The organism is Kitasatospora sp. NPDC096128 (assembly GCF_040303105.1).
GTDB lineage: Bacteria > Actinomycetota > Actinomycetes > Streptomycetales > Streptomycetaceae > Kitasatospora.
Genome location: NZ_JBEOSP010000011.1, coordinates 1 through 112,210, shown reverse-complemented (window position 1 = coordinate 112,210; position 112,210 = coordinate 1). Strand labels below are relative to the sequence as shown.

Here is a 112,210-nt window from a genome sequence, read left to right as displayed (position 1 = left end):
GCCGTCCAGCCGCAGCGCCCGGGCCACCGCCAGCAGCACCTGCTCGCTCGCGTTGATCGGCCGCCCCTGCTCCAGCCACGTGTACCAGGTGACCCCGACCCCGGCGAGCTGCGCCACCTCCTCGCGCCGCAGCCCCGGCGTGCGACGGCGCAGCCCCGGCGGCAGGCCGACGTCCTCCGGGGTGACCCGCGCCCGGCAGGCCTTCAGGAAGCGGGCCAGCTCGGTGCGCCGGCGTTCGCGGTCGCCCGTCGCGACGGGGAGTTCCTCCAGCACGGTCATGCCGTCCATCGTGCCGCAGGGCGCGCGGGCGATACAGGTGCTGCCGGTACCAGGATCAGCAGGCTCTAACCACCAGTACCGGCGCCGCCCCAGGCTGGTGGCCATGACGGACCTCCAGACCCGGCCCGACGCGGCCGGCGGCACCACCGGAGCAACCCCGGCCGTACGGCCGGGGCTGCTCCTCGCGATCGTCCTGAGCGGGCAGTGCATGGCCGTGGTCGACGGCTCCATCGTCAACGTCGCGGCGCCGACCATCCGAACCGACCTGGGTGCCTCCGGCGCCGCCCTGCAATTCGTGATCGCCGGCTACACCGTCGCCTACGCGGTCCTGCTGATCACCGGCGCCCGCCTCGGCGCCCGCTACGGCTTCAGCCGACTCTTCCAACTGGGCCTGGCCGCCTTCACCTTCACCTCGCTGGCCTGCGGCCTCGCCCCGACCACCGGCACGCTGATCGCCTTCCGGCTGCTCCAGGGCGCGGGTGCGGCCCTGATGGTGCCGCAGGTGACGAGCCTGCTGCAGCGCACCTTCACCGGTGCCGCCCGCACCCGGGCGATCGGCCTCTACTCGGCGGTGCTGGCCGTCGGCGTCGCGCTCGGGCAGGTGCTCGGCGGGGTGCTGGTCAGCGCCGACCTGTTCGGCACCGGGTGGCGGCCGGTGTTCCTGGTCAACGTGCCGATCGGGCTGGTGCTGCTGGTGGCCGGCGCCCGACTGCTGCCGCGGCTGCCCGGTGACGCCTCGCGCGGCTTCGACGTCCCCGGCCTGGTGGTGCTGGGCTCGGCGCTCGGCCTGCTGGTGGTGCCGCTGGTGCTCGGCAGCGAGCTCGGCTGGCCGGCCTGGGGCTGGGCGATGATCGCCGGCAGCGTGCTGCTGTTCGGCCTGTTCGTGGCCGTCGAGCGCGGGGTCGCCCGACGCGGCGGGCAACCGCTCATCCCCGGCCGGGTGCTGAGCGCCCCCGGACTGCGCCCCGCGGCGGTCGCACTGTTCACGATCATGGCGGCCTACGCGGGCTTCATGTTCACCTTCGCCCTCCACCAGCAGGCGGCCCTCGGCCACACCGCGCTGCGGGCCGGGCTCTGCTCGGCGCCCGTCGCGATCGGCTTCGGCCTGGGCAGTCTGCGCTGGCACCGGCTGCCGCGGCGGCTGCACGGGCCGCTGCCGGTGGTCGCCGGGGTGCTGCTCGGCGGCGGCTACCTGCTGCTGGGGGTGCTGCTCCGCGACGGCGCCGGGATCGGGGCGGCGGTGCTGGTGGAGACGGCCGCGCTCGGCCTGGCCGCGGGCTGTGCCTACGCGCCGCTGTTCGCCCGGGCGCTGGCGGGGGTGGCCCCGGAGGACGCGGCCGACGCCAGCGGGGTGACGGTGACCGTCCTGCAGCTCGGGCAGATGATCGGGGTCGCGGTGATCGGTTCGGTGTTCCTCGGGCAGGTGGACCTGCCGGCACCGGCCGCCGACTCGGGGCACGCGGTGCTGGTGACGCTGGCGGTCAACGCCGTGGTGGTGGTCGTCGGGGCGGGCTTCGCCGCGCGCAGCCGGCGGGCGGTGCGCTGACGGGGGTCCGTGTGTGCGGGGGCCGTCCGTGCGGGTGGGTGTCCGTCTGCGCGGGTGTCCGTCTGTACGGGTGGCCGTGCGGGCGGGTGGCCGTGCGGGCGGCCGTGCGGGCTGTGGCGGTGGCCTCGGGAAACGGATTTCAGGAGCACGCCCCGGACCGTGTAAAGTAGTCGATGTCGCCGAGGGAAACCGGACGGAAACGACGGGAGACCCGGTGACATCGCAGGTCAAGGGGCTATAGCTCAGTTGGTAGAGCGCTTGCATGGCATGCAAGAGGTCTGGGGTTCAATTCCCCATAGCTCCACAGTGGTCGAAGAGCCGCCTCCCGTCACGGGGGGCGGCTCTTCGCCGTTGTGTGCATGCCACCGGCGGGCAGGTGGGAAGGACCGCTACCGTCGTGCCATGGCCGATCTGCAGCGAAGGCGGAACGAGGAGCTGGCCCGGATACTGCACCAGCTCGGTTGGAGTCCGGAACGGCTCGCCCGCGAGGTGAGCCTCGCCCTGCCGCCGGGCCTGGCGATCAGCTCCACCGCCCCGTACAAGTGGCGCGACCGCGGCATGGTGCCGCGCAGCCCGCACGACCAGACGGTCTGCGAGGTGCTCAGCCGCACCCTCGGCATAGCCGTCACCTACGAGCAGCTCTGGGGCCGGATGGGCGGCCACCGCGGCGCCAAGATCCTCTCGCCCCGGCTGCTCACCGACCCGTGGACCGCGGACACCGCCCAGACCGCGCTGCGCGAGGCCGCCACCGACGCCGGCCCGGTCCGCCTCACCGACCTGTTCCGCAGCGCCGACCTCGACCACGCCGCCGAACGGCTCGCCTCGCCGCCACCCCCGGTCGGCGGCGGCGAGGGCGCGCTGCGCGTCGACCCCACGCTGGCCGGCGAACTCGGGCTGTCCTACCGCAGCAAGCAGCGCCTCGAACGCTCCTGCGGCGGCGGCCTCGTCCTCGGCCCCACCCGGGCCGAACTCGCCATGCTGGCCAAGCTGTTGGAGCTCGGCGCGTACGACGAACGGCTCGGCCGCGAGCTGTACGGCACCGCCAGCAGGCTCGCCCGCCTGGCCGGCTGGGCCGCGTACGACCTCGGCCACGACGCGGCCGCCCAGCGGGCTTTCGTCGCCGCGCTGCGCGCCGCCCACGTCAGCGGCGACGTCCGGCTCGGGGTAGCCGGGCTCGGAGCGCTGGTGGCGCTCGCCACCCAGGGCAGCGGCGGGCGCGGCCTGGACGCCGTCACCGCGCTGCGCACCGCACTGGACTCCCACGGCCCCGCGCTCAGTCCCACCGGGCGGGCCCGCCAGTTCGGCCGGATCGCCCGCGCCCACGGCCGCCGCGGCGAGGCCGACCTGGCCGAGGAGGCCGCCGCCCGGGCCTTCGCCGAACTCGACGGCGTACCCGGCACCGAGGAGGCCCGGGCCGACCTGGCCGGGATGGTGGGGGAGGGGCGGCTGGCGCTCGGTCAGTACCGGATGGCCAAGGCGCTGCTCGCCGAGGCCGTCGCCGGGCTCGGGGCGGGGCGGGCCCGTTCCAAGGCGCTGCTGATGGTCCGCCTGGCCGAGACCCACCGGCGGCTCGGCGACCAGCGGGAGGCCGCCCGGACGGCGGGGCTGGCGCGCTCGCTCGCGGCGGGGATGCAGTCGGAGCGGCTGGCCAGGGCGCTGCGGGACTTCGAGGCGGCGGGACTGCGCGACGGCGCGGCGGGGCGGGGCGGTGGCGCCGCGCGGTGAGGTGGGGTGTGGCGTGGGGCGCGGTGTGGGGCGCAGGCGGGCCGAGGCGGGCCGGTGTACCGGGACAGGGGGCGTGGTGCCCCGGTGGGACGGCCAGGAGCGCCCTGACCTGCTTGCGGTACCCTGAGCCCATGCGAACCGTGCGCCTGCTCCTTAGCCGGCCGCGCTGACCAGGACCGGCCGCGCCCCAGGGCGGTGCCGGAGTCGGCGTGGCGTCCCCTCCTGCGAGGGGATTTTTTGTTTTCCGCCCCCGCCCGCGTCGTGGGACGGGTCCACGGTCGGCCGCGTCGCGCGGTTCGCCAACTGACACCGATGGAGCTTGAAGGACCATGAGCGAGACGACCCCTGCGTCCGGCGCGGCCGAGACCGCGACCGCGACCGAGCCGTTCCGGTACAGCGCCGCGCTGGCGGCGGAGATCGAGTCCCGCTGGCAGGACATCTGGGAGAAGGAGGGCACCTTCCACGCCCCCAACCCCACCGGTGAGCTGGCCGACCCGGCCGCCGGCGACGTCGCCGCGAAGCCGCACAGCTTCATCATGGACATGTTCCCGTACCCCTCGGGCGCGGGCCTGCACGTCGGCCACCCGCTGGGCTACATCGCCACCGACGTCTTCGCCCGCTACCAGCGGATGACCGGCCACAACGTGCTGCACACGCTGGGCTACGACGCCTTCGGCCTGCCCGCCGAGCAGTACGCGGTGCAGACCGGCACCCACCCGCGGGTCTCCACCGAGGCCAACATCGCCAACATGCGCCACCAGCTGCGCCGGCTGGGCCTGGGCCACGACCCGCGCCGCTCGATCTCCACGATCGACCCGGACTACTACCGCTGGACGCAGTGGATCTTCCTGCAGATCTTCAACTCCTGGTACGACGAGGCGGCCGGCAAGGCCCGTCCGATCGCCGAGCTGGTCGCCGCGTTCGAGTCCGGCGCGCGCGAGGTGCCGGGCGGCCGCGCCTGGGCCGAACTGACCGCCGGTGAGCGCGACGAGGTGCTGGGCGAGTACCGCCTGGCGTACGCCAAGGAGGTGCCGGTCAACTGGTGCCCGGGCCTGGGCACCGTGCTGGCCAACGAGGAGGTCACCGCGGACGGCCGCTCCGAGCGCGGCAACTTCCCGGTGTTCAAGTCCAACCTGCGCCAGTGGATGATGCGCATCACCGCGTACTCCGACCGCCTGATCGCCGACCTGGACCTGCTGGACTGGCCCGAGGCCATCAAGCTGCAGCAGCGCAACTGGATCGGGCGCTCCGAGGGCGCCCGGGTCGACTTCTCGGTCGACGGGGGGAAGATCACCGTCTTCACGACCCGGCCCGACACCCTGTTCGGTGCCACCTACATGGTGCTGGCGCCCGAGCACGGGCTGGTCGACTCGATCGTCCCCGCCGCCTGGCCGGAGGGCGTGCCCGCCGAGTGGACCGGTGGCGCCGCCACCCCCGCCGAGGCCGTCGCCGCCTACCGGGCCGCGGCCGCCGCCAAGTCGGACGTCGAGCGCCAGGTCGAGGCCAAGGTCAAGACCGGCGTCTTCACCGGCGCCTACGCCGTCAACCCGGTCAGCGGCGAGTCCGTGCCGGTGTTCATCGCCGACTACGTGCTGATGGGCTACGGCACCGGCGCCATCATGGCCGTCCCCGCCCACGACCACCGCGACTTCGCCTTCGCCCGCGCCTTCGCGCTGCCGATGCGCTGCGTCGTCGAGCCGACCGACGGGCGCGGCTCGGACCCGGCGGAGTGGGACGACGCCTTCGACACCTACGACTCGGTCATCGTCAACTCGGTGCGCTCGGAGGGCGATTCGTCCCTGTCGCTGGACGGGCTGAGCGTGGTCGAGGCCAAGGCCGCCGCCACCGCCTGGCTGGCCGGGCGCGGCATCGGCGAGGGCACCGTCAACTACCGCCTGCGCGACTGGCTGTTCAGCCGCCAGCGGTACTGGGGCGAGCCCTTCCCGATCGTCTACGACGAGGACGGCGTGATGCACGCGCTGCCCGAGTCGATGCTGCCGGTCGAGGTCCCCGAGGTCGACGACTACTCGCCGCGCACCTACGACGCGTACGACTCCGCCTCCTCGCCGGAGACCCCGCTGTCCCGCAACGAGGACTGGGTCAACGTCGAGCTGGACCTGGGCGACGGCGTCCGGACGTACCGCCGCGAGACCAACACCATGCCCAACTGGGCCGGTTCCTGCTGGTACGACCTGCGCTACGTCGACCCGACGAACGCCGACGCCGTGGTCGACCCGGCCAACGAGCGCTACTGGCTGGGCCCCACCGAGGCCAAGCCGGCCGGCGGCGCCGACCTGTACGTCGGCGGTGCCGAGCACGCCGTGCTGCACCTGCTGTACGCCCGCTTCTGGCACAAGGTGCTGCACGACCTGGGGCACGTCTCCTCCGTCGAGCCGTTCCACAAGCTGTTCAACCAGGGCATGATCACCGCGGACGTCTACCGCGACGAGCGCGGCTTCCCGGTGCCCGCCGCCGAGATCGAGGAGCGCGACGGCAAGTACTTCTGGCAGGGCGAGCCGGTCAAGCGCGAGGCCGGCAAGATGGGCAAGTCCCTGAAGAACGCCGTCGCCCCGGACGAGATCGCCGACGAGTACGGCGCGGACACCCTGCGCCTGTACGAGATGTCGATGGGGCCGCTGGACGTCTCCCGTCCGTGGGACACCCGGGCCGTCGTCGGCTCGTACCGCTTCCTGCAGCGGCTGTGGCGCAACGTCGTCTCCGAGACCACCGGCGAGCTGGTCGTCACGGAGGAGGCGCCGGACGAGGCCACGCTGCGCGCCCTGCACAAGGCGATCGACGGCATCCGCGGCGACATGGCCGGGCTGCGGTTCAACACGGCCGTCGCCAAGGCGATCGAGCTGAACAACTACCTGGTCAAGCGAGGCTCCACGCCTCGGGCCGTGGCCGAGCAGCTGGTGCTGATGGTCGCGCCGCTGGCCCCGCACATCGCCGAGGAGCTGTGGCGCCGACTGGGCCACGGCGAGTCGCTGGCGCACACCGACTACCCGGTGGCGGACCCGGCGTACGTGGTCGACGAGTCGGTGACCTGTGTGGTGCAGATCAAGGGCAAGGTCAAGGCGCGGCTGGAGGTCGCGCCGAGCATCACGGACGCGGAGCTGGAGGCGCTGGCGCTGGCGGATCCGGCGGTGGTCGCGGCGATCGGTGACGCGGCGGTGCGCAAGGTGATCGCGCGGGCGCCGAAGCTGGTGAACATCGTGACCGGCTGAGGTCGGTTCGGGACCGGGCCGATTCGGTCTGGGTTCGGGGTTTGATCGGGCGGGTGTCCTTCGGGGCGCCCGCCCGGTGCTTTGTGCGGTTGTTGCGCGATGGCGGGGCGCGGCCGGTCGGCCCTCGGGGAGATCCCGGATCTGTCCCTGATCTCCGCCCACCGAGCCCGTTCGGGCCTCCCCGGCCAGGACCCGGCGGCTACGGTGGAACCCTCGGCAGTGCGGCCCGCGTTGGGCCCGGTGGGGCCGAAACTGCGGCGGAAGGTGACGCGCGATGGACGTGTTCGGCGTGATGATCGGCTTGGTCCTGCTCTTCGGGATCGCGACGCTCGTCCTGGCCGTGGTCGGCACGGTCAAGGCGGCCAAGGCCGTCGCCGCGAAGGTCGAGCGGCACGAGGCCAACGCCCGGCGCGCCGTCGAGACCGCCACCCTCAAGGCGAAGACGTACACCAAGGTCGGCCCGCCCGCGCAGATCGCCACCGTCCGACTCAAGCTGCGGACCTCGCTGGACGGCACCCGGCAGGTGCTGGAGGGCGGGCTGGCGCAGGACGGCCAGCTCGGCGAGTCCCTCGCCCTGCTCACCCGGCTCGACGCACACGCGGCGGAACTGGACGGCGAGCTGCGGGTGCTGGAACGCGAACCGGACACCGCGCGGATCGCGGCCAAGCTTCCGGAGCTGCGCGAGCGGGCGGAGCGGATCACCCACGCCGCGGAGACCATGCGGTGGGCGGCGCAGGACCGGATGCACCGGTTCGCGGACGACGAGCTGAGTCGGCTGAGCCAGGAGTGCGAGAGCGAGGCGGGGGCGCTGCGGCACTGGGACACGGCGGGGGGCGGTGCGGGTGCTTCCGGTGTGGGTGCGGGCGCGGGTGCTTCCGGTGCGGGTGCAGGTGCTTCCGGCGCTGGTGCCGGAGCGGGCGCGGGAGCCGGTGCGGGTGTCGGTGCGGCCCGGGCCGGGCTGACGGACGGGAAGGGGCGGCCCAGCGCCGAGGACCTCCTCGGGCTCGCCGACCCGCTGGCGAAGCTGGCGCAGCGGCTGCGGAAGCCGTCGGCCGGGCCCTCCGCGGGGCCGTCCGCGGGGCCGTCCGCGGGCTGAGTCCCGCTCGCGCCCCGGGCCCCCGCGGAGCTCGAGGACGGTCGCTGTCCTCCCGGACGAACGGGGAGTAACCTCCGCCTCATGCCCTCCGACCTCGCACTTGTCACCGATTCCACGGCCTATCTGCCGCAGGCGGCCCTCGACCGGCACGGGATCACGGTGGTACCGCTGAGCGTCGCGGTCGGTGACGCGGTCCTCTGCGAGGGCGTCGAGATCTCCCCGAAGGACGTTGCCGAGGCGCTGCGCGCCAAACAGCGGGTGACCACCTCCCGCCCCAACCCGGAGACCTTCGCCGCCACCTACCGGGCGGCCGCCGAGGCCGGGGCGCGGGGGATCGTGTCGGTGCACATCTCCGGCGAGCTGTCCGGCACGGTCGAGGCCGCTCGGCTGGCGGCCGCCGAAGCGCCCGTACCCGTGCGGGTGGTGGACAGCCGGCTGGTCGGGATGGCCCTCGGGTACGGCGTGCTGGCGGCGGCCGCGGCGATCGAGGCCGGTCGGGGCCTCGAGGCGGCGGCCGAGGCGGCGACCCGGCGGGCGGCCGGGACCAGCGGATTCTTCTACGTGGACACCCTGGAGCACCTGCGCCGGGGCGGGCGGATCGGCGCGGCGCGGGCGCTGCTCGGGTCGGCGCTGGCGGTCAAGCCGCTGCTGCACCTGGACGCGGGGCGGATCGAGCCGCTGGAGAAGGTGCGCACGGCGTCACGCGCGATCGCGCGGCTGGAGGAGATCGCGGTCGAGCGCTCGGGGGAGGGAGAGGTGGACATCACCGTCCACCACCTGGCGGCCGAGGAGCGGGCCGAGCAGCTCGCGGAGCGGCTGCGGGCGCGGGTGCCGGGGCTGCGGGAGCTGTACGTGGGCGAGGTCGGGGCGGTGATCGGCGCGCACGTCGGGCCGGGGCTGCTCGCGGTGGTGGTCGCGCCGCGCTGACGCGGGGCCGGTCAACCATCGGATGGCGTGGCCACTCGTGTGAGTGACACTTTTTATCCACAACCCCCGGGTTATCCACAGGCTTTCGGAAATTTCCGCGCGTTCTCCGACGTGCTCCTAGCGTCCTCGCCATGACGACCTTGGGCCTGGGCGCGGCGAAGCGCCAAGCGATCAACGAGACGGTGCGGCTGCGGATGGCGGCGCTGTTGCCGACGGACGGCAATCCGACGGACGGCGAGCTGAGGGGCGGCGATCCGGCGGGCGGTGGGCCGGCCGCGGCCGTGCCGCGTTCGGTGGCGCCGGGGGTGGCCCCGCCGGAGCCGGTGCACCTCCCCGACCCGCCCGGTGCCGGGGCGCGCCTGCGGTTCGCCTCGGTGCTGGCGCTCGACCGGCGGGCGGTGGCAGGGCTGGCCGTCCTGCTGCTCTTCGCGGTGGGCTACGCCGTGCAGCACTTCTGGCTGGCCCGGCCGGAGGCGGTGGCCGTACCGGCGCTGGCCGCCGCCTCGGCACCGACGGAGCCGGGCCCGCCCGCCGCCGACGGCCCACCCGGCAGCGGGGCCGGTCCACCGGCGGCCTCCGCGGGCCCGGGCGCCGAGCCCGCCGTCGTCATCGACGTCGGCGGCCGGGTCCACCTGCCCGGCCTGCACACCCTGCCCGGCGGCTCACGGGTCGCCGACGCGCTGCGGGCGGCGGGCGGTCCGCTGCCGGAGACGGACACCCGGGGCCTCAACCTGGCCCGCGTGCTGATGGACGGCGAGCAGATCACGGTCGGCGAGCAGGCGCCCGTACCCGTACCCGTCCCCGCCCCGGGGGGCGGTGCGGGCGGACTGCCCGGAGCCGGTGCGCCCCGACCACCCGTCAGCCTCAACCGCGCCACCCTCGAACAACTCGACGCGCTCCCAGGCGTCGGCCCGACCCTCGCCCAACGCATCCTGGCCTACCGCGCCTCGCACGGGTCGTTCCGCTCGATCGACCAGCTCCGGCAGGTCAGCGGGATCGGCGCCCGTACCTTCGCCGAACTCCGTCCACTCCTCGTCCTCTGACGCCCCATCCGTTCCGCCCCGCCGACCCCGAAGGGAGGTACCACCGTGTCCGCCACCACCGTGTCCGCCACCGCCACCGTGCCGCTCCCGCGTACCCGCTCCTCGGGTGCCGACTTCCGGCTGCTGCTGCCCGCCGTCTCGGCCTGGCTGGTCACCGCGGTGCTGCTGCCCGTCGGACCGGGGGCGGAGCCGTTGCTCCTCTCGCTGGCCGGCGCCGCGGCGCTCGCGGCCGTCCCGCTGCTCGCCCGGCCGGGCCTGCTGCGTCGGCGCGGGGCGGCGGTGACGCTGGCGGCCGTCCTGCTCACCGGGGCGGCGGCCGCGGTCGCGACCCCGCTGCACACGGCCGACCTGCACCGGGGCCCGCTGCCGGAGCTCGCCCGTGCGGCCGAGCACGCGCCGCCGCGCTCCCCGGGCACGCCCGCCCCGGCGGTCGAGGTGGAGCTGACCGTCGCGGGGGACCCGAAGGTCCACACCTCCCGGGGTGCCGCCACCGGCGGACAGCCACTCCTCACCGTCGACGCCGTGGTCGACCGCGCGACCGTCCTCCCGGACGGGCGGGCCACCCGGACGCACACCCCCGTGACGGTCATGGCCCGCGGGGCGGAGAGCGAGCCGTGGCTGCGGCTGCTGCCCTCCGAGCGGCTGGCCGTCGAGGCCGAGGTCCGACCGGCGGGGGAGGGCTACGACACCGAGTCGGCGGCGCTGCTGGTCGTCCACGGCCCGCCCCGGCAGCTCGCACCGCCGAGCCTGCCGCAGCGGATCGCCGGGCGGCTGCGCGAAGGCCTGCGCACGGCCAGTGACGGGTTGCCGCCGGACGCGCGGGGGCTGCTCCCCGGGCTGGTCGTCGGCGACACCTCGCGGCTGCCCGACGACCTGGTGGACGCGTTCCGCGCCACCGACCTGGTGCACCTGGTCGCGGTGAGCGGGGCCAATCTGGCGATCGTGCTCGGCGTGCTGCTGGGCGCACCGGGACAGGCCGGTACCCCGGAACGGCGCGGACTGGCCGCGCTGTTGGGGCTGTCGCTGCGGACCAGCGCCCTGGCCGGCACCGCGCTGACACTGGCCTTCGTGACCGTCTGCCGGCCCGAACCCAGCGTGCTGCGGGCGGCCGGGACGGGGCTGATCGGCATGCTGGCCCTGGCGACGGGCCGCCCCCGGCAGTCCGTACCGGCGCTCGCCGGGGCCGTCCTGGTCCTGGTTCTGCTGGACCCGTTCCTGGCCCGCTCCTTCGGCTTCCTGCTCTCGGTGCTCGCCACCGCCGGACTGCTCGTGCTCGGCCCGCACTGGGCGGAGTCCCTGCGGGCCCGGCGCTGGCCGCACCACCTGGCGGGCGCGCTGGCGGCCGCGGGGGCGGCGCAGGCCTTGTGCGCACCGGTGACGGTGGTGCTGTCCGGGCACATCAGCCTGGTCGCCGTCCCGTGCAACCTGCTGGCCGAGCTGGCGGTGGCCCCGGCGACGCTGCTCGGCTTCGGGGTGCTCGTGCTGCAGCCGTTCTTCCCGTCCCTGGCCCGGCTGCTGGCCGAGCCGGCCGGGGTCCCGGCCAGCTGGCTCGCCTTCGTCGGGCGGCGCGGGGCCGAGCTGCCCGGCGGCCAACTGGCTTGGCCCGGTGGCTGGTTCGGGGTGGTGACGGTCGCCCTGGCGACCATCGCTGCCTGCTGGGCGGCGCCGCTGCTGCTGCCCCGGCGGGCGGAGCCCGGCCGTCGGGCGGGCGCCCGGCGTCGCTGGGCCCGGGCCTTGGTGACAGGGGTCCTGCTGGTGGTGCTGTTGGGGGTGCTGCTGCGCCCGCCGCAGCTCGCCCGGATCGCCACCGGCTGGCCGCCGCCCGGGTGGCGACTGGCGATGTGCGACGTCGGGCAGGGAGACATGTTGGCCTTGGCGACCGGCGTGGCGGACAGCGCTGTGGTGATCGACACGGGGCCGGATCCGGAGGCTGCCGACCGGTGCCTGCGCGAGCTCGGCATCACGACGGTGCCGCTCCTGCTCCTGACGCACTTCTTCTTTCAGCTGTTCAAATCTGTCTCATGAGACCTGTGGTTCAGTCTCGATGGGACGAGACAGGTGAGCTGACAGGAGTTCCCCTCCGGCCCCCGGGGAGGGATGAACGTGGATCTTGCCTTCGTGCAGTCAGGGCTGCTGGAGAAGTACCTGGACACCGATGTGATCTCTGCTGCGAGGGTGGCCGCGCTGCTGAAGCGACGGGGCATCCTCGACGGGACGCCGGTGTACCTCGACGAGGAGACGCAGGCGCCGATCCCGTCCCTGTGCGAGTTTGGCAGGTATCTGTCGACGGCGTTGTTGGACGAGACCACGCTGAAGGACTACGGGCGGGTGATCGGCCGACTGGACGACCATCTTGCCGGTCTGGACAGCGATGTGTTGTCGGCGACGGAGTCCGATCTTGTTTCGTACCGCGGCCATCGGACTCAGTGGCAGGAGAGGCCGGTCGGCGCGTCGGTATGGGGCCGGGAGTCGTTCGTCCTGGACGACTTCTACGGCTTCCTCGTCGACCGGAAGATCTTGCCGCGCCGCCCGGCGAGGCTGGCTGCGCGGGGACGCAACGCGTTGGCGCCGCGGGTCCGGTCGGGCATGGACATCCGGCACCTCACGTTCGAGCAGTACCGGTACTTCCGGGACGTGGGGCTGGGCGGGCAGCTGCCCAGCGCCGAGGTGGACCCGGCGTTCCGGGGGTGGTCGCCGCTGCGCGGTCGAGCCGGCGGCGATATCGCACTCGGGTCGGGGGCTCGTTGGCGGGAGTGGTCGACCGTGCTGCTGCCGGAGATTGGGCTCTGGCCGGGGATGCCGGGTGGGGCGGCCGAGTTCATCGTCCAAGCCTGCGCGAAGTACGGCAAAGCCCGGACCGTCTACGTTCCCGAGGATGCCGTCGCGTCCGCCGACCTGTTCTGCCTGCTTGAACGTCCGGATATCGTCCGCAGGGCAGCCCGGACCCTGGAGCGCAAAGCCCGCGACCTGTTCGTGGTGGGCGAGGTAGATGTCGCCGGCGGCCGGGTGAGGGGCGTCCTGGACGGCGTCGTGCGCGAGTTCCAGATGTCGGCCATGGACGCCAAGCTGCGGCGGATCGCCGCCTATGAGGGCGAGTTCGGCCTGGAGGCCCTGACGTTGTTCGTCTGCCGCGGCGGTCTGATGCCGGGGGCGGATGCCTGGAAGGGCTACCGCCACCGGGCCTGGACGCGCATGACGAACCTCGCCGACCGGTCCACGCCGCTGCTGCCGGCGCGACGGTGGCGCTGGCACGACCTAAGGCACACCTACGCTCTGCGGCTTTTGACCTACCTGGAGAACATCATGGACGGCCAGGAGCCGGACCAGCAGGCGCGCCGCCGGCGGCACCGTTCGTACTTGACCGGGCACATCCGGCACAACCCGCTGCTGATCGTCAGCCGCAGACTCGGTCATGCGAATCCGGAAACCACCTACGAGTACCTCCAGTACACCGATGACCTGATCAACGAGTTCGAGGCCGCGTTCTCCAGTTGGATCGGTGACGACGAGGCGACCTATGCCGACATCGCGTCCCACGCGATCAACGGCGCGAAGGGCGGCCGCTGATGCCGAAGGCACGCCGCAAGGGCCGGAACAACGAAGACCGCGATCGCCTGAGGGCGGTGCTGGCGAACCCTGTCCCACCCGGCGGGATCGGCCCTCGGGTGGTCGAGCTCCCCCAAGCGCTCCTGGCGGTGGAGCCGTCGGACTTCTGCTGTTCGCGCCTGGCCATGCAGCTGGCCGACGAGTGGGTTGAGTACGTGGCCGCCACCGCCATCACGAAGCACGCCAAGGTCTACCACCTGGCGATCACCCGACTCTGCAAGTACGTGGACAAGGAGCTCGGGCCGGCGGCGGAGACGGCCAGCCTGACCGATCGGAACCTCCTTGACCTACTGCTGAAGTGGGAGCTGTCACTGCCCGAGAGCTACGCTCCGAGCTCCACCTATCCCGGGACGCTGGCTGCCTGTCTGCGGGTGTTGATCGTCCGCCGGGACGACCACCGCGACCGTCCAGTTGCCCCGGACCTCGCCCGGCTGGCCCGCGGCCCCGCGCTGCTGGGCAGCGGCGAGAAGATGGAACGGGACGAGTTCAAGCGTCAGGAGAAACGAGCCCTGGTCCGCGCCGCCTGGCACAGCGTCCACGCCACCCGCGCACGCCTGGAGGAGGGCTGGGCCCTGGCCGGACAGGGCCGTCACCCTGACCAAGGCAGCTGGACCAGCATCCCCGATCTGCTCTGGGGCTTCGCCCACGAGCAGATCACACCCAAGGACATCCACCGGGTCGTGCCCCCGCCCCGTGAATGGCCGCCGGAACTGCAGGAGTTCGCCGCAGGTCCGGGCCGAGTCTTCGTTGCACAGGCGGCACGGAGGCAGCTGGCTCGCAAGCTGTTCGCGAGGTTGTATCCGAACAGTTTTGATCTTCATGCCTTCCGCATCCTGCTAATGGACGCCACCGGCTACGCCTCGGAAGAGGTCACCGGCTTCGGCGAGGCGGAGGTGGAGTTCCTCCCCAAGGGCGTCCGGCTGACCCTCCTGAAGAACCGGGCCGGACTCCGGCGGCACAGAGCCTTTCGCGACCGTCCCGCACGCGATGATGAGCCGGTCTCCGAGGGAGACGCTGACGGACAACTCACGGTGAACTGGCCACGCCGGGAGGCCAGCGAGGTAGTCCGCCAGCTCATGGACATGACCGCCCGGGTCCGAGCCAAGGCCCCGCACGTCACCCACACGCTCTTCGTCGTCGCCACCATCCGCAACAACTACACCGCGGTCTTCGACGAGTGGAAGCCCGTTTGCCAGAGCTCGTTCGGGAGCTGGCTGGACGCCGCGGGCGTCGAGATCACGGGCGACCGGCACATCGGCCGCATGCGGAAATCGGTCAAGGTCGAGAAGGCCATCGTGACCGAAGGACGCATCAGTGCCGCCGCGGACGACCACACCGAGGAAACCTTCGCCACCCACTACGCGCAGGGCACCACGCTGCGAATCATGTCCGGACGGACGATCGCCACGGCTCAGCAGCACTGGCTCGACAAAGCTCTTGACCGCGTCGACGGCCCCACCGTCATCTCCGACGCCCCGGGGGAAGTCGACCAGGCCGTGCTGGAGGACTCGGGCCTGTCCGTCCAGGAGGCCGAGGACATCATGGCCGGTCAGCTCGACATGGGCGTCTCCCACTGCAGGAACCCCTACCAGAGCCCCTACAGCCGACCAGGCGAGCTCTGCGCCGTCGCACCACTGCGCTGCCTGGAATGCCGCAACGCCTGGATCCTGCCCACCAACCTGCCTCAACTCCTCCTCTTCAAAGCACACTTGGAACGACTTCGCACCGTTCTGACTCCGCAGGCGTTCGAGCGGCTCTGGGGACAGAGCTGGGTGAACCTGCGCGCCGTCCTGAACGACCGCACACCCGAGGAACTGGACCAGGCCCGCAAGCACATCGAAGCCGGACAAGCAGTCCTCGACCTGCCGCTCGCCGCGAACACGGAGTTCGACGCATGATCCTTCCCTTGCCCGAACAGCGGCGTCCCTCTCTGTTTCGGGACGACGAACCCGTCGTCCAGGGGCGCTCGCTACTGCCCGAGGCCCGCGAGCCCGGCGCCCGCATCCCCCGGTTCGGTGACAGGGGCATCTGGAACTTCAACGGCGTTCTCAAACGGCCGGCCAACTGCACGGCGGCTTCGTGGATGGTCCACTTCAGCCTCGAGCTGGAGGATCCGTACTGGAACCTGCTCGCTCGTGAGTTCCTGATGGTGACCTTCAACCCGCGGCACCCCGAGGTCCTCAGGAGCGGTGTCGTCCTCGAAGGCTACGGCGCCCCCAGCACCTTGATCCAAGTTGCCTCGCGCCTGCGGACCGCTGCGAAGTGGGGCCGCGAGAACGGACTTCCGGCTCACCCTGGCGCATGGACGGTGCAGGACCTGCGGCAACGCATCATCGACTTGGCCGCGACCGGGCTGGCTCCGCATACGGTCAGCGGCTACGTGGCCGCCTTCAAGAATCTGGCGGCAGCCGGCCCCGTCCTGAGTCTGTCCTGGCCTGTCGGCGACCCATGGCCTGGTCAGAGCGCCCGCAAGGTCGCCCAGCTGAGCGCCAGCAAAGGTCTTTCCACCCCCGCAGTTCCCCCTGAGACGTGGTTCCCGCTGATCCGCGCGGCCTGGGCCTACATCCACGACTTCGCCCCTGACGTCATGCGCGCCGATCGTCGTCACAACGATCTCCTCGCCGCCGCGAAGTCGTCGTCCCAAGGCATCGACCAACGACTCGAGGAATGGCTTGCCGACTCCCGAAACAAGATTCCGCTCCACGCCAAGGATTCCAAGAACCGGGTTCCGCACGTGAATTGGAGCCTGCTGGCGCTTCTCCTCGGCTACGAGCGGCAGCACCATGGCGCCTTCTGCGAGACGGGCAGTCAGATCGAGAGGCGGCGACGTGCACGGGTTCTGGAGGAAGTGGCCAAGGGGCGGACCACGACCCAGGCGCTGAACGGAGAACTCGTACAGACGACTCGGCCGGATGGCAGCACGGGACCCTGGCACCCCGGCATCGGCCCGCGGGCGCTGAACGACCTCAAGGCGGTCCTACGCGATGCGGCGTTCGCACTGGTCGTGGGCCTCTCCATGATGCGCGACTCGGAAATCCACGAGATCTTGCGGGCATCCGTCGTCGAGCACTACAGCACCCCGGCCATCTCCTCCACGAAGATCAAGGGCACCCCCAACCGCCCCGGCAAGCACTGGTGGATCGCCGAACCGCTCGTTGAAGCCCTCGCGGTCGCCGAGACTGTCTCCCGGCACCCCGAGCGCGTCTTCGCCCCAGTGGGCGCCACCAATCAGGACGGCACCATCGTCGGCACCAGGATGCTGGCGGCGTTCGTGCGCTTCGTGAACAGGCACCGGGCCTGGACCGGCCTCGACGAGATTCCCACCACCTACATCCGCCCCCACATGTTCCGCAGGACGATGGCGATGCTCACCGACCAGTTCCCCGGGTCCGAGATCGCCACTGGCATCCAGCTCAAGCACCTCGCCAAGCGGGCGCTGGCCAACGCCACCACCCGCAGCTATGCCGCCTCCGACGACAACTGGGCCAAATACCTCGAAGACGCCCTCGACAACGTCAAGTTCCGCAAGATCAAAGACCTCTACGAGCGTCACACAGCGGGAGAGGACATCGGATTCGGGCCCGGCGCCGATCGCGTCAAGGACGCGTTCGACCAGATCAACGCCACCGTCAAGGCCCGCAACGGAGACGCCCGCACCGCCGACACCCTCCTGCGAACGACCAGGATCCACATCCGCTTCGGCATGCTCAACAACTGCACCGCCGACCACGCCAACCCAATCGGCGCCGTCTGCCTCGAGAACGCGATCGTCCCGGAAGGCCACACAGGCCCCCTCGACGAGCGCTGCCGTCCCGACCGATGCGCCAACAGCATGATCGGCCCCGAGCACCTACCGATCTACGACTCCCACCAGCGCAAACAGCTCCAGCTCATCAACAACCCCGCTACCCCGGCCTGCCGCCGCGACCTCGCCGAACGCGAACTCGACATCACCCGCAACGTCCTCACGATGTCGGGGGAACCCCAGTGACCGGACCCGCCGGCGGCAACTTCGAAGACCAGGTCAGCCCCAAGACCGCCGCCGCCCTTCGGGCAGCGATGACCCGCCTCCTCGAAGGCCGCCCGCAACGGACCGACGGCCGCCTCACCAAAGAGAACCTCTACAAAGAAGCCCAGGTCAGCCGCGCGACCATGAACCGCGCGAAGGCAATCCTCTCCGAATGGGATGCCCACCTCGCCGCCCACGGCAAGACCACCCCCGGCGAAGCCAAACGCGACGCGACCATCGCCGACCTCAAGAAGCGCCTGACCAAGAAGACCCAGGAATGCACGTTCTTGGAGAACAAACTCAAGGCCGCCCACACCGCGATCGCCGCCCTCTTCCACGACAACGAAGCCCTCCGCCAGCAACTCCACCAGGACACCACAACCGTGGTCACGCCCATCCGCCCCCGCGGGCCCCGGCAAGGACCGTGAGCGACGGGGGCCCAAGTCTTTCGAGCGAAGTGGTGCGGGCCCCGCTGCGGCAGGGCCCAGCACCAGTCTCAGTGGGCGATGGGGTCGATCAGGTCCCGGGCACCGTCGCGGATCAGCGCCTCGGCGCCGCCTCGCCGAGGGCCTGCGGGTGAGCTGGTCGCTGGTGCGGCTGGCGGTCAGCACGGTCGCGCCCTCGGGGGTGAAGACCACGGAGGAGTAGCCCCGCAGCTGGTGGGGGCCTGCTTCACACCTCGAGGAGATCCGCCGCCGATATCAGATGGCGGCGAACGACTTTGACGGCCCCGGGGTCCTTGGCGGGGTCGTTGATCCATCGGTGTGCTTGTTCAAGGAACCATTCGATCGCCCAGACCCGGTGCCATCCCAGCGCCCACGCCTCCGGGGGCAACCCGCCGCGGCGGGCGAGCGCGTCGCGTGGCCCTCCTGCGGCGATGTAGGCGTTGATGAGTCCGCGCAGACGTGCCGGATCCGGGGGCTGCCGGAGAGTGAGGCCCTGCCAGGAGGCGAGGTCGAGGAGGCCCGGTCCGGTGAAGGAGTGGGCGAAGTCCAGCAGGTGCCAGCCCCGGGGGCCGATGTGCAGGCTGGACGGGTGGTATTCGGAGTGCACCCAGCCGAAGGGAGCGGTCAGTGCGCCGACTGCCTTCTTCTTCGAGGCGTGCGCGAGGGCGTACAGGATGCCGGTGAGGTCTTCGGTCCCTTCCGTCCAGCGGCCGGCGGCTTGCAGTCGCCGCAGGTGCCCCAGGGCTCTGCCGGGCAGGGCCGCCAGGGTGTCCTGATCCAGCGTTGGCAGCGACGGCGGCGGGGCGGTCGCGTGCAGGAGCGCGGCGGCTGTGGCGGCTTCGCTGTCGGTGGCTTCGCGCTGCGGGTCGCCGAGGTCTTCGAGCACCATCACGAGCAGGCCGCCTCGCTGGGCCGAGCCGAGCACACGGGGCACCGGGACGCCGGCCCATGCGGCGGCCCGCAGTATCCGATCCTCCTGGGTGAACGGCTCGCGCGCGTACTTCAGGACGGCGGTAGTGCCGTCGGGGTAGGTCAGCCGTTCGACTCCTGACATGGACCAGACCCGCAGCGGAAGCCGGGTCGGCGCCCGGCGGCCGGTGGCGTCGGTGATCTCGTCCAGGAGGCCGCTGACCAGGGCCGGGTCCATGGGTGGGTCGGTCACTTCCCGGCCAGCGAGTGGTCGCGCCGGTGGTCGCGCCAGGCGAGAGCGGAGGCGGCCATGGACCGTGTCCACGCTGCCGCCGACGCCTGGGCGTGGACCTCCTGCCAGTAGCGGGCGTTGGCCTCGGCGAAAGCGAGGAGAACCTTGGGGTCCGCGGCTTCGAACGCCGGCAGTCGGCCGGCCCACTGCTCGGCCTGCCGAGGGGTGTGTCCGGCGTCGATCAGACGCACGGCCCAGACGGCCGGGTCGGCCCAGCCCGGGCCACGGGTGGGCCAGGCCCAGTCGATGAGGTGGGCGGCGTGGTCGACCAGGACGTTGTGCGGGGCCATGTCGGTGTGCAGGAGCGCGTCCCCGTCGAACAGCTCTGGGGTGTCTCCGTAGGGCGCGTACCGCTTGGAGAAGCTCAGCAGCGGGATTTCCGGGCAGGGCGTGCGGGCGAGTTCCATCAGCGCGTCGACGACCAGGGGCAGGTCGGGGCTGCCCGGTGAGAAGTCGGCGACGTGGCCCTCGATCGCCTCGAAGCCGAGCAGGTCCCAGCCCCCGGCCTGCAGATGCCACAGCAGCCGGGGAGATGACTTGGGCAGGTGCGGGTTGACGGCGGCTTCGCGCAGCTGCGTCTTGACCTGGCGGTTGTCGACGGGGATGCCCTTGATGAACACCTCGCCGGAGGCGGTCAGGGCCTTCACGGCGACGCCGGAGTTCGCTCCGGTGGACGCGTCGGCGGTGGTCAGGACGGGGCCGGTGTGCTCCTGGACGGCCGCGCGGGCGGCAGGCGGGAGGTGGTGCCAGGCGAGGCGGTTCATCGACACTGCTGGACTCCAGAGGGGCGGTGGGTGGTGCCCCGACATGGGCCGGGGCACCACCGGACGAGCTAGTACGGCTGGGAATCACTCGACGAGCAGGAGCACATGACGACCTCCAGGACGTCGTCCAGGTCGCCGACGAACACGACCTCCTCGTCCTCAAGGGGCCGCTCGGTGAGCGTAAGTGCTACGGGTACCGGCATGGGGTTTACCTCCCTCCGTGCTGGCAGTAGGTGTTGAGCGGGGCCTTCGCCTCCTGGTAGAGCTTGGCCAGCGGCCGGCAGGTGAAGCAGGTGCCGGAGAGCGCGCAGCCGGAGCATCCACCGGTGCGAAGCTGGAGGGAGTCGGCGACGGCGCCCAGTTGGCGCAGGCCGTCGACGCCGTCGGTGATGAGGTCGAACTGGGGGTCGCGGCCGACCTTGCAGATCGACGCCTTCCCCCAGGGGTCGGCGTGGAAGAAGGTGTGCCCGGCGTTGCAGCCCTGGAACGGCTTGCGCGGCATGACGTAGTCGGCGGCCTGGGTGCCCATCCGCTCGCCGCCGCCCTCGATGGTCGGGCTCATCGTGGTGAACACGTGGTGCGGGAAGCCGTACCGGTCGGCCAGCGCCTGCATCTGGGGGATCTCTTCCGCGTTGCGCTCGGAGACCACGATGTTCAGCTTCAGGGGCAGGCCCGCGTCCCGGGAGGCTTCCAGGCCCTTGATGAACCGGTCGAAGGCGCCCCGGTTGCGGGTCATGCCGTCGTAGGAGGCGGCGGTGGCGCCGTAGACGCTGACCGCGATCAGGTAGGGGCGGTGGCGGGCGAAGAGCTCCTGGATGCGCGGCTTGGACAGCTGGCTGCCGTTGCTGGCGATCGAGACCATCAGCCCCAGCTCGTTCGCGTACTGGTAGGCGGCCGGGAAGTCGCGGTCGATCAGCGGCTCGCCGCCGGTGATCTGGAACCACAGGGCGCCGGAGTCCCGGACGACGTTCAACATCGTGACCTTGTCGTCCCAGGCCAGGCCCTCGAAGTTCTTCAGGCCCAGGTAGCAGTGCTCGCAGTCGTAGTCGCAGCCCTTGTTGATCTCCCACGACGCACGGCCGTAGCCGAGCCCGGCGGGCTGCCGGACCAGGACCGTCCCGTGGAGCCGCCGCCCGTCCAGGACCATGCCCCAGGCGTTGCGGGCCGCCTCCGCGAGCCATCCGGGCACCATGGCCTGCGGCGGCGCGTCCAGGAGCTCCCGGTACCGGCCCGCGCCGATCCGCAGGCCCTCGCGCCGGCCGGGCCGGACGGCCACATAGCCGTCCAGGAACGGAGAAGCGATCAAGTCGGGCATGGACACTCCCTTGGACGGCGGGCGAGATGGCGGGGTCACGCAGTGGAACGGGTGTGCGGGGACAGCAGCCCCAACCCAGCGGGGCTGTATCGGCTCGGCCGAGCGTCGGACGGGTCTATGGCCTTCTCCTCGGCGGATGGGACTGGGGGCGGCCGGGCGGCCGTGGAGCCGCGGCGTGTGCTCGGTGGTGCCGAGGTGCTGGCCGGTCATGACGCACCCCGCAGTTCCGCATGCACCGTCTTCCCCAGCGGCTCCAGGGTGGTGCCCCACTGGCCTCTGGTGAGCTGGTGCACGAGGGCGAGGCCCCGCCCGCCCTCGGCCTTCAAGCCGGCGTCGATCAGCACGGGCAAGACACGGCTGCCGTCGGTCACCGAGATCCGTACCGCCGTGGCGGTGATCCGGGTGACCTCGACGGTCATCCTGAGGAGACAGCCGGTCTTGGAGGCGTTGCCCACGAGCTCGGAGACGATCAGCTGGGCGTCGTCGATCAGGTTGTCCAGCTCCCACTCGGCCAGCTTGTCGCGGACCAGGCGGCGGGCCGCCGAGGCCGACTCGGGCCGGTAGGGCAGGTGAGCGATGGACGGCTTCTTGATCGTGGGCGCCGGGGCGGTCGCCGTGCTCACGAGGCCGGGCGCATCCGGGGGTCGGCGGCCGGGGAGAAGTCGGCCCAGCCGGCCGCCGCGGTGGCCAGGGCCCTCCGCCGCAGGCGGTCACCGGCGGATCTGCGCGGCCCGGACGGCGCCGGGGCGGGGTGCGGCGGGCGGCGGGTAGCGGCCATCACGGGCTCCAGAGGGATCAGCGGTGTGGTGGAGGCCGGCCCGGACCGCGCGTGGGTCCGGACCGGGCTCATGCCCCGGCTTCACGTCGCGGGGGCCTGAACACCACGATGCCGCTGATGTAAGGCCGTGAATTTCACCAGAAGTGAAAGATCGTCAGATGCCCGTTCGTGTGATCCAGGTTGACAGCCGTACACTCCGGCGGCTAGCGGAGCGTGACAGGGCGATCACGGTCTCGCGGGCGAGTGGGTGTCGGGAGACCTGCTCGGGCGCCACCGCGTACGCGGCATCCAGCTGGTCGAGCGCGGCTTCGGGCCTGGCCGTCCACCGGTAGGCGCGGGCCAGGTCGATGTGGTGGTGACCGATCCTGGTCGGTGCCCACCCGGCCGGGAACTGCAGGCCCTTCGCGGCGTCCACGGCCTCGTCGTGCTCGCCGGCCTCCACCAGCGTCATTACCCTGTGGACCTGAACGTTGGTGGGCCCGAAGTGCAGCGACAGGTCCGGCCGTTCACCGGTCCTGACGGCGACCTTCTGGGCCTCGTCCAGGTGGTGCTTCATCACGTCCGTCTGCCGGGCGCGGGCGGCGACCACGGCGGAGCCGAGGTGGAGCTGCCCTGCGGTGACAAGCGCGCTCGGCGTCTTGGCGTCGGTCCCGTCCAGGTGGCCGCGGCCGGACTCCTGGAGACGCCGGCATGCCGCCAGGTCGCCGACGCGCAGGTAGGCGGTGACCCGCAGGTACTCGCGGGCGGCCCGCAGAGCGGGAGCACGATCACCGGCCCGCTGGGCGGCCCAGTCCATCCGGGCCAGGGCCGTCGCGGACAGGTCGTTCAGGCCGATCGCGATCCCGACCGAGTGCCCGCACCGGTATGCCTCCGCCAGCAGGCCCCATGCCTGCCGCTGCTGTTCCCCAGTGAACTCGTGCGCGGCCGTGTGCAGCTCGACCAGCAGCCCCGGCAGCATCGCCACCATCGGCTTGTACTTCGCGGCCTGGGCCAGCGCGTTCACCTGCTTCACCGCCGCCCGAAGCGCCGGCAGGGCCCGCGGGCGCACGGCCTCCTGCGGCGGCAGGTCGTAAAGGTCGAGCGTCTTGCGGATCGGCCCCATCAGCGGGACCAGCGGGTCATCGGCCATGCCGTCACTGTACGAGGGCGGTTGCAGGTCGCCCGGCTCAACTCCCAAGGCCCTGGCGACCGCTGCCACGAACTCCGGCGTCGCCGGCTTGTGCCCGGACACCACCTTCGTGAGCAGGCTGTACGAGACGTGAGCGCGATCGGCAAGCTGCCGATGGCTCAAACCCCTCACATCCTCGTAGGCCGCGATCCGCTGGCCGATGCCGATTCCGTCCGGAGGTGCCATGCTGGTCCCCATCCCGTGCACGCCTTGAACCCGTGTGCACGGGACCGTACCCCCGAAGTCGCCCGCCCACAGATCGTTTCGGCAACTGGCGTTGACGCCGGATCGAACTGGCGTAGCGAAGGGGACACGGCCCCGCCGGATCGGCCGAAGGCCAATGCAAGGGCCCGGAAGGCGACCCACGGCTTGTCTCACGTGGGCGTCACTTGAGGGCGTCCTCGAACACTTTGCGGTACTCGGCAGTGTGTTCGTGCTCGCGCCGGGACCAGGCGATGCGATCCGAGATCTGCTGGTCAGTGGCTTCAACGGCCATGAAGCCGGCCTGCACCTCTGCCCAGAAACGGACATTGCGGGCCTGCCGTTCCAGCATCGCGTCGACCAGCACAGCACGCTCGGGACCAGCCAGGCCATAGGCGTCGGCCAGCACGCGCACCTGAGTGGCCTGAACATCCACGGGAGGAGCCCCTGCCTTCGCGGACGAACACCACAGCCAGGACATATACCCGACGTCCTCCAGTGGACTGCCCGGCGCGGCCATGTCGAAATCGATGAAGGCGACGGGCATCTCGTCCTGAAAAACGGCGTTGTTCGGCCCCAGGTCGTGGTGGCACACGACCTGGCGCTGACCGGCAAGATCACTGCCTCGGGTGGCCTCATGCATCGCCCGGGCCAGGGCGCCGGCCGCAGCAACCTGCGCGTCGGTCCACGGCCGGAACTTGGGCGGAACCCAGCCCGGTACAAAGCTGAAGGTGTCCCGACCTACCTGATCACGACCGAGATATCGCGGGGCCCCCGTGAAGCCTCGACTCTCCAGCAGATCAAGCAGGGAGGCGACGAACGGTGAGGCGGCCGAGGCCGGTCGCCGAACCGTGTCACCGATGCGGACGACGCCGGAAGTGATGCGGCCTCCCCGCAGGGGGACGACCTCGTCATCAGTCTCGGGCATGCCACTGCTTCCTTTCCATCGCCACTGTCCATGATGCGGCAGTCACACCGGGCCGCCGTCCGCGGCAGGCCGCCCACGCGAGATGTCGACCCGCGCCTTGATCGTTCGCTCCAGCTGTGTCAGGCAGCTGTCGAGGCGCGCTGTTCCCCGAGGCTTCGCGCGCACCAGCGCTTCCCAGGTCCAGCGCTTGAATCGTTACCGGCGTCGTGTCTCATGAGACACGCTGAGCGCGAAGAACAGGTCCATGCGGACCATGTCGAGGGTGTGCCAGGGGTGTTGCGGGGGCGTCGGGTGGGTGCGGTCGAGGGTACGGTCCTGGACGAACCGCCGGGAGAGGTGGCCCGGGTGGCGGCCTGGGTGGCGGGGGTGGGCGTGCCGCTGCTGCGCGCGGGCCGGGGTGAACGGCGCTCGGTCGGTGCGGAGTTGTCCTGGGAGGTGGTGTCACCGGTTCCTGGGGTGGCTGTCGACGCGCCGGGTGCGAACAACGCGAGTGTGGCAGTGCTGGTGTCGTCGGCCGGCGGTCTGCGGATGGCGCTGCTCGGCGACCTCGAACCTCCGGCTCAGTCCGCTCTGTTGGGGCGTCTCGGAAGAGTGGACGTCCTGAAGGTCGCGCACCACGGATCGGCCCACCAGGACTGGGGCCTGACCGCCGCCCTGCGGCCCCGGCTCGCCCTGATCTCCTGCGGGGAGGGCAACCCGTACGGGCATCCGTCGCCCCGTACGGTCGACCACCTGCGTGCGCTGGGGGCCACGGTGCTGCGTACCGACCGGGTCGGGGACATCGCCGTGACCGGCGATTCCCCGTCCGCCCTCGCTGTCGCCGTCCATGCCCAGCCCGCCCATGGCACGGGCGGCGGGCACTCCTCATCGGGCCGCCCGACCCGCGGTCCCCGCGCCCCGCCCGGGTGACGCCTGCTCTCCTCTTTCTCTCCACGGTGTGGGGTGGGCAGGGGGTGGGGGTGGGGGAGGTGGAGGGAGGGTGGGAGGGGGCGGGGGCCCCGGGGAAAGGGATTGCGGCGCGCTCCGGGCAGGCCCGGAGCGCGCCGCCGGGCCAATGCGCCCGCGGGTCAGGGAAGTCGGGGCAAGTGGCAAGGCTTCGGGGATCAGGACAGCATGTTGATCCGGTACTGCATGATCCGGTTGCGCGCTCAACGCGATGGCCGTCGTCCCGGACAGCGCCCTGGTCGAGATCGTGGACCAGGTGCACCATGCCCTGGTGCGCGGACCCGGCTGACGGCCTGTTGGGTGTGGTCCTGTTCAATGCTCGTCATGAACGTTCACGGATTGGTGTCCAGGCTGCCCGAGCCGGAGGTCCTGCGGGCCCGCTGCCGGTCGCTGAAGCTGCTCGACATCCTTCTCACCGAAAGCGTCTGCCAGGCTGAGAGGCTTGACTATCAGTCGAATTGGCGCCCAGGGGTGGACCTGGCCACGATGGAGGACGGCTCCGGCGATCTGTACGGGATCGTCTTCGATCCGGCCGGGGTCCTCCTCTACGGCTACTGCTACGAGAGCGATGTCGCGCGGAAGCGGCCCGGAGCGCACTGGCCTGGGTTGCTGGACGGCCTTCCGGCAGGGTTGGCGCACTATGCGGCAGACCCGGAGCTGCAGTCCGACGACGGGTTCTTCGAGGCGACGGTGTGCGCATGGCGCGAGGCCGGCGCCGCCGCGTGGCAGTGCGGGCCGGTGGTGTTCGCCGAGGGTGAGTCCGACGGAGCGGGTCAGCTGCTCGGTGTGCTCGCGGACGGCAGGGTGGAGACCGTCAGCAGGGATGCCGAGGACTACCACGAACGATCCGTCGATCGCGATGCCGTTGCCGCGTTCCTGGCGAGCGAGCCGCTACCGCGCTGGGCGGCCCTGGCGATCGAGCCTTCGCTGGACCTCGAGTGGCTTGCTGCCTTCGCCCGCAAGATCGGGCGCCCGGTGGCGGACGTGTGACCGAGCTGTCAGCGTGTCACGTACGGGGTCGTGGATCTTCCTCGTCCGTGCCGCTACTGGACCGGGCCCCGGGCGGCCCGCACTCTTTACCGGCCGCGGCGGGTCTGGGCCCGGTCATCGGGCCTTTGCTGTCGGGGGACACTGCTGGACGCCCCGGCTGCCTTCGCGCGCAAGGTCTCCTGAGCGACACCGGCCCGGGCATCCGCGTCCGGCGGCGGAGCCACGGTGATCCCGATGTTGGTGAGCATGCTGAGGTCGAGCGTCCTCGTGAGCCGAGAGCGCGCTCGCCACACGTCGAAGGCCCGCTTGATGTGCTGGTCGGCCTCGACGGGCGTCATGCCGGTGACCTTGATCAGGTGGGCGCGGGCCTGCGCGTCGAGCCCCCTGACCTGGGCGAAGCCGAAGTGCGTGACGGTGTGACAGTCGGAGCACAGGCAGATCAGACGCTTCAGGGTCTGGACCTGGTGGGACTCGTCATAAGTCCATCGTTCGTGGACTTCCAGCCACCGCTCCGTTTCCCGGTCCTCGCCCGCACCGCAGGCCTCGCACCGCTTCCCGGCCCTCATGCAGATCACCCGCCGCAGGCGGTCCCAGTCTTTCGAGGAGACGCACGACCGCACGTTGGTGAACCAGCAGCTGTCGGGCACCAGGTCGACGAACAGGCTGCTGCCGAGCGAGCGGTCCTCCCCTGGCAAGAGCGACGGGATCTCCGAGACCGGCACCCACCGCTCCAGGCTGGTCATGCCCGGCCTGGGGGCATACCAGCGTCGGAAGAACTGGTCCCACCGGGCGCCGGGCGCCTTGGCCTCGTCCTTCTCCGCGAACGGAACGTCCAGCCAGATCCGCTCAACTGCCATGTCCCCACTCCTTGTTGCTGTTCCGCGGGTCGCGCGACCACCCTACGGACAGGGGCCGACAAGCCGCCGGACAACAGGGCGAACCGTTCGAGGCCCGACCGTTTGCCGCCCGCCGCGGATGGCCTGCAGCAGCACGAGTCAGGCGGCGATCCCCAGTTCCGCCCGGGTCCGGTGGAGGAAGTCGCGGACAGCGGTCTCCCGGCGCCAGGGGGTGAGGGCGGCGTTGAACTCGCGGACGTAGTCCAGGGCCCGGCTGGACTGGACGCGGGCGAGGATGTCGATGGCCTGGTTGCCGAGTGCGAGGCCCTGGTCGAGGTCGCGGCCTTGGAGGTGGGCGGTCCCGACGATGGCGAGCCGCATGCCGACGGAGCGGGTGAACACCCCGGTGGGCATGGCGGCGGCCTGCGCGTTCCAGGCCAGCGCGGCCTTGGGGTTCTTCAGGTCGCGGAAGACCTCGGCGGCGTCGGCCGAGAGCCGGGCGTGGTGATAGAAGTCGATCCAGGCCGGTTCCCCGGCGCCGTCGCGTGCCTGGTCGAGCAGGTTCTCGGAGACGGTGAGTGCGGCCGAGGCGGCCTTGGCGTTGTTGTCGCGGGCGTGGGCCCGGGCCTCGATGAGCTTGGTGAAGGCCAGCACCCTGGGGGCGGCATGGCCCTTGGACCGCTCGAAGGCGCCCTGGGTCATGTCGATGGCCTCGCTGGCGAAGCCCCGCAGCAGGGTCTGCATCGCCATGGTTGTCAGGACATAGCAGCCGAGCTCGACGTCGCCGCCGGCCCGGGCGAGGCGGAGGGCCTGGATGAAGTGCCGCTGGGCGGCGTCGTGCTGGCCGACGTCGAAGGCGGTCCAGCCGGCCAGGCGGGACAGCTCGGCGGTCACCGAGAACAGCTCGCGGCCCACGTCGTCGCTGAACGAGCCGTTCAGCAGGGGCACCGCCCGTTCCTGCAGGCAGGCCGTCACCGAGTTGGCCTTCCAGTTCCCGCCGCCATATTTCGAGTCCCACCGCCGGGCGTCGGCGGCGGCGTCCCGCAGTTCGGCGATGTCGGCGATGTCGGCGGTGCCGACCCGGCCGCGGCCGCGGTGGGCGGCGTCGCCGTCGGCGGGGGTGACCAGCCAGCGGGTGACCGGGGTGGTGAACGCGGAGACGGCGAAGCCCGTTCCGGTGAGGAAGTCGCGGCGGTTCACGGAGCTCCAGAACGAAGTGGCGACGCGCACGGCGTCGGCGGGGTCTCGCGGGAAATCCAACCCCACCGCGGCGTCCGGCGTCTCGGCATCCGCCATACCGATCTCCGCCAACTGCACTGGCCGGCCGAGCCGTTCGCCGATCGCCTGGGCCAGCAGCTTGGGCACCGGCCAGTCCGGGACCATGCCCCGGCGGCACCAGTTCGCGACCGAGGTATGCGTATATGTGGTGGTCAGCCCGGTCTCGCCGGCCAGCTGGTTCACGCGCAGGGCCAGCGATTTATGGCTGGCTCCCTCACACTTTTCGATCATCCGGGCCAGAGCCTCGTTCGGCGGCTTGGCCCGGCGGGTGGTCGACGCCACAGCGTCCCCCTCAATCGGTCCGCGCGGCTCTGCGCGGAAGTCGTACGCGACTGGGCACGAGAAGTCGTACATCCGGCACCGAGGCCGGATCACCGAGGGTATTGCCTTCGCCGCTCGCGGTGAACCGCTTTCGCGAGTTGTGAGCCCCCCTGCGAGCCCTGCCCCGACCTGCCGCCAGACGGTTGCCTGGTGTTCCGGGCCTCCGCCGGGACCTGGGGAATCACCTCCCGGCGGGGGCCACCACCGATTCACGCTCGGGGGTGACAACCAGATGTGCGGAATCGCAGGACTGGCCGGCGCCGACGCCGTCCGCCACCAGACCACCGTCGCCGCGATGGGGCTCGCTCAGCACCACCGCGGCCCGGACGGCACCCGGCACCTCACCTCGGCCGACGGCCGGGCGGTGCTGTCCATGAGCACCCTGCTGATCGTCGACACCGCCGCCCGGCCCGGCCCCTACCAGGACCCGGCTAGCGGCATCGCCCTCACCTTCAACGGCGAGATCTACAACTACCGGCAGGTCGCCGCGGCCTGGGGCATCCCGCTGGAGCCCGGCGAGACCGACGCCCACCTGGTCCTGCGGGCCTGGGCCAAGCTCGGCCCCGGCTGCCTCGCCGGCCTGGACGGCATGTTCGCCCTCGCCGCCTACGACCCGCGCGAGGGCCAGCTGTTCCTGGCCCGGGACCGGCTCGGCGAGAAGCCCCTCTACTGGCGCCTGGACGGCGGCCGGCTCGCGTTCGCCTCTGAGGTCACCACCCTGACCGGCTACGGCACCGCCCCGCTGGTCGTCCGCCCGGAGATGCTCAGCATCGAGACGCCGACCGGCGCCGACACCCCCTTCCAGGGCATCCAGCTCCTCCCGCCGGCCGGACTGCTGGCCTTCGACGTCGCCACCGGCTCGCTCGTCCAGCGAACCTGGTGGACCCTGGAGGGCCTGGAGCCCTGGCAGGGCGACTACGCGACCGCGCTGGCCCGGTTCTCGACCCTGCTGGCCGACCGGATCCCGATGCGGGCGCCCGGCTCGGACTTCGCGCTGCTGCTGTCCGGCGGCCTGGACTCCTCGGTGCTGGCCTACCTGATGCGCCCGCAGGTCTGCGTCACGGTCCGCTACCCCGGCCAGGACCGCCTGGACGAGTCCGCGACCGCGGCTGGCGTCGCCCGGGACGTCGGCGCCGAGCTGGTCGTCATCGAGCCGACCGCCGCCGACTTCGCCCGCACGCTGCCGGAGATCATGCGCGCGCTGGACTACCCGATGGGCAACGCATCCACGTTCTCCGAGCACATGGCCTACCGGGCAGTCGCCGAGCGCGGCATCCGCGTCGTCGTCGGCGGGCTGGGGCCGGACGAGTTCCTGATGGGCTACGTCCGCCACGCGCTCGTCCTCTTCGGCCCGGAGGCCGTGCTGGGCGCCGGGCTGGAGGCCTACCGGCCGCTGGCCTCCAAGCTCCTGAATGAGGCGGATGGGCCGGTGGAGCCGGCCGAGGCGATCGTGAAGCTGATCCTGCGCGGGCAGGACCCGGACGGGCGGCTCCGCGAGCTGGTCGCCGACGCCCTGGCCCGGGCCGACGGGGACCTGGCGCGGGGCCTGACGCTGGCGGACCTGGCCACGGCTTGGCGCCCGCTGGTGATGACCTCGGACAAGCTGGCCTCCGCCTTCGCGCTGGAGCGGCGCTCGCCGTTCCTGGCGAGGGACCTGGTCGAGTTCTCCTACCGGCTTCCCATCGAGCACAAGATCGCCGACCCGGCGGCCGGGAAGCGGATCCTGCGGGACGCCGCGAAGGCCCTCGGCCTGCCCCGGGAGGTCTGGGGCAGCCGGGACAAGCTCGGCTTCGCCTCCCCGGTCCCGAGCTGGCTCTCCGGCCCGCTGGAGCCCTGGGCGACCGCCCAGATCAGCTCGGCGCTCGACCAGGCCCCGCGCGGGCTGCAGCCGCTGCTGGCCGGCGGGCTCAAGCCCGGCGGCCGGTTCGACCGCACCCGGATGCAGGCCCTGATGGCCGCGGCCTGGTTCTCCGACCACGCACTGGCGGCTGCCGCATGACGACCCGTCGGCTCACTACGGTGAGCGGATGGACATCCTTCCCCAGAACCCGTCCGCCGCCCAGCCCCGGGGCGCCGTCGCGATCATCACCAACTGGCGTGGCGAGCTCCTGCTGCACCTGCGGGACGACATCCCAGGCATCGCCTGGCCCGGCCACTGGAGCCTGCTCGGCGGCGGCTGCGACCCCGGCGAGCCTCCGCTTCTGGCGATCGACCGCGAGCTCGAAGAGGAAGCCGGCCTCGGCGTCGACAACCTCCGCCAGCTCTTCGACATCCCCGACGAGCACGGCTCCGGACAGATCATCACGTTCTTCGAGGCCTTCTGGGACGGCGATGAGAGCGCGCTGCCGCTGGCCGAGGGCGTCAAGCTCCAGTTCTTCGCTCCCGAGCACCTGACCGTTCTGACCATCCCGCCGTTCATCCGCGACGGCATCCACCGCTATCTCGCCGCCCAGCCGGGCGCCTGACACCTCTGTCCTCAAGGGGGGCGGGGCGCCTGGCCGGGCGGCATCCCGCCCCCTTGGAAGGACACGTTCGTGAAGCTCACCGTGATCGGCTGCGGTTACCTCGGCGCGACCCACGCCGCCGCGATGGCCGAGCTCGGCCACCAGGTCCTCGGCATGGACACCGACACCGACAAGGTCGACGCCCTGAACAAGGGCCAGGCCCCGTTCGTCGAACGCGGCCTGGACGACCTGCTCGCCAAGCACACCGCCGCCGGCCAGCTCAGGTTCACCGCCTCCTACGCGGAGGCCGCCGCCTTCGCCGACGTCCACTTCCTGGGCGTCGGCACCCCGCAGCAGCACGGCAGCGGCGCCTACGACCTCACCCACCTCCACACCGCTGTCCGCCAGCTGGCACCGCGGCTCGGTGACGGCGCGCTGATCATCGGCAAGTCCACCGTCCCCGTCGGCACCGTCGCAAAGCTGCGGCAGACCCTCGACGAGCACATCCCGGCCGGGGCGAGCGCCCGTCTGGCCTGGTCACCGGAGTTCCTGCGCGAGTCCTTCGCCGTCCTGGACACCCTGGAGCCGGACCGGATCGTGCTTGGCATCGAGGACGGCGACACCAGCAGCGAGGCCGTCTTCCGGACCGTCTATGCCGACATCCTGGCCACCGGCTCCCCGCTGATCGTCACCGACATCGCGACCTCCGAGCTGATCAAGGGCGCCGCGAATGCCTTCCTCGCCACCAAGATCTCCTTCATCAACGCCATGGCGGAACTCTGCGAGAAGAGCGGCGCCGACGTCCAGCAGGTCGCCCTGGCCCTGGGCTATGACCACCGGATCGGCGCGAAGGGCATGCGGCCCGGCCTCGGGTTCGGCGGCGGCTGCCTGCCCAAGGACCTGGCCGGGTTCACCCACCGCGCCGAGGAGCTCGGCGCCGACACCGGCCTGCTCCGCCAGGTCGCGGCGATCAACCGGCGCCGGCGCGAGCACACCGTCGAGCTCGCCCGCGAAGCGCTCGGCGGCACCATGGTCGGCAAGCGGATCGCCGTCTGGGGCGCTGCCTTCAAGGCTCACACCGATGACATCCGCGACTCCCCGGCCCTCGCCGTCGCCGACGCCCTCCAGCGGTCCGGCGCCGAGGTCACCGTCCATGACCCCGCCGCGATGGAGAACGCCCGCAGGGCCTATCCCCAGCTCGACTATGCCGACGACCCGGCCCAGGCCGTCACCGGCGCCGGCCTGCTGCTGCATCTGACCGACTGGCCCCAGTACTCCGACGCCGACCCGGAAGACCTCGCCCGACACATCGCCGTCGCGAAGGTCATCGACGCTCGCGGCACCCTCAACGCGAACCGCTGGCGCGAGGCCGGCTGGACCTTCCGCGCCCTCGGCCGCCCCTGACAGCACCGGCCACACGGCACACCCACAGACTCCCGGCCCGGCCGCCGCACGCGCGCATGGCGGCCGGGAACGGGCCCCGGCACCACCCGAAACAGGAGATCAAGGAGGAGCACCATGAGCGACACCCTGACCAGGTCGCGCGGCGCCGAGCTGCTGGCCGGCGAGTTCTCCGAGTTCGCGGCCGACCTCGCCGACGACGTCGCCAAGGAGAACCCCAAGTTCAGTGCCGACCACATCGCCCTGCTGGTGACGGCCTGGGCCGACTGGGCCACCCTCGTCGCCGACGACCCCTTCGCCGGTTACGCCCTCACCGTCGACATGCACGAGGTCTGGCACGCCGCCCTGCGGCCCCGGCTCGCCCTGATCTCCTGCGGGGAGGGCAATCCGTACGGGCATCCGTCGCCCCGTACGGTCGACCACCTGCGTGCGCTGGGGGCCACGGTGCTGCGTACCGACCGGGTCGGGGACATCGCCGTGACCGGCGATTCCCCGTCCGCCCTCGCTGTCGCCGTCCATGCCCAGCCCGCCCATGGCACGGGCGGCGGGCACTCCTCATCGGGCCGCCCGACGCGTGGTCCCCGCGCCCCGCCCGGGTGACGCCTGCTCTCCTCTTTCTCTCCACGGTGTGGGGTGGGCAGGGGGTAGGGGTGGGGGAGGTGGAGGGAGGGTGGGAGGGGGCGGGGGCCCCGGGGAAAGGGATTGCGGCGCGCTCCGGGCAGGCCCGGAGTGCGCCGCCGGGCCAATGCGCCCGCGGGTCAGGGAAGTCGGGGCAAGTGGCAAGGCTTCGGGGATCAGGACAGCATGTTGATCCGGTACTGCATGATCCGGTAGTTCGTCAGGTCGTACCACTGGCTGACGACGATGTGGAAGTTGCCGAAGGTCGAGCCGGGGATGACGAAGCCGCCGTAGGGGCTGGCGACGAAGTTGGCGGTCTCCTGTCCCGGGGCGCAGGGGAGGATCATGGCCTGCTCCAGGGTCCTGGTCAGATCCGAGGTCGGGAGGGCGAAGACCATCGCCCTGATCGACAGCGGGTCCGTGTTCAGCCAGGTGAGGACGTACTTTCCGTCCATGGCACGGAAGCAGATCTCCCCCCACTTGCGAGTGCCGAAGACGGTCGTCGGGGCGGGGGCGTTCCACTGCCAGGTGCCGTCGGCGTAGCCCCAGGGCTCGTAGGCGTCCGGGGTGCCCAGGCTCTCCTTCCGTACCCGGTGCAGCAGCATCCCCGATTCCACGTCGCGGTTGAAGACCGTGGACAGCACGTAGCAGTAGCCGTCGTCGGCCACGGCGTAGGTCTTCTGCTGGAACTGGCCGCCGTGCAGGTCACCCGGCCACTGGCACAGGTACTCCCAGGTCTGGCCGTTGTCGGTGGAGCGCCAGAAGTCGGTGTGGTGGGTGTCGTAGATGACGCCGCGCATGAGGGGCATGTACATCACGCCGTCGACGACGAAGGCGTCGGAAGGGATCGCGGTCGTGTGCGCGGTGTCGCCGACCGGGGTGTGCGGCTCGTCGACGAGGCTGATGCCGTAGGCGCCTCGGACGATGCCGTCGATGCGCAGGTTGTTCAGGTCCGCGCTGCTGGAGCGCAGGCCGACCGGGGCGTTCCACTGGCCGGTGAAGACCTGGTCGCCGTCGAAGGTGTCGCCGCAGACGAAGAGCATGGTGCCGTCCGGGCACTGGACGGGGATGCCGAGGTCGGTCCACGGAGCGCCGACCGGCCCGGTCTCGACCGGGCCGCTGAGGTTCTTCAGCTTGGTGGCGATCGTCGGACTGGCCGGGTCGTACGGGCCGTTGGCGAGCGCGGCGGGAGCGCCGGAAGCGACGGCTCCCGCCCCGACGGCGACGCCGATGCCGATCTTGAGGAGTTGGCGGCGGGAGGGCCCGCCGGTCCTCTCGTCGTGTCCGCCCGATGAGGGTGTCATGGTGTCGGTGGCCTTCCGAATCGACGGATCCCGCGGCTTCGCCCGGATCGCGCACAGGGGCGGCGACGGGGCGTCACCGAGGGTAGGGCGCCCTGTCGCCGTCCGATCGGTGGGTGGACGGACCTTCACCCGAATTGGGTAGGGCTCGCGGATTCCGGTGGTTCGGTTCTGGCCGGGGGCACGGGCCGTGAGGGGTGATCAGGGGTGGTCCGGGCACTGCCCCGACGAAGCCCTCCGAGACTGCTGTTGCTGCGAAGAGGGCGTGACAGGACTCCGTCGTAGTCGGAGATCCATGTGTCACCGACGTCCGGCGGTTCTGTACCCAGCGCGGGGCCGCCGCCACCGCTGTACCGGTTCAGCCGGCCCGGAGCAGGGCGGGCAGTCCGGCGGTGTCGACGAGGTGGGCCCGGGAGGGGAGGACCCGGCGGAGCAGGGTCTCGCGGGCCCCGGGGTCGGGCAGGGCGGCCAGGACCGCGGGTTGGCAGTCCAGGACGAGCAGGGCGGTGCTCATGCGGGTGTCCTCCAGGCGAGGCAACGGTTTCCGGGGGGTCAGGAGTGGCTGGGGGACGGCTCCGGCCCGTGCGGCGCGGGCCCGTGCGGCTCCGGCTCGTGCGGCGCGGGCTCCTGGTCGCCTCGCGGGAGCAGCAGCGGGGTGGCCAGGATGAGCAGGCCCGCGACGGCGAGTGCGGGGCGCGGGCCGGTGGTGTCGGCGAGGAGGCCGCCGAGCGCGGTGCAGACGGCGATGGCGGCCTGCTGGCCGATGGACCAGGCGGACAGGGTGCGGGCGAGGAGGTGCTTGGGCGTGCGTTCGAGCCGGTGGGTGGCGAGCACCGGGGTGTAGAGGCTCATGTTGATGATGATGGCCAGCTCGACGGTCATCACGGTGATCAGGCCGATGGCGCCGGGGCGGACCAGGACCAGGCCGATCAGCCATACGGCGCGCAGGGTGCCGACGGTCCGGAAGACCCGGCGGCGGCCGTAGCGGGTCACGACGCGCTGGGCGAGCCGGGAGCCGATGAGTCCGCCGAGGCAGGGGGCGGCGAAGGCGAGGCCGTACTGCCAGGGCGGGAACTGGAGTTGGCGCAGCATGAGGACGGCCAGCAGCGGTTCGGTGGCCATGATCAGTCCGGAGACGAGCAGGTTGTTGAGGTAGAGCGGCCGCAGGTCGGGGTCGCCGAGGATGTGCCGCCAGCCGTCCAGGACGGCGCCGGCCCGCACCGGGGTCCGGCCGGTCGGCTGCGGTGCCGGTGCCTCCTCCCGGCCGCGGACGGCGCTGATGCCGAGTGCGGAGAGCAGGTAGCTGAGTGCGTCGGCGACCACGGTGGTGACCGGTCCGAACAGGCCGATGGCAGCCCCGCCGAGCGGGGGTCCGATCGCGATGGAGATCCAGTTCGTGGACTCGAAGCGGGCGTTGGCCACCAGCAGGTCCTCGGGCCGGACGAGGGCCTTGAGGTGGGCGCCGGCGGCCGCGTTGAACGCGATCTTGGCCGCGGCGACGACGGCCGAGACCGCCAGCAGCTGGACGAAGCCGAGCCGCCCGAAGGCGTAGGCGAGGGGGATCGTCGCCATGGCCGCGAACCGGGCCAGGTCCATGGCGATCATCACCGGGCGCTTGCGTCGGAACTCCACCCAGGGGGCGAGCGGCAGCGCGATCAGCGCGCCCATCGCGGGGCCCACCGCGGACAGCGCGGACACCTCGGCGGGTCCGGCGTGCAGCACCAGCACGGCGAGCAGCGGCAGCGCCCCGAACCCCAGTCCGGACCCGTACGCGCTGACCGCGTACGCCGCCCACAGCCAGCCGAACCGCGGCCCCAGCCGCCTCCTGCCGGACCTGCCCGCAGCGCCTGCCGCACCTGCTGCGTCCCGCGTGCCCACCATGTCCGGCGCACTCCCTCGGCATCCCGTTCGAACAAACCGACGTTGACCGGGGAGAGCTAACCGAGCGGCACAATCGCAGGTCAAACAACCGATCCGCCCGCCGGGTACAACCGTCCGTTGTTCTCTAAGGTGGGCCGACGTGGACCTCGAAGCCGTACGCACCTTTGCCGCCGCCGCCGAAGCCGGCCAGTTCCAGAAGGCCGCCGTCGATCTGTCGGTCACCCAGCAGGCGGTCTCCAAACGCATCGCCGTCCTGGAGCGCGACCTCGGGGTGAGGCTGTTCACCCGCACCCCGCGCGGCGCCGAACTGACCATCGACGGACAGGCGTTCCTGCCGCACGCGCGCGAACTGCTGCGCGCCGCCGAGCGCGCGGTCGCCTCGGTGCGGACGGGCCGCCGGCCGCTGCGGGTCGACATCATCGCCTCGCGCGGCGCCGGGTCGGGCCTGATGCGCGACTTCCACCGCGCGCACCCGGGGATCGAGCTCGACGTGGTGATGCTGTTCGACGTCGAGGCGGCCGTCACCGCGATCCGCTCGGGGGCGATCGACGCCTCCTTCCGCGCCGTCGCCGCGCCCGGCCGGCCCTTCCCCGAGGACATCGAGTCCGTCCGGGTGCTCGACGAGCCGCTGCAGCTCCTCACCGGCCCCGCCCACGCGCTGGCGGGCGCCCGTTCGGTGAGCGTCTCCCAGTTGGTCGGCCACCGGATCTGGATGCCCGGCATCGCCCCCGGCACCGAGTGGGCCGCCTACTACGACGACCTGGTCGCCGAGTTCGGCCTCACCATCGAGGCGACCGGCCCCAACTTCGGCTCCGACGCGCTCCTGGACACCGTCGCCGACACCCCGGCCCTGGCCACCTTCATGAGCGAGCGCACCCGCCAGGTCTGGCCCGCCGGGTACGGCCTGCGCCGGATCCCGGTGACCGACCCGACGCTCGTCTACCCGCACTCGCTGCTGTGGCACCGGGACAACCCCCACCCCGCGCTGGCCACCCTCCGGGCCCACCTCGCCGCCACCACGCCCGCCCACGACGCCCCGGGGAGCTGGCGGCCGGACTGGGTGCTCCCGGACTGACCACAGCAATGGCCACAGCAATGGCCACAGCAGTGGCCACAGCAGTGGCCGCAGCAGTGGCCGCGGAGGGCGACGGGGGCGGGCGACGACCGGGTCAGGCCTCCTCGCGCCAGCCCTCGTAGGAGGCCGCGAGGGTGTCGAGGGCCCGGAGCAGGGCGGGGGTCCAGCCGTCGGACGGGGGGTCGAGGACGACGAGCCACTGGGCGTCCTCGGCGTCGTCCTCGCCGGCCAGCGCGTCGCGGACGACCTCCAGTTCGCCGAGGTCGGGGTGGGCGGCGGAGAGCTCCTCGGCGGCCTCGTCGGCGGTGTCGCGGTCGGGCAGGACGAGCAGCTGGCGGACGTACGGGTCGTCGACGTCCGGGAGGTGGTGGGTGTGGTTCTCGGTCACCGAACCATTCTCCAGGTCGGGCCGGGCACCCCCGCAGGGCGGTCGCCCTTCACCGAGCGCCGCCCCCGTCCCCTGCTCCCGCCCCCGCCCCGGCCCCGGCTCCCACCCCCCCGGCCGTACGGGCGGGAGTGTCCGCGGCGCGTGGGATGCTGGTAGGCGATGGCCAGGAAGAGTGCACCCGACGACCTGCTCGCCCCGCTGACCCTCGCGGTCGGCCAGGAGGAGCTGCTGCTGGACCGTGCGGTCGCCCAGGTGGTGGCCGCGGCGAAGGCGGCGGATCCGGACACCGACGTGCGGGACATCCCGCCCGGCGGGCTGCAGCCCGGCAGTCTGGCCGAGCTGACCACGCCCTCGCTGTTCGCCGAGCGCAAGGTGATCGTGGTCCGGGCCGCGCAGGACCTCTCCGCCGAGTCGGTGAAGGAGGTCAAGGCGTACATCGAGGCGCCGGCCGAAGAGGTGATCATGGTCCTGGTGCATGCCGGCGGGGCCAAGGGCAAGGGCCTGCTGGACGCCGGGCGCAAGGCGGGCGGGCGCGAGGTGGCCTGCCCCAAGCTGGCCAAGGCGGGCGAGCGGCTGGCCTTCGTCAAGGGCGAGTTCCGCACGCTGGGCCGCTCCGCGACTCCGGAGGCCTGCCAGGCGCTGCTGGACTCGCTCGGCAGCGACCTGCGCGAGCTGGCCGCCGCGTGCAGCCAGCTGACCTCGGACGTCGAGGGCACGATCGACGAGACCGTGGTGGCCCGCTACTACAGCGGCCGGGCCGAGGCGACGGGCTTCGAGGTGGCCGACCTGGCGGTCACCGGCCGGGCGGCCGAGGCGCTGGAGCGGCTGCGCTGGGCGCTGGCCGTCGGCCAGCCGCCGACCGGCATCACCTACGCGCTGGCCTCCGGCGTGCGCAGCATCGGGCGGCTGGCGACGACCGGGCGGAACATGCGCCCGGCCGATCTGGCCCGCGAGTTGGGCATGCCGCCGTGGAAGGTCGACCGGGTCCGCCAGCAGATGCGCGGCTGGACGGGCGACGCGGTGGCCACGGCGCTGACCGCGATCGCCCAGGCCGATGCCGCCGTCAAGGGCGGTTCGGCCGACCCGGCCTTCGCCCTGGAGCGGGCGGTGGTGGCCGTCGCCAAGGCCGCCCGGGCCGGCTCCCGGCCCGCGTACTGAGCCCTCGCGTACTGGGCCCCGACGCGCTGGGCTTCCACGCGCTGATCCTCGCCGTACGGAACTTCCCCGCGCCCTGACCGGCTACTTGCGCATCGCGCGGATGGCGTCCCCCGCGTCGGCCTGCAGGGCCGTCCGGAGGTCCTCCTTGGACATCGGCTTGCCCTTGCCCTCGGTGTAACTGCCGGACCAGGAGATGTAGTAGGTCATCCCGCCGTCGCGCACCTGCACCTCGGCGCTGATGTTGTGCCAGCTCTTGTCCGAAAGACCCGGGTCGTCCTTGTAGTCGAAGTACGCGTCCTCGCCGAGGCCCGGGATGTCGGTGATCTGGTAGCCCCGCGACCGGTAGGCCTCCTTGGCGGCGGTGAACTCCGGTGCGGGGTTGATCGCCCGGTGCAGGTCGGCGTGCAGGTAGACGCTGGCGAACTCGCCGCTGGTGGCGGTGTCGCCGATCCGCTTGAGGGACGTCGAGCAGGTCATGCTGTCCAGCGCCGGGTTGCGGTCGGTGTGGTGGGTCGGCGGGTAGGCGGTGTCGGGGGAGTAGGTCTTGAACAGGTTGTTCGGCTTCCCGGTGGTGCAGAAGTCGTCCGATGCGTGGTAGCTGCCGAGGCTGCGCGGGGCCGAGCTGCCGCTGTCGCCGGAGACCATGCCCGGGATGGCCAGCACCGCGGCGGCCCAGCCGGCCGAGGCGAGGGCCGCGCCGACGAAGGCCCAGACGGCGTTGCGGCGCAGGCCTCCGCCCGTGGGCGGTGCCGCCCCGCCGCCCGCCCCGCCGCCCGGCCCGGCGGGCAGCCCGGCGGGCAGCCCCGGCGTGGTCGGCAGCCCCGGTGCGGCGGGCAGTCCGGGCGGCGGCCCGAAGCCACCGGCACCCGGCGCGGCCGACCCGGGCGGGTGCTGCGGGGGCGTGTGCCGCGGGTACCCGTAGCCCGGCCCGTTCGGGCCCGGGGACGGTGGTGGTGGCGTCGTCGGCGTCGTCATGGAAGTTCCCCCCTCGGGAGTGGCGCCGGAGGTGCTCCCCGCACCCCCGGTCGCGACTGACCGACCATAGCGGCCGGGCCGGGAACGCGACAGGCGCCGCGGTCGGCCTCCTGAAAGAGGCTGACCACGGCGCCTGCCGTACAGCTCGTGTGCACCGCACCCGCGTGGCGAACGCAGGCCGCGTGCGGTGCGAATCTCGCACGCCTCGGGGTTCCGGGTAGAGGGCCGGGTCGCCCTGAGGCAGTGGGGGCGGAGCCCCCGGGGCGTCAGGCCTGGACGGCGTTGACGCGCTTGGTGATGGCCGACTTCTTGTTGGCGGCCTGGTTGGCGTGGATGACGCCCTTGCTCACGGCCTTGTCCAGCGCCTTGGAGGCGGCGCGGGCCAGCACGACGGCCTTCTCGGTCTCACCGGCGGCAGCGGCCTCACGGGCCTTGCGCAGAGCGGTCTTCAGCGAGGACTTGACGGCCTTGTTGCGCAGGCGCGCCTTCTCGTTGGTCTTGTTGCGCTTGATCTGGGACTTGATGTTCGCCACGAAGGAGCCTCAGTCTTGTGAATGGTTACTGGGGGTCCCCCCGGCCGGAGGCTGGGGGAGGGCTGCACCGTGCGGCCGTCGGACCAGCTGAGAGGGCATGCCGAGGCCAGGTGCAGCAGCCCACGCTACCAGGGGCCCGCCGCCCGCCCCAAACCGGCGGCCCGCCCCCGGCCGGGGGCGGGTGCGGATCAGGCGCCCAGCACGGAACTCGTCCTCCCGGCCGGGCAGGACGTCGAGCAGGGCGCTTTCCAGGATCATGGCAGCCCATCCTGCCGCCGTCCGTCCGGGCGTGGAAGGGCCGGGCGAAGCCCCTCGGGGCGCCCTGCGGAGGGCTGCGAGGTGCCCGAACGGCGTTCCGGCTCGCGGTCGTGGGAAGATGGGAGGAACTATTTCGATCGGACGAGACTGTCCGGTCCCCGGGATAGCCGGTCAGCGATGATCCGGACACCCCCGGCCCCGGACCAACGGAGAATCGGACCAAGGTGCCCGCGACCCCCAGCAATGTGCCAGAGCCCAGCCGTACCGACCCGGCGCTGATCCGCAACTTCTGCATCATCGCCCACATCGACCACGGCAAGTCGACGCTCGCAGACCGGATGCTGCAGATCACCGGCGTCGTCGACCCGCGGCAGATGCGCGCCCAGTACCTCGACCGGATGGACATCGAGCGCGAGCGCGGCATCACCATCAAGTCGCAGGCGGTCCGCCTCCCGTGGGCCCCGAAGACCGGGCCGGACGCCGGGACGACGCACATCCTCAACATGATCGACACCCCCGGCCACGTGGACTTCACGTACGAGGTGTCCCGCTCCCTCGCGGCCTGTGAGGGAACCATCCTGGTGGTCGACGCGGCCCAGGGCATCGAGGCGCAGACCCTCGCCAACCTGTACCTGGCGCTGGAGAACGACCTCACGATCGTCCCGGTCCTCAACAAGATCGACCTGCCGGCCGCCCAGCCGGAGAAGTACGCCGCCGAGATCGCCCACATCATCGGCTGCGACCCCTCCGACGTGCTCCAGGTCAGCGCCAAGACCGGTCTCGGCGTCGAGGACCTGCTGGACCACATCGTCAACACCGTCCCGGCCCCGGTCGGCGTCAAGGACGCCCCGGCCCGCGCGATGATCTTCGACTCGGTCTACGACTCCTACCGCGGCGTGGTCACCTACGTCCGTGTCGTGGACGGCCAGCTCACCAAGCGCGAGCGCATCGCGATGATGTCCACCGGCGCCACCCACGAGCTGCTGGAGATCGGCGTCATCTCGCCCGAGCCGAAGGTCGCCGACGGCCTCGGCGTCGGCGAGGTGGGCTACATCATCACCGGTGTGAAGGACGTCCGGCAGTCCAAGGTCGGTGACACCATCACCTCGATGCACAAGGGCGCCACCGAGCCGCTCGGCGGCTACAAGGACCCGCGCCCGATGGTGTTCTCCGGCCTGTACCCGCTGGACGGCTCGGACTACCCGCTGCTGCGCGACGCGCTGGACAAGCTGCGCCTCAACGACGCCGCCCTGGTGTACGAGCCGGAGACCTCGGTCGCGCTCGGCTTCGGCTACCGCTGCGGCTTCCTCGGCCTGCTGCACCTGGAGATCATCCGGGAGCGTCTGGAGCGCGAGTTCAACCTCGACCTGATCTCCACCGCCCCGAACGTGGTCTACCGGGTGGTGATGGAGGACGGCAGCGAGCACACCGTCACCAACCCGAGCGAGTTCCCGACCGGCAAGATCTCCGACGTCTTCGAGCCGGTGGTGCGCGGCACCATCCTGGCGCCGAACGAGTTCGTCGGCGCGATCATGGAGCTCTGCCAGTCCCGTCGCGGCAGCCTCCAGGGCATGGACTACCTCTCCGAGGACCGGGTCGAGCTGCGCTACACCCTGCCGCTCGCGGAGATCGTCTTCGACTTCTTCGACCAGCTGAAGTCCAAGACCCGCGGCTACGCCTCGCTCGACTACGAGCCCATCGGCGAGCAGAGCGCCCAGCTGGTGAAGGTCGACATCCTGCTGCACGGCGACGCGGTGGACGCGTTCTCCGCGATCGTGCACAAGGACAAGGCCTACGGCTACGGCGTGATGATGGCCGGCAAGCTGCAGAAGCTCATCCCCCGCCAGCAGTTCGAGGTGCCGATCCAGGCCGCCATCGGCTCCCGGGTGATCGCCCGTGAGACGGTCCGCGCGATCCGCAAGGACGTCCTCGCCAAGTGCTACGGCGGTGACATCTCCCGCAAGCGGAAGCTGCTGGAGAAGCAGAAGGAAGGCAAGAAGCGGATGAAGATGGTCGGCAGCGTGGAGGTCCCGCAGGAGGCCTTCATCGCCGCGCTGTCCACCGACGCCGAGACGCCGAAGGACAAGAAGTAGGCGTAGGCGTAGCCGCGAGCGGTACGCGGAAGGGCCCGGGCAGTCGCCCGGGCCCTTCCGCGTTCCCCGGCCGCGCTCCTCCGGGGTCCCCGGGCGGCTACTTGAGCGCACCGAGGACGACGGAGACGATCCCGGCCTTGGCCAGCCGCCCCGCGGCGCCGGTCAGCACGGTGGGCTTCATCGCGTCGTCCGGGTGGACCAGCTGGAGCAGCCCGTCCCGTCGGCCGAGGCTGAGGCACTGCACGACGTACTTGAACGCGAACGGTTCCGAGGTGCGCCCGTCGAGCAGCCGGCCCACGTACTGGCCCTGCGGCAGCGCGGTGGCGCAGCCCATCCGCAGGGTGCCGACACCGGGGACGGTGACCGCGGCGGCGTCGCCGACCACGTGGACGTCCCGGTGCGAGACCGACCTCAGGTGGTCGTCCACCAGGGCCCGGCCGCGCTCGTCCACGGCGAGCCCGGCCTCGGCGGCCAGCGGGTGGGGCTCCAGCGAGGCGGCCCACAGGGTGAGGCCGGCGTCGATCGGGCCGGCGGTGGTGCGCAGGCCGTCGGGGGTGACCTCGGTGACGGCGGCGTCCTCGTGGACGTCGACGCCGAGCCGGTCGAGGACGCGCCGGATGTGGGCGCGGCCCTTGGGCGAGTAGGAGCCGCCGACCCGGCCGGCCGCGACGATCCGCACCCGCCGGTCGGGGTGGGCCTCGGCGAGTTCGGTGGCCAGTTCGATGCCGGTGGCGCCGCCGCCGACGACGGCCAGGGTGCCGGGGCGGTCGGCCGCGGCGATCAGCCGGCGGACCTCGGCGGCGCGCTCCACCGGGTGGGCGTGCTCGGCGGCGCCGGGGACGCCGTGCCAGGCGGTGCGGCTGCCGAGGGCGTAGACGAGGGTGTCGTAGCCGAGGGTGCTGCCGTCGTCGAGGAGGACCTTGTGCCCGGCCAGGTCGAGTTCGACGGCCCGGGCCCGGCGGTGCTCGATCCGGCTGCCGCGGGCGAGGTCGGTGAGGGCGGGCCAGTCGCGGCCGCGGCCGGCCGCCGTTTCGTGCTGGCGGATGCGGTGCAGCAGCCGCTCCTCGGGGGCGACCAGGGTGACGGCGCGGTGCCGTCCGGCGCCCTTGGCCGCGGTGAGTCCGGCATACCCGGCGCCCAGGACGACGATCCGCCGGCCGGTGTTGGTGGTGCTGTTCATCTCGTCCGCCTCCCTGCGGGAGCGCTCCGGTGGAGCGCTGTTCGGGAAGGGGACGACGCGGCCGGTCAGGGTGTGACGGTGATCCGCGTCACAGCTGCGGGGCCGGGCGTCACGGGATGGTGACCGGGCCGATCCGGGTGAGCTTCTCGGGGTTGACCACGACGAAGGCCTCGGTGATCCGGCCGTCGGCCACGGCGAAGGCCAGCACTCCGCCGACGCCGCCGGTGCTCCGCTCGTACCAGACCAGGCCGGGTTCGCCGTTGACGGCCGCGAGCTCCATCGCCACGTCGGGGGTGAACCACTTGGCGACCAGGCCGGCCACCAGCCGGGCCACCCGGTCGGCGCCGCGCACCGGGCGGGCGGCGGCGCGGACGATGCCGCCGCCGTCGGCGTGCCAGATCACGTCCGGGTCGAGGACCTCCATCAGGCCGAGGATGTCGCCCCGGGCGCTGGCGGAGGCGAACGCCTCGACGGCCCGCCGGTGTTCGGCCGGGTCGGCGCCGCCGACGTGCCGACCGCCGTCCTTGACCCGGCGGCGGGCCCGGGAGGCGAGCTGGCGGGTGGCGTCCGGGGTGCGGTCCAGGGAGGCGGCGATGTCGTCGAAGCCGACCGCGAAGACGTCGTGCAGGACGAAGGCGGCCCGCTCGGCCGGGGTGAGCTGCTCCAGCACGGTGAGCAGGGCGAGCGAGACGGACTCGCCGCGCTCGGCCAGTTCGGCGGGGGAGTCCGGGCCGTTCGCGTAGGAGACGGACGGCTCGGGCAGCCACTCGCCGTAGTAGGCCTCGCGGCGGCTGCGGGCGGAGCCGAGCTGGTCGTAGCAGAGCCGGGTGACCACGGTGGTCAGGAAGGCGCGCGGATCGGCGACGGCGGTGCGGTCGGCGGCCTGCCAGCGCAGCCAGGCGTCCTGGAGGACGTCCTCGGCGTCGGCGAAGGAGCCGAGCAGCCGGTAGGCGACCGAGCCCAGGTAGTGGCGGTTCGCCTCGAAGGCGTCGGGGGCCGGTCCGGGGGCCGTGGGCTGGGCGGTCACGGGAGTCACCGTAGCGAAGGCCGCCGCGCCCCGCGATGTCCGGGGGCGCGCGGGGCGGGGGCGGAGCGTCGGGCCGGAGCGCGAGGGGCCGGAACGCGACGGGCCGGGACGGAGTGCTCCCGTCCCGGCCCGTCACGCGGGTCCGCGTCAGTCCACCTCGGCCACGGCCTCCGCGAACTGCGCCTGGTAGAGCCGGGCGTAGGCGCCGTCGGCGGCAATCAGCTCGTCGTGCGAGCCCTGCTCCACGATGGAGCCGTTCTCCATCACCAGGATGACGTCGGCGTCCCGGATGGTGGAGAGGCGGTGGGCGATGACGAAGCTGGTGCGGCCGGTGCGCAGCCGGGCCATGGCCCGTTGGATGAGCACCTCGGTGCGGGTGTCGACCGAGCTGGTGGCCTCGTCCAGGACGAGGATCGACGGCTGGGCGAGGAAGGCCCGGGCGATGGTGATCAGCTGCTTCTCGCCGGCGCTGACGCCGGTGCCCTCGTCGTCGATGACGGTGTCGTAGCCGTCGGGGAGGGTGCGGACGAAGCGGTCGACGTGGGCGGCCTTCGCGGCCTCGACGACCTGCTCGCGGGTGGCTCCCTGGGCGCCGTAGGCGATGTTGTCGGCGATGGTGCCGCCGAACAGCCAGGTGTCCTGGAGGACCATGCCGATGCCGGAGCGCAGGTCCTCGCGGGACATCGCGGCGATGTCGGTGCCGTCGAGGGTGATCCGGCCCGAGCTGACCTCGTAGAACCGCATCAGCAGGTTGACCAGGGTGGTCTTGCCGGCGCCGGTGGGGCCGACGATGGCGACGGTCTGGCCGGGTTCGACCTTGAGCGAGAGGTCGTCGATGAGCGGCTTGTCGGGGTCGTAGCGGAAGGCCACGTCCTGGAAGGCGACCCGGCCGTGGACGGTGTCGGGCTTCTCGGGCACGGCCGGCTCGGCGCTCTGCTCGGGGGCGTCGAGCAGTTCGAAGACGCGCTCGGCGGAGGCGACTCCGGACTGCACCAGGTTGGCCATGCTGGCGACCTGGGTGAGCGGCTGGCTGAACTGCCGGGAGTACTGGATGAAGGCCTGGACGTCGCCGATGGACAGCGAGCCGCTGGCCACCCGCAGGCCGCCGACCACCGCGACCAGCACGTACTGGAGGTTGCCGATCAGCATCATCGCGGGCTGGATGATCCCGGAGATGAACTGGGCGCGGAAGCTGGAGTGGAACAGCGCCTCGTTGTGCTCGCGGAAGGTCTCGGCGGACTCGCGCTGCCGGCCGAACACCTTGACCAGCGTGTGGCCGGTGTACATCTCCTCGATGTGGGCGTTGAGTTGGCCGGTGGACTTCCACTGCTGGACGAACTGCGGCTGCGCCCGCTTGCCGACCTTGGCGGCGACGACCACCGAGAGCGGCACGGAGACCAGGGCGATCGCGGCGAGGAGCGGGGAGATCCAGAACATCATCGCGAGCACACCGACCACGGTGAGCAGCGAGTTGACGATCTGTCCCATGGTCTGCTGCATCGACTGGCCGATGTTGTCGATGTCGTTGGTGACCCGGCTGAGCACCTCGCCGCGCGGCTGCTTGTCGAAGTAACTGAGCGGCAGCCGGGCGAGTTTGGCTTCGACGTCCTGGCGCAGCCGGTAACTGGCCGACTGGATCGCCCTGGTGGCCAGGCGGCCCTGGACGATGCCGAAGACGGCGGAGGCGACGTAGATGCCGAGCACCCAGAGCAGGACGGAGCCGATGGCGCCGAAGTCCATGCCCAGGCCGGGGGTGAAGTCGACGGCGGAGAGCACGTCGGCGATTCCGCCGTCGCCGTGGGCGCGCAGTCCGGCGATGACCTCGGCCTTGGAGGTGCCCGGCTGGAAGCGGGCGCCGATGACGCCGGCGAAGATCAGGTCGGTGGCCTCGCCGAGGATCTTGGGGCCGGTGACGGCGCAGCCGACGCTGAGCACGCCGAGCAGCACGACGCCGATCAGGACGTTGCGTTCGGGGCGCAGCAGGCCGAGCACGCGCTTGCCCGAGCCCTTGAAGTCCATGGACTTCTCGGTGCCCTGGCCGCCCATGAAGCGGCCGGGGCCGGCCGGTCCGCGGCGGGCGGCGGCGGCCTGGGAGTCGCTGGGCAGCTCGTCCGCGGGCTGTCCGGCGTTCGGTCCGGTGTTCGGTCCGGCGTTCGGCCCGGAGGGTTTCCCGGCGGGCCTTCCTGGGGTGGTCACGCCGCCTCCTGCTCGGTGAGCTGGGAGAGCACGATCTCCCGGTACGTCGGGTTGTCGGCCATCAGTTCGTGGTGGGTGCCGGTGCCGACGACGGCGCCCTCGTCGAGGACGATGATCCGGTCGGCGTCGCGGATGGTGGACACGCGCTGGGCGACGATCAGGACGGTGGCGTCCGCGGTCTCGCGGGCGAGGGCCTTGCGCAGCCTGGCGTCGGTGGCGTAGTCGAGCGCGGAGAAGGAGTCGTCGAAGAGGTAGACGTCGGGCCGCCGGACGAGCGCCCGGGCGATGGCCAGGCGCTGGCGCTGGCCGCCGGAGACGTTGCTGCCGCCCTGGGCGATGGGGGCGTCCAGGCCCTCGGCCAGCTTCTCGACGAAGTCCTTGGCCTGGGCGATCTCCAGGGCGTGCCAGAGCTCCTCGTCGGTGGCGTCGGGGCGGCCGTAGCGGAGGTTGCTGGCGACGGTCCCGGTGAACAGGTAGGGCTTCTGCGGGACGATGCCGACGCTGTCGGCGATCGTGTCGGGGGAGAGCTCGCGCACGTCCACGCCGTCGAGCAGGACCTGGCCGGAGGTGGCGTCGAAGAGCCGGGGGACGAGGCCGAGCAGGGTGGACTTGCCGCTGCCGGTGGAGCCGATGATGGCGGTGGTCTCGCCGGGCCGGGCGGTGAGGTCGATGCCGCGCAGCACGGAGGCCTCGGCGCCGGGGTAGCGGAAGTCGACCTCGCGCAGTTCGAGGTTGCCGCGGCGCGGCAGCTCGGTGACCGGGGCGGCGGGCGGGACGACGCTGGAGGAGGTGCCGAGGACGTCTTCGATGCGTTCGGCGCAGACCTCGGCGCGCGGCACCATCATGAACATGAAGGTGGCCATCATGACGCTCATCAGGATCTGCATCAGGTAGGAGAGGAAAGCGGTGAGCCCGCCGATCTCCATGCCGCCGCTCTCGATGCGGTGGGCGCCGAACCAGAGCACCGCGACGCTGGAGACGTTCACGACCAGCATGACGGACGGGAACATCACCGACATCAGCCGGCCGACCTGCCGGGCGACCTGGGTGAGGTCCTCGTTGGCCCCGGCGAAGCGTTCCTGCTCGTGGCCGTCCTTGACGAAGGCGCGGATGACCCGGATGCCGGTGATCTGCTCGCGCAGCACCCGGTTCACGGTGTCGATCTTCACCTGCATGCTGCGGAACTTCGGCCGCAGGGCGCGGACCAGCAGGACGACGACCACGCCGAGCGCGGGGATGACGGCGAGCAGCAGGCCGGACAGCGGGACGTCCTGGTTGAGCGCCATGATGATGCCGCCGACGCACATGATCGGTGCGGCGACCATCAGGGTGAAGCTCATCAGGGCCAGCATCTGGACCTGCTGGACGTCGTTGGTGGTGCGGGTGATCAGCGAGGGCGCGCCGAACTGGCCGACCTCGCGGGAGGAGAAGCTCTGCACCCGGTCGAAGACGGCGGCGCGCAGGTCGCGGCCGAAGGCCATGGCCGTGCGGGCGCCGTAGTAGACGGCGCCAATCGAGCACAGCGCCTGGACGAGGGTGACGCCGATCATCACGGAGCCCAGGCGCAGGATGTAGCCCGTGTCGCCCTTGACCACGCCCTGGTCGATGATGTCGGCGTTGAGCGTGGGGAGGTAGAGCGACGCGAGGGTGGACACCAGCTGGAGCGCCACCAGCAGGGTGATCGGTCGGGAGTATGGGCGCAGGTACGCCCGGAGCAGTCTGATCAGCACTGGCACACTCTTGTCTTCGCCGGTCGGGTTCGCACCCCAATTCTCGTTGTTCTGGGGCGTCGCACGGACGATTAGGGGGTTGTCCGGCTGAGGTTTGCCGGGCCTTTGCCATCGGGGCCCGGTTCGCGCCCGGCAGGACCGGCACCGGCGCGGCGGGGCCGTGCCAGCTGGGGCCGCCCCCTTACGGAATGACTGATTTCCCCCTAGGCTGCTGACTACGCCCTTGTTACTGACCGGTACCACCCGTGTTAACCGGGGCCCGGCGGCCGCCCCCACGGACGCCGCGACCATCCCTCAGACGGCCACCCGCCCCCGGAGGTCCTCGTTGAGTTCCGCGCAGTCCCTGATCGACTCCGGCAGTGCCGACATCGTCGCCGGGCGTCCCGCCTCCGTCGCCCATCTGTTCCTGGAGCGCGTCGCCGCGACGCCGAACGCCGAGGCCTACCGCTACCCCGCCACGGTGGACGAGTACGCCGCCGACGGCGCACCGGGCGCCGAGCAGTGGCGCTCGCTCACCTGGGCGCAAACCGCGGTCCGGGTCAAGGCGGTGGCCGCCGGCCTGATGGCGCTCGGCATCCAGCCGGAGGACCGGGTCGCGCTGGCCTCCTCCACCCGGGTCGAGTGGATCCTCACCGACCTCGGCGCCATGTGCGCGGGCGCCGCCATCACCACCGTCTACCCGAGCACCAACGCCGACGAGACGGCCTTCATCCTCTCCAACTCCGGCTCCCGGGCCATGTTCGCCGAGAACGCCGCCCAGCTGGCCAAGGCCGTCGAGCACATCGACGAGCTGCCCGAGCTGCGCACCGTGATCCTCTTCGACGCCCCCGCCGAGGCTCCCCAGCCGGAGACGCTCCAGACGGCGGGGCTGGACCTGATCACCCTCGCCGAGCTGGAGCGCCGCGGCACCGAGTACCTGGAGCAGCACCCGGACGCGGTCGAGAAGGCCGTGGCCGGGCTCGACAAGGAGCAGCTGGCCACCCTCATCTACACCTCCGGCACCACCGGCCGCCCCAAGGGCGTACGCCTGGTGCACGACTGCTGGGCGTACGAGGGCAAGGCCCAGGAGGCCAGCGGCCTGCTCGGCCCCGACGACGTCCAGTTCATGTGGCTGCCGCTGTCGCACGTCTTCGGCAAGACGCTGATCTCCGGCCAGATCGCCACCGGCCACGTGATGGCCGTGGACGGCCGGGTCGACCGGATCATCCACAACCTGCCGGTCATCCGGCCGACCACCATGGCCTCGGCGCCGCGCATCTTCGAGAAGGTCTACAACGGCATCGCCGGCCGGGCCCGGGCCGAGGGCGGCGCCAAGTACAAGATCTTCCTGTGGGCCGCCAAGGTCGCCCGCGAGCACGCCCGGGTCGTCCAGGAGAGCCGGATCGCCACCGGCACCGGGACCGCCCCGCTGGGCCTGCGGCTGCAGCACGCGCTGGCCGACAGGCTGGTGTACGCGAAGATCCGCGCCGCCTTCGGCGGCCGGCTGCGCGGCGCCGTCTCCGGCAGCGCCGCCCTCGCCCCCGAGATCGGCTACTTCTTCCTCGGTGCCGGGGTGCCGATCCTGGAGGGCTACGGGCTGAGCGAGACCAGCGCCGGCTCCTGCGTCAACCGCAAGGAGGACGTCCGGATCGGCACGGTCGGCCGCCCGCTGCCCGGCACCGAGGTGCGGATCGCCGAGGACGGCGAGATCCTGCTGCGCGGCCCCGGCGTCATGCGCGGCTACCACAACCTGCCGGAGAAGACCGCCGAGGTGCTGGAGCCGGACGGCTGGTTCCACACCGAGGACATCGGCGAGCTCGGCCCCGACGGCTTCCTGCGGATCACCGACCGCAAGAAGGACCTGTTCAAGACCTCCGGCGGCAAGTACGTGGCGCCCAGCGAGGTCGAGGGCAAGTTCAAGGCGGTCTGCCCGTTCGTCAGCAACATCCTGGTGATCGGCAACGGCCGAAACTACTGCACCGCGCTGATCGGCCTGGACGAGGCGGTGCTGATGCCGTGGGCCGCCGAGCGCGGCCTGGCCGGCAAGAGCTACGCCGAGCTGGCCGCCGACCCGGCCGTGCACCAGCTGATCGAGGGCTTCGTCAAGCGGGTCAACGCCGACCTCCAGCGCTGGCAGACGATCAAGAAGTTCCACCTGCTGCCGCGCGACCTCGACATCGAGCACGGCGAGCTCACCCCGAGCCTGAAGATCAAGCGCCCGGTGGTCGAGCGGACCTACGCCGACGCGGTGGCCGCCATGTACGCGGGCGCCAACGAGGCCTGAGCCGCCCCCTCCCGTACGGCTCACCGGTTCGGGTGAGTCGTACGGGACAATGGGGTCATGCCCTCCGCACTCCCCGACGGCGAACCGGTGCCGTCCGACGGTTCCCTGCCCGCGCACGCCCTGACCGGGCTGGGCGACCGGCCGTTCGGCTTCTACCTGCACGTGCCGTACTGCGCCAGCCGCTGCGGCTACTGCGACTTCAACACCTACACCGCCACCGAACTGCGCTCCTCCGGGGCGGTCGCCTCGCAGGAGACCTACGCGGACAACGTGGTCGCCGAGATCCGGCACGCCCGGAAGGTCCTCGGCGACGTCGACCTGCCCGTGCGGACGGTGTTCCTCGGCGGCGGCACCCCCACCCTGCTGCCCGCCCGCGACCTGGTGAAGATGCTCGCCGCGCTGCGCGAGGAGTTCGGGCTCGCCCCGGACGCCGAGGTGACCACCGAGGCCAACCCGGAGTCCGTCGACCCGGCGTACCTCGCCGAGCTGCGCGAGGGCGGCTACAACCGGATCTCCTTCGGCATGCAGAGCGCCCGCCCGCACGTCCTGCGGCTGCTCGACCGCCACCACACCCCCGGCCGCCCCGAGGCCTGCGTGGCCGAGGCCCGCACGGCCGGCTTCGAGCACGTCAACCTCGACCTGATCTACGGCACCCCCGGCGAGTCCGACGACGACTGGCGGGCCTCCCTCGACGCCGCGATCGGCGCCGGGCCCGACCACGTCTCCGCGTACTCCCTGATCGTCGAGGACGGCACCAAGCTGGCCGCCCGGGTCAAGCGCGGCGAACTGCCGATGATCGACGACGACGTGCACGCCGACCGCTACCTCATCGCCGAACGGGCGCTCAGCGCGGCCGGGTACTCCTGGTACGAGGTCTCCAACTGGGCCACCACCCCCGAGGGCCGCTGCCGCCACAACGAGCTCTACTGGACCGGCGCCGACTGGTGGGGCGCCGGCCCCGGCGCCCACAGCCACGTCGGCGGCGTCCGCTGGTGGAACGCCAAACACCCCGCCGCCTACGCCCAGGCCCTCGCCGAGGGCCGCACCCCGGCCCTTGGCCGCGAGGTCCTGTCGGACGAGGACCGCCGGGTCGAGCGCATCCTGCTGGAACTGCGCCTGGCCGACGGCATCCCCCTCGACCTCCTCGCCGAGGCGGGCCGCAGGGCCGCCGCCAAGGCCCTCGCCGACGGCCTGCTCGCCGAGGAGTCCTACCGGCAGGGCCGCGCCACCCTGACCCTCCAGGGCCGCCTGCTGGCCGACGCCGTCGTGCGTGACCTGGTGGACTGATTGTCGTTAACGTGGTGTCAGCCGTCGGAGGGAGCGGGCGATGACCGCCGTCGATGACCGGATGACAGGGATCTTCGAGAACCTGGAGGTCCCTGAAGGCTTCAAGGCCGAGCTCATCAGGGGCGAAATCGTGATGACGGCCGGGCCGGACATGGTCCACAACATCATTGTCGAAGCCATTCGGGACCAGCTTCCCCGGGCGAGGTGGCACCGCTTGACCACACAGGACATCGATCTTCCCGGCTTGACGAGCGAGCCCCAACCGGACCTGGTCGTGTTCGAGCGGGACACCACTGAGGGTCATGGGCGCCTGGTCCCTGCACCTCTTCTCACCCTGGTGGTCGAGGTGGTGTCGAAGACCAGTGTGCTGCGTGATTACCAGACCAAGCGCGAGCTGTACGCCGAAGGGCGGATCCCGGCGTACCTTGTCGTCGATCCGATCAAGGCCGTCTGTGTGCTGCTGACCGAGCCGAGCCCGGCAGCTTCCTCGGGGCTGCCGGACTACGTCCTTCAGCGGACCACCAAGTTCGGTGAGCAGATTCCGCTCGACCTGCTGGGCGTCACGCTCGACACCTCGGAGTTCCGGACCTACTCCTGACCCGGAAGGGCCGTGAAGTCGATCAACTCCTCCACCTTCGCCAGGAGTTCGGGCTCCAGGTCCCGGTAGCTGTCCACCTTCGACAGGATCCGCTTCCAGGCCGCCGGGGTGTCCACCGGCCAGCCGAGGCGGCGGCAGGTGCCCTCCTTCCAGTCCTCGCCCCGGGGGACGGCGGGCCAGCCCGCGATGCCGACGGAGGAGGGCTTCACGGCCTGCCAGATGTCGATGTAGGGGTGGCCGACGACCAGCACGGACTCGCCGGTGACCTGCGCGGCGATGCGGTGTTCCTTCGTCCCCGGGAGCAGGTGGTCGACCAGGACGCCGAGGCGGCGGCCGGGGCCGGGGGCGAAGTCGGCGACGATCGCGGGGAGGTCGTCGATGCCCTGGAGGTACTCGACGACGACGCCCTCGATGCGCAGGTCGTCGCCCCAGACCCGCTCGACCAGCTCGGCGTCGTGCCGGCCCTCGACGTAGATGCGGGACTCCCGGGCGACCCGGGCGCGGGCGCCGGGGACGGCGAGGGAGCCCGAGGCGGTGCGGGCGGGGGTGCGGGGCGCGGCGGGGGCGCTCGGGCGCACCAGGGTGACGGCCTTGCCCTCCAGCAGGAAGCCGCGCGGCACCAGCGGGAAGACCCGCTGCTTGCCGAACCGGTCCTCCAGGGTGACGGTGAACCCCTCCGCGGTCTTCTCGCACCGCACCACCGCCCCGCAGTAGCCGGTGGCGGCCTCCTCGACCACCAGGTCCCGCTCGGCCGGCACCTCGGGTGCCGGCTCCTGCTTCTTCCACGGCGGGGTGAGGTCGGGTCCGTACTGGTGGCTGCGCATGGGGGCGATTTTACGGACGGGGCGTCAGAGGCCCGGCGCGCCCCAGACCGGGAACCAGCGGCTGAGGTCCTTCTCCAGCCGCAGGTCGTTCCCCAGCGTCGCGTTGACCTGGAGCTCCAGCGGGCTGTTGCGCCGTTCGCCGCCGCCGGGCATCGGGGCGAAGGGATAGAAGGTGCCGCGCTTGTAGAGGTAGACCAGGGCCAGCGACTGGCCCTGCGCGTTGCGGAAGCCGACCAGGGAGCAGAGCAGCTGGGGGCCGAAGCCGTTCGCCTCCAGCTCGCTGTTGACCGCGTGCAGGTCGTTGACCAGTTCCGGGAGTTCCTCGGGGGTGTGCCGGGTGAGCAGCCAGGAGTAGCCGTAGTCGTCCTTGGAGGCCTCCACCGGGACGCCGCCGCGTTCGGTGTCGGCGTCCAGCAGGGCCCGGACCTGCTGTTCGACCTGGACGAAGGCCGCGCCCTCGACGGCCGCGAAGCAGACCGAGCCGAGCCCGGTGGGGAGGAACCCGGCCGCGGCCTCCAGGGTGAGCGCGGCGGACGGCACGCCGAACAGCTGGTCGAGGTCGGGCTTGACGGGCTTGGTGCGGCCGAACAGGGCGTCCAGGAATCCCACGGCGGTCCTTTCGCGAACGGGAAGGAGGGTCAGCGGCCGAGCTGCTCGGAGATCTTCGCCAGCTGGGCCAGCCGCTTCTCCAGCGTCGGGTGGGTGGAGAGCAGCTGGGAGGCGGTCTCCTTGGCGCTCAGCGCGGGGGCGAAGTAGAAGGCGTTGTAGGGCTGGGACTTGCGCAGGTCCTCGGTGGGGATGGCCGCGATCTGCCCGGTGACCTTGGTGAGGGCCGAGGCGAGGGCGCTGGGTCGGCCGGTGAGCTGGGCGGCGGCCCGGTCGGCGGCCAGTTCGCGGTAGCGGGACAGCAGCCGGGTGAGCAGGAAGCTGATCGCGTAGACGACGATCGACACCAGCGGGATGATCAGCGCGGCGATGGCCGCGTTCTGGTCGTTGCTGTTGCGGTTGCCGCCCATGAACCCGCCGTACACGGCGATCCGGGTCATGGCCCCGGCGAGCACGCCGAGGAAGCCGGCGATGGTCATCACCGCGACGTCCCGGTGGGCGACGTGCGACAGCTCGTGCGCCAGGACGCCCTCCAGTTCCTCCGGTTCGAGCCGGCGCAGCAGACCGGTGGTGACGCACACCACGGCGTTCTGCGGGTTGCGGCCGGTGGCGAAGGCGTTGGGCATGTCGTTGTCGGCGACCGCCACGCGGGGCTTGGGCATGTCGGCCAGCGCGCAGAGCCGGTCGATGGTGCCGTGCAGCTGGGGGTACTGCTCCTCGGTCACCTGGTGGGCGCCCATGGCCCGCTCGGTGATCTTGTCGCTGAACCAGAACTGGGCCACGAACAGCCCGCCGGAGATCAGCACGATCAGCGGCCAGGCCCCGCGCAGCAGCGCGATCAGCAGGCCCGTGAAACCGACGTACAGCAGCCCGATCACGAACATCGTCCCGATCATGCGGCCGGTCAGGCCGCGGTCGGGCGCGAAACGGGTGTGCTGGCCCGAGCTCGACATTGCTTGCTCCTCCGTTCGCCGTCGCTTCCGATGCTGCCACCCGGACGGCCCCGGGGCACCACCCGCGCACAGGGAGTGTCGTGGCGGCCGTCCGGAACTGCGGGCAGGATCACCCCGGCCGGGCCGTTCCTGCGGTAGGACCCGGGCCGTACACTGGCAGGTACGGTTCTGGCACTCGCGTGTGCAGAGTGCCAGGGTCGGGGCCCTTTCCGGAGTGGCTCGCAGCATCACAGACGGACAACGTGCGAAGACGGAGGTGCGTGCCCCATGGCCGGAGAGGTCCGCCAGCTGGACGACCGCAAGCTCGCCGTGCTGCGCGCGATCGTCCAGGACTACGTGGGCACCGAGGAGCCGGTCGGCTCCAAGGCCCTGGTGGAGCGGCACAACCTCGGGGTGTCCCCGGCGACGGTGCGCAACGACATGGCGGCGCTGGAGGAGGAGGGGTACATCCACCAGCCGCACACCAGCGCCGGGCGGATCCCCACCGACAAGGGCTACCGGCTGTTCGTCGACAAGCTCGCCGAGATCAAGCCGATGAGCTCCCCGGAGCGCCGGGCGATCCGGCACTTCCTGGACGGCGCCGTCGACCTGGACGACGTGGTCACCCGCACGGTGCGGCTGCTCGCCCAGCTGACCCGCCAGGTCGCCGTGGTGCAGTACCCCTCGCTGACCCGCTCCACCGTCCGGCACATCGAGCTGGTGGCGCTGGCCCCGGCCAAGGTGATGCTGGTGCTGATCACCAACACCGGCCGGGTCGAGCAGCGGATGGTCGACTGCCCGGGCACGGTCGGCGAGACGGTCCTGGCGGACCTGCGCGCGCGGATCAACGCGCGGGCGGCCGGCCAGCGGCTGCCGGACGTCCCGGGGCTGCTGGAGGAACTCCCGGGGGCCTTCGAGCAGGCCGACCGGCCGACCGTCAGTACGGTCCTGGCGACGTTGTTCGAGGCGCTCGCCGAGCAGAACGAGGAGCGGATCATGCTGGCCGGCACGGCCAACCTGACCCGCTTCGGGCACGACTTCCCGCTCACCATCCAGCCGGTGCTGGAGGCCCTGGAGGAGCAGGTCGTCCTGCTCCGCCTCCTGGGTGAGACCACGGACGCCGCGATGACGGTCCGGATCGGGCGGGAGAACGCGTACGAAGGGCTGAATTCCACCTCGGTCGTCTCGGTCGGCTACGGTTCGGGCGACGAGAGCGTGGCCAAACTCGGTGTGATCGGCCCGACCCGGATGGACTACCCCGGCACAATGGGGGCGGTGCGAGCGGTGGCACGGTACGTGGGCCAGATCCTGGCCGAGTCGTAGCAAGCAGACCGCCGCCGGAAAACCCGGCGGCGGTGTCCAGTCGCACTACTACAGGCGGAACAAGCGGAGCATTTGGTGGCCACGGACTACTACGCGGTACTCGGCGTCCGACGGGATGCGGGGCAGGACGAGATCAAGAAGGCGTTCCGGCGCCTGGCACGCGAACTGCACCCGGACGTCAACCCGGACCCGAAGACGCAGGAGCGGTTCAAGGAGATCAACGCCGCCTACGAGGTGCTCTCCGACCCGCAGAAGCGCCAGGTCTACGACCTCGGCGGGGACCCGCTGTCGCCCGGCGGCGGTGGCGCGGGCGGCTTCGGCGCCGGCGCGGCGGGCTTCGGCTTCTCCGACATCATGGACGCCTTCTTCGGCGCCGCGGCCGGCCAGCGCGGCCCGCGCTCGCGCACCCGCCGCGGCCAGGACGCCATGATCCGGCTGGAGATCACCCTGGAGGAGGCCGCCTTCGGCACCACCAAGGAACTCCAGGTCGACACGGCCGTCACCTGCACCACCTGCAGCGGCGAGGGCGCGGCCCCCGGCACCTCCGCGCAGACCTGCGACATGTGCCGCGGCAAGGGCGAGGTGTCCCAGGTCACCCGCTCGTTCCTGGGCCAGGTCATGACCTCCCGCCCGTGCCCGCAGTGCCAGGGCTTCGGCACCGTCGTGCCGACCCCGTGCCCCGAGTGCGCCGGCGACGGCCGGGTGCGGGCCCGCCGCACCCTGACCGTCAAGATCCCGGCCGGCGTGGACAACGGCACCCGGATCCAGCTGGCCGGCGAGGGCGAGGTCGGCCCCGGCGGCGGCCCGGCCGGCGACCTGTACGTCGAGATCGCCGAGACCACCCACACCGTCTTCCAGCGGCGCGGGGACGACCTGCACTGCACCGTCACCATCCCGATGACGGCCGCCTCGCTCGGCACCCAGGTGCCGCTGCAGACCCTGGACGGGCTGGAGGAGGTCGACATCCGGCCCGGCACCCAGTCCGGCCAGTCGATCCCGCTGCACGGCCGGGGCATCACCCACCTGCGCGGGGGCGGCCGTGGCGACCTGATAGTGCACGTCGAGGTGCAGACGCCGACCAAGCTCGACGCCGAGCAGGAGGAGCTGCTGCGCCGGCTCGCCGTACTGCGCGGCGAGGAGCGGCCGTCCGGCCAGTTCGCGCCGGGCCAGCAGGGCCTGTTCTCGCGCCTGAAGGACGCCTTCAACGGCCGGTAGCCGTCAAGGAGGGGGTGCCGGGTCCTCCCCGGCACCCCCTTCGCGTTTCCCCGAGTCCCACTCCTCCGGAGGTTCCCCGCCATGACCGCGCCCGTCTTCGTCGTCGAGACCGAGCGGATCGCCACCGCCGCGCCCGGGGCCGTGCTGCGGCTCGACGGGCCGGAGGGGCGGCACGCGGCGGCGGTGAAGCGGCTGGCGGCCGGCGAGGCGGTCACCCTGGCGGACGGGCTGGGGCTCGGCGTGGACGGCACGGTCGCCGCGGTGCTCGGCAAGGACGCGATCGAGGTCACGGTGGACGCGGTGCGGCGTGAGCCCGAGCCCGCGCCGCGGATCGTGGTCGTCCAGGCGCTGCCCAAGGGCGACCGCGGCGAACTGGCCGTGGAGACCATGACCGAGGTCGGCGTGGACGTGGTGGTCCCCTGGGCCGCCTCCCGGTGCATCACCCAGTGGAAGGGCGAGCGCGGCGCCAAGGCGCTCGCCAAGTGGCGGGCCACCGCCCGGGAGGCGGGCAAGCAGTCCCGTCGGCTGCGCTTCCCCGAGGTGCGCGAGTTGGCGACCACCCGGCAGCTGGCGCCACTGCTGGCGGGGGCCGCGCTCGCCGCCGTGCTGCACGAGGAGGGCGCCGAGCCGCTGGCGCAGGCCGCGCTGCCCGCCGGCGGGGACATCGTGCTGGTGGTCGGACCGGAGGGCGGGGTCTCCCCGGAGGAGCTGGCCGCCTTCGCCGGGGCGGGCGCCAAGCCGTACCGGCTGGGCCCGTCGGTGCTGCGCACCTCGACCGCCGGGGTGGCGGCGGGGGCGCTGCTGCTGGGGCGCACCGGCCGCTGGTCGTAGCGCCCGGCCGGGGCCCCGCGCGCCCGCCCGGAGTCTGCGGAAAACGGGGCGGATCGTACCCGTGGCTGCCTACGCTGACGGCGTGACGGACGCCCTGAGCACCTCCGCGGGCGCCTGTCTGCGCCACCCCCGTCTGCACGGTGACCTGGTCGCCTTCGTCACCGAGGACGACCTGTGGCTCGCCCCGCTGGACGGCGGCGCGGCCGCCCGCCCGCCCCGGGGCCTGGGTAGGATGCGGGGCTGTTCTTGATCGCGATCTTGATCTGATCGACAGCTCACGGGGGAGCACACCATGGCACAGGGCTATCCGCCGCCGCAGTTCCCGCAGAACGGCCCCGGGCCGCAGCCGTACGGGCCCGGGCCGCAGCCGTACGGGCAGGGGCCGTACGGCCAGCCGCCGCAGCAGTACGGGCAGCAGCAGCCCCCGTACGGCCGGCAGCAACAGCCGTACGGGCAAGCGCAACAGCCCTACGCCCAGCCGCCGCGGGCCTTCGGCCAGCCCGGTCCGTACGGCTCCAACCCGTACCCGTCGCACGGGCAGCCCGCCCCGCAGCCCCAGCCCCACGGGCAGTACCCGCAGGCTTCGCAGCCCGCGCTGCCGCCGTGCCCTCCGGAGGCGTCCGGGTTCCGGCGCTTCCTGGCGATCGTGCTGGACCTCGGCCTCTCCCTCGGCCTCGGTTTCGCCGCGGCCGCCGCCTCCGACGTCGCCGCCGGCCGCACCCAGCCCGTCGCGGCCGCCGCCGGTCACGCCGTCCAGCACCACAGCGGCGGCCCGGTGGTGCCGTTCTGGGCGGCGTTCCTGGGCGTCGGCCTGCTCGCCTCGTTCCTCAACCAGGTGGTGTTCGCCCGGCTGACCGGCTTCAGCGTGGGCAAGGGGATCCTGGCGATGCGGGTGGTGCGCCGCAAGCGGGTGATGCGCCCGAACACCTGGCGGCTCACCCGGCGCTGGCTGCTGGGCTTCGTCTTCCTGGCGGTGGTCCTCATCTCCGATGACTTCGAGCTGTCCGAGGGGGATGTCGTCGGCATGCGCTCGGTGCGCTGGAAGCACCTCCAGGAGTACCAGCAGGCGGTCGGGCGGCTCGGCTAGGCTGCGCCCGTACGGGCCGTACGGGCCGTACGGCCCGTTGAGAAGACCGTGTGACCGACGACCGAACCGAGGAGAATCCGATGGCCGGCGAGCCGCAGTCCGACTGTGTGTTCTGCAAGATCGTGGCGGGCGAGATCCCGGCGACCGTGGTGCGCAAGACCGAGCGCGTCCTGGCCTTCCGCGACATCGCCCCCAAGGCCCCCGTGCACGTCCTGGTCATCCCGCACGTCCACTACCCGAACGCCGCCGCCCTGGCCGCCGCCGAGCCGCAGATCGCCGGCGAACTGCTCGCCGAGGCGGGTGCGGTGGCGAAGGACGAGGGCCTGGAGGACTACCGGCTGATCTTCAACACCGGTGCGGGCGCCGGGCAGACCGTCTTCCACGCCCACGTGCACGTGCTCGGCGGGACGCGCATGAACGAGAGCATGGTCTGATCCCAGGTGTCCCAGCGCGAACTCGTCGTCCTCGGCACCGCCAGCCAGGTGCCCACCCGGCACCGCAACCACAACGGCTACCTGCTGCGCTGGGACGGCGAGGGCCTGCTGTTCGACCCCGGCGAGGGCACCCAGCGGCAGATGCTGCACGCCGGGGTCTCGGCCACCCAGATCACCCGGATCGCGGTGACCCACTTCCACGGCGACCACTGCCTGGGCCTCGCCGGGGTGATCCAGCGGATCAACCTTGACCGGGTCCCGCACCCGGTGGACGTCTACTTCCCGGCCTCCGGCGAGGTCTACTTCGAGCGGCTGCGGCACGCCACCGCCTACCACGAGACCGCCGTGCTGCGGCCCCGGCCGATCGACGAGCCCGGCCCGCTGCCCGCGCCCGGCGCCCGTTTCGCGCTGGACGCCGTCCGGCTGGACCACCCGGTGGAGTCCTTCGGCTACCGGCTGTCCGAGCCGGACGGTCGCCGGCTGGTGCCCGAGCGGCTCGCCGCGGCGGGCGTGCACGGCCCGGCCGTGGGCCGGCTCCAGCACGAGGGCGCGGTCGTGGTGGACGGCCGCGTCGTCACCCTGGACGAGGTCAGCGAGCCGCGCCGGGGCCAGCGCTTCGCCTTCGTGATGGACACCCGGCTCTGCGAGGGCGTGCACCAACTCGCCGAGGGCACCGACCTGTTGGTGGTGGAGGCGACCTTCACCGACGCCGACGCCCACCTCGCCGAGGACCACGGCCACCTCACCGCCGGCCAGGCCGCCAAGGTCGCCGCCGAGGCCGGGGCGCGCACCCTGGTGCTGACCCACTTCTCCCAGCGCTACCCGGACCTCGGCCAGCACCTGGCCGACGCCCGCAAGCACTTCGACGGGGAGCTGGTGCTCGCCGAGGACCTCGCCCGGGTGCCCGTCCCCGCCCGCCGCCACCCGTGAACGCCGGGGAGCGCGCGGAGGATGTCGCGGACACCGGGAAACGGGCTGCGGAAACGGATGCCGGAAGCGACTGCGGGAAACGGCCCCGGGAAAAGGGCTCGCGCCGTCCTGCGATCTGCCGCAGCATCGTCGGGTGCGGCCCCGCCGCCCGCCGCGGCGATCACGCTCGCGGCGTACCCTGGTGCCCCGGAGAGACCGAGCGGCCCACGAGACCACGGATGGGATGAGGCAGGCCCCAGCGCCGACCCATGAGTGACACATCGCAGACCCGTACCGACGGACAGTCGCGCCCCGAACCGACCGACGACGGCCGGGTGAGCGCCCGGATCGTCATCCCCGAGAAGCACCCGATGGTCACCCTGCTCGGCACGGCGGACTCGCTGCTGCGCGTGATCGAGCAGGGCTTCCCCGCCGCCGACATCCACGTCCGCGGCAACGAGGTGACCGCCACCGGGGAGCGCGCCGAGGTCGCCCTCGTGCAGAAGCTCTTCAACGAGATGATGCTGGTGCTGCGCACCGGCCAGCCCCTGACGGAGGACTCCGTGGAGCGCTCCATCGCCATGCTCCGCGAGGAGGGCCCGGACAGCCCGGCGCCGTCCCAGGTGTTCACCGCGAACATCCTGTCCAACCGCGGCCGCACGATCCGCCCCAAGACGCTGAACCAGCAGCGCTACGTCGACGCGATCGACAAGCACACGATCGTCTTCGGTCTGGGCCCGGCCGGCACCGGCAAGACCTACCTGGCGATGGCCAAGGCCGTCCAGGCCCTCCAGGCCAAGGAAGTCAACCGGATCATTCTGACCCGCCCGGCGGTCGAGGCGGGGGAGCGGCTGGGCTTCCTGCCCGGCACCCTCTACGAGAAGATCGACCCGTACCTGCGCCCGCTGTACGACGCGCTGCACGACATGATGGACCCGGATTCCATCCCGCGCCTGATGGCGGCCGGCACCATCGAGGTCGCGCCGCTCGCGTACATGCGCGGCCGCACCCTCAACGACGCCTTCATCATCCTGGACGAGGCCCAGAACACCTCGCCCGAGCAGATGAAGATGTTCCTCACCCGCCTCGGGTTCAACTCCCGGGTGGTGGTCACCGGCGACACCAGCCAGATCGACCTCCCGGGCGGCACCCGCAGCGGACTGAAGGTCGTCCAGGAGATCCTGGCCGACGTCCCGGACATCCACTTCTCCGTCCTCACCAGCACCGACGTGGTCCGCCACAAGCTGGTCGGCCGGATCGTGGACGCCTACGAGCGCTGGGACGCGCTGCAGGAGGCCGAGGAGAACTCCCCGGCCGCCCGCAAGCCCGCCCAGCGGCGCCCCGGCAAGACCGCCGCGGCGCGCGCACCCCGACAGTCCCATCGCACCGAAAGCTGAGCACACAGCCCGTCATGTCGATCGACATCGCCAACGAGTCCGGTTGGGACGCCGATGAGGAAGCCATCCTCGACGTCGCCCGCTTCGCCCTGGACAAGATGCGGATCCACCCGCAGTCCGAACTGTCCGTGATCCTGGTGGACGGTGCGGCGATGGAGGAGCTGCACATCCAGTGGATGGACCTGCCCGGACCGACCGACGTGATGTCGTTCCCGATGGACGAGCTGCGTCCCGGCAAGGAGGGCGAGGAGCTGCCGCAGGGTCTGCTCGGCGACATCGTGCTCTGCCCCGAGGTCGCCGAGCAGCAGGGCAAGGCGGCCCCCTCCCAGCACTCGATGGACGAGGAGCTGCAACTGCTCACCGTCCACGGCGTGCTGCACGTCCTCGGCTACGACCACGAGGAGCCCGAGGAGGAGGAAGAGATGTTCGCCCTCCAGAAGCGGATCCTGGACGACTGGCGGGCGGGCCGGGGCCTCGGCGGCATCTCCCCGGCCCCCACCACCCACTGAGCGCGGGGCGCGAACTCCTGTGAGCGGTGAGAGTACGAGCTTCATCCTCGGTGCCGTGGCCCTGGTCGTGCTCGGCTGGCTGGCCGCGTGCGCCGAGGCGGGCGTCTCCCGGGTCTCCCGGTTCCGGGCGGAGGAGGCGGTGCGCAACGGGCGGCGCGGCTCCGCGCGGCTGCTGGCCGTGGCCTCCGACCCGTTCCGCTACCTCAACCTGGCCACCCTGATCCGGGTGGCCAGCGAGATGGCGGCCGCGGTGCTGGTCACCGCGGTGTGCGTGCGCAACATCCACCCGACCTGGCAGGCCGTGCTGTTGGCCTTCGGCGTGATGGTGCTGGTGTCCTTCGTGGCGGTGGGCGTCTCGCCGCGCACGATCGGGCGCCAGCACCCGATCTCCACCGCGACCGCGGCCTCCTTCGTGCTGCTGCCGTTGGCCGCGGTGCTCGGCCCGATCCCGAGGCTGCTGATCCTGCTGGGCAACGCGCTGACCCCGGGCAAGGGCTACCGGGAGGGGCCGTTCGCCTCCGAGGCGGAGCTGCGGGCGCTGGTGGACCTCGCGGAGAAGGACGACCTGATCGAGGACGAGGAGCGCCGGATGGTGCACTCGGTCTTCGAGTTGGGCGACACCATCGTGCGCGAGGTGATGGTGCCGCGCACCGACCTGGTGATGATCGAGCGGCACAAGACCGTCCGGCAGGCGCTCACCCTGGCGCTGCGCTCGGGCTTCTCGCGGATCCCGGTGGTGGGCGACAACGAGGACGACGTGGTCGGCATCGTCTACCTCAAGGACCTGGTGCGCCGCACCCACATCAACCGCGAGGCGGAGGCCGAGGAGGTCGGTGCGGTGATGCGCCCGGCCGTCTTCGTCCCGGACTCCAAGCCGGCCGGCGACCTGCTGCGCGAAATGCAGCAGCGCCGCTCGCACGTCGCGATCGTGATCGACGAGTACGGCGGTACGGCGGGCCTGGTCACCATCGAGGACGTCCTGGAGGAGATCGTCGGCGAGATCACCGACGAGTACGACCGGGAGATCGCGCCGATCGAGGACCTCGGTGACGGCTCGTACCGGATCACCGCCCGCCTGCTGGTGGAGGACCTGGGCGAGCTGTTCGGCATCGAGCTGGAGGACGAGGACGTCGAGACCGTCGGCGGCCTGCTGGCCAAGCACCTGGGCCGGGTGCCGATCCCGGGCTCGGCCTGCGAGATCCCGCTGCCCGAGCCGGCCGCGGACGGCCTGACCGGCATCCTGCTGACCGCCGAGTCCTCGGCCGGGCGGCGCAACCGGATCGGCTCGATGGTCGCCTCGCCGGTGCGCGGGTCGGAGGGGGCGGCGCCGGCCGCGGGCGAGTAGCGGGTGGGCGGTCGCCGAGCGACCATGGAGGGCATGACGCACAAACTTCGCGCGGAGTACGGCCCGCAGGGGGCGGCCGGCGGAGTCAAGTCCTGGCACGTGGTGCGGGACGAGGACCCGTCGACCGCGCTCTGCGGCCGGACCATGCCCGACGACGCCGAGACGCGGCCCGAGCAGGAGTGGGGCACCGGGCTGCGCTGCTGCCAGCAGTGCGGCTCGCTCTACCTGCACGAGACGCCGCACATGCAGGGGAGCCATCCCTACAGCTAGGCACGACAGCACAGCCGGGCACGACAGCCGGGCACCACGGCTGGGCACAACAGTCGGGCACGGCGGGGCCGTGGCCGGGTTCTGGAGGTCGCCATGAAGCTGCACGACGAACTGCCGACCGTCGATCGCCGACTCGCCCTGGTGTGGCGGGTCGGGGCGGGGCTCGGGGGGATCTTCCTGATCGTGTTCGGGATCCTGGGGCTGACCGACCACCCCGGCTTCCTGGCCACCCACGGTGACCGGATCGCCGGGCTGTCGACCAACGGGGCGCTGAGCATCCTGTCCATCGTGGCGGGTGCGGTCCTGGTCGTCGGGGCGGTGATCGGCGGGAACTTCGCGTCCAACCTCAACATGGTGGTCGGCGTGCTGTTCGTCCTGTCCGGCTTCTACGGACTGGCCGTGCTCGGCCGGCCGGACGCGAACATCCTCAACTTCCGGATGTCGAACGTGCTGTTCGCGTTCGTCTTCGGGGTCATCGTGACCACCTTCGGGATGTACGGCCGGGTGAGCAGCCACCTGCCGCACGACAACCCGTTCTGGCGCGAGCGGGCCGCACGCGAGGAGCCGCTGCCGACCGGCGCGGCGAAGACCTTCGTCAAGGTGCTCAACCCGAACCCGGGACGCACCCACCCGGTCGGCCACTGAGGTGTGACCCGCTCTGTCTATGCTCGGCGGCATGAGTGACATCGTCGAACTCGACCCCGAAGACAAGAAGATCATCACCCTGGCCCGCTCGGCCCGCGCCCGCAACGGCGTGGCCGAGGGGGCCGCGGTGCGTGACGAGACCGGCCGCACCTATGTGGCCGGGACGGTCGCGCTGGAGTCGCTGCGGCTGAGCGCGCTGCAGACGGCGGTGGCGATGGCGGTGGCCAGCGGTGCGAAGTCGCTGGAGGCGGCCGCCGTGGTGAGCGAGGCCGAGCAGCCGGCCGAAGCCGACCTGGCGGCCGTGCGGGACCTGGGCGGGGCCGGGACGCCGGTGCTGCTGGCCGGGCCGGACGGGACGCTGCGGGTGTCGGCCGAGGCCCGTTGAACGGCGGCTGACGGCCCGCCGGGGCCCGGCCGACGGGCCTTGCCCCCATGTATCAAGCAGATAATCTCACCTGGGGAGTGGACTCGGTGAGGGGCTGGAGCATGGGGGCGTTGGCGTTCGTCGCCGGGCTGGTGCTGTTCGTGATGGGCATGGGCAAGTGGCAGGAGACCGGTACGGTCTACTGGCTCTGGGGTTCGCTCGTCTTTCTGCTCCTGCTGGTGGTGTTCTCACTGGTCGGACGGGGCGGACGCAAGGGCTGACCGGGCCGGGCCGACCGCCCCCGGACGGCGGGGCTCCGGTGATCAGGGAGAATGGAGCCCATGAATGCCCCTTCCTCCTCGTACCGCTCCGGGTTCGCGTGCTTCGTCGGCCGTCCCAACGCGGGCAAGTCGACCCTGACCAACGCCCTGGTGGGGACGAAGGTCGCGATCACCTCCGACCGCCCGCAGACCACCCGGCACACCGTGCGCGGCATCGTGCACCGCCCGGACGCCCAGCTCGTGCTGGTCGACACGCCCGGCCTGCACAAGCCCCGCACGCTGCTCGGCGAGCGCCTCAACGACCTGGTCCGCACCACCTGGGCCGAGGTCGACGTGATCGGCTTCTGCCTGCCCGCCGACCAGAAGATCGGTCCCGGCGACAAGTTCATCGCCAAGGAGATCGCCGGGATCAAGAAGACCCCCAAGGTCGCCATCGTCACCAAGACCGACCTGGTCGACTCCAAGCGCCTGGCCGAGCAGCTGATCGCCATCCACCAGCTCGGCATCGAGCTGGGCTTCGAGTGGGCCGAGATCATCCCGGTCTCCGCGGTCGGCGACAAGCAGGTCGAGCTGGTCGCCGACCTCCTCACCAAGCTGCTGCCCGAGGGCGACCAGCTCTACCCGGAGGGCGACCTCACCGACGAGCCCGAGCAGATCATGGTCGCCGAGCTGATCCGCGAGGCCGCCCTGGAGGGCGTGCGGGACGAACTCCCGCACTCGCTGGCCGTCGTGGTCGAGGAGATGCTGCCGCGCGAGGGCCGCCCGGCGGACCGCCCGCTGCTGGACATCCACGCCAACGTCTACATCGAGCGGCAGAGCCAGAAGGCGATCGTGATCGGCGCCAAGGGCGCGCGGCTCAAGCACGTCGGCACCACCGCCCGCAAGCACATCGAGGCGCTGCTCGGCACGCCGGTCTACCTGGACCTGCACGTCAAGGTGGCCAAGGACTGGCAGCGCGACCCCAAGCAGCTGCGCAAGCTCGGCTTCTGACGGGGGAGTTCGGCAGGGGGCGGCAGGCCCCGGGGCCCGTCCGGACGCTTCGGCGTCCGTACGGGCCCTCGCCGTACGGGGGCTCGCCGTACGGGGCTACGCTCCTTCGCGCAGCACCAGCGAGATCAGCTCCCGCTGTGAGTCGGTGAGCTTGGGGTCGGCGCAGTACACCGTCCGCCCGTCCACGGTGATCTCGTAGTGGAAGCCGTCCGGAACGCCGTAGGAGGGCGCGCGCAGCCCGCCCGCGACGGCCTCGCGGGCGAGCGCGTGGACGTGCGGGCCGTCCGTGCGGTCGACGGTGTCGAGCTCCGCGTGGCGGAGGATTCCGGCGAGTCCGCCGGTCCGGGTCACCTGGATGCGCATGGTGTCCATGGTGCTACGCAGGGAAGGCTTTTGCGGCACTTTTTCCCGACCGTGACTTAAGCGCTGCTCAACCGCTGCTCAGCCCGGGCTGACGCCGACCTGGGCCCAGGAGGCCGTCACGGTGTCGGCGATCGAGGACCGGTCGGGGTAACGGGCCCTGGCGGCGGCCACGGTGGCGCGGGCGAAGGCGGTGAAGTCGGCGTCGGCGGGCAGCCGGCCGCCGGTCAGGGTGTCGTACCAGATCCGCCCGGCGCGCTCCCAGGACTGCCCGCCGAGGGCGGTGGCCAGCAGGTAGAACGCGTGGTTGGGGATGCCTGAGTTGATGTGCACCCCGCCGTTGTCGTCGGCGGTGTCCACGTAGTCCCGCATGTGGGCGGGCTGCGGGTCCTTGCCGAGCTGGGGGTCGTCGTAGGCGGTGCCCGGGGCCTTCATCGAGCGCAGCGCCATGCCCTGGACGCCGGGGGCGAGCAGCCCGGCGCCGATCAACCAGTCGGCGGAGGCGGCGTCCTGGTGCAGGGCGTACTGCTTGACCAGCGAGCCGAAGACGTCGGAGACCGACTCGTTCAGCGCGCCGGGCTGGCCCTGGTACTCCAGGCCGGCGGTGAACTGGGTGACGCCGTGGGTGAGTTCGTGGCCGATGACGTCGACGCAGGCGGTGAAGTCGCCGAAGATCCGGCCGTCGCCGTCGCCGAAGACCATCTGCCGGCCGTTCCAGAAGGCGTTGTCGTAGTCGCGGCCGTAGTGGACGCTGGCGTCCATGCGCAGCCCCCGGCCGTCGATCGAGTCGCGGCCGAAGACCTCGGAGTAGAGGGCGAAGGTGGCGCCGAGGCCGTCGTAGGCGTGGTTGACGGAGGAGTCGGCGACCGGGGCCTGGCCCTCGGTGCGGACGCTGCGCCCGGGCAGCCGCTGGCCGTGTCCGGCGTCGGCGATCACCCGGTTCAGGCCGGGGGCGCCGGCGGTCGGCGGGGGAGCGGCGAGGCGGGCCGCGCGGTGGGCGGCGTCCAGGGCGAGGGAGTGGACGGCAGGCTCGTGACCGACCTCGGCGAGGCGGTCCAGGACGTACGGCGGGACGATCGCGCAGATCGGTACTGCTGCAGTCATGTGGCCCAGGGTGAGGCCTCGATGACCGGATGTCACCACCTCGGGCGCGACGGGTCCACGTCTCAAGGAGTGGAACGGAAGCCCGGATCACTTCGGGGGCGCGCGGGCCTGGGTTACGCTGGGCCACATCATGCGCAACGGGCTGCTTCTTCTTAGCTGCCGCGTCGAGGGCCTGTAGTCCACTGGGGCCGGCTCCCCTCGCCGCGGGGAACGAGCTGTGCGCGGAATCGGCGATCCAACGGCGTATCGCGAGGCGCAGCAGAGGCCGGCCAGTCGGTGTTGATCCCTCCCGACCGCCCGCACCCACGCATCCACAGGAAGCCGAGAGTCACCTCCATGACCGAGCAGACCTCCGCCGCGTCCGTCCCCGCCGCTCGCGCCTTCGTCGACCGGCCGACCCCGATCACCGCCGCCTCCGTGCGCCAGCAGCCCTCGGGCATGCGGTACGGGCGCTACCTGCCGTTCGGCACCGTCGACCTGCCGGACCGCACCTGGCCGGAGAAGGTGATCACCAAGGCGCCGCGCTGGCTCTCCACCGACCTGCGGGACGGCAACCAGGCGCTGATCGACCCGATGTCCCCGGCTCGCAAGCGGAAGATGTTCGACCTGCTGGTGGCCATGGGCTACAAGGAGATCGAGGTCGGCTTCCCGTCCTCCGGCGCCACCGACCACGCCTTCGTGCGGTCGCTGATCGAGGAGGGGGCGATCCCGGAGGACGTCACCATCTCGGTGCTGACCCAGGCCCGCGAGGAGCTGATCGAGAAGACCGTCGAGGCGCTGGTCGGCGCCCCGCGGGCGACCGTCCACCTGTACAACGCGACCGCGCCGCTGTTCCGCCGGGTGGTGTTCCGCAACGACAAGGCGGCCACCAAGGCGATCGCCGTGGACGGCACCCGGCTGGTGATGGAGTACGCGGACAAGCTGCTGGGCGACGACACCGTCTTCGGCTACCAGTACTCGCCGGAGATCTTCGTGGACACCGAGCTGGACTTCGCGCTGGAGGTCTGCGAGGCGGTGATGGACGTCTGGCAGCCGGGCGAGGGCCGCGAGATCATCCTGAACCTGCCGGCCACCGTCGAGCGGGCCACCCCGAACGTGCAGGCCGACCAGTTCGAGTGGATGTCGCGGAACCTGTCCCGCCGCGAGTACGTGTGCCTGTCGGTGCACCCCCACAACGACCGCGGCACCGCCGTGGCCTCCGCCGAGCTGGCCTACATGGCGGGCGCGGACCGGATCGAGGGCTGCCTGTTCGGGCAGGGTGAGCGGACCGGCAACGTCGACCTGGTGACGCTGGGGATGAACCTGTTCTCGCAGGGCATCGACCCGCAGATCGACTTCTCCGACATCGACGAGGTGCGCCGCACCGCCGAGTACTGCAACCAGATGGAGGTGCACCCGCGCCACCCGTACGCCGGGGACCTGGTGTACACCTCCTTCTCCGGCTCGCACCAGGACGCCATCAAGAAGGGCTTCGACGTCCTGGAGGCGGACGCGAAGGCGGCCGGGGTGCCGGTGACGGAGCACACCTGGGGCGTGCCGTACCTGCCGATCGACCCGAAGGACGTCGGCCGCACCTACGAGGCGGTCATCCGGGTCAACAGCCAGTCCGGCAAGGGCGGGGTGGCGTACGTCCTGAAGAACGACCACAAGCTGGACCTGCCGCGCCGGATGCAGATCGAGTTCTCCCGGATCATCCAGGCCAAGACCGACGCCGAGGGCGGCGAGGTCAGCCCGGCGGAGATCTGGCGGGTCTTCGAGGACGAGTACCTGCCGACCACCGACAACCCGTGGGGCCGGCTGTCGCTGGCCGGTTCGCGCACCCTGACCACCGAGGACGGCCGGGACGCGCTGACCGCCGAGGCCGTGGTGGACGGCGAGCCGATGACCCTGTCCGGCACCGGCAACGGCCCGGTCTCCGCCTTCGCGGACGCGCTGGCCCGGATCGGCGTGGACGTACGGGTGCTGGACTACGCGGAGCACGCGCTGAGCGAGGGCGGCGACGCCCAGGCTGCCGCGTACGTGGAGTGCGCGGTGGACGGCAAGGTGCTGTGGGGCGTGGGCATCGACGGCAACACCGTGCTGGCCTCGCTGAAGGCGATGATCAGTGCCGTCAACCGCTCGCAGCGCGGCTGATTCGTACGGGTGGTACGCGAAGGGCCGTCCTCCGGGGCGGCCCTTCGCCATGTGCGCCGCGCATTGTGGCCTGCGCCACATTTTTTCGGATCGGAAGCCGTTCGAGGTACTGACACGTGCCGGTAACCGTGGCAACATCGATCCACCGGCAAGCCGGGTCGGTGGGACGGCCTCGGTGTCCGGTCGCGTGACCTGCCCATAGTTGTGCAGGCCGCCTGCCATGTCTGGGGAGTGGCGCCGTGACCAGGTTGTGGGGTGTTCGCCCGAGGTGGCGGACCGATGTTCTCGGTGATTTCTTCTGTCCGGGCTGCGGCGGGGACCGCAACTACCGCCGGCAGCACGGCCGGCGGTGGCTGCGGCTGCTGGGGACGCCCGTCGTCCCGCTCGGGCCGGTGATCGGCAGCGTGCAGTGCACCACCTGCCACGGGCGCTACGGCGTCGAAGCCCTGGAGCAGCCCACCGTCGTGCGCCTCGGCGCGATGCTGCGGGACGCCCAGTACACCATCGCACTGGCCCTGCTCGCAGCCGGCGGCACCGCCCACCGGGCGGCCCGTGAGGCGGCCTGCACGGTGGTGCGCGAGGCCGGGTTCGAGGACTGCGGCGAGGCCCAGGTGCTGGCCGCGCTCGCCGCGCTGTCCGGGCTCGGCGGCGAACTCCACGACGCCCGCGGGATGGCCGGCGGCCTGGCCGTGGAACTGCATGCGGTGCTCGAACCGCTGGCCCCGCACCTGGCCCAGCAGGGCCGGGAGCGGCTGCTGCTGCAGGGGGCCGCGATCGCCCTCGCCGACGGGCGCTACCTGCCGCAGGAGCGCGAGGCGCTGGCCGTGGTCGGCAGCTGTCTGGACCTGCCGCAGAGCCAGGTGCCGGCGCTGCTGGAGGCGGCGACCCGGGCACCGTACGAGAACCTGTAGCGCCGCTGCCCCCTGAGCTTTCCGTATCCCCCACAAACGGGCCCGCCCCCCTCCGGGCCCGCCGTGACCCGCACCGCAGTGGTCCTCCCCCACGGCCCCCGGTGCGGGCAACACGGCTGTCCGTGGCTGTCCGCGGCCGCCGCCGGCCGTCCAGGGGCTGACCGTCCCGGGCTGTCCGTGCGCTGGGGGACAATGGACGGCATGAGTCTTTTCCGGGACGACGGCGTCGTGTTGCGGGCGCAGAAGCTCGGTGAGGCCGATCGGATCATCACCCTGCTGACCCGCCACCACGGCAAGGTGCGGGCGGTGGCGCGCGGGGTGCGCAAGACCAAGTCCAAGTTCGGCGCCCGCCTGGAGCCGTTCTCGCACGTGGACGTGCAGTTCTTCAGCCGGGGGAGCGAACTGATCGGGCGCGGGCTGCCGCTCTGCACCCAGGTGGAGACCATCGCCCCGTACGGCGGTTCGATCGTCACCGACTACGGCCGGTACACCGCCGGCACGGCGATGCTGGAGACGGCCGAGCGCTTCGCCGAGAACGAGGGCGAGCCGGCCGTCCAGCAGTACCTGCTGCTGGTGGGCGGGCTGCGCACGCTGGCGGCCGGGGTGCACGAATCGCACCTGGTGCTGGACGCCTTCCTGCTGCGCTCGCTCGCGGTGAACGGGTACGGCGCGAGCTTCACCGACTGCGCCAAGTGCGGCCTGGACGGGCCGAACCGTTTCTTCTCGCTCCCCGCAGGGGGGGTGCTCTGCGCGGACTGCCGAGTGCCCGGATGTGCCGTACCCTCCCCTGAGACACTGGTACTGCTCGGGGCGCTGCTGTCAGGGGACTGGCGGACGGCCGACGCCTGCGAGCCGCGGTACTGGCGGGAGGGCAGCGGCCTGGTCGCGGCCTATCTGCAGTGGCACCTGGAGCGGGGCATCCGCTCGATGAGATACGTGGAGAAGTGAGCACATGGCAGCGCGACGGCTCTTCGGCGGCGGCAAGCAGCGGGTCTACGAACCCCCGACCCCGCACCCCAGCGGCGCAAAGCCCCCGAAGATCCCCGGCGAGCTGGTCCCCGACCACGTCGCCATCGTGATGGACGGCAACGGTCGCTGGGCCAAGGAGCGCGGGCTGCCCCGCACCGAGGGCCACAAGATCGGCGAGTCGGTCGTGCTGGACGTCCTCAAGGGCGCGATCGAGCTCGGCGTCAAGAACATCTCGCTGTACGCGTTCTCCACCGAGAACTGGAAGCGCTCCCCCGACGAGGTGAAGTTCCTGATGAACTTCAACCGGGACGTCATCGCCCGCCGCCGCGACGAGATGGACGCGATGGGCGTGCGGATCCGCTGGGCGGGCCGGATGCCCAAGCTGTGGAAGAGCGTCGTCCAGGAGCTCCAGGTCGCCGAGGAGCAGACCAAGGGCAACGACGCCGTGACGCTCTACATGTGCGTCAACTACGGCGGCCGGGCCGAGCTCGCCGACGCGGCGCAGGCGATCGCGCTGGACGTGGCGGCCGGCCGGCTCGACCCGAAGAAGGTCAACGAGAAGACCATCGCCAAGTACATGTACCACCCGGACATGCCGGACGTGGACCTGTTCCTGCGCCCCAGCGGTGAGCAGCGCACCTCCAACTTCCTGCTCTGGCAGTCCGCGTACGCCGAGTTCGTGTTCCAGGACGTGCTCTGGCCGGACTTCGACCGCCGTGACCTGTGGCGCGCCTGCGAGCAGTTCGCGATGCGCGACCGCCGCTTCGGCGGGGCGATCCCGAACGACGTCGCCGGGTCGCTGGAGCTGCCCTCCCAGCGCTGACGCCGACCGACGGTACGCATGCCGAAGGGCCCGTGGGAACGAACCCGTTCCCGCGGGCCCTTCGGTGCGCGTTCGTGCGGGCTGCCCCCGTACGGACGGCCGTTCAGTCCTTCTTCGCGCAGTCCGCGCAGGTGCCGAAGATCTCCAGGGTGTGGGCGATGTCGCTGAACCCGTGCTCGGCGGCCACCGAGTTGGCCCAGCGCTCGACCGCGGGGCCCTCGACCTCGACGGTGGCGCCGCAGTGCCGGCAGACCAGGTGGTGGTGGTGCCCGCTGCTGCACCGGCGGTAGACGGCCTCGCCGTCGGCGGTGCGCAGCACGTCCACCTCACCGGCGTCGGCGAGCGACTGCAGGGTGCGGTAGACCGTGGTCAGACCGACGGAGTCCCCGCGGTGCTTGAGCAAGTCGTGCAGCTCCTGGGCACTGCGGAAGTCCGCGATCTCGTCCAGGGCCGACGAGACGGCGGCACGCTGCCGGGTCGATCGGGCGCGCGGCGACGGGCCTGCGGTGGTCACCGTGGGTCCTCCTGGGGTCGTGGGCGTCACGCACCTCATTGTGCCAGCCCGGCCCGCCGCTCCGGAGTGGTCAGGTCGGAGGAAGTCTTTCCCGGCCCTTGGCCGGGGATTTGTACGTCGCAGACCTGGGGACCCCGGTCGGCGTCGGCGTGCCGCCGGTGGCGGCGCCGGGCGAGCGGGGCGGCGATCGCGCTGAACACCGCGAACACCGCGATGGCGAGCAGCACGATGGCCGGGCCGGAGGGCACGTTCAGCTGGTAGGAGCCGGTGACGCCGGCCAGCGCGACCACCACGCCGAGCGCGATCGAGGCGGCCTGGGTGGCGGCGAAGGAACGGGTGAGCTGCTGGGCGGCGACCACCGGGACCACCATCAGGGCGCTGACCAGCAGCAGCCCGACCACCCGCATGGCGACCGTGACGGTGACCGCGGCCATCACCGCGAGCAGCAGGTTGAGGGTGCGCACCGGCACGCCGGTGACCCGGGCGAAGTCCTCGTCCTGGCAGATCGCGAACAGCTGGCGGCGCAGGCCGACGGTGACCGCGATGACCACCGCGCCGAGCACCGCGATGGTGGCCAGGTCGGCGGGGGCGACGGTGAGGATCGAGCCCCACAGGTAGCTCTCCAGCGAGCCGGCCCCGGCCTGGGCGGACATCGAGACGAGCAGCTTGCCGCAGGCCATGCCGCCGTAGAAGAGCATCGCCAGGGCGATGTCGCCGCGCTGGTTGCCGCGCGAGCGGACCAGCTCCATGGTGACGGCGCCGAGCACGCAGACCAGCACGGCCATCCAGACCGGGCTGGTCTGGAAGATGAAGCCGAGGCCGACGCCGGTCATCGCGACGTGGCCCATGCCGTCGCCCATCAGGGCCTGGCGGCGCTGCACCAGGTAGATCCCGACGGCGGGGGCGGTGATCCCGACCAGCACGGCGGCGAGCAGGGCGCGCTGCATGAAGTCGTAGGAGAGCATCTCGGTCATGCGAGCAGCCTCGGCGGGGTGAGGTCGGCGTGCGGGTGGACGTGGTCGTGGCCGGGCAGCGCGTGCAGGCCGGTGTTGGGCACCGGCGGGCCGTCGTGCGCGACGCAGCCGTCCCGCAGCACCACGGCGCGGTCGATCAGCGGCTCCAGCGGCCCGAGTTCGTGCAGGACGAGGAGCACGGAGGCGCCGCGGCCGACCTCGGCGCGCAGGGTGTCGGCGAGCACCTGCTGGCTGGCGGCGTCCACCCCGGCCATCGGCTCGTCCATGATCAGCAGGTCGGGTGTGCCGACCAGGGCGCGGGCGATCAGCACCCGCTGCTGCTGGCCGCCGGACAGGTCGGCGACGCCGTCGCCGGCCCGGTCCAGCATGCCGACGGCGGCCAGCGCGCCGTCCACCGCGGCTCGGTCCTTGCGGCGGAAGGGCAGCAGCCGGTGCTGGGCCAGCCGTCCGGTGGAGACCACCTCGCGCACGGTGGCGGGGACGCCGGAGGCGGCGGTGGTGCGCTGCGGGACGTACCCGATCCGGTGCCAGGCGCGGAAGGAGCCGTACGGGGTGCCGAACAGTTCCAGGGTGCCCTGCTCCAGCGGCACGGAGCCGATCACGGCCTTGACGGTGGTCGACTTGCCGGAGCCGTTGGCGCCGAGCAGGGCGACGACCTCGCCGGGTCGGACGGTGAGGTCGACGCCGCGCAGCACCGGCCGGCCGCCGCGCGAGGCGACGGCGTCACGGAGGCGGACGGCCGGGGGTATCGGGTGGGTCATGGCGGGGCGTCCCGTCAGCTCGCGGGGGTGGGGGCCGGGGCGGCCGCGGCGGGGGCGCCGAGGGCGGCCCGGAGGTTGTCCAGGTTCTGCTTCATGACGGTCAGGTAGTCGTCCTTGGCGGGGTCCTTGACGCCCTCCAGCGGGTCCAGGACGGCGGTCTTGAGGCCGAGGTCCTTGGCGACGGTGTCGGCGAGCTTGGGGCTGACCAGGGTCTCGAAGAAGATCGTGGTGACGCCGTTGTCCTTGGCGGCCTTCTGCACCTCGGCGAGGCGGGCCGGGGTGGGCTCGGACTCCGGGTCGACGCCGTTGATGGCGACCTGGGTGAGGCCGTAGTGGTCGGCGAGGTAGCCGAAGGCGGCGTGGCTGGTGACGAAGGTCTTGGTCCTGACGTCCTTCAGCCCGGCCTGGAACTCCTGGTCCAGGGCGCCGAGCCGGGTGACCAGGTCGTCGGTGTTCTTCTGGTAGTCGGCCGCGTGCGCGGGGTCGGCCTTGGCGAACTCGGCGCCGACGCTCTTGGCGATCGCGGCGTAGCGGGTCGGGTCGAGCCAGATGTGCGGGTCGCCGGCCGGGCCCGCGTGCTGGTGGCCGTCGCCCCCGGAGGCGCCCTCGTCGAGGTGGTGGTCGACCAGCGGGCTGGCGGTGGTGGCGTCGATCCGGTGCTTGCTGGACGACTGGTCGACGGCCTGGTCGACGGTGGGCTGGAGGCCCTTGAGGTAGATGATCGCGTCGGCCTTCTGGACGCCGGCGACCTGCTTGGCGGTGAGCTCCAGGTCGTGCGGCTCGACGCCGGGCGCGGTGAGGTCGGTGACCGAGACGTGGTCCTTGCCGATCTGCTGGGCCAGGAACTCCATCGGGTAGAACGAGGCGACGACGTTCAGCTTGCCGTCCGTGCCCTTGGCGCTGCTGCTGCCGCCGCAGGCCGTGAGGGCCAGGGAGGCGGCGAGGGCGGTGGTGGCCAGGGCGGCGGTGGTGCGGGTCCGGCGGCTGAACAGTCCGATCATCATGACAATCATTCTCATCTGAACTGGAAATGATTGTCAACTCACTCGGACGGGTGAACGGCAGGTGGCCGTGGATGGGGGGAGCCGGACCATATCGATTTGAACCCCGTACCCGTCTGGCCGGTAACCTTGGGTATTCGGGTACGAGCAACCAGCCGTGCCCTGACCGTGCCGTACGTACTGAAGAGAGCACTGTGGCCGCCGACAAGATCGACACGATCGTCAGCCTGAGCAAGCGCCGTGGCTTCGTCTACCCCTGCAGCGAGATCTACGGCGGCACGCGTGCCGCCTGGGACTACGGGCCGCTGGGCGTCGAACTCAAGGAGAACATCAAGCGCCAGTGGTGGCGCACGATGGTCCAGGCCCGTGAGGACGTCGTCGGACTGGACTCGTCGGTCATCCTGGCCCGTGAGGTCTGGGAGGCCTCCGGCCACGTCGCCACCTTCAACGACCCGCTGACCGAGTGCCTCTCCTGCCACAAGCGCCACCGGGCCGACCACCTGGAGGAGAAGTACGAGGCCAAGCACGGCTTCCCGCCGCCGAACGGCCTCAAGGACGTCAACTGCCCCGACTGCGGCACCAAGGGCCAGTTCACCGAGCCCAAGGACTTCTCGGGCATGCTGAAGACCCACCTCGGCGTCACCGAGGAGGCCAGCGGCCTGGCCTTCCTGCGCCCCGAGACCGCCCAGGGCATCTTCACCAACTTCAGCGCCGTCCAGACCACTTCGCGCAAGAAGCCGCCGTTCGGCATCGCCCAGACCGGCAAGAGCTTCCGCAACGAGATCACCCCCGGCAACTTCATCTTCCGCACCCGCGAGTTCGAGCAGATGGAGATGGAGTTCTTCGTCAAGCCGGGCGAGGACGAGCAGTGGCACGAGTACTGGCTCCAGCAGCGCTGGGACTGGTACGTCGACCTCGGCATGCGCACCGAGAACATGCGCTTCTTCGAGCACCCGAAGGAGAAGCTCTCCCACTACGCCAAGCGCACCGTGGACATCGAGTACCGCTTCAACTTCGGCGGCTCCGAGTTCTCCGAGCTGGAGGGCGTGGCCAACCGCACCGACTACGACCTGCGGGTGCACAGCGAGGCCTCCGGCAAGGACCTCCGGTACTTCGACCAGGAGAGCGGCGAGCGGTACTTCCCGTACGTCATCGAGCCGGCGGCCGGCCTCAACCGCGCCATGCTGGCCTTCCTGATCGACGCCTACTTCGAGGACGAGGCGCCGAACGCCAAGGGCGTCATGGAGAAGCGCGTCGGCATGCGGCTCGACCCGCGGCTGGCCCCGGTCAAGGTCGCCGTCCTGCCGCTGTCGCGCAACGCCGACCTCTCGCCGAAGGCCCGCGGCCTGGCCGCCGACCTGCGCACCGCGTGGAACGTCGAGTTCGACGACGCGGGCGCGATCGGCAAGCGCTACCGCCGCCAGGACGAGATCGGCACGCCGTTCTGCGTGACGGTCGACTTCGACACCCTTGAGGACAACGCCGTGACCGTTCGCGACCGCGACACCATGTCGCAGGAGCGCGTGTCGCTGGACCAGGTGAAGGGCTACCTGGCGGCGCGTCTGATCGGCTGCTGAGTCCGGTACCCCGGTACCTCGGGGAGCCCCCGGCCGTCCTCCCTCGTGGAGGCGGGCGGGGGCTCCCCGCTTTCGTACGGCCGGCGGGTCAGCGTCGGCCCCAGCGGGAGCGCGGGGCGGCCGGCGGGGCGGTCGGCAGGCCGGCCGCGCGGAGGGCGGCGAGGGTGGTGCGGTGGCGGGCGTCGTCGGCGAGCAGCGCGGCCAGCAGCTGCCCGTAGAGGTCCCGGCGGCCGTCCAGGGCGGCGGCCAGGCGCACCACTTCGACCGGCGGGCGCAGGACGGCCAGCTCCTGCAGCAGGAGGGTGGCCAGCGCGGGCGGCAGCTCCGTCGCCAGGCCGACCAGGTCGGCGGTCGGACGCCCGGCCGCCTGGCGCAGCAGCGTCCGGACGTCGGCGGGGCGGCCGTGCTGCTGGAGGTTGGCGGCCAGCGAGGTCAGCTCCGGCGTCGGCGCCGAGCCCCACTCCCAGAGCAGGGTGGCGCTGTCGGCGTGCTGCCCGGACCGCTCCAGCGCGGCGAGCAGGGCCGGGACCGCGGCGGCCGGGTAGGCCCAGAACGCGTGGAACAGCTCGGCGGCCTCCTCGGCCAGGCCCAGCTCGCGCAGCTCCGCCAGCACCGCGACGGCGTGCTCCGGGGCGCTCCGGGCGGCGGTCCGGGCCAGCCGGAGCGAGGTGCCGCTCGTCGGGCCGCGCCGGGCGAGCATCCCGGCCAACAGGGCGGCGTCGGCGGGAGCGAGGCGGGCGGCGGCCTGGTCCAGCAGCTCCTCGGCCTCGGGGAGGGCGCCGCTGCGGTGGAGTCCGGTGATCCGCTCGGTGAGGGCGCCGAGGTCGGGGCGGGCGGGTGGTGCGGGGGCCGGGGGTGGGGTGGCCTGGGGCGGGGCCGGCGCCGGGGGCTCCGCGTGTTCTGTGTGTTCCGGGTGGTGCTGGGGGTGCTGCTGCTGTCTGAGGTGGAGCTCCAACTCCTCTAACCGGTCACTCAGTTGCAGGCAGCGCGCGCCCAGGCCCTCGCGGAGGGTGCGGGCCTGGGCGAGTTGCCGCAGCAGGTCGCCGTCCGGGCGCTGGCGGCCCGGGGTCGCCCGTATCGCCTCGTTCAACCGGCGTTCGCGTTGGCTCGCGTAGCGGCTCGCGCGGAGCAACTCGTCCAGTTCGGACCGGAGTTCGGCGGCCTGTCGCTCGCCCTCCGGTGGCCGGCCTGCGGATTCTTCCGTCGACCGCATGCGCATGATCGCCCCAACCTGTCCATCTGTACCCTGACTGCGGGACATCCTGGCGTCGGAATGTGGCGATGGAGTTACGAGAGCACGACCAGTCGTGCCCGAGTGGTGTCAAGGAGCGCACAGAGGGCGGCCGTTGTGAGGAGTGCGCCGGTCGCTCCGTAGCAGCGTCGCCTCGTAGTACGGGCCGGGGGCGAAGTGCGCGACCGCGCCGTCCGGGGCGCGAGCAGCAGTGCGGCGACGGTCGGGACCGCCATCGCCCCGTCCGGCAGTGCAACGACCGGCCTCAGCCGCCCAGCCGTGCCCGCGCCTCCATCAGGGCGAACCCGAGCAGGTTCAACCCCCGCCACTCCAACGGGCGTTCGGCCCGGATGTCGTCCGCGCCCAGCCCGATGCCCCAGATCCGGTCCAGCGGGCTGGCCTCGACCAGGACACGGCGGCCCGTGCCCAGCAGGTACTCCCGCAGGGCCTCGTCCTGACCGAACTTCGCGACGTTGCCCTCGACCACCAGGTCGAACCGGCCGGCCACCCAGGCCTCGTCGTCGAAGCCCCGGACCAGCCGGCCCAGCTTCTTCGCCTCGGCGGGCGTCCGGGCCTCCAGCACCTGCTGCTCGATCGCCTCGTCGCCGAACATCCGGGCCTTCCCGGCCATCATCCAGTGCTCGGCGGAGGCGTACGTCACCCCGTCGACGGTGAACCGCCCGGGCCACCACTGGCTCAGGCACTCCCGCCGCGTCCCACCGCCCTTGCGTGCGGTGTGTCCCCAGAACATCACCCACTTCGGCCGCGCCCCGGTGGCCATCAGGCCCGCCAGTTCCTCGCGGTTGCGGACGTCGGCGAAGTCCCCCACGTGCTGCTTGCTCATAATCGTCATTCTGACACGAAGGGTCTGGGGCCCGCCATCCGTTTGACACCGGCCGGCGCCGGCCGGGCCCGGCCGGCTCTTCGGGCCAGGGGCCGGCGGGTCAGCCCCGCTCGGCGGTGGCGACCAGCTCCAGGAAGCGCAGCCCGAGTTCGGCGACCTGGTCGGCCGTCCAGTCCTGGGCCGCGCCCGCCAGGCGGACCTCGGCCATGGCGAGGCCGGGGGCGGCGTCGGTCCAGTCCAGGAACCAGGTCTTCTCCTGCTCGGCGAGGGCGAGGGTGGCGGCGTTCAGGACGCTCGCCGGGTGGGGCAGCCAGAGCTGGAAGTCGTGGGTGGGCGGGACCTCCGGGAAGATCCGCGCACCGGGGAGGGCGGCCAGGGCCGGGATGAGGGTCGGCGCGTGGCGGGCGTAGCCGGGGATCCGGGGGAGCTCGGCGTCAAGGCCGGTGAGCGCGGCGAGGGCGGCGGGCCACTGCTGGTAGAGCTGCCCGCCGTAACGGTGGCGCCAGGTGCGGGCGTACGCGGTGAAGGCCTCGTCGCCGGCGAGAGCGGCCCCGCTGATGCCGCCGAGGTCCTTGTAGAAGGAGACGTAGACGCTGTCGGCCAGAGCGGCGATCTCGTTCAGCGGCCGGCCGAAGTGGGACGTGGTGTTCCAGAGGCGGGCGCCGTCGAAGTGCACCCGGGCGCCGGCCTCGCGAGCGGCGGCGACCAGCTCGGTGAGCTCGTCCCAGGTGGGGAGGAGGAAACCCGGGTCGCGGAGCGGGAGTTCCACCACCAGGGTGCCGAACGGCTCGCCCAGGCCGCGCAGCTCGGCGGCGGTCGGCTGCCGCAGCTCGGTGGTGGGCCAGAGGCTCCGCAGGCCGGTGAGCTGGATGTGGGCGTGGCGCTCGTGCCGTTCGATGTGGCTCTGCGGGTGGAGCGCGACGGCCGGGTTGCCGGTCCGCTCGGCGTGGTGGCGCAGGGCGACCTGCTGGGCCATGGTGCCGGTGGGGAAGAAGACCGCGTCCGCCGTCCCGAGCAGCGCGGCCGTGCGCTGCTCCAGCTCCCCGACCGGCCCGCCGTCGCCGTAGATGTCGGGGTGGGCGTCCGGCTCGACCGCCTCGGCGAGGGCGGTGAGCCGCTCGCGCATGGTGAGCGGGCGACTGCCGGAGAGGAAGCGGGTACACGCCCGGCGGGCGGCCCGGCGGCGGTTCAGGTCGATCTGGTCATCGGTCACCCGGCGATTGTCCGACCGGCGGGAGCCCGGGCCAACCGGATTTCGACCGGGGCCGGACGGCGGAGCTCAGCACTGCACGGTCGTCGGGCCCCCGAAGGTGATGGTCATGCGCTCCTCGGCCGGTCCGTCCGTACGGCGGACCGCCACCCGGTAGTCGCCCTGGAGGCTCTCCGGCACGCTGGCCGTGTAGAAGGTCAGCGGCACGCCGTTCTGGCGGGTGGTGAACACCCGCCGTACCGGGAACTCGTGTCCCTGGCAGGAGAGGTGGTCGATCTCCTCGTCGGCGGCCATCAGCGTCATGGCCCACATGGGGCGCCGCTTCAAGTCGGTCCGGTCGGTGAACCAGGCCGACCACATGACCGCCTCGGCCGACGGGCCCGGACGGAGGCCGCCGCCCAGCTTCGCCGGCGGCACGCAGGCCTTCCCTGCGCTTCCTTCCGGGCTGCCGTCGGCCATACAGATGTCGCCTGTCCGCGCAGCGCGCCAGATCAGGTGGGGCCCGTAGCCGCTGTCGAACTCGGCCACGGTGAGCTGGCTCTCGTGCGCCGGGGAGGTGCCGTCCTGCCGGGCCATCCGCAGCACCGTCTGTCGGGCGGCCTCCGGGAACGGTGGCTTGGGCAGGCTCGGGACGGTGAAAGTCGGGGCGGGCGCGCCGCCGTGGGCGGGGCGGTGCTCCTCGGGATCGGCGCCGCACGCGGCCGCGCCGAGGGCCAGGGCCAGGGCTGCGAGCAGGACGTGGAGTCGCACGGGAACGCCAGACGTACGGTTCATCGCGGTGCCTTCCCCCCGGCACCGCCGACTGCGGTGCACGAACCGTAGGGTGGCACAGCCGCCGTGCCGGTCGGTCGACGGTTCTGTCAGCCTTCGGGCACAGGATGCTCCACTGCTCCCGTCCGTGATGCGCGGGGGAAATGTGGCGCGGGTCACCGGAAAAGGGTGACACAGTGCTGTCGCGATGGGCCGCGAGGATCGACCCATGACGATCACCGACCAGGACCGCCTCACCGAGACCCAGGCCTTCAACCGGTGCTTCGAGGCCGCCGCCACGGCGGCCCGGCCGGCCGCGTTGACCCCGCTCGTGCCCTGAACCCGCCTGCCGGGAAGGGGTGTTACTCGGGGGCGCCGAAGCGGGCGAGGTAGTGCCAGACCTTCTTGAGGGCCTGCGGGTCGTGGTGGCCGGTCGCGGCGGCGGCGCCGATGACGCGCGGGTCGAGCGTGCCGTCCTCGGCGATCCGGGCGCCGAGGTCGACGAACTCCTGGCCGCGGTAGTCGGGGTGGCGGCGGAGTTCCTGGACGGTGAGCCGGAAGCCGGGGTGCCATTCCAGCGGGCAGGGGAGGCGGCGGGCGGCGGCCTCGACAGGGGTGTCCCGGTAGCTGGGGTCGAGTACCAGGGCCTCGACGTCCCGGGCGAGCAGGACCGGACCGTGGATGTGCGCCTCGATGCAGTCGTCGAGGGCGTCCTGGTCGTCGGCGAGCGCGAGCGGGATGAGCCCCATGCGGTCCGCGGTGCCGAAGTCGGTGGGCTCCAGGACGCTGTCCGGGTAGCAGAAGGTGGTGCGCTCCAACGCCGGGGCGACGAGCCGGAAGTGGGCGGAGCCGAAGCGGGGCGCGGCGCCGACCGGGTTGCGGCGGTAGTCCAGGGCGCCGTAGACGGGCCGCTGGTCGGGGGCCGCGTCGTCGTAGGCGCCGTTGAAGATCCGGCTCTCCCACCGCCATCGGTCCCCGCCGGGGTGGGCGGTCAGGCCGCCGTTGCTGGTCCCGGTGGCGAACTGGGAGAGGTAGACGCCGTCCTCGGCGAGGGCGTCGAGGATCGCCCGGCCGTGGGAGGTGCGGTCCGGGTGGAAGTTGAGGGTCACCCGCAGGGTCGGGTCGACAGGTGGGCCGGCGGACAGTGAGGCCACGTGGTCGAGGGCCCGGACCTGCGGTGGCCGGTCGGCGGCGGTGCTCATGCGGGTAGTTTCGCGCGGCTGCGGTGGTGACCGCACCCGGGTTTTCGGGTGCCCCGGAGCGCGCCGTCAGACGTAGAGCTCGTGCAGGTCGTCGGGGAGCAGGCCGGTGCCGTGGTGGGTGGCCCCAGGTGGAGTGGACGGTGCGGATCCGGGCGGCCCGGGAGGTCCGGCCGGGGGAGCTCGGACTGACCCAGGCCGTCCACAGCGTCGCCGCGGTGACGGCGGTGCTCACCGCGAAGCGGGTGATCCGGCGGGTCGGACTGGCCAGGGTGGTCCCGGTGTTCGCCTCGATCGCCCTGGCCGGCACCCTCGCGGTGGTCACCACCCGCTCCCGGGCGGTCTTCGCATGACCGCCGCGCGGTGCGGGTAGCCTGCGACGATGGCCGCTCCCTCCGCCCTGAGCCTCCCCAGCCGCTTGGACGGCGACCCGGACCGGGTCGCCCTGGTCGTCCCCGGCATCGCCTACACGCCCGCCCGCCCCCTGCTGCACTTCGCCTGCTCGGCGCTGGTCCGGCACGGCTGGACGGTCCAGGAGCTGTGGTGGCAACTCCCCGACGATTTCGTCGACTTCACGGCGGAGCAGCGGGCGGCGTGGGTGGAGCGGCAGGTCGCCGAGGCGGCGGACGCCGAGCGTGGCGCCTGCCGGCTGCTGGTCGGCAAGTCCCTGGCCTCCTTCGCGGCCGGCCTCGCCGCGGACCGCGCGATCCCGGCCGCCTGGCTCACCCCGGTGCTCACCTCCGACCACGTGGCCCGCGCCCTGCACCGGACCACGGCGCCGACCCTCCTGGTCGGCGGCGGCGCCGACAGGCTGTGGGACCGGAGCGTCGCCGACGCCACCGGCCACCAGGTCCTCGAACTCCCCGCCGCCGACCACGGCTTGGAACTCCCGAACGACCCCCTCGGATCGATCGACCTGCTCCGCACAGCCATCGCCCGCCTGGACACCTTCCTCGCCGCCCTGCCCCGAGCCGCCTGAGCGCCGACCCGACCACCGCCGTGCCGGGGACGGGTCAGCGGATCTCGTCCTCGCGCATTCGGTGGAGGGCCGCCGTGCCGACGGCAGTTCGACGCCGACCGTGGGCGGCACCCGGTCGGCCGGCCCGCGGGCGGTGGCGGCGTTCTCCGGGTTGACGGTGCCGTCGCGTGCGAGGTCCTCCAGGGCCCGAAGTTCCGGGTCGGGCGGCGCCAGTACGGTGATCAGTCGCCCGTTGCGGGTGGTCTCGACGCGCTCCCCGTCGGCGACCCGGTCGATCAGTTCGTCGGCGCGTCGTTGGAGCTGCCGGACGGAGGCTCTGGCTGTCACCCGAGTCCCGGTAGGGCGGGCCGCGCCGTGTGCCCGAGGTGAGGTGCCGCGATTTCACCCGGAAGAGTGTCACCGCTTGCCCGGGAACCCGTGGCGGCGGGCCGCCGCGGTCACCGCCAGGGCGAGGGCCAGCAGGGCCAGGGCCGACCAGGGCAGGGACTGCGGTCCGGCATGGTCGAGGAGGAGGCCGCCGGCGGACGCGGCGGCGGCGATGCCGAGGTTCCAGCAGGTGACCAGCAGGGACTGGGCGAGGTCGGCGGCGGTGTCGGCGGCGTCGGCGACGGCGGTCTGCAGCAGGGTGGCGACGCCGCCGAAGCCGAGGCCCCAGATCGCGGCGGCGGCGTAGACGGCCCAGGGCGCCGAGCCGAGCATGGCGGCGGCCAGGGTCAGGGTCGCGACGGCGACGAGGACGCAGGCGGTGAGGGTGAGGGTGCGCAGGTGCCGGTCGATCAGGGCCCCGGTGGCGGCGATGCTCACCAGGGAGGCCAGGCCGAGGACGAGCAGGACGGTGTCGGTCCGCCCGCCGAGGTGCAGCGGTTCGAGCAGTGCCGCGACGTAGGTGTAGAGGATGTTGTGGGCGAGGACGAAGGCCGCGGTGACGGCCAGGACGGCGCCCACACCGGGCATCCGGAGCACCTTCCGGAGCGGCAGCCGGTCGTGTTCGGCCCGGCCGGGGGCCGGGGGGACGGCGGCGGCGATCCAGCCGACGAGCGCGAGCGCGAGGACGCTCATCAGCCCGAAGGCGACCCGCCACCCGGCGGCCCCGGCGAGCAGGGTGCCGGCCGGCACCCCCACGGACAGGGCGACCGTGGCGCCGCTCATCGCGACGGCCATGGCCCGTCCGCGCTGTTCGGGCGTGACGATGCTGCGGGCGTACCCGGCCAGCAGGGCCCAGAGCATTCCGGCGACCAGGCCCGCCGCGAAGCGGGCGGCCATGGTGAGCGGGTAGTTCCCGGAGACCGCGGTGACGGCGTTGGCGACGGTGAAGCCGCCGACGGCGAGGAGCAGCAGCCGCTTGCGCGGCCGGCCGGCGGTGGCGGCGGTCAGCGGGATGGCGGCGACGATGGAGCCGACCGCGTAGAGGGTGACGGACTGTCCGGCGCCGGACTGGCTGACGCCGAGGTCGGCGCTCATCGCGGGCAGGACGCCGGCGGGCAGCGCCTCGGTCATCAGGGTGACGAATCCGCCGGTGCTCAGGGCCAGCAGCGCGGGCCAGGGCAGCCGGGCCGGCGGTGCGTCAGAGGCGGCGGCCGCGTCCGGAGCGTGGGGCGCGGCCGTGGCCGGGATCGTCATCGGGGAGGCGGGGGAACGGAGTTCGTTCGTCGACATGCGCCCGATCGTCTATCGTTGACATCGATGTCAAGGTCCAGCCGGAACGGCCCGGCCCGGACGTGAGGGTGGTCACATGCGGATCGGCGAACTGGCCCGGCTGACGGAGACCGCTCCGCGCCTGCTGCGCTACTACGAGAAGCAGGGCCTGATCTTCCCGCGCCGTGAGGCGAACGGCTACCGGGACTACGACGACTACCTGGTGGACCGGGTGCTGCAGATCCGCGGCCTGCTGGACGCGGGGCTGCCGACCCGGATCATCAAGCAGATCCTGCCCTGCCTGGACGCCCCGCGGACGATCCACTTCGCGGACGCCACCCCGGAGATGCTCGACACCCTGGAGTCCGAGACGGAGCGGATGACCCGCCGCATCGAGTGCCTGACCCGCAACCGCGACGCCATTCAGGAGTATCTGTCCGTGGTCAAGGAGCTCGCCTGACCCTCCGGCCGGTCCGCCGCCGGACGGCCGCTTGACCCTGACACCGGTGTCAAGGGCGCAGGCTGCTGCCATGACTGAATCCCCGATCCGCCACACCGGGTTCGGCGACGGCACCCCGTTGGTCCTGATCCACGGCTACACCGTCGACCACCGGGTCCTGCTCCCGCTCGAACCCGCCTTCGCCGGCCGCCCCGGCTGGCGGCGCCTCTACCTCGACCTCCCCGGCCACGGCGCCAGCCCCCGGCTGCCGGGCCGGACTTCGGCGACGGCCCTGGCCGAGGCCGTCTTCGGCTGGATCGACGCCGAGTTGGGGGACCGCCCGTTCGCCGTGGTCGGGCAGTCCTTCGGCGGCCAGCTGGCCCGGGCGGTGACGGCGCGGTACGGGGACCAGGTGCTCGGTTCGGCACTGCTGGTGCCGGTGGTGCGCTGGGGCGAGGACCGGACGCTGCCGGCGGAGACGGTGCTGGGCCGCGACGAGGAACTGCTCGCCGGCCTCCCGCCTGCCGACCGCGAACTGTTCGGCTATGTCACGGCCCGCCTGGACCGGCGCAGTTGGGAGCTCTTCGAGGAGTACCTGCTGCCCGGCCGGCGGATCCACGACGTGACGGCCGCCGCCGAGTTGGAGGCCGAGTTCCTGCTGCCGCACTGGCCGGAGCGGCAGGCCCCCGAACACGGCGGGCACCACCTGCTGGTCACCGCCCGGCAGGACGCCCTGGTGGGCTGGCGCGACCAGCTCGCGCTGCTCGACCACTACCCCCGGATGGCGGCGGCGGTGCTCGACGGCGCGGGCCACAACCCGCAGGTGGAGTGCGCCGAGGCGGTACGGGAACTGTTCGGCCGCTGGCTGGACGAGCTCCGCCGGTAGCGCCCCCCGGCAGCGCCCCCCGGTGTAGCGCCCCCGGGTTCCGCTCCCAGGAGAGGAACCCGGCAGCACGACAACGGCCCCGCGACCGGCGGGAACCGGTCGCGGGGCCGTACGTCGTCGCCCGTGGGCCCGTGGGCCCGCCGGGCTCAGCCGATGGAGCGGGGCAGGCGGGTGGTCAGGTACAGCACGGTGAAGGAGCCCAGCAGCTGGATGCCGAGGCACAGGGCGAGCGCACGGCCCATGCCGAGGCTGGGGGAGAGGGAGAGGTAGAGGGTGCCGAGGGTGGCGACGCCGAGGGCGAGGCTGGACTGCTGGCTGGTGGCGAGGACGCCGCTGCCGACCCCGGCCCGGGCGGCGGGCACCTTGGAGAGGACGACCCGGAACAGCGGAGTGCCGATCAGGCCTTGGCCGATGCCCGCGAGGGCGACGCCGGGGGCCATCCGCAGCGGGGAGAAGTGGTCCGCGTCGGCGAGCACGGTCACGGCGATGGTGGCGAGGCCGAGGGCCTGGACGACGGCTCCGGCGCTGAGCACCCGGCTGCCCCAGCGGCCGATCAGCCGCGGGCCGGAGAGTGAGGCGGTGAAGTAGCCGACGGCCATCGGGACGAGTGCCCAGCCGGCCGCGACCACGCCGAGCTTCAGGCCCTGTTGGAGGGCGACGGCGATGACGAACATGAAGCCGCCGAAGCCGGCGAAGTAGGGCAGCGCGATGCCGAGGCCGCGCCGCATCTCGGGGATCCGCAGCAGGGTGGGCGGCACCAGCGGGGTGGCGCCGCGCTGCTCGGCGCGGCGTTCGACCAGGGCGAAGGCGGTGGCGAACACCGGGAACAGGGCGAGCAGCACCCAGGACCAGAGCGGCCAGCCGGCCGCGCGGCCCTCCATCAGCGGGACGAGCAGGGAGAGCAGGGAGGCGGTGAGCAGGGCGGTGCCGGGCACATCGACCGCGGCGGCCTGGCTGGCCCGGCTCTCCGGCACGTACCGGACGGCGAGGACCACGGCGAGCAGCGCGAACGGGACGTTCAGCAGGAAGACCGAGCGCCAGCCGGTGCCGAACAGGTCGGCGGCGACGAGCATCCCGCCGAGCACCTGCCCGATCACCACGGAGATGCCGCCGACCGCGCCGTAGACGCTGAGCGCGCGGCCGCGCCGGGCGCCGTCGGTGGCGGCGGTGATGGTGCCGAGCACCTGCGGGATCAGCAGCGCGGCCGAGGCGCCCTGGGCGGCCCGGGCGGCGACCAGGGACCATGCGTCGGGGGCGAGGCCGCAGGCCAGCGAGGTGAGGGCGAAGGCGAGGGCCCCGGCGACGAAGAGCCGGCGGCGGCCGAAGGTGTCGCCGAGCCGTCCGCCGAGGACGAGCAGGACGGCGAAGGTGATGCCGTAGCCGGCCGCGACGAGTTCCAGGACGGCCGGTCCGGCGGCCAGGTCCTTGTCGATGGTGGGCAGGGCGACGTTGACGATGAAGAAGTCGAGCATCGGTAGGAAGGCGCCGAGCAGCACGGTGACCAGCCCGGCGGTGCCGAGGGTGGGGGTGTGCGGAGCGGCTGCGGGGGCGGTTCGGGTCGGGGCCGGGGCGACGGCGAGTTGTTGAGTCACGGGTCATACGATCCGCCGCTTCGTACCCTGGTACCAGAGTGTGGTTATCCAGGTATAAGAAGTACCTGGCAACAGGCTGCCGCGTGCCGCATGCTGGGGAGCATGAGCCTGATGACCCCGGCCGCACAAGCCCGTCCCGGTTCCGCCGGGCAGCACCGCGCCACACCCGACGAGGCCCGCCGGCACGACCTGGCGGCGTTCCTGCGCAGCCGCCGCGAGCGCATCGCGCCCGAGCAGGTCGGCCTGCCGCTGACCGGCCGCCGCCGCACCCCGGGGCTGCGCCGGGAGGAGGTGGCACAGCTGGCCGCGGTGGGGGTGACCTGGTACACGTGGCTGGAGCAGGGGCGGGACATCCAGGTGTCCGCCCAGGTGCTCGACGCCGTGGCCCGGGCACTGCTGCTGGACCCGAGCGAGCGGGCGCACCTGTTCACCCTGGCCGGCGCGGACGACCCGGCGCCGGTGACGGAGTGCCCCTCGGTGACGCCGAGCGTACGGCTGGTGCTGGAGCAGCTGGCGCCGTACCCGGCCGCCGCGGTCAACTCCCGCTACGACATCCTGGCGCACAACGTGCCGTACACCGCCATCGTCGGCGACCTCGGGGAACTGCCCCCGGAGGAGCGGAACCTGATGTGGCTGGCGTTCACCCCCTCGCGCTTCCGCGACGTGCTGATCGACTACCGGACGGAGCGCCTCGGCATGGTGGCCCGGTTCCGCGCCGCGATGGCCGACCACTCCGCGGAGCCGGCCTGGAAGGCCCTGCTGGCCCGGCTGCGCAAGGCCTCGCCGGACTTCGAGGAGGAGTGGCAGCGGCACGAGGTGATGCGGCCGGGCAACGGGATCAAGCGCTTCCAGGTGCCGGGCGTGGGTCTGCTGCGCTGCGAGTACACCAACTTCTGGCTCGGCCCCCGGCTCGGGACGCGGCTGATCAGCTACACCCCGCTGGATGAGGAGACCCGCGTCCTGATGGACCGCCTGCCCGCCTAGCCACGCGCCGCCGCGGAGGCGCCCCCGGGTATCGCCTCGCGCCCGAGCAGCAGGCAGACCGCCGCCAGCGGCAATTCGACGCAGCAGGCCATCACCAGGGCGGCGAGCACCGCGTGGCCCTGCCCGGCGCAGGCGATGTCGGCCAGCGCGTCCCCGGCCAGCAGCAGGGCCACCGCCCCGCCCAGCCACGGGGCGGCGGCACTGCCCCGGCGCAGCAGCGCGTCCAGCGAGAGCAGCGCGGCGAACTCCGCGAGGTCCAGCACCACCCACGGGGTCTCGTGGTTGACGGCCAGGATCATCAGCCAGGGCAGCAGCCCGACGGCCGCCAGCCGCGGCAGCCGCCGGAACCGCTCCGGCAGGACGTACGCCGGAGCCCCCGAGACGACGGCGAAACTCATGCCGCACCCCCGGCCCGCACCCGCTCCAGCGCGAGCCGCTCGACCGGCCCGCCCGGCTGGTGCCCGACCTGCACCGCGTCGTACGGCCCCTCGGCCAGGGCGAGCCAGAACTGCCCGGCCACCGTGACCACCTCGGCCACTGCCGCCCGGACGGTGCCGAACAGCCGCCGCCCGCCGGTGAACACCACCGAGGGCACCCGGCCGTCGGCGGGCAGCCGCCCCCAGGCGAGCACGTGCGAGCCGCGCCCGGTGGAGGACGGGCTGCGCCGCGCGCCGCGCACCAGCTGCGGGGCGAGCCGGGCGGCGACCAGGACGTCGGCCAACTCGCCGTGCTGGTACAGCTCCAGCGCGGCCCGGCCACGGCCGGACCCGACGCTGCGGAGCGACCAGGGCCCGGCCCCAGCGGGCAGCGTCCCCTCCGGCCCCGGCGCCGGGCGGAGCGCGCCCCCGGGAACACCCCCGTGGTCCCCGGGGACGGGCCGCCCGTGCGGCGGAGTGGCGGAGTGCGATGCGGTGCTCGTCATGTCCCCAAGCCTTCCGCCCGCAGGGGCCGCTTGTCGGTGGTGCTCCACACCGAATCGGGGGTGTATCTAGCTACACCCCCGGCGGGTACCCCCCTTCATGGCGGCCGTTGATCACCGGGCCCTACGCTGTCCGGCATGCCCTCCACCACGTTGCGCCGAGCGCTCGTCAGGAGCCTTCGGCGACCACCGTGGTCGGCAGAGGCCTGGCGGGAGACCCGCTTCATAGCCGCCGGAATACCCTTGGCCCTGCCGGCCTGGCTGGCCGTCACCGAGTCCAAGCTGCTCTTCCCGGTCCTCGCGGTCCTGCTGGGCTGTGCCCGCCCGCTGTCGGCTGTCCAGCGCGGCCGGCTCCGCGCCCTGCACGGCGTGGTGGTGCCGCCGCCGCGCCCCGGGGACGCCCAGAGCCGGCTGATGGGCCGGCTGCGGCTGGTGCTCAGCTGGCGGCAGACCGTCTACCACCTGCTGGTCGGCCCGCTGCTGGCACTCGGTGCGGCACTGGTGGTGTACGCCTGGGGCGCGGCTCTGGTGCTGACCACGGTGTACGGCTGGATCTGGCTGATGCCGCCGTCCGTCGACCTGCGCGGGGACTGGCCCGAGTTGGTGGCGTTCACGGTCTGCGGCCTGCTGCTGGCGGTGATGACGCCTTGGCTGGCCGGGCTGATGGCCTGGCTGGAGGTCCGCGCGGCGCAGCTGCTGCTCGGCCCCGACCGGACGGAGCAGCTGGAGCAGCGGGTCGAGGAGATCGCCGAGAGCCGGGCCGGCCTGGTCGACGCGGTGGACACGGAGCGCCGCCGGATCGAGCGGGACCTGCACGACGGCGCCCAGCAGCGCCTCACCTCCCTGGCGATGAACCTGGGCCTGGCCCGGCGCACCCTCAAGGACTGCCCGCCCGACGCCATGCAGGTGATCGTGGCCGCGCACGAGGAGGCCCAGGCCGCCATCGACGAGCTGCGCGACCTGGTCCGCGGCCTGCACCCGGCGGTCCTGGAGGACCGCGGCCTGGACGCGGCGCTGTCCGGCATCGCCGCGCGCGCCCCGCTGCCGGTGCGGCTGGACGTCGAGGTGTCCGAGCAGATCGCCCCGACCGTCGAGGCGGTCGCCTACTTCACCGTCTCCGAGGCGCTCACCAACGTGGCCAAGCACGCCCGGGCCCGGCAGGTCGACGTCTCGGTGCGGACGGCCGGCGGCCGGCTGCGCCTGGTCATCAGCGACGACGGCGTGGGCGGCGCGGACGCCTCGCGCGGCACCGGGCTGACCGGTCTGCGCCAGCGGGCCGGCTCGGTCGACGGCACGCTGTCCGTTCTCAGCCCCCTCGGGGGCCCCACCACCATCACCGTGGAGTTGCCGTGCGCGCTGTGATCGCCGAGGACTCGGTCCTGCTGAGGGTCGGTCTGGTCAAGGTCCTGGAGGCGGTGGGGTACGAGGTGGTGGCCGCCGTCGGGGACGCCATCGAACTTCTGGCCGCCGTCGAGGAGCACCGCCCGGGGGTGGTGGTCGCCGACGTCCGGATGCCCCCGGGCTTCCACGACGAGGGGGTCAAGGCGGCGATGGTGATCCGGCAGCAGTGGCCGGAGACCGCCGTGCTGCTGCTCTCCCAGTTCGTGGAGGAGCGCTACGCCGCTGACCTGCTGTCGACCAACACCAGCGGCGTCGGCTACCTGCTGAAGCAGCGGGTGGCCAATGTGGACGAATTCGTGGACGCGCTGCAGCGGGTCGCCGAGGGCGGCACCGCGCTGGACCCGGAGGTGGTGGCCCAGCTGCTGGTGCGCCGCCACCGGGATCCGCTGGAGAAGCTGACCCCGCGCGAGCGGGACGTGCTCTCCCTGATGGCGGAGGGCCGTTCCAACGCGGCCATCGCCGCCGCCCTGGTGGTCAGTGACAGTGCGGTGGCCAAGCACATCAACTCGATCTTCACCAAGCTGGACCTACCGTCGGCCGACGACAGCCACCGCCGGGTGATGGCGGTGCTGCGCTTCCTGGAGGTCGGGTAGCCGTGGACGGTGCGAAGGTCTGGCGGGTCACCGGGACGCTCGCGATCGTCCTGGTGATGCTCGCTGCGGGGTTGCAGACCTGGTCGGCGGTGGTGCAGCAGCGGACCACCACGTCCAAGTCGTACCCCATCGTGATCCACCGGGTCAGGCTGGAGACCGGCAGTGCCGCGGTGCGGCTGGTCGCGGGCGAGGAACGCCAGGTGGTGGTCCGGCAGCGGCTGGACTGGATGGTGCGCAAGCCGGTGGTGTCGGCCACCTTCGACGGTGACGTGCTCACCGTCGGGATGCACTGCCGGCAGGTGCTGCCGCTCGCCGACCTCGGCTGCGGTGCCCAGATCGATCTGGAGGTGCCGGCCGCGACCGAGGTGACCGGGTCGGTGACCTCCGGCTCGATCTCGGTGGAGGGTCTGAGCGGCAGCGTGCGGATGGAGCTGACCTCCGGTGTGCTGCAGCTGGCGGACACCTCCGGCGAGGTGTGGGCCCGGGCCACCTCCGGCCTGGTGCAGGGCAGCAACCTGAGCGCGCCGCGGGTGACCGCCCGGACCACCTCGGGCTCGGTGGAGCTGGTCTTCGGCAAGGCCCCGCATGCGGTGGACGTCGGTGCCACCTCGGGTTCGGTGACCGTGACCGTGCCGAAGGGCAGCCGCTACGCGCTCTCCAGCGACATCGGCAGCGGCAGTGGCCGGATCGACCCGGTGCTGGCGGATTCCACCAGCTCGGACACCATCCACACCGAGGTCACCTCGGGTTCGGTCACGGTCGGCCCGTCCTCGTAACTCGCCAGCAGGGGCCGGCGGGGGCCTCCGCCGCGGCCGCGGCGGAGGCCGCTCACCCGGGTGGGGGACAATGGAGAGTCCCGTCCCCGCTACCCGAGGTCAGCCGCGCATGACTGCCACGCCCGCACCCACCGCGACCGAGTCCGAGTTCGCGCCGCTGGACATCGGCCCGATCCGGGTGTGGCCGCCCGTCGTGCTGGCGCCGATGGCCGGCATCACCAACGCCCCGTTCCGCACCCTCTGCCGGGAGCAGAGCGGCGGCAAGGGTCTGTACGTCTCGGAGATGATCACCACCCGGGCGCTGGTCGAGCGCAACGCCAAGACCATGCAGCTGATCAAGTTCGACCCGAGCGAGAAGCCGCGCTCGATCCAGCTGTACGGGGTGGACCCGGTGACCGTCGGCAAGGCGGCCCGGATGATCGCGGACGAGGGCCTGGCCGACCACATCGACCTCAACTTCGGCTGCCCCGTCCCCAAGGTGACCCGCAAGGGCGGCGGCTCGGCGCTGCCGTACAAGCGCAACCTGCTGCGCGAGATCCTGCGCGAGGCCGTCGCCAACGCCGGGGACCTGCCGGTGACCATGAAGATGCGCAAGGGCATCGACGACGACCACCTCACCTTCCTGGACGCCGGCCGGATCGGCGCCGAGGAGGGCGTGGCCGCGATCGCCCTGCACGGGCGCACCGCCGCGCAGCACTACGGCGGTACGGCCGACTGGTCGGCGATCGCCCGGCTGCGCGAGGCCGTCCCGGCGCACGTCCCGGTGCTGGGCAACGGGGACATCTGGTCGGCCGACGACGCGCTGCGGATGATGCGGGAGACGGGCTGCGACGGCGTGGTGGTGGGCCGCGGCTGCCTGGGCCGGCCGTGGCTGTTCAAGGACCTGGTCTCGATCTTCGAAGGGGACGTCGACTACGCCCGCCCCGACTTCGGCTACGTGGCCCGGGCGATGGTGCGCCACGCCCAGCTGCTCGGCGAGTGGCTGGGTGACGAGGCGCGCGGTGTGGTCGACTTCCGCAAGCACGTCGCCTGGTACACCAAGGGCTTCTCGGTCGGCTCCGAGCTGCGGGTGAAGCTGGCGAACTCCTCCTCGCTGGCCGAACTGGCCGAAACCCTCGCCCAGGTGGAGCAGACCCAGACCTGGCCGATCGGCGCGGACGGCCCGCGCGGGCGCACCAGCGGCAACGGCCGGGTGGTCCTGCCGGAGGGCTGGTTGGACGATCCGTACGACTGCGCCCGTCCGGGTGAGGACGCCGAATCGGATACCTCTGGCGGATGATCTAGCCGATTCGGCAGATTCGGCCCACCGGAGCCGCTGGCCACCCGGTCCCAGCCCTCTTGTCCATTCTGGACAGGAGGGCTCCTTTTTGGCGTCCGGATGTCACGGAACGGGCACGTTCCTGGACGGAGTGCGATGATTGGCGCAGGCGTTCTACGTTCGAGCGGCGAGACGGGCTGGTGACGCTTGCCACATGCGCCGGTGACTGACGGTCGGTCAGTGGACGGAATGGACAGGTCGACCGTGAAACGCTTCCCGAAGCCGGTTCGACGCCGATCGGCCGATCCGGGTGCAGGAAATCAAGCCGGGGCAACGCGACCGACCCGCGGTCGCTACCCAGCGTCCGGATCGGGCGATCTTCTTGTTTCGCCGCCTTCAAGACTTGAACACTGGCTAGCGTCAGGGGGACGATTTCACCAACAGAGGTGAACGCCTTTATGCGCTTTCGATCTATCGGGTTACCGCTCGGTACCGGCCTCGTGTGGCCTATTCAGGGCAGAGAAGTGCCTTCGAAATGGGTATGTTCTCCGGCGTCAGGGCAACCGCGTACGAGGAGACCGACCCGTGCCGTCCCAGCAGAAGTTTGTTTACTCCTTCACCGAAGGAAACAAGGACCTCAAGGATCTTCTTGGCGGCAAGGGCGCGAACCTGGCCGAGATGACCAACCTGGGCCTCCCCGTCCCTCCGGGGTTCACCATCACCACCGAGGCCTGCAAGGTCTTCCTGGAGACCGGTAGCGAGCCGTCCTCGCTGCACGAGGAGATCAGCGCCCACCTGGACGCCCTCGAGCAGGAGATGGGCAAGAAGCTCGGCCAGGCCGACAACCCGCTCCTGGTCTCCGTCCGTTCCGGTGCCAAGTTCTCCATGCCCGGCATGATGGACACCGTCCTGAACATCGGCCTCTCCGACGCCTCGGTGGTCGGCCTGGTCGCCCAGTCCGGCAACGAGCGGTTCGCCTGGGACTCCTACCGCCGCCTGGTCCAGATGTTCGGCAAGACCGTGCTGGGCGTCGACGGCGAGCTGTTCGAGGAGGCCCTGGACGAGGCCAAGCACGCCAAGGGCACCGTCAACGACCTGGACCTGGACGCTTCCGACCTCCGGGAACTGGTCGAGGTGTTCAAGGGCATCGTCGAGCGCGAGACCGGCCGGCCCTTCCCGCAGGACCCGCGGGAGCAGATGGACCTCGCCGTGCACGCCGTCTTCCACTCCTGGAACGGCGACCGCGCCCGGCTGTACCGCCGCCAGGAGCGCATCCCGAACGACCTGGGCACCGCGGTCAACGTCTGCACCATGGTCTTCGGAAACCTCGGCGAGGACTCCGGCACCGGCGTCGCCTTCACCCGCGACCCCTCCACCGGCGCGCAGGGCGTCTACGGCGACTACCTCTCCAACGCCCAGGGCGAGGACGTCGTCGCCGGCATCCGCAACACGCTGCAGCTGTCCGAGCTGGAGAAGCTCGACAAGAAGTCGTACGACGAGCTGATGGCGATCATGCAGAAGCTCGAGAACCACTACCGCGACCTCTGCGACATCGAGTTCACCATCGAGCGCGGCAAGCTCTGGATGCTGCAGACCCGGGTCGGCAAGCGCACCGCCGCGGCCGCCTTCCGGATCGCCGTCCAGCTGGTCGACCAGGGCCTGATCGACCTGGACGAGGCCCTGATGCGCGTCACCGGCGGCCAGTTGGCCCAGCTGATGTTCCCGCGCTTCGCCCCGACCGGCGAGTCCAAGCAGATCGGCTGGGGCCTGGCCGCCTCGCCCGGCGCCGCGATCGGCAAGGTCGTCTTCGACTCCTACACCGCGGTCAAGTGGTCCCGCTCCGGCGAGAAGGTCATCCTGGTCCGCCGCGAGACCAACCCGGACGACCTGGACGGCATGATCGCCGCCGAGGGCATCCTCACCTCGCGCGGCGGCAAGACCTCGCACGCCGCCGTCGTCGCCCGCGGCATGGGCAAGACCTGTGTCTGCGGCGCCGAGGAGCTGGAGGTCGACACCAAGTCGCGCAAGTTCACCACCGCCGACGGCCTGGTGGTCCACGAGGGCGACGTGGTCTCGATCGACGGCGCCACCGGCAAGGTCTACCTCGGCGAGGTGCCGGTCCTGCCGTCCCCCGTGGTCGAGTACTTCGAGGGCACCCTGCACGCCGGCGCCGACGTCCAGGGCGGGCTGGTCCAGGCCGTCCACCGGCTGATGTCGCACGCCGACGGCCGCCGCCGGCTGGCCGTGCGCGCCAACGCCGACAACGCCGAGGACGGCGGGCGCGCCCGCCGCTACGGCGCCCAGGGCATCGGCCTGTGCCGCACCGAGCACATGTTCCTCGGTGAGGAGCGCCGCAAGGAGGTCGAGCACCTGATCCTCGCGGACAACGACAAGGACCGCGAGCTCGCCCTCTCCACCCTGCTGCCGCTGCAGAAGGCCGACTTCCTGGAGCTCTTCCAGGCGATGGACGGGCTGCCCGTCACCGTCCGCCTGCTCGACCCGCCGCTGCACGAGTTCCTGCCGGACATCACCGAGCTGTCGGTGCGCGTCGCCCTCGCCGAGGCCCGCAAGGACCCGAACGAGAACGACCTGCGCCTGCTCCAGGCGGTGCACAAGCTGCACGAGCAGAACCCGATGCTCGGCCTGCGCGGCGTCCGCCTCGGCCTGGTCATCCCCGGCCTGTTCGGCATGCAGGTCCGGGCCATCGCCGAGGCCGCCGCCGAGCGCAAGCTGGCCGGCGGGGACCCGCGCCCCGAGGTGATGATCCCGCTGGTCGGCACCGTCCAGGAGCTGGAGCTGGTCCGCGACGAGTGCGAGCGGGTGCTCGCCGAGGTCGTCCAGTCCACCGGCGTCAGCCTGGAGATCAAGCTCGGCACCATGATCGAGCTGCCGCGCGCCGCGGTGACCGCCGGTCAGATCGCCGAGGCCGCCGAGTTCTTCTCCTTCGGCACCAACGACCTGACCCAGACGGTCTGGGGCTTCTCCCGGGACGACGTGGAGGCCTCGTTCTTCACCGCCTACCTGGAGAAGGGCATCTTCGGGGTCTCCCCGTTCGAGACCATCGACCGCGACGGCGTCGGCTCGCTGGTCAAGCACGCCGTCCAGGCCGGCCGGGCCACCCGCCCCGACCTCAAGCTCGGCGTCTGCGGCGAGCACGGCGGCGACCCGGAGTCGGTGCACTTCTTCCACGAGGTGGGGCTGGACTACGTCTCCTGCTCCCCCTTCCGGATCCCGGTGGCGCGCCTGGAGGCAGGCCGCGCCGCCATCGAGTCGGCGGGCAGCGACTCGCGCTGAGAGGGTAGGCATCCCCTACTCACGCGCGGGTACGACTGACCGCTCACCCTCCCGTCGGGAGGGCGTACACCGGAGCTCGGCGCAGGAGAACCGGCGTACGTGACACGGCCGGGCGGGAACGGACAACGGCGTCCGTTCCCGCCCGGCCGTACGTCTGCGCGCGCCGCGTGTGGTGTCCGTCATGTGTGTGACTGGCCGAGCCGCGCGCCGCCGCCTGCCAAGCTGGACCGCATGACCAGAAGCAAGAGCCCGCTCGTCGTCGTGGCCGTCCTGATCCTGGCCGTGCTCGCCGGAGTCGGCTACCTGCTCGCCGGCAAGGGCGGCAGCAGCCACCCCAAGGCCGCCGCGAGCGCCACCACCACCGCGGGCGCCTCGGCCCCCAAGCCCACGGCCCCCAAGCCGTCCCCGCCGGCCGGCGGCGCCGCCACCCCGAGCGGCACCTGGGTGCCCGCCGACCCGGCGCTGGCCGACGTCTGCCGCACCAAGCTCCCCAGCCAGGCCCAGGACACCCTCGGCCTGATCGCCAAGGGCGGCCCCTACCCGTACAACCGGGACGGCATCGTCTTCGAGAACCGCGAGAGCCGGCTGCCGAAGAAGGGCAACGGCTACTACCACGAGTTCACCGTGCTCACCCCGGGCTCCGACGACCGCGGCACCCGGCGGGTCGTCACCGGCGGTTCGGGCGAGCAGTACTGGTCCGCGGACCACTACGCGACCTTCCAGGAGATCGACCCGCGCTGCTGAGCGACCGTTTCATGGAAAGTACTTTCCAACTCGGAAAGATGGTGGCACAGTGGAGCCATCGTCACCTTCCGAGGGGGAAACCATGAGTGACTCCGCTCCCACCCCGCCGCTGTCCGCCACCGAGGCGCTGCGCCTGGCCGACCGGGCCGACGCGGCCGCCCGGCGGCCGGGCGAGCTGCCCCGCTGGTACGGACCGGCCTTCGCCTTCGCCTTCAGCGCCTACGGCCTGGGGATCGGCCAGGCCATCGAGGCCGGGCAGTTCGCCCTGATCGGCGCGCTCGCAGGCGGCTTCGCCGCCCTGACCGGCGGCCTCGCCCGGGTCGCCATGCGCAGCGACGGCATCGTCCGCCGGGGCATGCCGAACGGCATCGGCGGCCCGGTCGCCCTGGCGGTCCTCGCGGTCTGCGCCGCGGCGGCGGCCGGGATGGTGCTCGCCTGGCAGGCGGGCGGCGGCCCGAGCTGGATCGGCGGGGCCGCCGGGCTCGCGGCGGGTTCGACCTTCTGGGCGGGCACCAGCCGGCTCAACCGCCGGGTCCGGAGCCTTCAGGAGACCGACTGATGGCCCCCGCCCTGGACCCGCTGCTCCAGCACGCCACCCGGCTCACCGCGCTCGCCTTCCTCGGCGCCTGCCAGGAGGCCGAGTTCGGTGCCGTCCGGGACCACTGCGAGGTCTCCGACTCCGTCCTCAGCAAGGCCGCCACCGCCCTGGAGGAGGCCGGCTACCTCACGGTGAAGAAGGGCTACGTCGGCAAGCGCCCGCGCACCTGGCTCGCAGCCACCCGCGAGGGCCGCGCGGCACTCACCGCCCACCTCGCCGAACTCCACCGCCTGGTCGCCGCCGCCGAGGCGGCCGGAGCCCGACACGCCTGAAACGCCGACTGGTTCACCGTGCCCGCCGCCAGCTGATCCGGCCGTGCGGGCCGTGCGGGCCGGTGGTGACCAGGGCGGTCAGCTCGTGCAGCACCGGCGCCGGGTCGCGGCGCAGCTGGACCGGGGTGCTGCGGACCACCGGCAGCCCGGCGGCGGTCAGCCGGTTGGCGCGGGCCAGGCCGCGCTCGTGGTCGGCCGGGCGCAGGTGGTAGGCGCGGGAGTCGATCTCCAGGGCCACGCAGGCGTGCGGCCAGTAGGCGTCCGGCACCGCCAGGAAGCGGCCGTCCAGGAAGAGCACCGGGTTCCACAGCGGCTCCGGCAGGCCCGCGTGGGCGAGCAGCTCGCGGGCCTCGCCCTCCACCACGGACCGCGTCCCGGCGGTCAGGTCATCCACCACCCGGGCCACCTGGGGCAGTGCCAGCGCCCCCGGCCGGGCGAGCAACTGGTCCAGCAGCTCGCCGAGTTCGCAGTGCCGCCGCTGCACCGCCTCGGCGCACAGCGCCCGGAAGCGGCGCTGCCCGGTCTCCCGCGGCGCGACGTCCGCCAGTGCTCGGGCGACCGGGGCGCTCCACAGTCCGTCGTCCCGTTCGAAGCCGCCCGGCATCGCCCCGGACGCCCGGTGGATCCGGACGAACTCCCGCTCCCGGATCCGCCGTTGGCCGGGGATCAGCACGTCGACCTCGGCCAGGTCGGCGGGGTGCCCGGCGCTCGGCAGCCCTGCGTCCGCCAGCACCGCGAATCCGGTCAGCAGCACCTCCCCGGGGTGCGGCTCCCGGCCCTTGGGGCCCGCGTACGCCAAGGCCGCCCGCAGTATCTGATGGGCCGTCAACCTCCCGTTCTGCAGGCAGATCACCCGCGGCAGCACCTGCTGCCAGGGGCCGCCCGGCCGCAGCCGGTGGGCGATCGTGCCGGAGGGCACGCCGAGCCGGCGCAGCTGCGCCCGGGTGGCGATGTGCTGGTGGTCGGCGCCGAGCAGGGCGACGGGGTCGAGCGGATGTGCGCGGGTCATACCCGGGTGCTGCCCACCCGGGTCGGAGGTATGCGAAACATCCCTCGTCGGGGGCTTCCTTGCAACGGTGTTGACGAAACGCCGGTCGAGCCGCTGTGCTGGGAGGCCCATGATGATCGAACCCAACGGGCCGGCGCTCGACGCGCTCAACGGCCTCTCCGTCGGTGACGCCCTCGGCGCCCAGTTCTTCGTCCCGGAAACCGCCCGGGCCCACTTCGCCTCCCGTACCGAACCGCCCGGCCCCTGGCCGTGGACCGATGACACCGAGATGGCCTGCTCGGTGTACGCCGCCCAGCGCGAACGCGGCGCGATCGACACCTTCGACCTCACCCACGCCTTCGCCCGCCGCCACGACTTCGACCGCGGCTACGGCCCGGCCGCCAACCGGATGCTCCGGCTGGTCCGCGAGGGCGGCGACGCCGAGGCCCTGGCCGCCGAACTCTTCGACGGCCAGGGCTCGTACGGCAACGGCGCCGCGATGCGGGTCGCCCCGCTGGGGGCGGCGTACGCGGGCGACCTGTCCGCCGTGATCCAACTGGCCGCGCGGACGGCCGTGATCACCCACACCCACCCGCAGGCCGTGGACGGCGCGATCGCCGTCGCGGTGGCGGCGGCCCTGGCGGTCCGGGCCCGGACCGGGGGCACGACGCCGGAGACCTTCCTGTGCGAGGTGGCCTTCCGCACCCCGCTGGGTGTCGTTCGCGACGGCCTGAACGAGGCCGTCGGCCTGCTCGCGGAGCAGGACCGGGTGCTCGCGGCGAGTGTGCTCGGCAACGGCAGCCGGACCTCGGCCGCCGACACCGTTCCGTACGCCCTCTGGTGCGCCGCCCTCTGGTTGACCGACTACCGGACCGCCGTGCGCGAGGCGATCGCGGCCGGCGGCGACATGGACACCGTCGCCGCGATCACCGGGGGAGTGGTGGCCGCCCACACCGGCACCCACGGCATCCCGGCCGCCTGGCTGGCCGCCCGGGAACCGCTGCCCGGCTGGGCGTTCCCGGCACCCGGGGCGGTCACCGGCGGCCGGGGCCGCGCGGAGATCCTGGTCCCGCGCCCGCACCCGGTACCCGAGGTGGAATGGACCGACGAGCAGTGGCAGCGCATCCGGGCCGGGAGGCACACGGAGGCCCTGGACGGCCGCTGGGCGGTCCACACCCACCAGGGCTCGGTCAGGATCTGTCGCCCGGACGACGGCCATCCGGTCTGGGAGGTGGTGGTCGCCCCGGTCCGCAACGGCTGGCGGCCGGTCTCGGCGATCGCCGAGACGAGCCACGACCGTTGGCCGGTGCGGCCGCAGGAGCCGCACGGCCTGGCGGTCCTCAGCTGGATCCTGAAGACCGCCGCTACCGGCGAACGGCTCCCCTTCAGGCCGTGATCATCAGCTGCCCGGCGCCGCTGCCGCCCTGTCTAAGGCACTCCTGGTTGATCGCCGGATCCGGGGCGCTCGGCGAGGTGGCGGCGGCGATCCGCAGCTCGATGATGTCCCGGACGGCCGGCCACTCGGAGTCCAGGATCGAGTAGAACGCGGTCGAGCGCACCACCCCGTCCAGCCCGCGCGAGTGCGCCCGGCGGACCCCCTCGGAGGTCGCGCCGAGCCGCTCGATCGCGGCGCGCGAGCGCAGGTTGCGGGCGTCCGCGCGCAGCGAGATCCGCTGCACGCCCCAGGTCTCGAAGGCGTACCGCAGCATGAGCAGCTTGGCCTCGGTGTTGATGCCGGTGCCCTGGGCGCGCGGGGAGAGCCAGGTGTTGCCGATCTCGGCGGCGTCCGGGACGGCCGTGGCCGGATCGCCGAACGGCACGCCGGGCACCGGCGGCCACACCATGGGGCCCTGCCAGTAGTCGAGTTCGAGGAACCGGGTGGAGCCGACCACCCGGCCGTCGGCGGCGTTCACCGTCGCGAACGGCAGCGACCGGCCCGCGGCCTGGTCGGCGAGGGCGCGCGCGATGTAGTCGCGGGCCGCTTCCAGGCCGTGTGGGACGGGGGTGAAGGCATAGGTCGTACGGTCCTCGGCGCCGGCCGCGGCGATGGCCTCGGCGTGGTGGGCGGCGAGTGGCTCCAACCGAACGGTGCGGCCGGTGAGGAAGACAGGTGCTGGCACGGAACCTTGGTCCTTCATCGGTCGTAGGGCGCATCCCGCGCCGGGGTGCGGCACGGACTGCGGTGGACAGGGGTTTCGCCCCGGCCCGGTTTCCGGCTCCGGGTACCCCTGTGCGCCGGAGCAATCCGGTCGGATGGGGCGGAGCGGCGGCCCGGAACGGGCGGCGAGGGTGCCGGAACGGACACGGATCCTCGGACCGGTCCGGCGGGAAGAGCGAGGGGACAGTGTGCGTCCGGGAAATGGCCGAGGAGGAGGCGGGTGCGCGAAGGGAAGCAGGCGGCCAGGTGAAGGCAAGGTGCGTCGTGGGTGTCTGCCCGACAGCGATCCGGGTCGTGATCGACGGCGTTACGGACGACGTGACGACGACGCGACGATGCGGGGCAGCGAGAGGACGATACCCGCCAGAACGCGGTGCGTCACTTCACGGCGCTCGAATGTCGCAGCGGGCCGCCGGTGCGCGCCCCGGAGCGGGCTGTTGAACACCCGTGACCAGGGGCTTTCCCCGCGGGTGCGATCATGGTCCGGAGCGGTCGGCGACGGCCCCCCGACGTGTCGCCGGACAGGGCGCCGGACGGGCCCCGGACGGGTCCCCGGCGGGACCGTCCACCGAGCGGTCGGCCGGAACGGGAATTCCATCGCGGCCCGACACGCTGGACAGGACGAGAGCCGGTCGGAGCGGGACGAGCAGAGAACGGGGAAGGGTGCGCGGTGCGAGACTTCCAGGCGCTGTACGAGCTGGATGAGCGGGGCGTGGCCGCCGTGGCCGAGGCCAACGCGGAGCTGCGCGACACCGGCGCCGGACTGGTGCTGCTCCAGCACTTCGAGGGCTTCATGGACGCCGGCGAGGCGGGCGGCCAGGTGGTGGCCCACCTGCTCGAAACGGGCTCCCCCCAGGTGGTGGCCCGCTTCGACCACGACCGCCTGGTCGACTACCGGGCCCGCCGCCCCGCGATGGTCTTCGACCACGACCACTGGTCGTCCTACGACCCGCCGGAGATCCTGCTCCAGCTGGTCCGCGACGCCGCCGGCGCCCCGTTCCTGCTGCTCACCGGCCCCGAGCCGGACGTCGAGTGGGAGCGTTTCGCGCGCGCCGTCCGTGCGCTGGTCGAGCGCTTCGAGGTCCGGCTCAGCCTGGACTTCCACGGCATCCCGATGGGCGTGCCGCACACCCGCCCGGTCGGCCTGACGCCGCACGGCAACCGGCTCGACCTCGCGCCGGGGTACCCGCAGTGGTTCGAGCAGGCGCAGGTCCCCGGCAGCGCCCAGGCCCTGCTGGAGTACCGCCTGGCCGAGGCCGGGCACGACGTGCTGGGCTTCGCCGTGCACGTCCCGCACTACGTGGCCCGCTCGGCCTACCCGGCGGCCGCGGTGCTGATCCTGGAGGCGGTGCAGTCCGCCACCGGCCTGGTGCTGCCCGGCACCCGGCTGCGCGAGCGGGTGGGCGAGGTGTACGCCGACATCGAGGAGCAGCTGGCCCAGGGCGACGGCGAGTTGCGCTCGGCGATCCGCGGCATGGAGGGCCAGTACGACGCGGTCGCGGGTGCCGAGAGCCGGGAGAGCCTGCTCGCCGAGCCGGTCGACCTGCCCTCCGCGGACGAGCTGGGGCGGCGCTTCGAGCAGTTCCTGGCCGAGCACGAACGCGGCGCGGAGTAGCGGAGCAGCGGTACGCCGCACAGGCGTCCGCGCAGCGGCCCCCGCGGGCGGGAGTCTTCGGCGCCGCCCGTACGTTGGTCCTGCGGTGCCCGGGGGACGGGCCGCCGTGTACGGAGCAGCCCGTGACCCGCACCCCCAGGGGGGACGCCATGCCGAGCACCACCCGCCCGACGGCCGTCGCGACGGCCCTGCTCGCCGCCCTGCTGCTGGCCGGTTCGAGCGGGTGCAGCGGCGGGGGCGGACCGGACGGAGCCGACGGTTCCGACCGGGGCTTCGCGGGCGCGGTGCCCGGCCGGGCACCGGCCGGCCCGACCCCGACCCCGTCCCCGACCCCGACGCCGACCCCCACGCCGCCGCCCACCAGCCCGTACGTGGCGCTCGGCGACTCGTACACGGCCGGGCCGAAGATCGCCCCGCAGGTCGGCGACCCGGGCGGCTGCGCCCGCTCCGGGGTCAACTACCCCTCCCTGCTGGCGAAGGCGCTCGCAGTGCCGTCCGGGCAGTTCCGGGACGTCAGCTGCAGCGGTGCCCGCACCGGAGACCTCAGGGCGGTGCAGAGGACCGACGACGGCCCCAACCCGGCCCAGCTGGACGCGCTGACCCCGGCCACCCGGCTGGTCACCCTCGGCATCGGCGGCAACGACGCCGGCTTCATGCAGGTCGTCACCGAGTGCGCCAAGGCCAATCTCGTGGACGCGGTGAAGGACCTGGTCGGCGAGGACCGCGCAGCCGCGCCCTGCCGGGAGCACTACGCCTCCGGCGGCACCGACGAGGTGCAGGCCCGGGTGGACGAGGCCGGCACGAAGGTCGCCGAGGCCCTCCAGGAGATCAGGCGCCGTTCCCCGCAGGCCCGGGTGTACGTGGTCGGCTACCCGGCGCTGCTTCCGGCCGACCCGGCGAGCTGCAAGCCGACGCTGGGCGGCACGCTCGCGCCGGCCGACCTCGGCTTCCTCGCGGAGAAGGAGCGGCAGCTCAACGGGATGCTCAAGCAGCGCGCGGAGGCCGCCGGGGCGGTGTTCGTGGACACCTCCGGGCCCTCGGCCGGGCACGACATGTGCGCGGGGGAGGACGCCCGCTGGATCGAGCCGCCCTTCCCGGCCCACGGGCTCACCCCGATCCACCCCAACGCCCGGGGGCAGGAGGCGGTCGCCGCCGTGGTGCTGAAGGCCGTCCGGGGCTGACCGCGCTCGCCGGACCGGCCCCCGGGGGACTGGACCGTTCGGGTCCGGCCGATTCGCCGGGGCGGTCACCGGCGCGCCTCCCACGGTTCACGCCCCGGTCCACACCCCTTCGCGCGCGGCACATCCCGCGTGTCGGGGGCTCGGCGTACCGTGAAGACCATATGGACGACACCACGCACCGCCTCGCCGCCCCGATCCCGTACGACCACGCCGCCGAGGCCCGCTGGGTCCCCGAACCGGACAAGCGTCCCGGCCGCACCGCCTTCCAGCGCGACCGCGCCCGGGTGCTGCACTCCGCCGCGCTGCGCCGACTGGCCGGCACCACCCAGGTGGTCGCCCCGATGCGCAGCGACTTCCCGCGCACCCGGCTCACCCACTCGCTCGAATGCGCCCAGGTCGGGCGGGAACTGGGTGCCGCCCTCGGCTGCGACCCGGACCTCGTGGAGACCGGCTGCCTGGCCCACGACATCGGCCACCCGCCCTTCGGCCACACCGGCGAGGAGGCCCTCGACCAGGCCGCCGAGGCCTGCGGCGGCTTCGAGGGCAACGCCCAGTCGCTGCGCATCCTCACCCGGCTCGAACCCAAGCGCTTCGCGCCCCCGGAGGAGCAGCCCGCCGCCCGGCTCGCCCCCTGGCCCGGCCGCAGCGTCGGCCTCAACCTGAGCCGGGCCGCCCTGGACGCCGCCACCAAGTACCCGTGGACCAAGGGCGCCCACCCCACCGACCCGGCCTCGTCCAAGTACGGCGTCTACGCCGACGACCTGCCGGTCTTCCGCTGGCTGCGGGCCGGCTCCCCGGCCGGGCGCAAGTGCTTCGAGGCCACCGTCATGGACTGGTCCGACGACGTCGCCTACTCCACCCACGACGTCGAGGACGCCCTCCAGGCCGGCCATGTCGACCCGGCTGCCCTGCGCGCCCCCGGCGAGCGCGGCGACCTGTTCAAGGTGGCCGAGCGCTACGCGCCGGACGCCGAGCCGGAGGAGCTCGCCGCCGCCCTGGACCGGCTGCTCGCCCAGGACTGGTGGCCGCGCGGCTACGACGGCACGGCGCGCGCCCGGGCCGGCCTCAAGGACCTCACCAGTCAGCTGATCGGCCGCTTCTGCCTGGCGGCCGAGCAGGCCACCCGCGCCCGCTACGGCCCCGGCCGGCTCACCCGCTACGCGGCCGAGCTGGTGGTGCCGCGGGAGGTCCGGTTGGAGGTCGCGGTGCTCAAGGCCGTCGCCGTCCGGTACGTGATGATGCGCGACGAGCAGGCCCAGCTGCGGGCCCGCCAGCGGATCGTGATCGCCGAGCTGGCGTACGTGCTGACCCAGCGCGCCCCCGAGGGCCTGGACCCGGTCTTCACCGCGATGTACCACGAGGCCGAGGACGACCGGGCCGCCCTGCGTACCGTGATCGACCAGATCGCCACCCTCACGGACGCCTCGGCCCTCGCCCTGCACGCCAAACTCGTCGGCGCCGCCTGGGCGTGAGGACCGCGGCGGGAGCCCCGGCCCGAAACCCCGGCCCGAAACCCCGGATCGAAACCCCGGCCGCCCCAGTAGACTTCCGGGGTGGCCGGGCGGATCAGGGACGAAGACGTACAGGCGGTGCGCAGCGCACTGCCGATCGACGCGGTGGTCGGCGACTACGTACAGCTCACCAACGGTGGCGGCGGCGAGTACAAGGGCGTCTGCCCCTTCCACGACGAGAAGTCCGCCTCCTTCTACGTCAACCCCGCCAAGGGCGTCTTCCACTGCTTCGGCTGCCAGGAGAACGGCGACACCATCGCCTTCCTGATGAAGATCGAGCACTTCACCTTCGCCGAGGCCGTCGAGCGGATGGCCGCCCAGGCCGGCATCACGCTGCGCTACGAGGAGGGCGGCTACAGCCCCCGCCACCAGCAGGGCGAGCGCACCCGGCTGGTCGAGGCGCACAAGGTGGCCGCCGCCTGGTACCAGGAGCAGCTGGCCTCGCCGGAGGCGGAGATCGGCCGCCGGTTCCTGGCCGAGCGCGGCTTCGACGAGGAGGCCGCGAAGACCTTCGGCGTGGGCTACGCCCCCGTGGGCTGGGAGCACCTGGTCCGCTACCTGCGCGGCAAGGGCTTCACGGACAAGGAGATCCTCCAGGGCGGCCTGGCCTCGCAGGGCCAGCGCGGCGGTCTGATCGACCGCTTCCGGGGCCGGCTGGTGTGGCCGATCCGGGACATCGCGGGTGAGGTGGTCGGGTTCGGCGCCCGTCGGCTGCGCGAGGACGACAACGGCCCGAAGTACCTGAACACCCCCGAGACGCCGATCTACAAGAAGTCCCACGTGCTGTACGGCATCGACCTGGCGAAGAAGGAGATCGCCAAGTCGGGCCGCGCGGTGGTGGTCGAGGGCTACACCGACGTGATGGCCTGCCACCTGGCCGGGGTCACCTCGGCGGTGGCCACCTGCGGCACGGCGTTCGCCGAGGACCACATCAAGATCATCCGCCGGCTGCTGATGGACACCTCCCAGTACCGCGGCGAGACGGTCTTCACCTTCGACGGCGACGCGGCCGGCCAGAAGGCCGCCCTGCGCGCCTTCGAGGACGACCAGAAGTTCGCCGCCAAGACCTCCATCGCGGTCAGCCCGGGCGGCATGGACCCCTGCGAGCTGCGCCTGGCCCAGGGCGACGAGGCGGTCCGGCAGCTGATCGACCACCCGGTCCCGCTGTTCGAGTTCGCGCTGAACACCGCGGTGTCGAAGCACCGGGTCGAGACCCCCGAGGGGCAGGCCGCCGCCATGGAGGAGGCCGCCCTGATCGTCGCGAAGATCAAGGACCCGTCGATCCGGCACGGCTACGCGATCCGCCTGGCCGGCATGCTCGGGGTCAACCCGGGCGACGAGCAGTTCGTGGTCCGCCGGATCTCCCAGCTGGCCCGCTGGGAGCGGGAGCGGCAGCAGAACCCCCGCGCCAACGGCCAGCAGCGGCGCACCGAGCAGCCCGTCACGGCCCCGCGCCCGGCCCAGCCCGCGTTCCGGCTCAACCCGCGGGACCCGGCCCAGTTCGTCGAGCGGGAGCTGCTCAAGCTGGCGCTCCAGCACCCGGACCTGGTCAGCCCGGCCTTCGACCAGTACGGCGAGGACGAGTTCCCGACCCCGCCGTACGCCGCCGTCCGGCAGGCCATCGCCAAGGCCGGCGGCGCCGCGTACGGGGCGGCCGTGCCCGACTTCACCAGCGCGGTGCGCGAGGCCTCCCCGGACGACCAGGTGCGCTCACTGGTGACCGAGCTGACCGTCGAACCGGTGCGGTCGCTCCGCAAGGCGGACGCGATCTACGCGGGGGAGTTCCTGGTCAAGCTGCGCCTGCTGGCCGTCGACCGGCGGATCGCCGAGGTCCGCGGCTACCTCCAGCGGCTGGGCCACCGGGCGGACGCCGAGCAGCTGCACGCGGTGCAGACCGAGCTGTGGCAGCTCCAGCAGTACGGCGACCAGCTGAAGAGCCGGGGCGCGGCGGCACTGTAGGGCGTGCCCGGGAAGTCCTGCGCAGAAAGTCGGCGCAGGAGTCTCGGCCACGGAGCGTGGCGTACCCCACACTGGAGGGCGTCCCACCTCCGTCCAGCGCGGGTCCGCCAGAGTCGCGCCCGCCCCGAGGGATGCCCGTGGACCAAGGCCTTGCCGCAGCGACCACCGCCACCAGACGAGCCGAGCCCGCCGGACGGGCCGCCCCCGCCGGACCGCCGACCGGGGAGCAGGAGACGGACCACGGCCGGGCCGGGTCCGCGCCCCCGGATCAGCGGGTCCCCGCCCAGGAGCTGCCGGAGGGCCACCCCGACAGTCCGGAGCCGACGGCCGGGCCGAACCCCGGGTCGGACACCGAGTCGGAGGCCGGGCCGAACCCCGGGTCGGACACCGAGTCGGAGGCCGGGCCGAACCCCGAGTCGGACACCGAGCCGGACCTCGACGACGAAGGCCCCGCCGAGCGGGCGGAGGGCGGCAGTCCGGCCGCCGACCTGCTGCGGCAGTACCTGCGCGAAATCGGCCGGATCCGGCTCCTCACCGCCGCCGAGGAGGTCGAGCTGGCCCGTCGGATCGAGGCCGGCCTGTTCGCCGAGGAGCGGCTGAACGGCGACCCGCCGCCGCCTGACCCGCTGGCCCGCGAGCTGGACTCCCTGGTGGTCCTCGGCCGGATCGCCAAGCGCCGCCTGATCGAGGCGAACCTGCGCCTGGTGGTGTCCGTCGCCAAGCGCTACGTCGGCCGCGGGCTGACCCTGCTGGACCTGGTCCAGGAGGGCAATCTGGGCCTGATCCGGGCGGTGGAGAAGTTCGACTACGCCCGCGGCTACAAGTTCTCGACGTACGCGACCTGGTGGATCCGGCAGGCGATGAGCCGGGCGCTGGCCGACCAGGCCCGGACGATCCGGGTGCCGGTGCACGTGGTGGAGCTGATCAACCGGGTGGTCCGGGTGCAGCGCGCGCTGCTGCAGGAGCGCGGCCTGGAACCGACCGCGGCCGACATCGGCACCGTCCTGGAGCTCACCGAGGTACGGGTCCGCGAGCTGCTCCGGCTGGCCCAGGAGCCGATCTCGCTGCACACCCCGGTCGGGGAGGAGGACGACGTCGCGCTCGGCGACCTGATCGAGGACGCCGATGCCGCCTCGCCCGCCGAGTCGGCGACCTTCCTGCTGCTGCGCCGGCACCTGGACGCCGTGCTGGCGACCCTCGGCGACCGGGAGCGCCAGGTCGTCCAGCTCCGCTACGGGCTGGACGACGGGCGCCCGCGCACGCTGGAGGAGATCGGTGCGGTGTTCGGCGTGACGCGGGAGCGGATCCGGCAGATCGAGTCCAAGACGCTGGTCAAGCTCCGCGACCACGCCTACGCCGAGCAGCTGCGCGGCTACCTCGAATAGCGGGTCTCCCGGGGCGTGCCGGCCGCGCCTCAGGACGCGGACGGGCTCGGCGAGGCCTGGTCGGTCGGCGGCGCCTGGGTGGCGCCCTGTGCCGGTCCGGTCGACGCCGGCCCCGACCCCGACGGCGACCCCGACGGCGAGTCGCTCGGCGTCGCCGTCGCGCCCCCGGCACCCGGGGGCGGGGAGGCGGGACCGATCGGGATCGGGGTGGAGGCGACCACCCTGGCCAGGTCGGTGACGGTCCCGGTGCAGTCGTTCCCGGTCGGCAGGAAGCCGCAGACCTGGAAGCCGATCGTCGGGTCCGCCGCGTTCAGCATCTGCGAGTAGTTGTCGTAGCCCCAGTGGATCATTGCGGTCTCGCTGTCCCCGGTGCTGTCGGTGATCACCGCGTAGTCCTTGGGCTCGCCCTCGGTGATCGCCGCCCAGGCGGCCTGGCAGGTCCGGCTGTACCGGAGGTAGACGACGACCTTGCCGATGACCTGGGTCTGCAGGGTGCGGGCGTCCTTGCCGCAGCCGGTGGTCTTGGGGTCCTTGTGGGCGCAGCCGAGGGCCCGGCAGGCGGGGTCGGTCGGGACGGGCTTGGCGGTGGCCGAGACGGTCGGGCCCGGCCCGTCGGCGGCCGAGGCCTGGTCGTCGTGGCGGCTGATCCGCAGCCCGACCAGCACCAGCAGCAGCGCCAGCACGGCCGCGCCGGAGACCAGCGCCACCGGGCGGCGCCACCAGGTGGCGGCCTGCTCGTCGGCGGGTGCGGGCTCGGGTGCGGGCTCGGGTGCGGGCGCGGGTGCGGGGGACGGCTCGGGGGCGGGTTCGGCCGAGCCGGGTTCGGGGCCGGACCCGGCGTCGGTCGGCGTCGAGGCCGGCTCCAGGGCCTCGGGCCGGGGCTGCTCGGCCGTCGGCCGGTCCGCCGTCGCCTCGGCCTCGGGAGCCACCGCCCGCTGCCACAGCCGGCGCAGCGCGGTCGCGTCGCAGTCGACCGCGCCGATCAGTGCCTCCAGCGCCTGCTCGGTGACCACCCGCTTGCCGTTCAGCCAGCGCTCCCAGGAGGCCCGGCTGTAGTGGGTCCGGGCGGCCAGCTCGGACAGCGAGAGTCCGGCGGTGTCCTTGAGGGTCCGGAGCTCCTCGGCCAGCCGGCGGGCGGGCTCGGACAGCTCCTCGGGCAGTTCCTTCCAGGCGGAAGCCAACGCAGTCCTCCATGAGTCGCGGGACGGGACGACGGTGGGACGGGACGGGAGGTTCGCGTCCGGTCCGGCCGTTCGGCGTCGGCCCTTCTCCAACCTCAGCGGCCTGGCGTCCCAAACCCCAGGTCATGGCGTTGAGACGGACGGAAGTGTCTCACAACCCCTCGGAACCCTCGAAAGTCACGTGTTCGTCGTGCAGAGTTCTCCTCGCCGGTGCGTTCCACCGCCCGGCGGTTTCGTTCGGGCCCCGGCCGGTCGGCCGCTGTCGGACCGATACGGAGTCCCGGAACCCCCCACCGGTCGGGGCAGCCTCGCGGGGGGAGGCTGCCCCGACCGACCCGGGACCACCCGGCGGGGGGGGGCGTTACCCCCGCCCTCCCCCCGCGGCCTTTCCGGGGCCGGGACGGCCCGACCCCCCACAAAGGTGGTAGCCCACGCGGACCGGCACGCCCCGCTCCAGCAGCCGGACGGGCAGGCGGCGTGCCGCCCCGCACCACCAGCGGGGAG

Annotated in this window: 103 protein-coding genes, 1 tRNA gene and 2 pseudogenes (1 of these 106 cut by a window edge); 63 read left to right on the top strand and 43 right to left on the bottom strand. The window is 72.5% G+C overall.

Annotation, left to right across the window (positions count from 1 at the left end; all coding sequences use genetic code 11):
* Positions 1 to 279, bottom strand: the beginning of a protein-coding gene (locus ABTY61_RS15150; protein ID WP_350505426.1) for a helix-turn-helix transcriptional regulator. The gene continues 621 nt to the left of window position 1, outside the view; only the first 279 of its 900 coding nucleotides appear in the window; it begins with the start codon at positions 277 to 279; its stop codon lies off the left edge, out of view.
* 103 nt (positions 280 to 382) lie between these two features.
* Between ABTY61_RS15150 and ABTY61_RS15145 the strand changes: the two genes are divergently transcribed.
* The 12 genes from ABTY61_RS15145 to ABTY61_RS15090 all read left to right on the top strand — a co-directional run bounded on the left by ABTY61_RS15145 (position 383) and on the right by ABTY61_RS15090 (position 17,886).
* Positions 383 to 1,825 carry an MFS transporter gene (locus ABTY61_RS15145; protein WP_350505425.1) on the top strand — a complete coding sequence of 481 codons (1,443 nt, stop codon included), beginning with the start codon at positions 383 to 385 and terminating at the stop codon, positions 1,823 to 1,825.
* 231 nt (positions 1,826 to 2,056) lie between these two features.
* Positions 2,057 to 2,129 (top strand) — tRNA-Ala (locus ABTY61_RS15140).
* 98 nt (positions 2,130 to 2,227) lie between these two features.
* Positions 2,228 to 3,550, top strand: coding sequence for an NsdA family TPR-like regulatory protein (locus ABTY61_RS15135; RefSeq protein WP_350505424.1), 1,323 nt, complete (start codon positions 2,228 to 2,230; stop codon positions 3,548 to 3,550).
* 329 nt (positions 3,551 to 3,879) lie between these two features.
* Entirely contained in the window at positions 3,880 to 6,777 is a 2,898-nt protein-coding gene (leuS, locus tag ABTY61_RS15130; protein WP_350505423.1) for a leucine--tRNA ligase, read from the top strand.
* A 274-nt stretch (positions 6,778 to 7,051) separates the two neighbouring features.
* Entirely contained in the window at positions 7,052 to 7,873 is an 822-nt protein-coding gene (locus ABTY61_RS15125) for a hypothetical protein (RefSeq protein ID WP_350505422.1), read from the top strand.
* 81 nt (positions 7,874 to 7,954) lie between these two features.
* Entirely contained in the window at positions 7,955 to 8,800 is an 846-nt protein-coding gene (locus ABTY61_RS15120) for a DegV family protein (protein ID WP_350505421.1), read from the top strand.
* 131 nt (positions 8,801 to 8,931) lie between these two features.
* Complete coding sequence (locus ABTY61_RS15115) at positions 8,932 to 9,843, top strand: ComEA family DNA-binding protein (RefSeq protein WP_350505420.1); 912 nt, start codon at positions 8,932 to 8,934, stop codon at positions 9,841 to 9,843.
* Positions 9,844 to 9,888: 45 nt separating this feature from the next.
* The gene (locus ABTY61_RS15110; protein ID WP_350505419.1) at positions 9,889 to 11,868 is read left to right on the top strand and encodes a ComEC/Rec2 family competence protein; all 1,980 of its coding nucleotides are present in this window, start codon (positions 9,889 to 9,891) and stop codon (positions 11,866 to 11,868) included.
* Between the two features lie 78 nt (positions 11,869 to 11,946).
* Positions 11,947 to 13,410, top strand: a complete 1,464-nt coding sequence (locus ABTY61_RS15105) for a site-specific integrase (RefSeq protein WP_350505418.1) — start codon at positions 11,947 to 11,949, stop codon at positions 13,408 to 13,410.
* Positions 13,410 to 15,347 (top strand): hypothetical protein, encoded by a 1,938-nt coding sequence (locus ABTY61_RS15100; RefSeq protein WP_350505417.1) that lies wholly within the window; start codon positions 13,410 to 13,412, stop codon positions 15,345 to 15,347. The genes ABTY61_RS15105 and ABTY61_RS15100 overlap by 1 nt, the downstream gene beginning before the upstream one ends.
* Positions 15,344 to 17,440, top strand: coding sequence for an integrase (locus ABTY61_RS15095; RefSeq protein WP_350505416.1), 2,097 nt, complete (start codon positions 15,344 to 15,346; stop codon positions 17,438 to 17,440). The genes ABTY61_RS15100 and ABTY61_RS15095 overlap by 4 nt, the downstream gene beginning before the upstream one ends.
* On the top strand, positions 17,437 to 17,886 hold the full coding sequence (locus tag ABTY61_RS15090) for a hypothetical protein (RefSeq protein WP_350505415.1): 450 nt from the start codon (positions 17,437 to 17,439) through the stop codon (positions 17,884 to 17,886). Before ABTY61_RS15095 ends, ABTY61_RS15090 begins: the two co-directional genes overlap by 4 nt.
* Before the next feature lie 244 nt (positions 17,887 to 18,130).
* Here the strand turns inward: ABTY61_RS15090 and ABTY61_RS15085 are convergent, their stop codons facing one another.
* The 9 genes and pseudogenes from ABTY61_RS15085 to ABTY61_RS15045 form a co-directional block, all read right to left on the bottom strand.
* Complete coding sequence (locus ABTY61_RS15085; RefSeq protein WP_502895324.1) at positions 18,131 to 19,051, bottom strand: phosphotransferase family protein; 921 nt, start codon at positions 19,049 to 19,051, stop codon at positions 18,131 to 18,133.
* 11 nt (positions 19,052 to 19,062) lie between these two features.
* Positions 19,063 to 19,875, bottom strand: a complete 813-nt coding sequence (locus ABTY61_RS15080) for an aminoglycoside phosphotransferase (protein ID WP_350505413.1) — start codon at positions 19,873 to 19,875, stop codon at positions 19,063 to 19,065.
* A 62-nt stretch (positions 19,876 to 19,937) separates the two neighbouring features.
* A complete protein-coding gene (locus ABTY61_RS15075; protein WP_262987101.1) occupies positions 19,938 to 20,072 on the bottom strand; it encodes a hypothetical protein in 135 nt (44 codons plus the stop codon).
* 5 nt (positions 20,073 to 20,077) lie between these two features.
* Positions 20,078 to 21,184, bottom strand: a complete 1,107-nt coding sequence (locus ABTY61_RS15070; RefSeq protein WP_350505412.1) for a radical SAM protein — start codon at positions 21,182 to 21,184, stop codon at positions 20,078 to 20,080.
* 206 nt (positions 21,185 to 21,390) lie between these two features.
* Complete coding sequence (locus ABTY61_RS15065; protein ID WP_350505411.1) at positions 21,391 to 21,807, bottom strand: ATP-binding protein; 417 nt, start codon at positions 21,805 to 21,807, stop codon at positions 21,391 to 21,393.
* Positions 21,804 to 21,962 carry a hypothetical protein gene (locus ABTY61_RS15060; protein WP_158515428.1) on the bottom strand — a complete coding sequence of 53 codons (159 nt, stop codon included), beginning with the start codon at positions 21,960 to 21,962 and terminating at the stop codon, positions 21,804 to 21,806. The genes ABTY61_RS15065 and ABTY61_RS15060 overlap by 4 nt, the downstream gene beginning before the upstream one ends.
* A 154-nt stretch (positions 21,963 to 22,116) precedes the next feature.
* Complete coding sequence (locus ABTY61_RS15055; RefSeq protein WP_350505513.1) at positions 22,117 to 23,091, bottom strand: transcriptional regulator; 975 nt, start codon at positions 23,089 to 23,091, stop codon at positions 22,117 to 22,119.
* Between the two features lie 36 nt (positions 23,092 to 23,127).
* Positions 23,128 to 23,316 (bottom strand): annotated as a pseudogene (locus ABTY61_RS15050) (helix-turn-helix domain-containing protein); the annotation flags it as partial.
* A gap of 199 nt (positions 23,317 to 23,515) precedes the next feature.
* Positions 23,516 to 24,259 carry an aminoglycoside phosphotransferase family protein gene (locus ABTY61_RS15045; protein ID WP_350505410.1) on the bottom strand — a complete coding sequence of 248 codons (744 nt, stop codon included), beginning with the start codon at positions 24,257 to 24,259 and terminating at the stop codon, positions 23,516 to 23,518.
* Between the two features lie 291 nt (positions 24,260 to 24,550).
* Between ABTY61_RS15045 and ABTY61_RS15040 the strand changes: the two genes are divergently transcribed.
* A complete protein-coding gene (locus ABTY61_RS15040) occupies positions 24,551 to 25,168 on the top strand; it encodes a ComEC/Rec2 family competence protein (RefSeq protein WP_350505409.1) in 618 nt (205 codons plus the stop codon).
* Between the two features lie 360 nt (positions 25,169 to 25,528).
* The gene (locus ABTY61_RS15035; RefSeq protein WP_350505408.1) at positions 25,529 to 26,194 is read left to right on the top strand and encodes a hypothetical protein; all 666 of its coding nucleotides are present in this window, start codon (positions 25,529 to 25,531) and stop codon (positions 26,192 to 26,194) included.
* A gap of 86 nt (positions 26,195 to 26,280) precedes the next feature.
* Here ABTY61_RS15035 and ABTY61_RS15030 read toward each other — a convergent pair whose 3' ends face one another.
* Together ABTY61_RS15030 and ABTY61_RS15025 are read right to left on the bottom strand one after the other, a co-directional pair.
* Entirely contained in the window at positions 26,281 to 27,051 is a 771-nt protein-coding gene (locus ABTY61_RS15030) for a DUF5710 domain-containing protein (protein ID WP_350505407.1), read from the bottom strand.
* Between the two features lie 138 nt (positions 27,052 to 27,189).
* On the bottom strand, positions 27,190 to 28,590 hold the full coding sequence (locus ABTY61_RS15025) for an NsdA family TPR-like regulatory protein (protein ID WP_350505406.1): 1,401 nt from the start codon (positions 28,588 to 28,590) through the stop codon (positions 27,190 to 27,192).
* A 271-nt stretch (positions 28,591 to 28,861) separates the two neighbouring features.
* Here ABTY61_RS15025 and ABTY61_RS15020 point away from each other — a divergent pair, with 271 nt between their 5' ends.
* From ABTY61_RS15020 to ABTY61_RS15005, 4 genes and pseudogenes are all read left to right on the top strand, one after another.
* Positions 28,862 to 30,628 (top strand): asparagine synthetase B family protein, encoded by a 1,767-nt coding sequence (locus tag ABTY61_RS15020; RefSeq protein WP_350505405.1) that lies wholly within the window; start codon positions 28,862 to 28,864, stop codon positions 30,626 to 30,628.
* 28 nt (positions 30,629 to 30,656) lie between these two features.
* Positions 30,657 to 31,094 (top strand): NUDIX domain-containing protein, encoded by a 438-nt coding sequence (locus tag ABTY61_RS15015; protein ID WP_350505404.1) that lies wholly within the window; start codon positions 30,657 to 30,659, stop codon positions 31,092 to 31,094.
* Between the two features lie 69 nt (positions 31,095 to 31,163).
* Positions 31,164 to 32,477, top strand: a complete 1,314-nt coding sequence (locus ABTY61_RS15010) for a UDP-glucose dehydrogenase family protein (protein WP_350505403.1) — start codon at positions 31,164 to 31,166, stop codon at positions 32,475 to 32,477.
* A 339-nt stretch (positions 32,478 to 32,816) separates the two neighbouring features.
* Positions 32,817 to 33,074 (top strand): annotated as a pseudogene (locus tag ABTY61_RS15005) (hypothetical protein); the annotation flags it as partial.
* Positions 33,075 to 33,268: 194 nt separating this feature from the next.
* Here the strand turns inward: ABTY61_RS15005 and ABTY61_RS15000 are convergent.
* From ABTY61_RS15000 to ABTY61_RS14990, 3 genes are all read right to left on the bottom strand, one after another.
* Entirely contained in the window at positions 33,269 to 34,396 is a 1,128-nt protein-coding gene (locus ABTY61_RS15000; protein WP_350505402.1) for a DUF4185 domain-containing protein, read from the bottom strand.
* Between the two features lie 355 nt (positions 34,397 to 34,751).
* Positions 34,752 to 34,907 (bottom strand): hypothetical protein, encoded by a 156-nt coding sequence (locus ABTY61_RS14995; protein WP_350505401.1) that lies wholly within the window; start codon positions 34,905 to 34,907, stop codon positions 34,752 to 34,754.
* A 38-nt stretch (positions 34,908 to 34,945) separates the two neighbouring features.
* Positions 34,946 to 36,274: an MFS transporter gene (locus tag ABTY61_RS14990; RefSeq protein WP_350505400.1), complete on the bottom strand. Its 1,329-nt coding sequence runs from the start codon at positions 36,272 to 36,274 to the stop codon at positions 34,946 to 34,948.
* A gap of 139 nt (positions 36,275 to 36,413) precedes the next feature.
* On the opposite strand from ABTY61_RS14990, the gene ABTY61_RS14985 reads away from it, so the two are divergent.
* Positions 36,414 to 37,349 carry a LysR family transcriptional regulator gene (locus ABTY61_RS14985; protein WP_350505399.1) on the top strand — a complete coding sequence of 312 codons (936 nt, stop codon included), beginning with the start codon at positions 36,414 to 36,416 and terminating at the stop codon, positions 37,347 to 37,349.
* 94 nt (positions 37,350 to 37,443) lie between these two features.
* On the opposite strand, the gene ABTY61_RS14980 is transcribed toward ABTY61_RS14985, so the two are convergent.
* Positions 37,444 to 37,737, bottom strand: coding sequence for a hypothetical protein (locus ABTY61_RS14980; RefSeq protein ID WP_350505398.1), 294 nt, complete (start codon positions 37,735 to 37,737; stop codon positions 37,444 to 37,446).
* Between the two features lie 159 nt (positions 37,738 to 37,896).
* On the opposite strand from ABTY61_RS14980, the gene holA reads away from it, so the two are divergent.
* A complete protein-coding gene (holA, locus tag ABTY61_RS14975) occupies positions 37,897 to 38,895 on the top strand; it encodes a DNA polymerase III subunit delta (RefSeq protein ID WP_350505397.1) in 999 nt (332 codons plus the stop codon).
* A gap of 81 nt (positions 38,896 to 38,976) precedes the next feature.
* Here the strand turns inward: holA and ABTY61_RS14970 are convergent, their stop codons facing one another.
* Positions 38,977 to 39,870 carry a hypothetical protein gene (locus ABTY61_RS14970; RefSeq protein ID WP_350505396.1) on the bottom strand — a complete coding sequence of 298 codons (894 nt, stop codon included), beginning with the start codon at positions 39,868 to 39,870 and terminating at the stop codon, positions 38,977 to 38,979.
* Positions 39,871 to 40,136: 266 nt separating this feature from the next.
* Positions 40,137 to 40,403, bottom strand: coding sequence for a 30S ribosomal protein S20 (gene rpsT / locus ABTY61_RS14965; RefSeq protein WP_238741111.1), 267 nt, complete (start codon positions 40,401 to 40,403; stop codon positions 40,137 to 40,139).
* Between the two features lie 482 nt (positions 40,404 to 40,885).
* On the opposite strand from rpsT, the gene lepA reads away from it, so the two are divergent.
* Positions 40,886 to 42,754 (top strand): translation elongation factor 4, encoded by a 1,869-nt coding sequence (gene lepA, locus ABTY61_RS14960; RefSeq protein ID WP_350505395.1) that lies wholly within the window; start codon positions 40,886 to 40,888, stop codon positions 42,752 to 42,754.
* A 97-nt stretch (positions 42,755 to 42,851) separates the two neighbouring features.
* Here the strand turns inward: lepA and ABTY61_RS14955 are convergent, their stop codons facing one another.
* From ABTY61_RS14955 to ABTY61_RS14940, 4 genes are all read right to left on the bottom strand, one after another.
* Positions 42,852 to 43,934: an NAD(P)/FAD-dependent oxidoreductase gene (locus ABTY61_RS14955; RefSeq protein ID WP_350505394.1), complete on the bottom strand. Its 1,083-nt coding sequence runs from the start codon at positions 43,932 to 43,934 to the stop codon at positions 42,852 to 42,854.
* Between the two features lie 109 nt (positions 43,935 to 44,043).
* On the bottom strand, positions 44,044 to 44,961 hold the full coding sequence (gene sigJ, locus ABTY61_RS14950) for an RNA polymerase sigma factor SigJ (RefSeq protein ID WP_350505393.1): 918 nt from the start codon (positions 44,959 to 44,961) through the stop codon (positions 44,044 to 44,046).
* A 147-nt stretch (positions 44,962 to 45,108) separates the two neighbouring features.
* Positions 45,109 to 47,007 (bottom strand): ABC transporter ATP-binding protein, encoded by a 1,899-nt coding sequence (locus ABTY61_RS14945; protein WP_350505508.1) that lies wholly within the window; start codon positions 47,005 to 47,007, stop codon positions 45,109 to 45,111.
* Between the two features lie 146 nt (positions 47,008 to 47,153).
* Positions 47,154 to 48,887, bottom strand: coding sequence for an ABC transporter ATP-binding protein (locus ABTY61_RS14940; protein WP_350505392.1), 1,734 nt, complete (start codon positions 48,885 to 48,887; stop codon positions 47,154 to 47,156).
* Between the two features lie 325 nt (positions 48,888 to 49,212).
* Between ABTY61_RS14940 and ABTY61_RS14935 the strand changes: the two genes are divergently transcribed.
* From ABTY61_RS14935 to ABTY61_RS14925, 3 genes are read left to right on the top strand one after another with little or no spacing between them, the layout of a single operon-like run.
* Complete coding sequence (locus ABTY61_RS14935; RefSeq protein WP_350505391.1) at positions 49,213 to 51,150, top strand: AMP-dependent synthetase/ligase; 1,938 nt, start codon at positions 49,213 to 49,215, stop codon at positions 51,148 to 51,150.
* 57 nt (positions 51,151 to 51,207) lie between these two features.
* On the top strand, positions 51,208 to 52,437 hold the full coding sequence (gene hemW, locus ABTY61_RS14930; RefSeq protein ID WP_350505390.1) for a radical SAM family heme chaperone HemW: 1,230 nt from the start codon (positions 51,208 to 51,210) through the stop codon (positions 52,435 to 52,437).
* 40 nt (positions 52,438 to 52,477) lie between these two features.
* On the top strand, positions 52,478 to 53,035 hold the full coding sequence (locus tag ABTY61_RS14925; RefSeq protein WP_350505389.1) for a Uma2 family endonuclease: 558 nt from the start codon (positions 52,478 to 52,480) through the stop codon (positions 53,033 to 53,035).
* On the opposite strand, the gene ABTY61_RS14920 is transcribed toward ABTY61_RS14925, so the two are convergent.
* The 3 genes from ABTY61_RS14920 to htpX are packed head-to-tail and all read right to left on the bottom strand — an operon-like array spanning position 53,026 to position 55,418.
* Positions 53,026 to 53,859 carry a DUF3097 domain-containing protein gene (locus ABTY61_RS14920; protein ID WP_350505388.1) on the bottom strand — a complete coding sequence of 278 codons (834 nt, stop codon included), beginning with the start codon at positions 53,857 to 53,859 and terminating at the stop codon, positions 53,026 to 53,028. The genes ABTY61_RS14925 and ABTY61_RS14920 overlap by 10 nt on opposite strands.
* 24 nt (positions 53,860 to 53,883) lie before the next feature.
* Complete coding sequence (pspAB, locus tag ABTY61_RS14915) at positions 53,884 to 54,468, bottom strand: PspA-associated protein PspAB (protein WP_350505387.1); 585 nt, start codon at positions 54,466 to 54,468, stop codon at positions 53,884 to 53,886.
* Positions 54,469 to 54,497: 29 nt separating this feature from the next.
* Positions 54,498 to 55,418 (bottom strand): zinc metalloprotease HtpX, encoded by a 921-nt coding sequence (htpX, locus tag ABTY61_RS14910; RefSeq protein ID WP_350505386.1) that lies wholly within the window; start codon positions 55,416 to 55,418, stop codon positions 54,498 to 54,500.
* 267 nt (positions 55,419 to 55,685) lie between these two features.
* On the opposite strand from htpX, the gene hrcA reads away from it, so the two are divergent.
* The 15 genes from hrcA (at position 55,686) to era (ending at position 66,997) form a co-directional block, all read left to right on the top strand.
* On the top strand, positions 55,686 to 56,720 hold the full coding sequence (hrcA, locus tag ABTY61_RS14905; protein ID WP_350505385.1) for a heat-inducible transcriptional repressor HrcA: 1,035 nt from the start codon (positions 55,686 to 55,688) through the stop codon (positions 56,718 to 56,720).
* Positions 56,721 to 56,795: 75 nt separating this feature from the next.
* Positions 56,796 to 57,935 carry a molecular chaperone DnaJ gene (dnaJ, locus tag ABTY61_RS14900; protein WP_350505384.1) on the top strand — a complete coding sequence of 380 codons (1,140 nt, stop codon included), beginning with the start codon at positions 56,796 to 56,798 and terminating at the stop codon, positions 57,933 to 57,935.
* Positions 57,936 to 58,016: 81 nt separating this feature from the next.
* Positions 58,017 to 58,766, top strand: a complete 750-nt coding sequence (locus ABTY61_RS14895) for a 16S rRNA (uracil(1498)-N(3))-methyltransferase (protein WP_350505383.1) — start codon at positions 58,017 to 58,019, stop codon at positions 58,764 to 58,766.
* A gap of 82 nt (positions 58,767 to 58,848) precedes the next feature.
* Positions 58,849 to 59,016, top strand: coding sequence for a hypothetical protein (locus ABTY61_RS14890; protein WP_350505382.1), 168 nt, complete (start codon positions 58,849 to 58,851; stop codon positions 59,014 to 59,016).
* A 42-nt stretch (positions 59,017 to 59,058) separates the two neighbouring features.
* Positions 59,059 to 59,853 carry an RDD family protein gene (locus ABTY61_RS14885; RefSeq protein ID WP_350505381.1) on the top strand — a complete coding sequence of 265 codons (795 nt, stop codon included), beginning with the start codon at positions 59,059 to 59,061 and terminating at the stop codon, positions 59,851 to 59,853.
* Positions 59,854 to 59,933: 80 nt separating this feature from the next.
* Positions 59,934 to 60,287, top strand: a complete 354-nt coding sequence (locus ABTY61_RS14880; protein ID WP_350505507.1) for a histidine triad nucleotide-binding protein — start codon at positions 59,934 to 59,936, stop codon at positions 60,285 to 60,287.
* A gap of 6 nt (positions 60,288 to 60,293) precedes the next feature.
* Positions 60,294 to 61,217: a ribonuclease Z gene (locus tag ABTY61_RS14875; protein WP_350505380.1), complete on the top strand. Its 924-nt coding sequence runs from the start codon at positions 60,294 to 60,296 to the stop codon at positions 61,215 to 61,217.
* 350 nt (positions 61,218 to 61,567) lie between these two features.
* Entirely contained in the window at positions 61,568 to 62,593 is a 1,026-nt protein-coding gene (locus ABTY61_RS14870) for a PhoH family protein (RefSeq protein ID WP_350505506.1), read from the top strand.
* Positions 62,594 to 62,607: 14 nt separating this feature from the next.
* Positions 62,608 to 63,102: an rRNA maturation RNase YbeY gene (ybeY, locus tag ABTY61_RS14865; protein ID WP_153460603.1), complete on the top strand. Its 495-nt coding sequence runs from the start codon at positions 62,608 to 62,610 to the stop codon at positions 63,100 to 63,102.
* Between the two features lie 19 nt (positions 63,103 to 63,121).
* Positions 63,122 to 64,447, top strand: coding sequence for a hemolysin family protein (locus ABTY61_RS14860; RefSeq protein WP_350505379.1), 1,326 nt, complete (start codon positions 63,122 to 63,124; stop codon positions 64,445 to 64,447).
* A 33-nt stretch (positions 64,448 to 64,480) separates the two neighbouring features.
* Complete coding sequence (locus tag ABTY61_RS14855) at positions 64,481 to 64,717, top strand: hypothetical protein (RefSeq protein ID WP_350505378.1); 237 nt, start codon at positions 64,481 to 64,483, stop codon at positions 64,715 to 64,717.
* A 93-nt stretch (positions 64,718 to 64,810) separates the two neighbouring features.
* Positions 64,811 to 65,362: a DUF4383 domain-containing protein gene (locus tag ABTY61_RS14850; protein WP_350505377.1), complete on the top strand. Its 552-nt coding sequence runs from the start codon at positions 64,811 to 64,813 to the stop codon at positions 65,360 to 65,362.
* A gap of 31 nt (positions 65,363 to 65,393) precedes the next feature.
* Positions 65,394 to 65,747, top strand: coding sequence for a cytidine deaminase-like protein (locus tag ABTY61_RS14845; protein WP_350505376.1), 354 nt, complete (start codon positions 65,394 to 65,396; stop codon positions 65,745 to 65,747).
* Positions 65,748 to 65,848: 101 nt separating this feature from the next.
* Complete coding sequence (locus ABTY61_RS14840) at positions 65,849 to 66,007, top strand: hypothetical protein (RefSeq protein ID WP_350505375.1); 159 nt, start codon at positions 65,849 to 65,851, stop codon at positions 66,005 to 66,007.
* A 60-nt stretch (positions 66,008 to 66,067) separates the two neighbouring features.
* A complete protein-coding gene (gene era / locus ABTY61_RS14835) occupies positions 66,068 to 66,997 on the top strand; it encodes a GTPase Era (protein ID WP_030061259.1) in 930 nt (309 codons plus the stop codon).
* 96 nt (positions 66,998 to 67,093) lie between these two features.
* Here the strand turns inward: era and ABTY61_RS14830 are convergent, their stop codons facing one another.
* Positions 67,094 to 67,360, bottom strand: a complete 267-nt coding sequence (locus ABTY61_RS14830) for a protealysin inhibitor emfourin (protein WP_350505374.1) — start codon at positions 67,358 to 67,360, stop codon at positions 67,094 to 67,096.
* Positions 67,361 to 67,438: 78 nt separating this feature from the next.
* A complete protein-coding gene (locus tag ABTY61_RS14825; RefSeq protein WP_350505373.1) occupies positions 67,439 to 68,461 on the bottom strand; it encodes a M4 family metallopeptidase in 1,023 nt (340 codons plus the stop codon).
* A gap of 336 nt (positions 68,462 to 68,797) precedes the next feature.
* Here ABTY61_RS14825 and leuA point away from each other — a divergent pair, with 336 nt between their 5' ends.
* The 4 genes from leuA to ABTY61_RS14805 all read left to right on the top strand — a co-directional run bounded on the left by leuA (position 68,798) and on the right by ABTY61_RS14805 (position 73,297).
* On the top strand, positions 68,798 to 70,594 hold the full coding sequence (gene leuA, locus ABTY61_RS14820) for a 2-isopropylmalate synthase (protein ID WP_350505372.1): 1,797 nt from the start codon (positions 68,798 to 68,800) through the stop codon (positions 70,592 to 70,594).
* A gap of 239 nt (positions 70,595 to 70,833) precedes the next feature.
* Positions 70,834 to 71,505, top strand: coding sequence for a TerB family tellurite resistance protein (locus ABTY61_RS14815; protein WP_350505371.1), 672 nt, complete (start codon positions 70,834 to 70,836; stop codon positions 71,503 to 71,505).
* Positions 71,506 to 71,706: 201 nt separating this feature from the next.
* Positions 71,707 to 72,453, top strand: coding sequence for a DNA repair protein RecO (gene recO / locus ABTY61_RS14810; RefSeq protein WP_350505370.1), 747 nt, complete (start codon positions 71,707 to 71,709; stop codon positions 72,451 to 72,453).
* Positions 72,454 to 72,457: 4 nt separating this feature from the next.
* Positions 72,458 to 73,297 (top strand): isoprenyl transferase, encoded by an 840-nt coding sequence (locus ABTY61_RS14805; RefSeq protein ID WP_350505369.1) that lies wholly within the window; start codon positions 72,458 to 72,460, stop codon positions 73,295 to 73,297.
* A 103-nt stretch (positions 73,298 to 73,400) separates the two neighbouring features.
* Here ABTY61_RS14805 and ABTY61_RS14800 read toward each other — a convergent pair whose 3' ends face one another.
* The 4 genes from ABTY61_RS14800 to ABTY61_RS14785 are packed head-to-tail and all read right to left on the bottom strand — an operon-like array spanning position 73,401 to position 76,550.
* A complete protein-coding gene (locus ABTY61_RS14800; RefSeq protein ID WP_350505368.1) occupies positions 73,401 to 73,811 on the bottom strand; it encodes a Fur family transcriptional regulator in 411 nt (136 codons plus the stop codon).
* A 35-nt stretch (positions 73,812 to 73,846) separates the two neighbouring features.
* Positions 73,847 to 74,785, bottom strand: a complete 939-nt coding sequence (locus ABTY61_RS14795; RefSeq protein ID WP_350505367.1) for a metal ABC transporter permease — start codon at positions 74,783 to 74,785, stop codon at positions 73,847 to 73,849.
* Positions 74,782 to 75,546: a metal ABC transporter ATP-binding protein gene (locus ABTY61_RS14790; RefSeq protein ID WP_350505366.1), complete on the bottom strand. Its 765-nt coding sequence runs from the start codon at positions 75,544 to 75,546 to the stop codon at positions 74,782 to 74,784. The genes ABTY61_RS14795 and ABTY61_RS14790 overlap by 4 nt, the downstream gene beginning before the upstream one ends.
* Positions 75,547 to 75,560: 14 nt before the next feature.
* A complete protein-coding gene (locus ABTY61_RS14785) occupies positions 75,561 to 76,550 on the bottom strand; it encodes a metal ABC transporter substrate-binding protein (protein ID WP_350505365.1) in 990 nt (329 codons plus the stop codon).
* A 191-nt stretch (positions 76,551 to 76,741) separates the two neighbouring features.
* On the opposite strand from ABTY61_RS14785, the gene ABTY61_RS14780 reads away from it, so the two are divergent.
* Positions 76,742 to 78,124: a glycine--tRNA ligase gene (locus ABTY61_RS14780; RefSeq protein ID WP_188304430.1), complete on the top strand. Its 1,383-nt coding sequence runs from the start codon at positions 76,742 to 76,744 to the stop codon at positions 78,122 to 78,124.
* An 88-nt stretch (positions 78,125 to 78,212) separates the two neighbouring features.
* On the opposite strand, the gene ABTY61_RS14775 is transcribed toward ABTY61_RS14780, so the two are convergent.
* The 5 genes from ABTY61_RS14775 to ABTY61_RS14755 form a co-directional block, all read right to left on the bottom strand.
* Complete coding sequence (locus tag ABTY61_RS14775; RefSeq protein ID WP_350505364.1) at positions 78,213 to 79,337, bottom strand: hypothetical protein; 1,125 nt, start codon at positions 79,335 to 79,337, stop codon at positions 78,213 to 78,215.
* A 283-nt stretch (positions 79,338 to 79,620) separates the two neighbouring features.
* The gene (gene ybiA / locus ABTY61_RS14770; protein WP_502895318.1) at positions 79,621 to 80,199 is read right to left on the bottom strand and encodes a riboflavin biosynthesis intermediates N-glycosidase; all 579 of its coding nucleotides are present in this window, start codon (positions 80,197 to 80,199) and stop codon (positions 79,621 to 79,623) included.
* A gap of 100 nt (positions 80,200 to 80,299) precedes the next feature.
* Positions 80,300 to 81,412 (bottom strand): threonine aldolase family protein, encoded by a 1,113-nt coding sequence (locus ABTY61_RS14765; protein ID WP_350505363.1) that lies wholly within the window; start codon positions 81,410 to 81,412, stop codon positions 80,300 to 80,302.
* Positions 81,413 to 81,478: 66 nt separating this feature from the next.
* A complete protein-coding gene (locus ABTY61_RS14760; protein WP_350505362.1) occupies positions 81,479 to 82,159 on the bottom strand; it encodes a hypothetical protein in 681 nt (226 codons plus the stop codon).
* A gap of 362 nt (positions 82,160 to 82,521) precedes the next feature.
* On the bottom strand, positions 82,522 to 83,361 hold the full coding sequence (locus ABTY61_RS14755; protein ID WP_350505361.1) for a DUF3626 domain-containing protein: 840 nt from the start codon (positions 83,359 to 83,361) through the stop codon (positions 82,522 to 82,524).
* Positions 83,362 to 83,489: 128 nt separating this feature from the next.
* On the opposite strand from ABTY61_RS14755, the gene ABTY61_RS14750 reads away from it, so the two are divergent.
* Both ABTY61_RS14750 and ABTY61_RS14745 read left to right on the top strand, forming a co-directional pair.
* Positions 83,490 to 83,711, top strand: coding sequence for a hypothetical protein (locus tag ABTY61_RS14750; protein WP_350505360.1), 222 nt, complete (start codon positions 83,490 to 83,492; stop codon positions 83,709 to 83,711).
* A 29-nt stretch (positions 83,712 to 83,740) separates the two neighbouring features.
* Complete coding sequence (locus tag ABTY61_RS14745) at positions 83,741 to 84,337, top strand: alpha/beta hydrolase (protein ID WP_350505359.1); 597 nt, start codon at positions 83,741 to 83,743, stop codon at positions 84,335 to 84,337.
* A 396-nt stretch (positions 84,338 to 84,733) separates the two neighbouring features.
* Here the strand turns inward: ABTY61_RS14745 and ABTY61_RS14740 are convergent, their stop codons facing one another.
* Positions 84,734 to 85,993, bottom strand: a complete 1,260-nt coding sequence (locus tag ABTY61_RS14740) for an MFS transporter (protein WP_350505358.1) — start codon at positions 85,991 to 85,993, stop codon at positions 84,734 to 84,736.
* Positions 85,994 to 86,069: 76 nt separating this feature from the next.
* Here ABTY61_RS14740 and ABTY61_RS14735 point away from each other — a divergent pair, with 76 nt between their 5' ends.
* Positions 86,070 to 86,432, top strand: a complete 363-nt coding sequence (locus tag ABTY61_RS14735; protein ID WP_350505357.1) for a MerR family transcriptional regulator — start codon at positions 86,070 to 86,072, stop codon at positions 86,430 to 86,432.
* Positions 86,433 to 86,502: 70 nt separating this feature from the next.
* Positions 86,503 to 87,297: an alpha/beta fold hydrolase gene (locus ABTY61_RS14730; protein WP_350505356.1), complete on the top strand. Its 795-nt coding sequence runs from the start codon at positions 86,503 to 86,505 to the stop codon at positions 87,295 to 87,297.
* Positions 87,298 to 87,443: 146 nt separating this feature from the next.
* Here the strand turns inward: ABTY61_RS14730 and ABTY61_RS14725 are convergent, their stop codons facing one another.
* Positions 87,444 to 88,889: an MFS transporter gene (locus ABTY61_RS14725; protein WP_502895316.1), complete on the bottom strand. Its 1,446-nt coding sequence runs from the start codon at positions 88,887 to 88,889 to the stop codon at positions 87,444 to 87,446.
* Between the two features lie 111 nt (positions 88,890 to 89,000).
* Between ABTY61_RS14725 and ABTY61_RS14720 the strand changes: the two genes are divergently transcribed.
* Positions 89,001 to 89,873 carry a helix-turn-helix transcriptional regulator gene (locus ABTY61_RS14720; RefSeq protein WP_502895323.1) on the top strand — a complete coding sequence of 291 codons (873 nt, stop codon included), beginning with the start codon at positions 89,001 to 89,003 and terminating at the stop codon, positions 89,871 to 89,873.
* Here ABTY61_RS14720 and ABTY61_RS14715 read toward each other — a convergent pair.
* Complete coding sequence (locus tag ABTY61_RS14715) at positions 89,870 to 90,271, bottom strand: hypothetical protein (RefSeq protein WP_350505354.1); 402 nt, start codon at positions 90,269 to 90,271, stop codon at positions 89,870 to 89,872. The two genes, ABTY61_RS14720 and ABTY61_RS14715, sit on opposite strands and share 4 nt — an antisense overlap.
* Positions 90,268 to 90,795, bottom strand: a complete 528-nt coding sequence (locus ABTY61_RS14710; RefSeq protein WP_350505353.1) for a hypothetical protein — start codon at positions 90,793 to 90,795, stop codon at positions 90,268 to 90,270. The genes ABTY61_RS14715 and ABTY61_RS14710 overlap by 4 nt, the downstream gene beginning before the upstream one ends.
* Before the next feature lie 240 nt (positions 90,796 to 91,035).
* Between ABTY61_RS14710 and ABTY61_RS14705 the strand changes: the two genes are divergently transcribed.
* The 8 genes from ABTY61_RS14705 (at position 91,036) to ABTY61_RS14670 (ending at position 99,728) form a co-directional block, all read left to right on the top strand.
* Positions 91,036 to 92,154 (top strand): sensor histidine kinase, encoded by a 1,119-nt coding sequence (locus tag ABTY61_RS14705; RefSeq protein WP_350505352.1) that lies wholly within the window; start codon positions 91,036 to 91,038, stop codon positions 92,152 to 92,154.
* Positions 92,142 to 92,786, top strand: a complete 645-nt coding sequence (locus ABTY61_RS14700; protein ID WP_350505351.1) for a response regulator — start codon at positions 92,142 to 92,144, stop codon at positions 92,784 to 92,786. Before ABTY61_RS14705 ends, ABTY61_RS14700 begins: the two co-directional genes overlap by 13 nt.
* Positions 92,787 to 92,788: 2 nt before the next feature.
* Positions 92,789 to 93,562, top strand: a complete 774-nt coding sequence (locus tag ABTY61_RS14695) for a DUF4097 family beta strand repeat-containing protein (protein WP_350505350.1) — start codon at positions 92,789 to 92,791, stop codon at positions 93,560 to 93,562.
* 109 nt (positions 93,563 to 93,671) lie between these two features.
* Positions 93,672 to 94,841, top strand: coding sequence for a tRNA dihydrouridine synthase DusB (gene dusB, locus ABTY61_RS14690; RefSeq protein ID WP_350505349.1), 1,170 nt, complete (start codon positions 93,672 to 93,674; stop codon positions 94,839 to 94,841).
* Between the two features lie 564 nt (positions 94,842 to 95,405).
* Positions 95,406 to 98,114: a pyruvate, phosphate dikinase gene (ppdK, locus tag ABTY61_RS14685; RefSeq protein ID WP_350505348.1), complete on the top strand. Its 2,709-nt coding sequence runs from the start codon at positions 95,406 to 95,408 to the stop codon at positions 98,112 to 98,114.
* 231 nt (positions 98,115 to 98,345) lie between these two features.
* Positions 98,346 to 98,858, top strand: coding sequence for a ribonuclease (locus tag ABTY61_RS14680; RefSeq protein WP_350505347.1), 513 nt, complete (start codon positions 98,346 to 98,348; stop codon positions 98,856 to 98,858).
* Between the two features lie 82 nt (positions 98,859 to 98,940).
* Complete coding sequence (locus ABTY61_RS14675) at positions 98,941 to 99,417, top strand: hypothetical protein (protein ID WP_350505346.1); 477 nt, start codon at positions 98,941 to 98,943, stop codon at positions 99,415 to 99,417.
* Positions 99,417 to 99,728, top strand: a complete 312-nt coding sequence (locus ABTY61_RS14670; RefSeq protein WP_350505345.1) for a transcriptional regulator — start codon at positions 99,417 to 99,419, stop codon at positions 99,726 to 99,728. The genes ABTY61_RS14675 and ABTY61_RS14670 overlap by 1 nt, the downstream gene beginning before the upstream one ends.
* Positions 99,729 to 99,741: 13 nt before the next feature.
* Here the strand turns inward: ABTY61_RS14670 and ABTY61_RS14665 are convergent, their stop codons facing one another.
* On the bottom strand, positions 99,742 to 100,737 hold the full coding sequence (locus tag ABTY61_RS14665; protein ID WP_350505344.1) for a putative endonuclease domain-containing protein: 996 nt from the start codon (positions 100,735 to 100,737) through the stop codon (positions 99,742 to 99,744).
* Between the two features lie 109 nt (positions 100,738 to 100,846).
* Between ABTY61_RS14665 and ABTY61_RS14660 the strand changes: the two genes are divergently transcribed.
* Positions 100,847 to 102,112 carry an ADP-ribosylglycohydrolase family protein gene (locus ABTY61_RS14660; RefSeq protein WP_350505343.1) on the top strand — a complete coding sequence of 422 codons (1,266 nt, stop codon included), beginning with the start codon at positions 100,847 to 100,849 and terminating at the stop codon, positions 102,110 to 102,112.
* Here ABTY61_RS14660 and ABTY61_RS14655 read toward each other — a convergent pair.
* Positions 102,102 to 102,836 (bottom strand): GNAT family N-acetyltransferase, encoded by a 735-nt coding sequence (locus ABTY61_RS14655; protein WP_350505342.1) that lies wholly within the window; start codon positions 102,834 to 102,836, stop codon positions 102,102 to 102,104. The two genes, ABTY61_RS14660 and ABTY61_RS14655, sit on opposite strands and share 11 nt — an antisense overlap.
* 708 nt (positions 102,837 to 103,544) lie before the next feature.
* Between ABTY61_RS14655 and ABTY61_RS14650 the strand changes: the two genes are divergently transcribed.
* From ABTY61_RS14650 to ABTY61_RS14630, 5 genes are all read left to right on the top strand, one after another.
* Positions 103,545 to 104,489, top strand: a complete 945-nt coding sequence (locus ABTY61_RS14650; protein WP_350505341.1) for a PAC2 family protein — start codon at positions 103,545 to 103,547, stop codon at positions 104,487 to 104,489.
* Positions 104,490 to 104,611: 122 nt separating this feature from the next.
* Positions 104,612 to 105,670: an SGNH/GDSL hydrolase family protein gene (locus ABTY61_RS14645; RefSeq protein ID WP_350505340.1), complete on the top strand. Its 1,059-nt coding sequence runs from the start codon at positions 104,612 to 104,614 to the stop codon at positions 105,668 to 105,670.
* 161 nt (positions 105,671 to 105,831) lie between these two features.
* Positions 105,832 to 107,142 (top strand): deoxyguanosinetriphosphate triphosphohydrolase, encoded by a 1,311-nt coding sequence (locus ABTY61_RS14640; protein WP_350505339.1) that lies wholly within the window; start codon positions 105,832 to 105,834, stop codon positions 107,140 to 107,142.
* Positions 107,143 to 107,223: 81 nt separating this feature from the next.
* Positions 107,224 to 109,140: a DNA primase gene (gene dnaG, locus ABTY61_RS14635; RefSeq protein WP_350505338.1), complete on the top strand. Its 1,917-nt coding sequence runs from the start codon at positions 107,224 to 107,226 to the stop codon at positions 109,138 to 109,140.
* A 131-nt stretch (positions 109,141 to 109,271) separates the two neighbouring features.
* Positions 109,272 to 110,525, top strand: coding sequence for an RNA polymerase sigma factor (locus ABTY61_RS14630; RefSeq protein WP_502895315.1), 1,254 nt, complete (start codon positions 109,272 to 109,274; stop codon positions 110,523 to 110,525).
* A 29-nt stretch (positions 110,526 to 110,554) separates the two neighbouring features.
* Here the strand turns inward: ABTY61_RS14630 and ABTY61_RS14625 are convergent, their stop codons facing one another.
* Positions 110,555 to 111,706 carry a helix-turn-helix domain-containing protein gene (locus ABTY61_RS14625; protein WP_350505337.1) on the bottom strand — a complete coding sequence of 384 codons (1,152 nt, stop codon included), beginning with the start codon at positions 111,704 to 111,706 and terminating at the stop codon, positions 110,555 to 110,557.
* Positions 111,707 to 112,210: the final 504 nt, after the last annotated feature.

What these genes read in the sequence shown, in the direction of transcription:
- ABTY61_RS15145 (WP_350505425.1), top strand. Translation starts at nt 383, where the DNA reads ATGACGGACCTCCAGACCCGGCCCGACGCGGCCGGCGGCACCACCGGA.
- ABTY61_RS15135 (WP_350505424.1), top strand. Translation starts at nt 2,228, where the DNA reads ATGGCCGATCTGCAGCGAAGGCGGAACGAGGAGCTGGCCCGGATACTG.
- leuS (WP_350505423.1), top strand. Translation starts at nt 3,880, where the DNA reads ATGAGCGAGACGACCCCTGCGTCCGGCGCGGCCGAGACCGCGACCGCG.
- ABTY61_RS15125 (WP_350505422.1), top strand. Translation starts at nt 7,052, where the DNA reads ATGGACGTGTTCGGCGTGATGATCGGCTTGGTCCTGCTCTTCGGGATC.
- ABTY61_RS15120 (WP_350505421.1), top strand. Translation starts at nt 7,955, where the DNA reads ATGCCCTCCGACCTCGCACTTGTCACCGATTCCACGGCCTATCTGCCG.
- ABTY61_RS15115 (WP_350505420.1), top strand. Translation starts at nt 8,932, where the DNA reads ATGACGACCTTGGGCCTGGGCGCGGCGAAGCGCCAAGCGATCAACGAG.
- ABTY61_RS15100 (WP_350505417.1), top strand. Translation starts at nt 13,410, where the DNA reads ATGCCGAAGGCACGCCGCAAGGGCCGGAACAACGAAGACCGCGATCGC.
- ABTY61_RS15095 (WP_350505416.1), top strand. Translation starts at nt 15,344, where the DNA reads ATGATCCTTCCCTTGCCCGAACAGCGGCGTCCCTCTCTGTTTCGGGAC.
- ABTY61_RS15085 (WP_502895324.1), bottom strand. Translation starts at nt 19,051, where the DNA reads ATGGACCCGGCCCTGGTCAGCGGCCTCCTGGACGAGATCACCGACGCC.
- ABTY61_RS15075 (WP_262987101.1), bottom strand. Translation starts at nt 20,072, where the DNA reads ATGCCGGTACCCGTAGCACTTACGCTCACCGAGCGGCCCCTTGAGGAC.
- ABTY61_RS15070 (WP_350505412.1), bottom strand. Translation starts at nt 21,184, where the DNA reads ATGCCCGACTTGATCGCTTCTCCGTTCCTGGACGGCTATGTGGCCGTC.
- ABTY61_RS15060 (WP_158515428.1), bottom strand. Translation starts at nt 21,962, where the DNA reads ATGGCCGCTACCCGCCGCCCGCCGCACCCCGCCCCGGCGCCGTCCGGG.
- ABTY61_RS15055 (WP_350505513.1), bottom strand. Translation starts at nt 23,091, where the DNA reads ATGGCCGATGACCCGCTGGTCCCGCTGATGGGGCCGATCCGCAAGACG.
- ABTY61_RS15045 (WP_350505410.1), bottom strand. Translation starts at nt 24,259, where the DNA reads ATGCCCGAGACTGATGACGAGGTCGTCCCCCTGCGGGGAGGCCGCATC.
- ABTY61_RS15035 (WP_350505408.1), top strand. Translation starts at nt 25,529, where the DNA reads ATGAACGTTCACGGATTGGTGTCCAGGCTGCCCGAGCCGGAGGTCCTG.
- ABTY61_RS15030 (WP_350505407.1), bottom strand. Translation starts at nt 27,051, where the DNA reads ATGGCAGTTGAGCGGATCTGGCTGGACGTTCCGTTCGCGGAGAAGGAC.
- ABTY61_RS15020 (WP_350505405.1), top strand. Translation starts at nt 28,862, where the DNA reads ATGTGCGGAATCGCAGGACTGGCCGGCGCCGACGCCGTCCGCCACCAG.
- ABTY61_RS15015 (WP_350505404.1), top strand. Translation starts at nt 30,657, where the DNA reads ATGGACATCCTTCCCCAGAACCCGTCCGCCGCCCAGCCCCGGGGCGCC.
- ABTY61_RS15000 (WP_350505402.1), bottom strand. Translation starts at nt 34,396, where the DNA reads ATGACACCCTCATCGGGCGGACACGACGAGAGGACCGGCGGGCCCTCC.
- ABTY61_RS14995 (WP_350505401.1), bottom strand. Translation starts at nt 34,907, where the DNA reads ATGAGCACCGCCCTGCTCGTCCTGGACTGCCAACCCGCGGTCCTGGCC.
- ABTY61_RS14990 (WP_350505400.1), bottom strand. Translation starts at nt 36,274, where the DNA reads ATGGTGGGCACGCGGGACGCAGCAGGTGCGGCAGGCGCTGCGGGCAGG.
- holA (WP_350505397.1), top strand. Translation starts at nt 37,897, where the DNA reads ATGGCCAGGAAGAGTGCACCCGACGACCTGCTCGCCCCGCTGACCCTC.
- ABTY61_RS14970 (WP_350505396.1), bottom strand. Translation starts at nt 39,870, where the DNA reads ATGACGACGCCGACGACGCCACCACCACCGTCCCCGGGCCCGAACGGG.
- ABTY61_RS14955 (WP_350505394.1), bottom strand. Translation starts at nt 43,934, where the DNA reads ATGAACAGCACCACCAACACCGGCCGGCGGATCGTCGTCCTGGGCGCC.
- ABTY61_RS14945 (WP_350505508.1), bottom strand. Translation starts at nt 47,007, where the DNA reads ATGGGCGGCCAGGGCACCGAGAAGTCCATGGACTTCAAGGGCTCGGGC.
- hemW (WP_350505390.1), top strand. Translation starts at nt 51,208, where the DNA reads ATGCCCTCCGCACTCCCCGACGGCGAACCGGTGCCGTCCGACGGTTCC.
- ABTY61_RS14925 (WP_350505389.1), top strand. Translation starts at nt 52,478, where the DNA reads ATGACCGCCGTCGATGACCGGATGACAGGGATCTTCGAGAACCTGGAG.
- ABTY61_RS14920 (WP_350505388.1), bottom strand. Translation starts at nt 53,859, where the DNA reads ATGCGCAGCCACCAGTACGGACCCGACCTCACCCCGCCGTGGAAGAAG.
- htpX (WP_350505386.1), bottom strand. Translation starts at nt 55,418, where the DNA reads ATGTCGAGCTCGGGCCAGCACACCCGTTTCGCGCCCGACCGCGGCCTG.
- hrcA (WP_350505385.1), top strand. Translation starts at nt 55,686, where the DNA reads ATGGCCGGAGAGGTCCGCCAGCTGGACGACCGCAAGCTCGCCGTGCTG.
- ABTY61_RS14895 (WP_350505383.1), top strand. Translation starts at nt 58,017, where the DNA reads ATGACCGCGCCCGTCTTCGTCGTCGAGACCGAGCGGATCGCCACCGCC.
- ABTY61_RS14885 (WP_350505381.1), top strand. Translation starts at nt 59,059, where the DNA reads ATGGCACAGGGCTATCCGCCGCCGCAGTTCCCGCAGAACGGCCCCGGG.
- ABTY61_RS14880 (WP_350505507.1), top strand. Translation starts at nt 59,934, where the DNA reads ATGGCCGGCGAGCCGCAGTCCGACTGTGTGTTCTGCAAGATCGTGGCG.
- ABTY61_RS14870 (WP_350505506.1), top strand. Translation starts at nt 61,568, where the DNA reads ATGGTCACCCTGCTCGGCACGGCGGACTCGCTGCTGCGCGTGATCGAG.
- ybeY (WP_153460603.1), top strand. Translation starts at nt 62,608, where the DNA reads ATGTCGATCGACATCGCCAACGAGTCCGGTTGGGACGCCGATGAGGAA.
- ABTY61_RS14855 (WP_350505378.1), top strand. Translation starts at nt 64,481, where the DNA reads ATGACGCACAAACTTCGCGCGGAGTACGGCCCGCAGGGGGCGGCCGGC.
- ABTY61_RS14850 (WP_350505377.1), top strand. Translation starts at nt 64,811, where the DNA reads ATGAAGCTGCACGACGAACTGCCGACCGTCGATCGCCGACTCGCCCTG.
- ABTY61_RS14845 (WP_350505376.1), top strand. Translation starts at nt 65,394, where the DNA reads ATGAGTGACATCGTCGAACTCGACCCCGAAGACAAGAAGATCATCACC.
- ABTY61_RS14840 (WP_350505375.1), top strand. Translation starts at nt 65,849, where the DNA reads ATGGGGGCGTTGGCGTTCGTCGCCGGGCTGGTGCTGTTCGTGATGGGC.
- era (WP_030061259.1), top strand. Translation starts at nt 66,068, where the DNA reads ATGAATGCCCCTTCCTCCTCGTACCGCTCCGGGTTCGCGTGCTTCGTC.
- ABTY61_RS14830 (WP_350505374.1), bottom strand. Translation starts at nt 67,360, where the DNA reads ATGCGCATCCAGGTGACCCGGACCGGCGGACTCGCCGGAATCCTCCGC.
- ABTY61_RS14825 (WP_350505373.1), bottom strand. Translation starts at nt 68,461, where the DNA reads ATGACTGCAGCAGTACCGATCTGCGCGATCGTCCCGCCGTACGTCCTG.
- leuA (WP_350505372.1), top strand. Translation starts at nt 68,798, where the DNA reads ATGACCGAGCAGACCTCCGCCGCGTCCGTCCCCGCCGCTCGCGCCTTC.
- recO (WP_350505370.1), top strand. Translation starts at nt 71,707, where the DNA reads ATGAGTCTTTTCCGGGACGACGGCGTCGTGTTGCGGGCGCAGAAGCTC.
- ABTY61_RS14805 (WP_350505369.1), top strand. Translation starts at nt 72,458, where the DNA reads ATGGCAGCGCGACGGCTCTTCGGCGGCGGCAAGCAGCGGGTCTACGAA.
- ABTY61_RS14795 (WP_350505367.1), bottom strand. Translation starts at nt 74,785, where the DNA reads ATGACCGAGATGCTCTCCTACGACTTCATGCAGCGCGCCCTGCTCGCC.
- ABTY61_RS14790 (WP_350505366.1), bottom strand. Translation starts at nt 75,546, where the DNA reads ATGACCCACCCGATACCCCCGGCCGTCCGCCTCCGTGACGCCGTCGCC.
- ABTY61_RS14785 (WP_350505365.1), bottom strand. Translation starts at nt 76,550, where the DNA reads ATGATGATCGGACTGTTCAGCCGCCGGACCCGCACCACCGCCGCCCTG.
- ABTY61_RS14775 (WP_350505364.1), bottom strand. Translation starts at nt 79,337, where the DNA reads ATGCGGTCGACGGAAGAATCCGCAGGCCGGCCACCGGAGGGCGAGCGA.
- ybiA (WP_502895318.1), bottom strand. Translation starts at nt 80,199, where the DNA reads ATGAGCAAGCAGCACGTGGGGGACTTCGCCGACGTCCGCAACCGCGAG.
- ABTY61_RS14755 (WP_350505361.1), bottom strand. Translation starts at nt 83,361, where the DNA reads ATGAGCACCGCCGCCGACCGGCCACCGCAGGTCCGGGCCCTCGACCAC.
- ABTY61_RS14745 (WP_350505359.1), top strand. Translation starts at nt 83,741, where the DNA reads ATGGCCGCTCCCTCCGCCCTGAGCCTCCCCAGCCGCTTGGACGGCGAC.
- ABTY61_RS14740 (WP_350505358.1), bottom strand. Translation starts at nt 85,993, where the DNA reads ATGTCGACGAACGAACTCCGTTCCCCCGCCTCCCCGATGACGATCCCG.
- ABTY61_RS14735 (WP_350505357.1), top strand. Translation starts at nt 86,070, where the DNA reads ATGCGGATCGGCGAACTGGCCCGGCTGACGGAGACCGCTCCGCGCCTG.
- ABTY61_RS14730 (WP_350505356.1), top strand. Translation starts at nt 86,503, where the DNA reads ATGACTGAATCCCCGATCCGCCACACCGGGTTCGGCGACGGCACCCCG.
- ABTY61_RS14720 (WP_502895323.1), top strand. Translation starts at nt 89,001, where the DNA reads ATGACCCCGGCCGCACAAGCCCGTCCCGGTTCCGCCGGGCAGCACCGC.
- ABTY61_RS14715 (WP_350505354.1), bottom strand. Translation starts at nt 90,271, where the DNA reads ATGAGTTTCGCCGTCGTCTCGGGGGCTCCGGCGTACGTCCTGCCGGAG.
- ABTY61_RS14710 (WP_350505353.1), bottom strand. Translation starts at nt 90,795, where the DNA reads ATGACGAGCACCGCATCGCACTCCGCCACTCCGCCGCACGGGCGGCCC.
- dusB (WP_350505349.1), top strand. Translation starts at nt 93,672, where the DNA reads ATGACTGCCACGCCCGCACCCACCGCGACCGAGTCCGAGTTCGCGCCG.
- ABTY61_RS14680 (WP_350505347.1), top strand. Translation starts at nt 98,346, where the DNA reads ATGACCAGAAGCAAGAGCCCGCTCGTCGTCGTGGCCGTCCTGATCCTG.
- ABTY61_RS14675 (WP_350505346.1), top strand. Translation starts at nt 98,941, where the DNA reads ATGAGTGACTCCGCTCCCACCCCGCCGCTGTCCGCCACCGAGGCGCTG.
- ABTY61_RS14670 (WP_350505345.1), top strand. Translation starts at nt 99,417, where the DNA reads ATGGCCCCCGCCCTGGACCCGCTGCTCCAGCACGCCACCCGGCTCACC.
- ABTY61_RS14665 (WP_350505344.1), bottom strand. Translation starts at nt 100,737, where the DNA reads ATGACCCGCGCACATCCGCTCGACCCCGTCGCCCTGCTCGGCGCCGAC.
- ABTY61_RS14660 (WP_350505343.1), top strand. Translation starts at nt 100,847, where the DNA reads ATGATGATCGAACCCAACGGGCCGGCGCTCGACGCGCTCAACGGCCTC.
- ABTY61_RS14640 (WP_350505339.1), top strand. Translation starts at nt 105,832, where the DNA reads ATGGACGACACCACGCACCGCCTCGCCGCCCCGATCCCGTACGACCAC.
- ABTY61_RS14630 (WP_502895315.1), top strand. Translation starts at nt 109,272, where the DNA reads ATGCCCGTGGACCAAGGCCTTGCCGCAGCGACCACCGCCACCAGACGA.